This window comes from Acinetobacter sp. F-1, assembly GCF_022869025.1.
Taxonomy (GTDB): Bacteria; Pseudomonadota; Gammaproteobacteria; order Pseudomonadales; family Moraxellaceae; genus Acinetobacter; species Acinetobacter pseudolwoffii.
Genome location: NZ_JAJKFX010000002.1, coordinates 286577 through 375565, shown reverse-complemented (window position 1 = coordinate 375565; position 88989 = coordinate 286577). Strand labels below are relative to the sequence as shown.

Annotated in this window: 75 protein-coding genes and 8 tRNA genes (1 of these 83 running past the window's edge); 52 read left to right on the top strand and 31 right to left on the bottom strand. The window is 44.0% G+C overall.

Translation table 11 applies throughout. From position 1 onward, the window contains the following. Window positions 1-357: 357 nt before the first annotated feature. Window positions 358-2418 carry a methionine--tRNA ligase gene (gene metG, locus LOZ91_RS03725; protein ID WP_244782670.1) on the bottom strand — a complete coding sequence of 687 codons (2061 nt, stop codon included), beginning with the start codon at window positions 2416-2418 and terminating at the stop codon, window positions 358-360. 225 nt (window positions 2419-2643) lie between these two features. Between metG and LOZ91_RS03720 the strand changes: the two genes are divergently transcribed. From LOZ91_RS03720 to LOZ91_RS03680, 9 genes are all read left to right on the top strand, one after another. Further along, the gene (locus tag LOZ91_RS03720; RefSeq protein ID WP_244782669.1) at window positions 2644-3447 is read left to right on the top strand and encodes a hypothetical protein; all 804 of its coding nucleotides are present in this window, start codon (window positions 2644-2646) and stop codon (window positions 3445-3447) included. 375 nt (window positions 3448-3822) lie between these two features. Continuing rightward, complete coding sequence (locus LOZ91_RS03715; RefSeq protein WP_005097864.1) at window positions 3823-4656, top strand: hypothetical protein; 834 nt, start codon at window positions 3823-3825, stop codon at window positions 4654-4656. A gap of 279 nt (window positions 4657-4935) precedes the next feature. Continuing rightward, window positions 4936-6201 carry an iron-sulfur cluster carrier protein ApbC gene (gene apbC / locus LOZ91_RS03710; protein WP_074383443.1) on the top strand — a complete coding sequence of 422 codons (1266 nt, stop codon included), beginning with the start codon at window positions 4936-4938 and terminating at the stop codon, window positions 6199-6201. A gap of 265 nt (window positions 6202-6466) precedes the next feature. Continuing rightward, the gene (locus LOZ91_RS03705; protein WP_244782668.1) at window positions 6467-7060 is read left to right on the top strand and encodes a LysE family translocator; all 594 of its coding nucleotides are present in this window, start codon (window positions 6467-6469) and stop codon (window positions 7058-7060) included. A gap of 123 nt (window positions 7061-7183) precedes the next feature. Continuing rightward, on the top strand, window positions 7184-7753 hold the full coding sequence (gene dcd, locus LOZ91_RS03700) for a dCTP deaminase (protein WP_004280726.1): 570 nt from the start codon (window positions 7184-7186) through the stop codon (window positions 7751-7753). Window positions 7754-7987: 234 nt separating this feature from the next. Beyond that, window positions 7988-10009 carry a hypothetical protein gene (locus LOZ91_RS03695; RefSeq protein ID WP_244782667.1) on the top strand — a complete coding sequence of 674 codons (2022 nt, stop codon included), beginning with the start codon at window positions 7988-7990 and terminating at the stop codon, window positions 10007-10009. A 12-nt stretch (window positions 10010-10021) separates the two neighbouring features. After that, on the top strand, window positions 10022-10744 hold the full coding sequence (locus LOZ91_RS03690; protein WP_005097859.1) for a hypothetical protein: 723 nt from the start codon (window positions 10022-10024) through the stop codon (window positions 10742-10744). A 33-nt stretch (window positions 10745-10777) separates the two neighbouring features. Then, window positions 10778-13063 (top strand): DUF6160 family protein, encoded by a 2286-nt coding sequence (locus LOZ91_RS03685; protein WP_244782666.1) that lies wholly within the window; start codon window positions 10778-10780, stop codon window positions 13061-13063. 16 nt (window positions 13064-13079) lie between these two features. Next, a complete protein-coding gene (locus LOZ91_RS03680) occupies window positions 13080-14366 on the top strand; it encodes a hypothetical protein (RefSeq protein ID WP_159516130.1) in 1287 nt (428 codons plus the stop codon). 57 nt (window positions 14367-14423) lie between these two features. Here LOZ91_RS03680 and LOZ91_RS03675 read toward each other — a convergent pair whose 3' ends face one another. The 4 genes from LOZ91_RS03675 to LOZ91_RS03660 form a co-directional block, all read right to left on the bottom strand. Beyond that, window positions 14424-16139: a proline--tRNA ligase gene (locus LOZ91_RS03675; protein WP_244782665.1), complete on the bottom strand. Its 1716-nt coding sequence runs from the start codon at window positions 16137-16139 to the stop codon at window positions 14424-14426. 96 nt (window positions 16140-16235) lie between these two features. Then, window positions 16236-19343 (bottom strand): efflux RND transporter permease subunit, encoded by a 3108-nt coding sequence (locus tag LOZ91_RS03670; RefSeq protein WP_244782664.1) that lies wholly within the window; start codon window positions 19341-19343, stop codon window positions 16236-16238. Between the two features lie 24 nt (window positions 19344-19367). Beyond that, window positions 19368-20495, bottom strand: coding sequence for an efflux RND transporter periplasmic adaptor subunit (locus tag LOZ91_RS03665; RefSeq protein WP_244782663.1), 1128 nt, complete (start codon window positions 20493-20495; stop codon window positions 19368-19370). 51 nt (window positions 20496-20546) lie between these two features. Beyond that, window positions 20547-21194: a hypothetical protein gene (locus LOZ91_RS03660; RefSeq protein WP_005097852.1), complete on the bottom strand. Its 648-nt coding sequence runs from the start codon at window positions 21192-21194 to the stop codon at window positions 20547-20549. A 287-nt stretch (window positions 21195-21481) separates the two neighbouring features. On the opposite strand from LOZ91_RS03660, the gene pilG reads away from it, so the two are divergent. From pilG to LOZ91_RS03630, 6 genes are all read left to right on the top strand, one after another. After that, window positions 21482-21865, top strand: coding sequence for a twitching motility response regulator PilG (gene pilG, locus LOZ91_RS03655; protein ID WP_005097851.1), 384 nt, complete (start codon window positions 21482-21484; stop codon window positions 21863-21865). A gap of 27 nt (window positions 21866-21892) precedes the next feature. Then, a complete protein-coding gene (locus LOZ91_RS03650; RefSeq protein WP_005097847.1) occupies window positions 21893-22261 on the top strand; it encodes a response regulator in 369 nt (122 codons plus the stop codon). Between the two features lie 5 nt (window positions 22262-22266). After that, complete coding sequence (locus LOZ91_RS03645; RefSeq protein WP_005097846.1) at window positions 22267-22803, top strand: chemotaxis protein CheW; 537 nt, start codon at window positions 22267-22269, stop codon at window positions 22801-22803. Between the two features lie 46 nt (window positions 22804-22849). After that, entirely contained in the window at window positions 22850-24922 is a 2073-nt protein-coding gene (locus LOZ91_RS03640; RefSeq protein ID WP_005097845.1) for a methyl-accepting chemotaxis protein, read from the top strand. Between the two features lie 168 nt (window positions 24923-25090). Further along, window positions 25091-29545, top strand: a complete 4455-nt coding sequence (locus LOZ91_RS03635; protein WP_244782662.1) for an Hpt domain-containing protein — start codon at window positions 25091-25093, stop codon at window positions 29543-29545. Window positions 29546-29548: 3 nt separating this feature from the next. Beyond that, a complete protein-coding gene (locus LOZ91_RS03630) occupies window positions 29549-30007 on the top strand; it encodes a hypothetical protein (protein WP_074383437.1) in 459 nt (152 codons plus the stop codon). Window positions 30008-30072: 65 nt separating this feature from the next. On the opposite strand, the gene dapE is transcribed toward LOZ91_RS03630, so the two are convergent. The 3 genes from dapE to LOZ91_RS03615 form a co-directional block, all read right to left on the bottom strand. Further along, entirely contained in the window at window positions 30073-31209 is a 1137-nt protein-coding gene (gene dapE / locus LOZ91_RS03625) for a succinyl-diaminopimelate desuccinylase (protein ID WP_005169709.1), read from the bottom strand. Between the two features lie 121 nt (window positions 31210-31330). Continuing rightward, entirely contained in the window at window positions 31331-31483 is a 153-nt protein-coding gene (locus tag LOZ91_RS03620; protein ID WP_004280704.1) for an entericidin A/B family lipoprotein, read from the bottom strand. A 112-nt stretch (window positions 31484-31595) separates the two neighbouring features. Continuing rightward, on the bottom strand, window positions 31596-32471 hold the full coding sequence (locus LOZ91_RS03615; protein WP_005097841.1) for a DUF1853 family protein: 876 nt from the start codon (window positions 32469-32471) through the stop codon (window positions 31596-31598). An 87-nt stretch (window positions 32472-32558) separates the two neighbouring features. Here LOZ91_RS03615 and LOZ91_RS03610 point away from each other — a divergent pair, with 87 nt between their 5' ends. From LOZ91_RS03610 to LOZ91_RS03560, 11 genes are all read left to right on the top strand, one after another. Further along, entirely contained in the window at window positions 32559-33017 is a 459-nt protein-coding gene (locus LOZ91_RS03610) for a YbaN family protein (RefSeq protein ID WP_244782661.1), read from the top strand. Next, window positions 33014-33547 (top strand): cell wall-recycling L,D-carboxypeptidase ElsL, encoded by a 534-nt coding sequence (elsL, locus tag LOZ91_RS03605; protein ID WP_244782660.1) that lies wholly within the window; start codon window positions 33014-33016, stop codon window positions 33545-33547. Before LOZ91_RS03610 ends, elsL begins: the two co-directional genes overlap by 4 nt. A gap of 496 nt (window positions 33548-34043) precedes the next feature. Continuing rightward, a tRNA-Val gene (locus LOZ91_RS03600) sits at window positions 34044-34119 on the top strand. A gap of 28 nt (window positions 34120-34147) precedes the next feature. Next, window positions 34148-34224: transfer RNA gene (locus LOZ91_RS03595), tRNA-Asp, on the top strand. Between the two features lie 48 nt (window positions 34225-34272). Beyond that, a tRNA-Asp gene (locus LOZ91_RS03590) sits at window positions 34273-34349 on the top strand. Window positions 34350-34370: 21 nt separating this feature from the next. After that, a tRNA-Val gene (locus LOZ91_RS03585) sits at window positions 34371-34446 on the top strand. A 14-nt stretch (window positions 34447-34460) separates the two neighbouring features. Next, window positions 34461-34537 (top strand) — tRNA-Asp (locus LOZ91_RS03580). 70 nt (window positions 34538-34607) lie between these two features. Beyond that, a tRNA-Val gene (locus LOZ91_RS03575) sits at window positions 34608-34683 on the top strand. A 12-nt stretch (window positions 34684-34695) separates the two neighbouring features. Next, window positions 34696-34772 (top strand) — tRNA-Asp (locus LOZ91_RS03570). 99 nt (window positions 34773-34871) lie between these two features. Continuing rightward, window positions 34872-34947, top strand: a tRNA-Val gene (locus LOZ91_RS03565). 71 nt (window positions 34948-35018) lie between these two features. Beyond that, window positions 35019-35477, top strand: a complete 459-nt coding sequence (locus LOZ91_RS03560) for a DUF2750 domain-containing protein (protein ID WP_005097833.1) — start codon at window positions 35019-35021, stop codon at window positions 35475-35477. A gap of 24 nt (window positions 35478-35501) precedes the next feature. Here the strand turns inward: LOZ91_RS03560 and LOZ91_RS03555 are convergent, their stop codons facing one another. The 4 genes from LOZ91_RS03555 to yccS form a co-directional block, all read right to left on the bottom strand. Then, a complete protein-coding gene (locus LOZ91_RS03555) occupies window positions 35502-36296 on the bottom strand; it encodes a YdcF family protein (RefSeq protein WP_244782659.1) in 795 nt (264 codons plus the stop codon). Window positions 36297-36391: 95 nt separating this feature from the next. Next, entirely contained in the window at window positions 36392-38971 is a 2580-nt protein-coding gene (locus LOZ91_RS03550) for a sulfite reductase flavoprotein subunit alpha (RefSeq protein ID WP_244782658.1), read from the bottom strand. 170 nt (window positions 38972-39141) lie between these two features. Next, window positions 39142-39702, bottom strand: a complete 561-nt coding sequence (locus LOZ91_RS03545) for a YcxB family protein (RefSeq protein WP_005169724.1) — start codon at window positions 39700-39702, stop codon at window positions 39142-39144. Between the two features lie 85 nt (window positions 39703-39787). Continuing rightward, entirely contained in the window at window positions 39788-41962 is a 2175-nt protein-coding gene (yccS, locus tag LOZ91_RS03540; protein WP_074383432.1) for a YccS family putative transporter, read from the bottom strand. 139 nt (window positions 41963-42101) lie between these two features. Here yccS and LOZ91_RS03535 point away from each other — a divergent pair, with 139 nt between their 5' ends. Further along, window positions 42102-43319 carry a multidrug effflux MFS transporter gene (locus tag LOZ91_RS03535; protein WP_100355565.1) on the top strand — a complete coding sequence of 406 codons (1218 nt, stop codon included), beginning with the start codon at window positions 42102-42104 and terminating at the stop codon, window positions 43317-43319. Between the two features lie 79 nt (window positions 43320-43398). On the opposite strand, the gene LOZ91_RS03530 is transcribed toward LOZ91_RS03535, so the two are convergent. Continuing rightward, complete coding sequence (locus LOZ91_RS03530; RefSeq protein ID WP_005097826.1) at window positions 43399-44106, bottom strand: nitroreductase; 708 nt, start codon at window positions 44104-44106, stop codon at window positions 43399-43401. A 913-nt stretch (window positions 44107-45019) separates the two neighbouring features. Between LOZ91_RS03530 and gltS the strand changes: the two genes are divergently transcribed. Both gltS and LOZ91_RS03520 read left to right on the top strand, forming a co-directional pair. After that, window positions 45020-46258: a sodium/glutamate symporter gene (gltS, locus tag LOZ91_RS03525; protein ID WP_100355594.1), complete on the top strand. Its 1239-nt coding sequence runs from the start codon at window positions 45020-45022 to the stop codon at window positions 46256-46258. A 45-nt stretch (window positions 46259-46303) separates the two neighbouring features. Then, window positions 46304-47779, top strand: a complete 1476-nt coding sequence (locus tag LOZ91_RS03520; protein ID WP_244782657.1) for an alanine/glycine:cation symporter family protein — start codon at window positions 46304-46306, stop codon at window positions 47777-47779. A 54-nt stretch (window positions 47780-47833) separates the two neighbouring features. Here LOZ91_RS03520 and chrA read toward each other — a convergent pair whose 3' ends face one another. Further along, entirely contained in the window at window positions 47834-49042 is a 1209-nt protein-coding gene (gene chrA / locus LOZ91_RS03515; protein ID WP_180185794.1) for a chromate efflux transporter, read from the bottom strand. Between the two features lie 123 nt (window positions 49043-49165). Between chrA and LOZ91_RS03510 the strand changes: the two genes are divergently transcribed. The 7 genes from LOZ91_RS03510 to LOZ91_RS03480 all read left to right on the top strand — a co-directional run bounded on the left by LOZ91_RS03510 (window position 49166) and on the right by LOZ91_RS03480 (window position 55437). Further along, the gene (locus tag LOZ91_RS03510) at window positions 49166-50170 is read left to right on the top strand and encodes a patatin-like phospholipase family protein (protein WP_005169741.1); all 1005 of its coding nucleotides are present in this window, start codon (window positions 49166-49168) and stop codon (window positions 50168-50170) included. A 345-nt stretch (window positions 50171-50515) separates the two neighbouring features. After that, window positions 50516-50692, top strand: coding sequence for a hypothetical protein (locus LOZ91_RS03505; protein ID WP_167381266.1), 177 nt, complete (start codon window positions 50516-50518; stop codon window positions 50690-50692). Window positions 50693-50981: 289 nt separating this feature from the next. After that, window positions 50982-51503, top strand: a complete 522-nt coding sequence (locus LOZ91_RS03500) for an acyl-CoA thioesterase (protein ID WP_004280680.1) — start codon at window positions 50982-50984, stop codon at window positions 51501-51503. A gap of 496 nt (window positions 51504-51999) precedes the next feature. Continuing rightward, window positions 52000-52563: a TetR/AcrR family transcriptional regulator gene (locus LOZ91_RS03495; protein ID WP_005169748.1), complete on the top strand. Its 564-nt coding sequence runs from the start codon at window positions 52000-52002 to the stop codon at window positions 52561-52563. Between the two features lie 31 nt (window positions 52564-52594). After that, window positions 52595-53794: an MFS transporter gene (locus LOZ91_RS03490; RefSeq protein WP_074383427.1), complete on the top strand. Its 1200-nt coding sequence runs from the start codon at window positions 52595-52597 to the stop codon at window positions 53792-53794. A 1-nt stretch (window position 53795) separates the two neighbouring features. Then, complete coding sequence (locus tag LOZ91_RS03485) at window positions 53796-54689, top strand: LysR substrate-binding domain-containing protein (RefSeq protein ID WP_244782656.1); 894 nt, start codon at window positions 53796-53798, stop codon at window positions 54687-54689. Between the two features lie 133 nt (window positions 54690-54822). After that, complete coding sequence (locus tag LOZ91_RS03480; RefSeq protein ID WP_244782673.1) at window positions 54823-55437, top strand: glutathione S-transferase family protein; 615 nt, start codon at window positions 54823-54825, stop codon at window positions 55435-55437. Between the two features lie 82 nt (window positions 55438-55519). Here the strand turns inward: LOZ91_RS03480 and LOZ91_RS03475 are convergent, their stop codons facing one another. Both LOZ91_RS03475 and LOZ91_RS03470 read right to left on the bottom strand, forming a co-directional pair. Next, entirely contained in the window at window positions 55520-57124 is a 1605-nt protein-coding gene (locus LOZ91_RS03475; protein WP_179999873.1) for a bifunctional 3-(3-hydroxy-phenyl)propionate/3-hydroxycinnamic acid hydroxylase, read from the bottom strand. Between the two features lie 348 nt (window positions 57125-57472). Continuing rightward, the gene (locus LOZ91_RS03470) at window positions 57473-57703 is read right to left on the bottom strand and encodes a hypothetical protein (RefSeq protein WP_005097806.1); all 231 of its coding nucleotides are present in this window, start codon (window positions 57701-57703) and stop codon (window positions 57473-57475) included. A gap of 389 nt (window positions 57704-58092) precedes the next feature. Between LOZ91_RS03470 and LOZ91_RS03465 the strand changes: the two genes are divergently transcribed. The 5 genes from LOZ91_RS03465 to LOZ91_RS03445 all read left to right on the top strand — a co-directional run bounded on the left by LOZ91_RS03465 (window position 58093) and on the right by LOZ91_RS03445 (window position 62896). After that, window positions 58093-59100, top strand: a complete 1008-nt coding sequence (locus LOZ91_RS03465; protein WP_244782655.1) for a GTP-binding protein — start codon at window positions 58093-58095, stop codon at window positions 59098-59100. A 101-nt stretch (window positions 59101-59201) separates the two neighbouring features. Then, the gene (locus LOZ91_RS03460) at window positions 59202-59732 is read left to right on the top strand and encodes a YaeQ family protein (RefSeq protein ID WP_005097801.1); all 531 of its coding nucleotides are present in this window, start codon (window positions 59202-59204) and stop codon (window positions 59730-59732) included. An 85-nt stretch (window positions 59733-59817) separates the two neighbouring features. Beyond that, window positions 59818-60441, top strand: coding sequence for an MgtC/SapB family protein (locus LOZ91_RS03455; RefSeq protein WP_005097799.1), 624 nt, complete (start codon window positions 59818-59820; stop codon window positions 60439-60441). Between the two features lie 84 nt (window positions 60442-60525). Continuing rightward, complete coding sequence (locus tag LOZ91_RS03450) at window positions 60526-60864, top strand: FKBP-type peptidyl-prolyl cis-trans isomerase (RefSeq protein ID WP_005097798.1); 339 nt, start codon at window positions 60526-60528, stop codon at window positions 60862-60864. A 211-nt stretch (window positions 60865-61075) separates the two neighbouring features. Further along, window positions 61076-62896 (top strand): diguanylate cyclase, encoded by a 1821-nt coding sequence (locus LOZ91_RS03445; protein WP_244782654.1) that lies wholly within the window; start codon window positions 61076-61078, stop codon window positions 62894-62896. Here LOZ91_RS03445 and LOZ91_RS03440 read toward each other — a convergent pair. Next, complete coding sequence (locus tag LOZ91_RS03440) at window positions 62893-63360, bottom strand: GNAT family N-acetyltransferase (protein WP_005097793.1); 468 nt, start codon at window positions 63358-63360, stop codon at window positions 62893-62895. The genes LOZ91_RS03445 and LOZ91_RS03440 overlap by 4 nt on opposite strands. Window positions 63361-63731: 371 nt before the next feature. Between LOZ91_RS03440 and LOZ91_RS03435 the strand changes: the two genes are divergently transcribed. Further along, on the top strand, window positions 63732-64217 hold the full coding sequence (locus LOZ91_RS03435; RefSeq protein WP_074383421.1) for a hypothetical protein: 486 nt from the start codon (window positions 63732-63734) through the stop codon (window positions 64215-64217). A gap of 53 nt (window positions 64218-64270) precedes the next feature. Here the strand turns inward: LOZ91_RS03435 and LOZ91_RS03430 are convergent, their stop codons facing one another. Continuing rightward, complete coding sequence (locus tag LOZ91_RS03430; protein ID WP_179999881.1) at window positions 64271-65155, bottom strand: alpha/beta fold hydrolase; 885 nt, start codon at window positions 65153-65155, stop codon at window positions 64271-64273. Between the two features lie 170 nt (window positions 65156-65325). Between LOZ91_RS03430 and LOZ91_RS03425 the strand changes: the two genes are divergently transcribed. Together LOZ91_RS03425 and LOZ91_RS03420 are read left to right on the top strand one after the other, a co-directional pair. After that, the gene (locus LOZ91_RS03425; protein WP_180078202.1) at window positions 65326-65601 is read left to right on the top strand and encodes a hypothetical protein; all 276 of its coding nucleotides are present in this window, start codon (window positions 65326-65328) and stop codon (window positions 65599-65601) included. Window positions 65602-65748: 147 nt separating this feature from the next. Continuing rightward, on the top strand, window positions 65749-66246 hold the full coding sequence (locus LOZ91_RS03420; RefSeq protein ID WP_005097789.1) for a DUF2505 family protein: 498 nt from the start codon (window positions 65749-65751) through the stop codon (window positions 66244-66246). A gap of 350 nt (window positions 66247-66596) precedes the next feature. On the opposite strand, the gene LOZ91_RS03415 is transcribed toward LOZ91_RS03420, so the two are convergent. From LOZ91_RS03415 to sdsA, 8 genes are all read right to left on the bottom strand, one after another. Beyond that, window positions 66597-67046 carry a heavy metal-binding domain-containing protein gene (locus tag LOZ91_RS03415; RefSeq protein ID WP_244782653.1) on the bottom strand — a complete coding sequence of 150 codons (450 nt, stop codon included), beginning with the start codon at window positions 67044-67046 and terminating at the stop codon, window positions 66597-66599. 3 nt (window positions 67047-67049) lie between these two features. Further along, window positions 67050-67406, bottom strand: coding sequence for a YbjQ family protein (locus LOZ91_RS03410; RefSeq protein WP_005097785.1), 357 nt, complete (start codon window positions 67404-67406; stop codon window positions 67050-67052). 106 nt (window positions 67407-67512) lie between these two features. Continuing rightward, window positions 67513-68985, bottom strand: a complete 1473-nt coding sequence (adeK, locus tag LOZ91_RS03405) for a multidrug efflux RND transporter AdeIJK outer membrane channel subunit AdeK (protein WP_244782652.1) — start codon at window positions 68983-68985, stop codon at window positions 67513-67515. Beyond that, window positions 68985-72161, bottom strand: coding sequence for an efflux RND transporter permease subunit (locus LOZ91_RS03400; RefSeq protein WP_005097783.1), 3177 nt, complete (start codon window positions 72159-72161; stop codon window positions 68985-68987). Before LOZ91_RS03400 ends, adeK begins: the two co-directional genes overlap by 1 nt. A gap of 13 nt (window positions 72162-72174) precedes the next feature. Then, window positions 72175-73440, bottom strand: coding sequence for an efflux RND transporter periplasmic adaptor subunit (locus LOZ91_RS03395; protein WP_034608437.1), 1266 nt, complete (start codon window positions 73438-73440; stop codon window positions 72175-72177). A 35-nt stretch (window positions 73441-73475) separates the two neighbouring features. Continuing rightward, on the bottom strand, window positions 73476-74078 hold the full coding sequence (locus tag LOZ91_RS03390) for a phosphatase PAP2 family protein (protein WP_005097780.1): 603 nt from the start codon (window positions 74076-74078) through the stop codon (window positions 73476-73478). A gap of 159 nt (window positions 74079-74237) precedes the next feature. Further along, window positions 74238-76280, bottom strand: a complete 2043-nt coding sequence (locus LOZ91_RS03385; protein WP_034608441.1) for a site-specific recombinase — start codon at window positions 76278-76280, stop codon at window positions 74238-74240. 15 nt (window positions 76281-76295) lie between these two features. Beyond that, window positions 76296-77273, bottom strand: coding sequence for an All-trans-nonaprenyl-diphosphate synthase (sdsA, locus tag LOZ91_RS03380; protein WP_244782651.1), 978 nt, complete (start codon window positions 77271-77273; stop codon window positions 76296-76298). Window positions 77274-77718: 445 nt separating this feature from the next. Between sdsA and rplU the strand changes: the two genes are divergently transcribed. The 8 genes from rplU to LOZ91_RS03340 all read left to right on the top strand — a co-directional run bounded on the left by rplU (window position 77719) and on the right by LOZ91_RS03340 (window position 84376). Next, window positions 77719-78030, top strand: a complete 312-nt coding sequence (gene rplU / locus LOZ91_RS03375; RefSeq protein ID WP_005097776.1) for a 50S ribosomal protein L21 — start codon at window positions 77719-77721, stop codon at window positions 78028-78030. A gap of 19 nt (window positions 78031-78049) precedes the next feature. Beyond that, the gene (rpmA, locus tag LOZ91_RS03370) at window positions 78050-78304 is read left to right on the top strand and encodes a 50S ribosomal protein L27 (protein ID WP_005097774.1); all 255 of its coding nucleotides are present in this window, start codon (window positions 78050-78052) and stop codon (window positions 78302-78304) included. A 250-nt stretch (window positions 78305-78554) separates the two neighbouring features. Then, window positions 78555-79250 (top strand): outer membrane lipoprotein chaperone LolA, encoded by a 696-nt coding sequence (gene lolA / locus LOZ91_RS03365; RefSeq protein ID WP_218209285.1) that lies wholly within the window; start codon window positions 78555-78557, stop codon window positions 79248-79250. A 170-nt stretch (window positions 79251-79420) separates the two neighbouring features. Then, on the top strand, window positions 79421-80182 hold the full coding sequence (locus LOZ91_RS03360) for a DUF3298 domain-containing protein (RefSeq protein WP_244782650.1): 762 nt from the start codon (window positions 79421-79423) through the stop codon (window positions 80180-80182). 100 nt (window positions 80183-80282) lie between these two features. Next, on the top strand, window positions 80283-81554 hold the full coding sequence (gene serS / locus LOZ91_RS03355) for a serine--tRNA ligase (protein ID WP_005097768.1): 1272 nt from the start codon (window positions 80283-80285) through the stop codon (window positions 81552-81554). A gap of 73 nt (window positions 81555-81627) precedes the next feature. Then, complete coding sequence (cysG, locus tag LOZ91_RS03350) at window positions 81628-83010, top strand: siroheme synthase CysG (protein WP_244782649.1); 1383 nt, start codon at window positions 81628-81630, stop codon at window positions 83008-83010. A gap of 356 nt (window positions 83011-83366) precedes the next feature. Beyond that, window positions 83367-83843, top strand: a complete 477-nt coding sequence (locus tag LOZ91_RS03345; protein WP_180078192.1) for a tRNA (cytidine(34)-2'-O)-methyltransferase — start codon at window positions 83367-83369, stop codon at window positions 83841-83843. Window positions 83844-83980: 137 nt separating this feature from the next. Beyond that, a complete protein-coding gene (locus LOZ91_RS03340) occupies window positions 83981-84376 on the top strand; it encodes a hypothetical protein (protein WP_244782672.1) in 396 nt (131 codons plus the stop codon). Window positions 84377-84445: 69 nt separating this feature from the next. On the opposite strand, the gene LOZ91_RS03335 is transcribed toward LOZ91_RS03340, so the two are convergent. The 5 genes from LOZ91_RS03335 to LOZ91_RS03315 form a co-directional block, all read right to left on the bottom strand. Beyond that, window positions 84446-85840, bottom strand: a complete 1395-nt coding sequence (locus LOZ91_RS03335) for an APC family permease (protein ID WP_244782648.1) — start codon at window positions 85838-85840, stop codon at window positions 84446-84448. A gap of 264 nt (window positions 85841-86104) precedes the next feature. After that, window positions 86105-87289 carry an iron-containing alcohol dehydrogenase gene (locus LOZ91_RS03330; protein ID WP_005097761.1) on the bottom strand — a complete coding sequence of 395 codons (1185 nt, stop codon included), beginning with the start codon at window positions 87287-87289 and terminating at the stop codon, window positions 86105-86107. Window position 87290: 1 nt separating this feature from the next. Further along, window positions 87291-87824 carry a hypothetical protein gene (locus tag LOZ91_RS03325; RefSeq protein WP_005097759.1) on the bottom strand — a complete coding sequence of 178 codons (534 nt, stop codon included), beginning with the start codon at window positions 87822-87824 and terminating at the stop codon, window positions 87291-87293. A gap of 74 nt (window positions 87825-87898) precedes the next feature. Beyond that, the gene (gene lipB, locus LOZ91_RS03320) at window positions 87899-88558 is read right to left on the bottom strand and encodes a lipoyl(octanoyl) transferase LipB (RefSeq protein WP_005097758.1); all 660 of its coding nucleotides are present in this window, start codon (window positions 88556-88558) and stop codon (window positions 87899-87901) included. Window positions 88559-88708: 150 nt separating this feature from the next. Continuing rightward, window positions 88709-88989, bottom strand: partial view of a DUF493 domain-containing protein gene (locus LOZ91_RS03315; protein WP_005097756.1) — the 3' portion only. It continues 7 nt past the right edge of the window; the window shows 281 of its 288 coding nt (coding positions 8-288); its start codon lies beyond the right edge, outside the window; it ends in the stop codon at window positions 88709-88711.

Here is an 88989-nt window from a genome sequence, read left to right as displayed (position 1 = left end):
AATTAGCATCAATTATCTTAGAGCTTCCAAAATTGAATGTTTGGTTGGAAAAAATAAAAATTGATCCTAAAATACTAATTCCTATAAGAATTAAAGGAATGTATAGGCATAAGTATTTAATAAAGTTATTCATATTTTTTTTAAAGTAATTAAATTTAACGCAATATATCAGTACTTGATAATAGTGTCTAAATTTACCTCTCCCTGACCCTCTCCTAAAAGGAGAGGGAACATCCTGAAATTTATTTAGTAATGAAAACTCCTTCTCCCTCTGGGAGAAGGCAAGGATGAGGGAAATATAGTCCAATAAAAAAGCCTCTACATCAGTAGAGGCTTTCTTTGCTTAAAATGGAAATCTTAAGACACTTTATCACCCGGTTTAGCACCAGATTCAGGTGAAATCACCCAAACACCATCGCCATTACTCGCAGCTAAAACCATACCATTTGAAATACCAAAGCGCATCTTACGTGGCGCAAGGTTAGCCACCATCACCACCAATTTACCTTTTAGGTCTTCAGGTTGATAGAACTCACGAATACCACTGAACACATTACGTGGCTCAGCTTCACCAACGTTTAAAGTGAGTTGAAGCAGTTTGTCAGAACCTTCAACTATAGCTGCTTCAAGAACTTCAGCCACACGTAGGTCAACTTTCATAAAGTCTTCGATGCCAATAATTTCAGCTTCACCGACTTTAGGTTCAGCTTTCTTCTCGACCTTCTTCTCTTTTTTCTTTTCAGCTTTAGCTGGTTCAACAGCAGGAGCAGCTAAAGAATCTTTAGATGCATCGACCATTGCGGCAACCGCTTTTGGATCTACACGTTGCATCAATGGTTGGAACAATGCAATTTCGTGACCGACCAGAATCGTTTCACGAGAAGCGAAGTCGAAAGATTCTAATTGCAAGAAATCTTGAACTTGTTGCGCCAGTGTTGGCAACACCGGAGCCAAATAAACAGCCAATTGACGGAACAAGTTAATACCGACAGAACATACGTCATGTACTTGTTGTTCCTGACCTTCCTGCTTCGCCAGCGCCCAAGGCTTTTTCTCATCGATATATTGGTTCGCTTTATCTGCAAGTGCCATGATTTCACGAATCGCAGCAGAGAATTCACGTGACTCATATTGTGCTGCGATTGAATCACCCGCATCAATGAAGCTTTGAACCAATTCAGGCTCTGCACAGTTTGCACTTAACTTGTTATCAAATTTAGTATTGATGAACTTCGCACAACGGCTGGCAATGTTGACCACTTTACCAACCAAGTCTGAATTCACTTTTTGAACGAAATCATCAAGGTTTAAATCCGAATCTTCAACTTTATCCGAAAGTTTCGACGCGAAGTAGTAACGTAAATATTCAGGGTTTAAATGCTCTAAATAGGTTTCCGCTTTAATAAATGTGCCGCGAGATTTCGACATCTTCTGACCATTGACAGTCAAGAAACCGTTTACAAATAACCCTGATGGCGTACGGTAGTTTGCACCTTCAAGCATTGCCGGCCAGAACAGCGCATGGAAATACACAATGTCTTTACCAATGAAGTGATAGACCTCATTTTTAGAATCTTTTTTCCAGTAATCATCAAAGCTTAAATCAGGACGTTTGGTTTTGATATAGTTTTCAAAACTCGACATGTAGCCAATTGGCGCATCGACCCACACGTAAAAGTATTTGTTGGGGGCGTCTGGAATTTCAAAACCGAAATATGGCGCATCACGCGAGATATCCCAATCGTTCAGGCCATTTTCAAACCATTCATCTAATTTGTTAGCAATCGAGACCGGTAAGCGGCCTTCATCACGTGTCCATTTTTGCAGGTATTCACCAAAATTCGGCAACTTAAAGAAGTAATGGTCAGATGATTTTTCGACAGGTGTTGCACCGCTTAAAGTCGAATGTGGGTTCAATAATTCGGTTGCATTATAAGTTGCACCGCAAACTTCACATGAATCGCCATATTGATCTTCTACTTTACATTTCGGGCAGGTGCCTTTAATGAAACGGTCTGAGAGGAACATGCCTTTTTCAGGATCGAAAAGCTGGGTGACAGGACGAACCGCAATATTGCCGGCATCACGGTTTTTGAGATAGATTTCAGATGCACGTGCGCGGTTGGTATCGCTATGGGTAGAATCATAATGATCGAAGTGCACCGCAAAACCATCAAAATCACGGATATGTTCTTTTTGTACGTTGGCAATTTGTGCTTCCGGTGAAATCCCGTTGGCTTCAGCACGTAACATGATGGCTGTGCCGTGAGCATCGTCCGCGCAGACATAAGTCACATCATGACCCATTGCACGCATCGCACGTACCCAAATATCAGCTTGGATATAACCGAGTAGGTGACCCATATGAATCGGGCCATTGGCGTATGGAAGGGCGTTAGTGACTAAGATATTACGCACGGATATGACTCTCTCATTCGTATATTATGCAAGGTGGATGATTTTACCTGATGCAGGTCCGAATACAAAGCAATCCTTTAAGCGAATCAATTCCATTTCACCGGGAATTCGTGTCGAAAGGTCTTTGTATTTACAGAATGTCTTGGAAATGTAGATTTCCCTATATTGCGTTGCCAATAACAGCGATAATAGGCCATTGATCTAAAAGCTTTGAGCTAGAAAACCATGATTGACGAAGATGATTTTGATTTTGACCAACCTGTCACGCGTATTAAACAAAATGCAGCGAGTCAAAAACAGTTGGGCAGTCAGATTTTAAAAGATGCAGAAGCTTATCTTGAAGACATCTCGGCAGATGAACATACACTTTTAATCAAAAACTTATCGGGTTTAGTCGCGCAAGATGCTTATTTCCAAGTACTGGCAGATCAGCTCGATCAACCGATTGGCGCGAAGTTTGCCAATGATGCTTTAAATTTGATGCATTTTTGGCCGGCCATTCACCAGCTTGAAGATATTGAGCAATTTAAGCTACTCGATATGATCAATAGCGAATATTTCCAGACTGAAATGCTGAAAGCCTTCGATGCCTTAGAGATTGATGAAGACATCAAAGCCAAGCGCCGTTTGGTGCTGCTTGAAAGCTTGAAAATGTACAAACTTGGCTTTTACAGCGGTTGTATTCCAAATGTTTATGCGCAGCTCGAAGGTATTTTGACAGATATCCTGATCAAAGCAGGCTTCTTAAAGCAAAATGGCACCAAGTTTGTCGATGTCTATAAAATTGTACCGGGTTTAAAAGGCAATGAAATCAAAAGCCTGTGGCATAAGTCTAAAATTGCGATTGAACTGAATCCGTATTTTGCTGAACTTGCTGCCTATAAAATGGATTCAAGCTCGAATGTGACCATGACCCGTCATAACATGCTACATGGCACAGATGTCGACAACTTCAATCAAGCACGCAGCTTCATTCTGTTGATCTGGTTGTTCTCTGCGGTGAGCTTTATGAGCACCTTGCGTGTCTGACTTGAAATAATATCTCCTGATGCATTTGCATCCTATAAACATCTGATGTGAATTGGCAACACTGACTCTTTGGCTTTGGAAACTATGTTATAACGGCATTTGAATGAGAAGCCAAAGAAAATGTGCTGACAGGCTTACCAAGCCAGGCTTTGTCGAAACCTCAAGTAATCGATGGACTTGAATCGCCAGAATCCAAAAGAGTTGGATTATTGACTTTGCAATACTGATTGGGCGCAGCTCATGCTACAGACTGCAAACAATAGCAACAACATGTACAGGCTTTGTTGCAGTTTGCTTACTGCGCCCGATTTGCCCCCACGCTTTGTGCTAAAAAATGGCTGATTGTTTATATGATATGCCTAAGGAGGGTACCTCATGACTCAGCAGAACCAGAGCAATAGTTCAAAGCAAAATCAAGACAAAGAACAACATGAGAAACAATTAAATCAGAAAGCCAAAGAAGAGCAAAAGCAAAACCAGAATGACCAGAAGCACAATCAGTCGCATGATACACAAGATACAAAGCCACACCAGACTGATGAAAATTCTGATAGCAAACAAAACTCTAAAGATACAGGCGCTGACTCGGAATCGAAGGATGAAGCCTCTAAAGAGCAGCCATCTGATCAAAAAGATAATTCGAAAAATGAGCAATCAGATAACAAAACTGAAAGCTTTAAGATGGATGATTTAAAAGCGAAGGCCATTGCGATTGGTGAGGAGCTATTACAAAAAGGCGAAAAACTTCTGAATGAGCTAAAACATGGCAAGTCCAACGGTCAGAAAAATGATGATCAAGGTTCAGATGACGCAAAAAAGGCAAAAGCTGATCATAGCACTGAAGATAAATCATCGAATCAGTCAGATAAACAAAATGCTAAAGAAGCTCAGACCGATCAACAGGCAAGCATGGCCAATTTAAAAGATGAGGCTGTACATAAGTTTGAAGATACAAAACAGAAGATTACTGAGTTAGTCAGTGAAGCCTCTACCAAGCTGGGTGAGCTGAAACAGATGGCGGCTGATAGCATGAATAAAATGAAAGAAAATCAATCTCAGGGCAATGATTCTGATCAGCAAAAAGATGCCAAAGCTCAAAATTCAGAATCGAAATCAGGTCAGTCTGACAAGAGTGAATCTAAAGAAGATCAGGATAAAAATGCCAAGGATCAGCAGCACAAGTCTGAAAATAATAAAAATCATAAATAGACTGTGATTATTGTAGAGCCACTTTAATCAAAGAAGGTTAAAGTGGCTTGCTACACCTAAAATCAATAAAAATTCTTTTCACATCAAAAAGAATCCAGTTGGCTTTACTTTGATTGATTCACTTTTAGCATGCCTATCCGCTACAATCCAACAAAACCAAGTAAAATGGTTGGAAATTGCAGATATCTCCTCGATCTTCTCGGCAGAGTGCTTAACCTTAAGCGAAAACCCCGTTAAACTATGCCATTCGGATATCTATCTATAGTTTTGGAGTAACCTATGTCGTGGCTTTCTTCGCTCAAATCGGTCTTTTCACCTTCGCAGGAGGTGAACGAAGAAGCTGTGCAAAAAGTATTGCAAAACTATCTGTTGCCAAATTCAAATGATCCGCTCAAACAGCGTATTACTCAGGTCAATGTTCAAGCTGAGATCCTACAAATCACCTTAAATACTTATCCTGAAGAAAAACAAGATCTGCAACAAATCCATGATGAACTGGCGCAAGCTTTGCAAAAATGTGGTATTCAAGAACTGAATATGCATGTGATTCAGCAAAAAACTGGGCCTAAAAGTCATAAATCGGATGGCTGCGGGCATAAGCATGCCAAAGGTGAAAGCTGTTCCAGTCAGCCTAAAGCAGAAGCAAAACCCAATCTTCCCCCTGTGGTGGATGCCTCCGCCCAGCCTGCAAAACAAGAAGAAGCTGATCCCAATAATCCACCGATTCAAAAAGCTGCACCTCAGCAACGTGATGTACCAAAACATCCACGTATTCAAAATGTGATTCTGGTGTCATCCGGCAAGGGCGGTGTAGGTAAATCGACGACTACAGTGAATCTGGCACTGGCTCTGCAAAAATTAGGCTTAAAGGTCGGTGTGCTGGATGCCGATATTTATGGTCCGAGTATTCCGACCATGCTCGGTAATGCGGGCAAAACGCCGATGATCGAAGCGGAACAGTTTGTCCCTATCGAAGCCTATGGAATGGCAGTGTTATCGATTGGCCATTTAACTGGTGATCACAATACTCCAGTGGCTTGGCGTGGACCGAAAGCCACCGGTGCATTGATGCAATTATTTAACCAGACCTTATGGCCAGATCTTGATGTTCTGATGATTGATATGCCACCCGGTACAGGGGATATCCAGTTGACGTTGGCACAGCGCATTCCGGTAACCGGGGCAGTGATTGTCACCACACCACAAAACGTGGCCCTACTCGATGCGACCAAAGGCATTGAACTGTTTAACCGTGTGCAAATTCCGATCATGGGCGTGATTGAAAATATGTCGACCCATATCTGTTCAAATTGTGGTTTTGAAGAACAGATTTTTGGCACAGGCGGTGGAGATAAACTGTCTGAGCAATATCATATTCCATTATTGGGTCGCTTACCTTTAGATGCTGAAATTCGTGAAAATGCCGATGCTGGCACACCTTCAGTCATTGCCGGAGATGATGCAGCCGAAAGCTATATGCTGATTGCAGAAAAAATTGCAGCGCAGCTACCTAAGGCCGAAAAAGATCAGAGCCGAATTTTCTAATTGACCCATTAAATAGAGAGTTCACATATTTAAGCCCTAATTCAAGTTAGGGCTTTTTTATTAATAATTCACGGAAATAAACAGCTTTAAATTAAGAAAATTGACTGAAATGACTGTTGCGTATTGGTTCCCAAAATGGTTTCAAGTGATTGAATTAAATTGATTTAATTCAGTGTGAATTCTGATTATATGTTCTCTTACAATTATTTTTTTGCAGCATTGACCGAACTATTCTATGCTACGCGGATTAGAGCGAGGTCAAACTATGATTTCATGGTTTTTTATTGGTTTAGTGGCAACCATTCTTTTAACACCAGGCCCAACCAATACCTTATTGGCATCTTCAGGCATACAGGTCGGATTTAAAAAAACATTTCGTTTAATTCCTGCTGAAGCCTTTGGCTATCTGATTGCCATTAGCTTTTGGGGCATTCTGATCGGAAAAATTTCCGTTCATCTTCCGCTTTTGCCGACCATTCTCAAGCTGTTTAGTGCCGGCTATATCCTTTTTCTGGCTGTGAAATTATGGCGCACGGCAGAACTCAGTGAAAATTTTGAAAATGTCTCGATTCGTGCACGAGAACTATTTCTGGCAACCTTGTTAAATCCTAAAGCACTTTTATTTGCTTCAGCGATCTTTCCGGTGATTGTCTGGAAAAGCAGTCAGCACTATGTGACTCATATGTTAATATTCCTGGTTTTGCTGATTCCGATTGCATTCTTCTGGACTTTCCTCGGCTCAATACTGGCCAGAAAAAACAGTCGCTGGCTCAATCAAAAAAACCTGCAAAAAACCGCATCACTGGTGTTAATGAGCTTTTCGATTCCTTTAAGCTATTCTGCACTTTTAAGTTTATAAGCTGATATCTATCAGCAATTTTTTATCCACTGTGGCTGCAAGCGCTTCACTTATTTTCATTGGGGGCAATTTCAGTTAAAGTACGTCGCAATAACTTGTTCTTAAGATTTTTGGATTATATCAATGGCAATTAAGTCTGATCGTTGGATTCGCGAAATGAGCGAAAAACACGGCATGATTGAACCGTATGCAGAAAACCAGGTACGTTTGGATGAAAATGGTCAAAAGCTGATTTCGTATGGCGTATCGAGCTATGGTTATGACGTGCGTTGTGCACGGGAATTTAAAGTATTTACCAATGTGCATTCTGCAATTGTCGATCCGAAGAACTTTGATGAACGCAGCTTTATTGATATTGAATCGGATGTTTGTATTATTCCACCGAACTCATTTGCATTGGCCCGTACCATCGAGTATTTCCGTATTCCACGTAATGTACTGACGGTTTGCCTGGGCAAGTCGACTTATGCGCGTTGCGGTATCATTGTCAACGTCACTCCGCTTGAGCCAGAGTGGGAAGGTCATGTAACTTTAGAGTTCTCAAATACCACCAACCTTCCTGCGCGTATTTATGCAGGGGAAGGTGTCGCACAAATGCTATTTTTTGAGTCTGATGAAGTGTGTGAAACGTCATATAAAGATCGTGGCGGAAAATATCAAGGCCAAACTGGCGTTACTTTGCCGAAGACCTAAGCAGTTTAAAATATTGAATAACGGGACTATATGTCCCGTTTATTTTTTTGAGATTTTCATTCATCGGAAACTCAGGTTTTTACTTCAATTGACTTTGGCATCTGTATTAAAAGTCAGCATAATAGATTCCGAATAACCATAAAAAAGATGCAATGCATCATAAAAAACAAAATGTAGCGGCTGGGAAGCTGAAACATAAAGATGCGGAGCATCGGATAAAAAGGAAAGAGTGAGATGACTCAGATAAAAGATCTATTTAAATTTCGCAAAAATTATTTAGCAATGACAATTGGTTTAATCCTGTTGCCTTCTGCGCATGCGATGCAGGAATTATCAGATTCTTCTCTTTCTGACACCACGGGTGAGGGGGTTGCGCTCGTACTTGATGATTTTAAAATGGTGTTTCAAGGCCCTAAAGATATTTCTGCTGGTTCCAGTTATGCCAGAGGTATTGAAAATCCGGGACAGGCGGATACGGGTTTTATTCGCATTATTCCAACTGGTGAAAACTATGAAAAGCTAGGGGAGCGTTTATACGATAAAGTTTATAGCAATACTTACCATAATGCTTATCTAGCTGAACGTGCGAGAATCTATAACCATGTATATGGAGATACGTATGCATCAAGCCGAGATGCTTATATTACAGACAATCGCACCCGCGTAGCGAGTGAAATTACAGCTGAATATGCTGCTAGCTATCGTGGTAGTCTAGTCCAACAATATCTCGATTCACCAATTATGAAACAGTATTATGATCAGCGTTATGCTGATTATTATAATGGTAGTTCAGCTGGCTTGAATTTTGTAAATGATGGTACAACAAAAGAGTCAATTACCCCATGGTTAACTGATCGGTCGAAAGCAGCTGCACTTAAAAATACTCTGGAAATGATTGAATTGTTATACGGAAATAATTATGCAGCGAATCTTCCAAATTCACCTTTTTACCAAAGTTTTAAACAGCAGTTTCCAAGCTATGTTCGTGCAAATGTCATTAAAAATACAGTAGATAGTCAGCTTGCAGCCAAGACCACTGAAATGCTAAATCAGTTGGCTGCAGATTATGCGAAAGAACAGGCAACAACAGCCAGTAATACCGTGCATGATGAAGTTGTACGAAATGCAATAAATATGGCAAAAGCTGCTGCACAAAATGCCAATATTGGAAGCCTGCGTACCAAGGCAGATGTTTTCATTTATGGTCTGGCATTATCAAAAAGTGATGACTCGCTGAGCACGCGATACAGTAATCAGGGTTTTAGTTGGGGATCTGCAGATAATCCTTGGTTATTCCGGGCAGGAACTGAAAGCGTCAAACAGTTTAAGGACGCTGCTAAAGATGTAGGCTATATTGCTCTAGAAGCGCCTCTTGCCAAGATTGCTCCAGATGAAAGTGATAATAATATTAAATTGGGGTTTTGGAGTGATATTTTTGCACGTGAGCTTAATTCCTCTAATGTTGTCGATCCTATAACAGGTGGGCCCACTTCAGGGCTTGATACAAATTACCGATTAAGAACGCAATTTGTTGCCAATGGTCTCAGTTTAAATGGTTCGCAAGTTCGGTTATTCCAAACCTTGGAATCGGATAATAAGGACTATAATCAAACTTTAGGAATGGCAAGTATCGTTCGTTTAAATACCAATGATCGGCCAGAAATTCTAAGCAGTAGCGATACCAATCTTAATACCAAAGGTATTCGTCTAAGTACTGCAGCAAAAACAGATGCACTTGATGGTAATGTTCCGACCCCAGCCTTAAACGGAAGTGCTGCTCCCATATTTCATGATTCTGAGGGTTTATATTTATATAGCCCAAATATTAACCTGGTGCTCGGTAATATGTATCAGCCTTTTGTGGTCGGTTCAGAAGGCAATAATATTATTTTAGAAGTGACACGTATTCCAAATATCCCTGCTATTTATAATCAAATTTATCAGAATTATGGGGGTGGACTAGGAGAATCTGATTTAAAAGGTTCAACCTGTAATGTCTATAGTTGTGGTACGCCGATTAAAAATAATGCTTCAGATGCGACCGTGCTTTATCAAGGCCGTAACGCCACTCACAGTAGTATTTCAATAGGGACTACAGAGCGTATCCCAGGAACAAATTTGCTGCGCGCCAAAGATGGCCCCAACTCCACGGGAGTCGTATTCAAGAGTACTGATGGTATAATTAAGAATTTTGGGTCTGCAGTCATTGATGGCGTACTGATTCAGCATTTAAAAATTAGAACAACTGGTCTGTAAGGGAGTATAAAAATGTCCAAATTATTGACCCTCTGCGCATTGATATGTACCTCTATGCTCAGTCAAGCCGGATTGGAAGTCCTTAATCAGCAAGAGTTAACTGAGACAGTAGGACAGGGCGGAGCAGACCTTAACTGGACTTTATCCTTAAATCATATTTACGCCACAGATTTAACCAAAGATACAATTTCTCGACTTGATGGAAATGATAATCCACTAGAAGTATTTTATGTTTTAGATCCGACAACATGTGGTGCAACAAAACAGTTTTGCCGTTTGGCAATAGCCCCAAATAATCATGTCGATGCCAATGGGAATAAAAAATGGTTAGTATTTAAAGGTATTCAGGGCACGATTCAGATTGACAAGTTTTCTATCGATGGAACAACCATCATTAATCATCGTAATGAACCGCAAACAGCGATGAAAGTCAGCTTTTATGATGACAAACCTTTGAAAATCAGAAACTTGGGTTTCAGTACAGTGTCGATTGAAACGGGTACAGGGGGTGGTGCACTAGAAGGTTATGCCAATACAGGTACTTATGACACTTATACAGCACGCACCTATAATACCGAAGGCGGTTTTTCTACCTCGACACAAGATGTGCCTTCATTTGATAAAGGGGCTGAAAAAGGTTTTATGGGATTGAATGTTCATGGAAATCTGCATATGTCCGGTAATTTGAAAATATTTGGTTATAACTGTACAGGTGGGGCACAAAGTCGTTGTTAATCGCAGCGTCAAGTACAGCATAAGGATATAAAAATGAAAAAAACAACAATAAAGTTGAAGTTACTAACGGTATGCATGTGTCTTATACAGCAAGCTTATGCACTTGAAACCATTGAAGAGCAGGAATTGAGCGAAGTCACTGGACAAGATGGTATGGTGATTACTCATGAAATTTCTAAAGCCAGCATTGCTCAAGTCAATTGGTATGATCCCAATCCAACTGCCAGTATTAAAATGGGTTTAGGTCTACATAATGTTGAAATTATTGGAAAAGATAATAAGCCAATTATTAGTCAACTTGAAATAGATGTAGGTGCTACTTCACAAGGGGCAGGACTTCGGCTTGCTGCAAGTGTTTCACCATTTCAAGCCACTGCAGATTTAAAACTGGTAAAGACAGCCTGTACGACCAATCCATGTAGCCAGTCTGCGAATAGTATTCGGACTGCTGGCGTACAATCTAGTCAAAGTCTAGGTGCATTAGGGATTAGTACCTCTACGCCGCTTAGTGTTCTATTACAAACTACTGCAGGTTTATTTAATAAAGAGGCAATTGCCAGTATTGACTTTCAACTTAAAAATGCCACCATTAGTCATAAATTAGGTGAAAATAGCCTGATTTTAAATGACTTTAACTTTAATTTTGCGGGGCAGGGCTATATGTACATTGACCCCAATGAAGGTGTTGTACTCACTACCCGAAATGGCAATCAAGACCATTACGTGGATTTAAAACGTGTTGAAGATACCACTGATATTGCTATTGGCCGGGTTAATCCGACCAATCCTGGCGTTAATATTGACTTGCGTTATAACACGCCAAATAACGAACGTAAAAATATTATGCGTCTTGGGGCTTCAGGTGCGGTGACCAATGCCAGATTATCCATGAATGCCGATCAAACCCAGATTGGTACTTTTGATGTAAGTAACAAGTTAAATGGTGTTTTACAGCGTCAAGACAAAACTGCAGCAGGATATAGCGATCTGGTGGGTGAAGGGGGGTTGCATCTGGGCTTATCTGCCGACTTTACTGGTGCTGCTAGTGGTCACCCAAGCAACATCGCGCCTACCGTGCTTGAAATTGGTCATACTGGCCATGGAAGCTATGCAGTCCAATTCTCCAATATTAGGCCCCTGACAACACGGAATGCTGATGAAAATTTACATGGTAAAAATGCCTATATCGATTTTGGTGATATTTATATAAATACTATTACGGCTAAAAGTCTCGATTTTATCATCAATGAAAATATGCGAAAAACCTTGGGGCATAGTAGTGATGTACTGAAACAGACACTGAGTACAGCAGGAGATGGAGAGGATTTTGCTTTTATTGCAGTACGAGGAATGGACTTTCAGGCAATTGCTGCGAAAGCACGTTTTATTTCAGATAACTCCTTGACAGAACTTGGTGGGGATGGCGGTTCATGGGGGATTGGTATTCCTATTTATAATTTAAATGCCAATGTCGCGTTGTCTGGAACAACTTATGGAACAGATAATAAGCAGGCAATTGCTTATAACATCATTGCCTCTACTGAAGGATACGGGGTCGACAAGAAAACCGGTTTGCCAAGTACAACTTCAATTATATTGATTGATGGTCAGGACGGTGTACAGGGTGAAGCTGTTAACTATTATGCAGGCTTTAGAAATATCGATGCTTTAATTAAATCTGAAGGGATTATTGGCTATGAAGATGAAGGGATTTATATTCGTGCCGATAAATTACTGATTGCAGCAAAAGCAGAGCTCGCAATGGGGCAATTACCAGGATCTAAATATAACTGTAGCACTGCATCAGTCAGTAAATGCGGAGGCTATGTGCCTCACGATAATTTTTCTAAACGTGATGATGTACTGACCAATATTGCCTTTAAGCTCGATGGAAATGGTGAGCTTCTGATTATTCCTGGGGTAGATCCAACCGCAAGTTCACCAGATACCAACTTTTTGTCATTTGATGCAAACTTTAAATTTAGGCCACTCACATCAGAAGAAAGTGCAGATAAAGCTAATCTGGGTAGCTACTTTAGTATCTCCAATGAAGATATTGATTTAACAACAGGAGCATTAAACGTTTCTTCGATCAACTTTAACCGGATGGAAGGTCATTTGGGTGTTAATGGGAAAGTTCGTGTCAGTGCTGATACCGTAACGTTGGATAATCAGGTCAAACTCAATTATGAAAATAATATCGCGACACCATTTAAAACCAATTTTGCGATGGCGACCAATGGCAATATGCAAAACATGGCAAGTATTGCACTGACTGGTGGCACTATTCGTAGCACGCTGGGAATCACACCACGCTAAATTCAGGATGAGAAAAATGAAAAAAATAATATTAAAGAGTCTAGTTGCGGCGATGGTGGGATTGAGTGGTCATGTATCTGCATTAACCTCATTAGAAGATCAGGAGCTTTCAAATATTAATGGACAAGCTTTATTGTCAATGGAGGTTCAGGCCGGATTTAACCAAGTTGATAATTTGGGAGAGGCATATGACCAGAGAAATATCTCATTTTATAAATTGGGTCTAGAAGCTGAAATGGAAATTAATGCCAATATTAAAAAACTGCAACTTGGTTGTGGAGGAATTAATGGTGCAACTGGTTGTGATATTGATATTGATCATATTTCCTTAAGTGGTAATTCTGCAAATGGAATGGATCGTGCTGCGACCTCTGCCTTGATTACTAATCCTTTTGTTCAATTTGCTATAAAAAATCCAAATCAGGCATCTACACGTGAAGTTTTGGGTTTCCGTTTAAGTGCAGAAAAGATTTCAGGTCTACTGACTATGGGTACAGAAAATACGGCCACACCAAATGGTATTAATAGTTTTAGTGGATATATGAAGACTAAAGAAGCCAAAGGAACAGCTGTAACTAATCCAAGAACAATGACCTATGCATCAACTGGCAATAAATATATTGAAGGTGCTGTTACGGGAACAATATTGGGGCAGGATCTGGAACTTCATTATAAATCGAATGATTATACTTTTAATTTAACAAGTACCAATGCGCCATTTGTGATTCCAGCCACTATAGTTTCAGGAACACGAATGAGTGAAGTTAAATTAAAGGGGACTGGTACAGTTGACAGAATTGATTTTAGTGGCCCATTAAAGGCCATTTTAAAGCCACTGGATTTATTTGAGCTTACACTGGATAAACAAATTACAGGCTATATGACAGGCCTTAGAACAGATATTACAGTGGATCAAGATCTTGGCTTAATCCATGCATTGTATTTGAATAACCCAGCATCTTTATCATTACAATCGCAAAAAATACTTTGGCCGGGTGCTGCCGTTGCTGCTAATCAAGGTTGGTGGATGGCAATCGAGGATGAGGTAAATCTTGGTGATATTAGTCCAAATAAAGGTGTGGATATTACTAATGCGGTATTAGCACAAACCATTGCAGGGATTAATCATGATTTAACATCAAAACCCAGAGCATGTGGAAGTCTTTTGAATTGTGTATTTGATGGAGCTTTAGATGTGAAAGAAATTAAAAACCCGGCACTTCTTGATTTTCCTTTGAAAAATTTAGAGCTTAAAGGCCAGAACTTTCAACCGAACTGCTTCGGTGGACATAAATTCTGTTAAGTTAAAAAGAATAAAAAATCCCGCACTTGACGGGATTTTTTTATTAAGAAAGCAAAATTATTTCGCGATTTTAGCCAACAACTCTTCTTTGGAAATATTTACAGATTCAGCATCACGGCGACCTTTATATTCAAAAGTACCTGCATCCAAGCCTTTTTCACCAATCACAATACGGTGTGGAATACCGGTCAACTCAAGGTCAGAAAATTTAACGCCTGGACGTTCGTTACGATCATCTAGAATTACGTCATAACCCGCAGCAGTGAGTTCAGCATAAAGCGCTTCAGCTGCTTCTACTGTGCGTGGTGATTTATGTGCATTCATCGGTACAATGGCCACTTCAAACGGGGCAATGGCAGTTGGCCAAATAATGCCTTTCTCGTCAAAGTTTTGTTCAATGGCAGACGCAACCACACGTGTTACCCCAATACCATAGCAACCCATGGTCACAGTGAATGGTTTGCCATCTTCACCCAAGACTTTACAGCCCAATGCTTCAGAGTATTTCTGACCCAACTGGAAGATATGACCCACTTCGATACCACGTTTGATTTGCAGTGTACCTTTGCCATCTGGAGAAGGGTCACCTTCAACTACATTACGCAAGTCATAAACTTCAGTGAACTGTGCATCACGTTCCCAGTTTACGCCGGTTGCATGCTTGTCAGCTGCATTAGCACCGGCCACAAAGTCAGAAAGAACAGAAGCTGCACGGTCAACAATGACGGTGACACCTTTTTCAACCAGACCTTGTGGGCCTACAAAACCAGCCGTCAAGCCAAGTGCTGCGATTTGCTCTTCGGTTGCAAAAGTGAGTGGAGCTGCAATTTGTGCATGCTTCTCGGCTTTAATTTCATTCAGTTCGTGATCGCCACGAAGGAATAAAGCAACCACAGGAACAGCACCATCCTCTTTTGCAATGCCTTGAACAAGCAATGCTTTTACTGAGTGAGCTTGATCCGTGCCCAAGAAGGCAGATACATCCGCAATGGTTTTTTGATTTGGCGTATCAACCAGTTTAAGTTCTTGAGTTGGTGCCGCACGTTCGCCGACCAGAACGGCTTCAGCCATTTCAATATTGGCGGCGTAGTCTGATTCGGTCGAAAATGCGATATCATCTTCACCGCTTGAAGCCAGTACATGGAATTCGTGTGAACCTGAACCACCAATCGAACCGGTATCTGCTTGAACTGGACGGAAATCTAAACCAAGACGAGTAAAGATTTTGCAGTAGGCTGCATACATGTCGTCGTAGGTTTGTTGCAATGATTCCTGATTGGCATGGAAAGAGTAGGCATCTTTCATGATGAATTCACGTGAACGCATTACCCCAAAACGCGGACGAATTTCGTCACGGAATTTGGTTTGCACCTGATAGAAGTTGGCAGGGAGCTGCTTATAACTTTTTAGTTCATTGCGTGCTAAATCAGTGATGACTTCTTCATGGGTTGGACCCAGTACAAACGGGTTACCGTGGCGGTCATTGAAACGTAACAGTTCAGGACCGTATTGTACATAACGACCTGATTCTTCCCATAAAGACGCAGGTTGAGTCACCGGCATATAGACCTGAAGTGAACCGACCTTGTCCATTTCTTCGCGAACGATCGCTTCAACTTTATTTAATACGCGAACGCCCATCGGCAGCCAGGTGTACAGACCTGAAGCCAACTTACGAATCATACCGGCACGAAGCATCAACTGATGGGAAATAACCTCAGCATCGTTCGGGGTTTCTCTTAACGTTGCAAATAAAAAGCGACTCGCGCGCATGGAAACTGTCCTAAAAAATTAAGCGTTAAAGCAGAGATTATACAATAAAAAATGAGATGAGCATTTGGGAATGTCACCTCATTGTGTTGCATTAAATTATGCCATGATTTTACGCATCTGACGCAGCATAAAATTCTTAAAGTCATCCAGGTAGGTAAAGATCACGGGGACAACCACCAAAGTGAGCAGGGTTGAGGTGATCACCCCGCCAATCACGGCATGGGCCATCGGCGCACTTTGTTCACCGCCTTCACCCAGCCCTAAGGATAAGGGCACCATACCCATGACCATGGCGCTGGTGGTCATTAAAATGGGACGCAGTCGGGTTTTCCCCGCGGCAATAATCGCATCATAACGCTCTTCACCGCGATCCATGGCTTTTTTAATAAAGTCGATCAGCAGAATCGCATTCTTGGTCACCAGTCCCATTAGCATGATAATCCCGATAATCGAAAACAGGTTCATGGTGGAATTAAACAGGAACAGCGCCAGGAACACACCAATCAAGGATAATGGCAAGGAGGCCATAATCGCCGCAGGATGGATAAAGCTATTAAACTGTGAACCCAACACAATGTAGATAAACACAATCGACAGGGTGATGGCGGTCAGGGCATAGCCTGCGGATTCTGCCATATCGGCATTTGAACCTTGGGTATCAAAGCTATAACCTGGCGGCATATCAAAATTGGCTTGTAGCCGGCTGATATCCGTGCCGATATCTCCTGTAGGACGACCAGCGGTATTGGCTTCTATCAGAACTTCACGTGCCAGATCACGGCGGTTAATTTGTGAAGCACCGAGTTTTTCTTCAAACTTGGCCACACTCGAAAGTGGAATCAGAATCGGCTGATGATTGGCATCGGTTTTATTTGAAGTGATATACATGTTCTGTAAATCACGTGGCAAGCTGCGCTGGTCTTCCGTCAGGCGCAAATTCACATCATAAGTTTCGCCTTTTTCATCCTGCCAGGTGGTGACATCATCACCGGCAATCAGTGGACGAACCACATTGGCAATCTGATTCACGGATAATCCTAAATCACTGGCCAAGACACGATTGATCTGCACGCCGAGTGTCGGCTTGGGTTCTTTCAGTGAGGTTTCCAAATCGACAATACCGTCAATCTTGGCAATCTCTGTCATAAAACGATCGGAAATTTTTTGCAGTTCATCCAGATCGGGGCCTTTGATCGAGATCATAATTGGCTTTTGACCACCCGAAACGGTTTCATCGGCAGATGCAACCGAGGTAATACTGATCCCGGCAACCGATTGCAGGCGTTGTCGAAACTCATTGTTGAGCTCGGTCAGGCTTTTTTCGCGTTCGATCCGTGGTGTCACGGTCACTCGCAGGCTGACGTGGTTTTTACCACGGTCAGTTACACCATTAATTACGCCATAAGTTGCTTTAACGTCAGGGTGTTGACGGATAATCTGATCGACTTGTTGCAGTTTGGCTTGTGAGTATTCAAGCGAAGAATCTACCGGTGTTTCAAACTTAATGCGGATTTCGCCTTTGTCAGGAACCGGTACAAATTCGGTGCCAATCAGTTTCGATAATCCCAAGGCACCAAATAATGAAGCTACGGCAATCATTAAGGTAATGAATCTGAAGCGCAGCGCCAGTTTGAGCAGCTTTTCATAGACATGGCTTAAATTGTCCAGCTTGCCAGAAATCCAGCTAAAGAAACGTTTCACCCGTCCGGGTCTTTTATTTGGATCTTTTTTCTTTTCGGCCCAATGTGCAGAAAGCATCGGATCTAAAGTAAAACTAACAAACATCGAAATCAGCACAGCCACACTAACTGTAACCCCGAACTGATAAAAGAAACGACCAATAATCCCGCCCATAAAGGCCACCGGCAGAAACACGGCGACAATGGTCAGGGTGGTGGCCAGAACAGCTAAACCAATTTCTTTGGTGCCATCCAGTGCGGCAGTCACATGATCTTTGCCCATGTCGGTATGCCGGACAATATTTTCTCGCACTACAATCGCATCATCAATCAACAGGCCAATACTCAAGGATAACGCCAGCAAGGTCATCATGTTGATACTGAAGCCAAAGGCCCAGATGAAGGTCAAAGTACCTAATAATGCAATCGGCAGAGTTAAACCGGTAATCACAGTGGAGCGGAATGAACCGAGGAATAGCAGAACAATCAGCACGGCAAGTACCGCACCTTCAATAATGGTGCGGGCTACATCGCCAATGGTGCCACGGATACTTTTGGAAGAATCCACCACCACTTGCAAGGTCGTCCCCTGAGGAAGCTGGGTCTCAATACTTTCTAAAGTTTTGTAAGTTCTATCGACGACCTCAATCACGTTAGAGTCCGAGCTACGCAGGATATCAATCGCAACTGCGGTTTTGCCATTTAAAAAGGCGGCAGATTCTAGTTCTGCCTGACTGTCTTGGATCTCTGCGACTTGTCTCAGGAAAATTGGTACGCTATTTTTATTGGCAATGATGAGATCGCCGAAGGCCAAGGGATGCAGCACTTTAGAATTGATCTCAATCACCAGTTCCGAGTTGCCAGATTTGAGTGTGCCGCCTGGAACTTCAATATTTTCAGCCTTTAAGGTATTGATGACACTGTCTACACCAAGGCCAAAAGCTTGCAGTTTTTGCGGTTCTACCTGAATCCGGATCTGGCGCTGTGCATCGCCGAGTAAATTCACCGTTCCCACGCCAGCAACTGTGCGCAGTTGGGGTACAATCCGCTGATCCAGATAAGAACTGAGTGCTTTGATATCCATGTTATTGGATTCAAATACGATCGACATGACCGCATTTGCGGTTGGATCATAACGTTCGACAATCGGATCCTGAATTTCATCACGAAATTCAGCAGTTACCGAGGCAATTTTATCCCGCACATCCTGAGCGGCTGTGGTAGAAGGTACATCTAGGTTGAATTCAGTCGTGATCATCGACAGGCCTTCACTGGACTGTGAAATCACCTGTTTTAAACCAGAAATGGTATTGATCTGATCTTCGAGTTTCTTGGTTATTTCTGACTCGACCGTTTCTGGAGAAGCACCCGGGTAGTTGGTATACACCACCACAAAGGGAAAATCGACATCGGGAAATTCTTCAACGCCCATCCGCTGCCAGGAAGCCAGTCCCAATACCATCAGACAGAACATCATCATGATGGTGAAAACTGGATACTTCACACTAATTCGGGTAAACCACATGTCAATGATCCTGTGTGAGGCGCTTTAGTTCGAGCGAAGTGTGACAGTTTTTTGTAGATCGGCTTCGCTAAATTTAATTCGGCTGACCTGATCGGTGCTTTCCAATCCTTTGACCACTGCAATATTGTCGTTATAGCGCTGTTCCAGTATCTGCACATTGGCCTTGATAAGTTTATTCTGGCGAATCACCCAGACATAGGGTTTGTTCTGGATATCCTGCAGCGTATCTAGGGGAATAATCTGCCCACTGATTTGGCGTGAACTCAAAATATTGCCTTCTACAAAGGAACCGATACTTAAAGAGGGAATTGTTTCATTCGGCGTAGCAAAGAATTCGATCTGGCGACTGGCCTGATCGGCGATCGGGGAAATCCGGCTCATCACTGCAGTGAGCCGATTGGGATTGCCTTGAATGCTGTATTCGACTTGACTGCCTAGCCTTAAGTTTGATTGTAGGTCACTAGGCACGCGTGCCTGAATTTCCAACTGTTTAGGATCGACAATTTCAAACAGGGTTTGTCCAATCGCCACGGTTTGGCCAGGTTCCACCTGACGCTGGGTAATCACGCCACTGATCGGACTGGTCATGGTTCCGTCACGATCTGCTTTCTCGGCAATATCGACATTGGCTTGCTGGGCACGTACATTTTCCAGCTGTGCCTGATAATCGACCTGACTCTGTTCATATTCTACTTTTGAGATAAAGCCCTGATCGAGCAGACGCTTTTTACGTTGCATCATGTTTCGAGCCTGATTGGCCTGAGCTTGAGTAGAGGCCAGATTGGCACGTGCCTGTGCCAGTCGGGCAGCATTGTCCTGATTGTTTAGCCGTACCAGCACCTGACCTTTGGAAACGGTCTGACCGACTTGGGCATTGACACTGGTGGCGGTGGCAGACACCTGCGCCTGAATACTGCTTTGATTGACAGCCCGAATCGTGCCGGTAAACGCAGTTTTTTGAACTGAGTTGCCGGACTGTACTGCAATCAGGTCTTGAGGAATCAGTTCAATGGATGTGGGTGTTTCGGCTTGCTGTATGGGTTCATTTTTATCACAAGCCACTAACAACATATTTAAGCAAAGTGCACTCATGATCAGGAGAGAGCGCGGAGAAGGCATATTTAAACCATGAGCATGTGGTGCAGTTTGCATAAGAGTCCTTGTAGCTTACTGTGGTTTAAAACCAACACAAGCTATCTGTATTTATTCAAGTGCTTTTAAACGGGCGATAATTTTGTCGTATTCTGCTTCCAGATTTCGATAGCGACTTTGTAAAGATTGAATATTTTCTTTTTGGGAAATGAGATTTTTATGATTATTCTCAAGTGTGGTTTTCAGGTGTGCCGGTGGAGCCTTACCTTTACGTAAATATTCACGTTCTTGGCGTACAAACATCACTCGATCTTTTTGCAATTGCTTCATTTGTTCTTGCTGAAAATCAATTTGCTTTTTTAACTGTAGCAGACTGTCATTTTTTTTCTGTAAGGCGGTCTGACTATTGTTGTACGCTCGCTTCAGTCTATTGTCTTCAGCGATCCGCTTGGCCTGTTGAGCACGTTGGGGAGCCTGTCTGATATCGGCTTCGGCATTATAAGGACGAGCACGTTTAATGACCTGCATATTCTGGTCAAGCGCTTCATAACCGTAACGGATATGATTGGGCGTCACATTAGTGCTGATATTGGCCACGCCTTTACTATCATAATAGCGGTACCAAGTGGCCTTTTGCTGGATTTGGTTATTGTTGGCACAAGCTAAGGTCACCTGTAATAGTAACAGCACAGCAACAATGAATTGACCAGTCATTTTATTTTTATCAATGACAGCAAGTTTTTCTGAAAACTGACCCATCATTGGCTCCCTAGATTTAAAGTTGACTAAATTACTTATTTTAAAGTAATAATCTTGTTATATTAGACTTAAATTTACGAATTAAAAACTACCGTTAGTCAAAAAAAAAACATCGGCGTGGGTAAAATGTGAAGCTGTTGTTAAAAATAACTGATTTTGTCTACTTGTGTAGAAAATGTTCGTTGATAATACAAGTGACTTTATGTTAAAAATGTTTATCGATCGTAATAAAATAATCCTATGAGCCTTATGGCATAATAGTTTCTAAAATGGGAAGGGTTAAACAAATGGACGATAAATTCCAAAATCTAAAAGTTATGGTTATTGATGACTCAAAGACCATTCGTCGTACCGCGGAAACTCTTCTTCAGCGCGAAGGTTATGAAGTGATTACTGCCGTCGACGGATTTGAAGCTTTGTCAAAAATTGCCGAAGCAAATCCAGATATCGTGTTTGTAGACATCATGATGCCGCGTCTAGATGGCTATCAAACTTGCGCGTTAATTAAAAATTCTCAGAATTACCAGAATATTCCTGTGATTATGCTATCAAGTAAAGATGGTTTATTTGATCAGGCCAAAGGTCGTGTTGTGGGTTCAGATGAATACCTGACCAAACCTTTTAGTAAAGATGAATTGCTGAACGCAATCCGTAACCATATTAGTGCTTAATATTTGATTTTTTTTTGGGGAATTGGCATGGCACGTATCCTAATTGTGGATGACTCACCGACAGAAACTTTTCGCTTTAGAGAAATTCTTTCTAAACATGGCTTTGAGGTGATTGAAGCAGCCAATGGGGCCGATGGCGTCACCATGGCACAGGCTGAATTGCCTGATCTGGTCCTGATGGACGTTGTGATGCCGGGCGTAAACGGATTCCAGGCGACCCGTCAGATTGCGCGTGGGGCGACCACCAAACACATTCCAATTGTGATTGTCAGTACCAAAGATCAGGCCACTGACCGCGTGTGGGGCAAGCGTCAGGGTGCAGCAGACTATCTAACAAAACCAGTAGATGAAAAACAATTAATAGAAGTAATTAAGCAACACCTCAATGCAGGATAAGCTCTATGGCAGCAAATGGATTTATCGAATTGCTTCGCATTGCGAAACGGGGAAATAAAAACTACGTTTCCAATGACAATGAAGTGAACCGATGGTCGGGCATTGCTTTTGAGATGATGGGGCAATATTTTGTTGCTCCGCTGGGGGAAGTATCAGAAGTGATTTATCCCCCAAAATATACGCCGGTACCCAAGACACAAGCATGGGTGTTGGGTCTGGCGAATATCCGGGGAAGATTGTTATCCGTTTCTGATCTCACTCAATACGTATCAGGGCATAGCAGTCAGTTTTCACCGACTCAAAAAGTATTGTGCATCAACCATAATGACCAGTATGTCGGTTTGGTCGTAGATCAAGTTTTGGGTATACAACATTTCAATAAGAAAAGTTTCTTTTCGAAGAAATCTGAATTAGATGAAAACTTACAAGAATACTGTCAAGGATTTTTTCATCAGCACAACCAGCAGTGGCATGTGTTCTTATTCAGTCGTCTGTTGCAAAATCCAAATTTTATGAACGCATCTATAAAATTTATAAATTAAATGTCGCGCACGAAAGTGATCAAGGCGTCAACCGGGGAGAGGCTGCATGGGCTTTAAACTTAAAAAGAAAAATACAGGTGAAAGCACTGGCCGCAAAGGCGGTAATGCTTTTTTCACTAAGATTCAATCGCAAATAGATCAATTATCACGTGTATTTGGTGATAGTGAAAAGTCAAAACCGCTGATCTATGGGGCAGCAGGCTGTCTTTTAGCCGCACTGATCACTTTATTATATCTTTTTTATAGTGTGCCACGTAGCAACGAACTCACTCAAAGTCTGGGTGATTTACGTCTCCTCTCGCAAACGATTTCGCGCCAAGCAACTGAAGCAACCGCTTCGGGTACACCGGAGGCAATGAAAAACCTAACTGACTCGCAAAAATCTTTTGCTGAGAACCTTGAAACAGTTAAAAATATTCATTCAGATAATGAGGCGCTACAAGCTGTTGATAAACAGTGGACAGAAGTTTCTAGCGGTATTGATCTGATTACCTCGCAACAAAAAATCATTAACCAGTTATACGACACCAACATTGCCATTGGTGAAGCAATTCCCGGGATTCAGGCGGAATATAACTTGATGGTTGACCAGATGGCGCGTCAAGATATGCCATCGAGCCAGGTGGTGATTGCCAAGAACCAGGTATTTATTGCAGAACGTATTTTACGTTCAATCAGTCTGGTATTGACGGGTAGTGATGGCTCTCGTGAATCGGCGGATGACTTTAGTGCCGATACCGAAACTTTCGGCTCTTATTTAAATGCACAATTGAATGGTTCTGTTGAACTGGGCGTACAGCGTATTGCTGATCCAGCAATGCGTGAATCTCTAGAAGGTATTAAGGCTGAATATGATGAAGTACTCGAATCAGCATCAGCAATTATTCTGAAGAACTCGACTGAAATTGTAAAAGTTCGTCAGGCCGCTGCATCTATTTTTGCCCAGTCTGATGTGCTTTTAGATAACCTGAACAAATTATCAGGTAACTCAGGTCTTAAAACCGTTATTCCAGCCATCCTGTTGATTGCCTTGTTACTTGGTTTCTTGCTTTGTGTATTCAAATTGCTTTCTTTGCGTGGTGTATCGGATAAGCAGCGTGTAGGCCGTTTACAAGAAGAATATGACCGTAACCAGAATGCGATTTTACGTTTACTGGATGAAATCGCCGATCTTGCAGATGGTGATTTACGTTCATACGCAACAGTATCGGAAGACTTTACCGGTGCGATTGCCGACTCGATTAACTTTGCAATCGACCAGTTACGTGACCTGGTATCGCGTATTACTGAAACTTCACAAGAAGTTGCGCAATATACCGCAACCACACAGGGCATTACCAACCAGTTGGCTGAAGCTTCTGAACATCAGGCTCAGGAAATTGCCGGTGCTTCTGCAGCAATTAACGAAATGGCCATGTCGATTGATCAGGTATCTGCCAACGCCGATGAATCTGCTGTGGTAGCAGACCGTTCGGTACAAATTGCTGCAAATGGTGCGGATGTCGTACAACGCTCGATTGAGGGGATGGACACGATTCGTGAACAGATTCAGGAAACCTCAAAACGTATTAAACGTCTGGGTGAATCTTCTCAGGAAATTGGTAACATCGTTGCCTTGATTAACGATATTGCCGACCAAACCAACATTTTGGCATTGAACGCAGCCATTCAGGCGTCGATGGCGGGTGAAGCCGGTCGTGGTTTCGCAGTTGTAGCCGATGAAGTACAGCGTCTTGCAGAGCGTTCTGCGTCTGCAACCAAGCAGATTGAAGGCCTGGTAAAAACCATTCAGACCGATACCAACGAAGCGGTTATTTCGATGGAGCAAACTACAGCCGAGGTTGTACGTGGTGCGAACTTGTCTAAAGATGCCGGTGTGGCACTGGATGAGATTCAAACAGTATCGAATAACCTGGCGAAACTGATTGCGAACATTTCCGATGCAGCGAAACTGCAGTCTGCATCTGCAGGTCATATTGCGACCACGATGAATGTCGTACAGGAAATTACTTCGCAAACCACCAGTGCCACCTTCGATACAGCACGTTCGGTATCTGAACTGGCAAATATGGCCGATGCATTACGTGAATCTGTAGCTGACTTTAAACTACCAGAATAAAGTTAGCGATGATGGGGAGAATGTGCCTTGATTACGATTGAGGCACATTCAAAAAATACAGATAAAGCCTCGACAAGATGTACTTAACCTCAAACATTAGGTATTGCGTGACGGTCACAATTAAGTTTGAGCGCCCTTCTTGGCGGCATAACGTAAGAAGCATAAGCTATGAAAGAAATATTAAAAAATTTAGTTGAAACGACAACGCTTCCTGAAGATAGTTATCTTGATCAAGATGCAGAAATTCTTGAAATTTTTGTTGAGGAAATCGAAGAAATCTTCGTTGAGTTAAATGCTTTATTTCCAGAATGGCTGGTCAATCCAGATCATCAGGAAAATCTGAAGACCATTCGCCGTCATTTTCATACCCTGAAAGGTTCAGGTCGTATGGTGGGTGCAAAATCGGCAGGGGAAATGGCCTGGGCAGTTGAAGATACCCTGAACCGGGTCTTGTCCGGTTCAATTCAGCTGACAGCGATGGTGCAAAAATTTGCCCAAGCGGTACTGAATGTCTATCAATATGCTTTATATCCAAAATTCAAACATGTACAGGAAATCGATCTCGACCTGCGTCCAATGCTGCTGTTGGGACAACAATTACAACAAAACCTTTCACCTGAACCTGCGCTAGAAGAATTATTAGCATTGGCCGATCATTTGACTGCCGAAGGTCAGACCACAGGGCTGGAAATTGCAGATCATGACCTAAGTGAATCTGCTGCTATTATCGAAACAGCGCCGGTAGAAGTAGCGGTTCGCACTGATATTGAAGAAACCGTGGCCATCTTCATTGAAGAAGCCGAAGAGCATCTGGAAACGATTGCCACCTTCCTGCGTACTGAAGATGAAAAATCACAAGATTATAATGCCCTGATTCGTGCCATTCATACCTTGCGTGGCAGTTCATCGATGGCGCAGATTGAACAGATTTTTGAAGCCAGCTCTAAAGTTGAACAGTTATTTAAGACCTTGTTACAAGATGAAATTGTCTCGACCTCAAAAGAAACAGCCTTACTGATTCAATATGCCGAATTTATCAGTGATTATGTGCATTTATTAGGTCAGGGGGATACCGAAAAACTAGATGCGGTCTATGCCACTTTTGAAGCAGTCTGGAGTGATTATGGCTTTGCGGTCATTGAATCAGATGCGGTTCAAACCCAAGGTCTGGTGTCCAAACTGGTTGAACTGGATATTGACCTGTTGCTCGATGCTGAGTTTGAATTCGATAAACGCGCACAAGTCGATTATCCGGAATATATCCAGGCACTGAGTCAACAGGCTGCAGAATTACTGGCGCATACTGATAGCCGCGCGGCCAAAGGAATTCATGAATTCACGGCAGATCTGAAATCGGCTTATGATGCCCTGCTTAAAAAGCCGGTGCTGTTAAACAGCAATTATGCTTATGAACTGTTTGCACAGGCACATCAGGAATTTATTCATTTATTTGATACCCTGGCTGCAGGACAGCGCGTCATTCTAAATGATGACATTCAAAAAACTTTAAGTGAACTGTCGGCATTTGTACAACAGGATCTTGAGATCTTTGCTGAAGAGACTGAAAAGTCAGGCGTTGAGCCGACCACAGATATTATCCCAACGGCTGACACCTTAACCACAGGCAGCGTAGATTTCGCTGCCTTGAGCCAGCGGATTGCTACCGACCGTCAACAGCGGGAAAGTGCTGCAACCAATCGTGATTTCGATGAAGAATTGTTAAGTATCTTCCTGGAAGAAGCGGATGAATTGCTGGCAGGTATCGATGAAGATCTGAATACCTGGAGCAAAAAACAGGATGATACGACTTCACTGAACAATCTGATGCGTCATTTGCATACCTTAAAAGGTGGTGCAAACATGATTGCGGCTTCGCATATCGGTTTGATTGCCCATGAACTGGAAAGTATTTATGAACGAGTGATCCGTCAGCAGATTGCCGTAACACCTGCTTTAATCCAGATTATCCGTCTGGTACAGGATAACGTGTCCGACCGTATTCAGTCCATTCGAGATGATGGCATTGATTATCCGGCGACAGAAGCAGTGGCAATTTTACAAAATATTCAGGCACTACTTTCTGGGCAAACGCTGGCTGCTGTTGAAAGCACAACTGCTGAATTCAACGTGACCGCGTTAGAGATGCTATCGACTCCTGAAGTGCCATTCGAAGAATCAGTGGCGACAGAGCAGCCTGCAATTGGTCTGGCTGAAACAGAAAAATTAGTTGAAACTGTTGAAACCCCTAGATTTACTGAAAATCAAGTTGAACGCTCTGAGGAAGATGAGCTGAAATCAATCGTTGAAGAAACCTTCCTCGAAGAGTCTGAAGAAATTCTGGCCAATGCAGAGAAGCTGCTCAATCAATGGTTTGATCAGCGTAGTGACCGTAGTTTATTACTTCAGTTACAACGTGCTGCCCACAGTATTAAAGGTGGTGCACGCATGATTGAAACTGAAGAGGTGGCCAGCATTGCCTATGAACTGGAAACCACTTTCGAGCAGTTTGCAGTTTATCAATTTAACTCGAATGCCTATGATGGCTTATTGCAGAAAACATTGGCCTGGTTAAAACAGGCAATTTTCCAGCGCGACTATAGCGGTTTTGAGCAGCTTCAAAGCAGTCTGAAAAAGATTGCTTATGTGGACGTCACTGCGCAATTGCCTGAGCGTCTGGCAAAAACAGAACATCTGGTGGTCAGTACCGACTTTGGTTTTGTTGAGGGTGATGGTACTGAACCGCCACAGATGATGGGTGAGTGGGCGAATACAGGCAGTAGCGATAGCAATAACGAGATGATTCGTATCTCTGCTGATCTGGTCGAGAAGATGATTGACCTGTCGGGTGAGAACTCGATTAACCGTTCGCGGATCGAGATGGATCTGGGTCAGCTTGGCAATACCCTGAACGAGATGGAACTGGCGATCAAACGACTTGCCGACCAGTTGCGTCGAATGGAAGGCGAGCTGGAATCACAGATTATTGCCAAACATGGTTCAGAAAATTCGCGCTATGCCGACTTCGATCCGCTGGAAATGGACCAGTATTCATCGTTGAACCAGTTATCCAAATCTCTGGCAGAATCGGCATCGGATCTGGTCGATTTCAAGAGCACCTTGGCCGACAAGATTCGTGAAACTGAAGGTCTATTATTACAACAATCGCGTATTCAGGCCGAGATTCAGGAAAGCCTGATGCGTACCCGTCTGGTGCCGTTTGACCGGATGTTGCCGCGTTTACAACGTATTGTGCGTCAAACCTCAACCACCTTGAACCGTCCTGCCGAACTGATTGTACAGAATACTGAAGGTGAATTGGACCGTAATATTCTGGAACGTCTGGTTACGCCATTTGAACATATGTTGCGTAATGCGATTGACCACGGTCTGGAAGATACCGCAGATCGTCTGGCATTGAACAAGCCGGAAGTGGGTTCTATTGTATTGAACATCAGCCGCCAAGGAACCGATGTCATCGTTTCTTTCAGTGATGATGGCAAGGGGATCGATGCGGAGAAAATTCGTGAGAAAGCCCTCAGTCTGGATCTGATCAAAGCCGACCAGCCGATTGATCAGGATGAAATACTACAATATATCTTCCATCCTGGTTTCACTACCGCAAAAGCAGTCACCCAGATTTCCGGTCGTGGCGTTGGTCTGGACGTGGTACAAAGTGAAATCAAGTTGCTCGGCGGTCATGTTTCGGTCAGCTCGGAACTGGGTAAGGGCACGGTCTTTACGATTCGCGTACCGACGACAGTGGCCGTCAGTGATGCCTTGATGGTGAAAGCGGGCGATCAGCAATATGCAATTTCTCTGGCGCAGATTGACCGAATCGTGCGGATTGCGCCGACCACATTGGAAACTTACTTTAACAGTAAAGATGATTACTTCAAGATTGATGGTGAAAACTACAAGCTGCGTTATCTGTCGGAATTTGTCGGTACTCAGCCGATTCCACGTCTGAATAATGTCGGTCATTCATTGCCGGTGCTTCTGATTAAGGGCAACAGTGGCCAAACCATTGCCTTGCTGGTCGATCAACTGGTGGGTTCACGTGCACAGATTGTGGTGAAACCGATTGGACAGCAGTTTGCCAACATCGGGGTAGTGGCGGGTGCTACGATTCTGGGTGATGGTCAGGTCTGTCTGATTCTCGATGGCCAGAATATTGCGCGTCAGATTCAGGCGACACAGCGTGTGAAACAGATGCATGATCAGCGTGATGGTTCGCGTCATTCTAACGCACGCCGTCTGGTGATGATTGTCGATGACTCGGTGACAGTACGTAAGGTAACTTCGCGTCTGCTTGAACGTCAGGGCTATGACATTGTGACCGCCAAAGATGGTGTAGATGCGATCGAGCAGCTAGAAAATGTCAGACCAGATCTGATGCTGCTGGATATCGAAATGCCACGTATGGATGGTTTTGAAGTCACCAACCTGGTTCGTCACCATGATATTCACCGTGACTTGCCGATTATCATGATTACGTCGCGTACTGGTGAGAAACATCGTGAACGTGCATTCAGTCTGGGCGTGACCCACTATATGGGTAAACCGTTCCAGGAAGCTGAACTGCTGGCCAATATTCAACAATTAATTGCCGAAAAACAGGGGTAATCGATGAGTCAGAGCAATTCGACGAGCAAGATGGCTGATCAGATTAGCCAGCAGGAACTTCAGCATCTGATTACGGTATCGACCGGATTTATTGATGCCTATATTATTGACTGTCATGGCAAAGATCCGATGTTATTGCCACAAAACATTGTGCTGTCAGCGCTGGACAGCAATACCCAGGTCAAGACAGTGGAATGGCATGAAGCACAATTGCCAGTCTATGCCATCAATGAGCCTTCACGTCAACATGGCGTGGCATTGGTGATTGAAGGTGATGAGATCAATCAGCGTTTTGCCCTAATGTGCAATGAAATGCCGAAAACCATCCGGATTCGTATTTCTGAAGTGGTCGATGTCGATCAGCCGGTGAATGACTCTGCAATTTTCCAATATGTACGAATGAATGAACAGCTGTTCCATATTCCGAATATGACGAATATTCAGGCTACAATCGGGCTGTAATGCAAACTATCAAATATCAAAAAGGAACTCCATGGAGTTCCTTTTTTATTGCGTTATGAATTTACTTAATTGGCGAGTAAATTTACCAAAATCTGTTCATAAATTTCAGCCAGTGGCTCCAGATCGGCAATATCAACATGCTCATTGATCTGATGAATGGTGGCATTCAATACGCCAAGTTCCAGTACCTGTGCGCCTGTAGGTGCAATAAAGCGGCCATCCGAGGTTCCACCAGAAGTAGAAAGCTCGGTTTCAGTGCCTGTGACATTTAGAATAGCGGTTTTAGCTGCATTGACCAGCTCGCCGACCGGGGTCAGAAATGGCAAGCCAGATAAAGTCCAGGAAATATCATAATCCACACCGTGACGATCCAGAATTTCCACAGTACGTGCTTTAAGTTCTTCGGCAGTCACTTCAGTTGAATAACGGAAGTTAAATAGCAGATTCATGCTACCCGGAACAACATTGGTTGCGCCTGTACCTGAATTGATATTGGAAATCTGGAAAGTGGTTGCCGGGAAATATTCATTGCCATGGTCCCAGACGGTGTCACACAGCTCGGCAATCGCTTTAGAGGCGCTATGAATCGGGTTTACTGCCAGATGCGGATATGCCACATGACCTTGTTTGCCTGTTACCGTGAGATTGGCATTTAAAGAACCGCGACGGCCATTCTTGACAATATCCCCCAGTTTATGGGTACTTGACGGTTCACCGACCAGACACCAGGTAATTTTTTCATTACGCGCTTCCAGGGTTTCAATGACCTTGACTGTACCATTAATTGATGGGCCTTCCTCATCTGACGTAATCAGGTAAGCAATTGAACCTTTATGATTTGGGTATTTTTCTACAAAACGTTCTGTCGCTACGATCATAGCTGCCAAAGCCGTTTTCATGTCGGCACTGCCACGACCATAAAGTTTACCTTCACGGATTTCGGGTAGAAATGGGTCTGAGTTCCAGTCATCCAGGTTGCCCGTTGGCACCACATCGGTATGGCCAGCGAAACAGAAGACCGGACCTTCTGTGCCTTTGCGTGCCCAGATATTATCGACATCTTCAAAACGCATGGATTCAATATTGAAACCAATCTTTTTTAAACGTTCCGCCATAATATTCTGGCAGTCATGATCAATGGGGGTGACAGAAGGCTGACGTAATAGTTGCAGGCTTAAATCGAGAGTAGCGGAAGAGCTCATGCGGTTTTCAACAGTCGATAATTTTCTCGGCTCTATAATAGGCGAATATCGGCTTGAATGTGAACGATCGATATAAAAAAACCCTATCTGAGATAGGGTTCTATGAGCATTTAAGAAAAAACTAGTTTTGACGGATTTCGTCAGAGGTTTTTTCAGCAGTATTGGTTACCGCATCGCCCGCCTTAGACACGTCTTTGCCCATACCTTTTACGGTGTTACAGCCAGTTAATACAAAAGCCATCATTAATGAAGCAGCAAGAATTTTTTTCATCATCATCTCCGTATAATCAATAATAAAATTATTATGATGTGGAACTTAGAGTAGAAAATATACGCACTAAAAAATATGTGGTTTTCATAGTGCTTCGGTTAATAAATGTAATGCTTTATAGGGGCTTATGTGATGGATACTGGCTTAGTACCGGTTGGCGATACATATAGAAGTCATTGCGATCGATTTTTTTATAGAGACCATCCGTCCACCAGGTCGCAGTCAAACTGCTTGGCTGGGCTTGCGGATAAATCCATTCATGCCGTTGCAGGCGATAGAACGCATCTTGTGCAGCAGGAATATGCTGTCCCCATAGACCTAGGCGACGCTCGGTATTGATCCAGGTGGGAATAGGCTGGTCAGCATGATGGGTCGGCAGATACAACTGTCCCTTCATCACACAAAAACGTTTTTGAATAGAATGTGCTAAAGCTTCATCAAATTGGAACTGTTTTTGTGTGAAATGGTTCATTTTTCTGATTAAGGTATCGGTGCGGTTCAGGCCGTACCAATGCGGCAGACTAAAATCTGCTTCGGCCAGATAATATTTCAGGGCAATTTCCCAGTGTTCAACCAGTCCGGTATCGGTATTAAGGACTAGGAAATCCAGTTCACCCAAGGTTTTTGCACCCTCAATTTGCTGAATACTATGACCGAGTAGCTGATAGGGATGATAAGCATCGTCGAGTAACCAGAACCAGACCAGCATTTCAAAGCGTAGCCCCAAACGCGTGCTTTTCAGTTGCTGCACAAATTCGATTAATTCTTCTGGATGCTGATCGAGAAATTCCAAACGTGGATGATACTGGCTAAGATATTGCTGCCAAGTCTGGCTGTCATGCAGCTCAAAGCGATGTATGAGTTCAAGCTCCTCGGGAATACCGGACAGGATATTCGGACTGCCGACAGCAAATGCCAGTTGCCGTACCAGAGGATGTTGATAACGATGCCATGCTTCTACAAGATTTTGGTTTAAACTGGAAAAAGACATGGTATAACCTGTGAAAAGTGCAGAAATACAACGGACAGTATCGGAAAACGCTTTATACTACCTGAATTCTGCGGTTAGGGTTGATGTATGAAAGTGTTGTTTTGGCGGAGTCTGGTGGTGCTGTTTGTGATCCTGGGCTTTATCGGTGCAATCCTGCCGGGTATGCCAACAACGGTCTTTTTGATTCTGGCTGCTTGGGCGGCATCTAAAGGTTGGCCACAAATGGATAACTGGTTATTGAACCATCCCAAATATGGCTCGACTTTAAGAGATTGGCGGGCGCATGGTACTGTACCGCGTAAGGCCAAATGGCTGGCCAGTATCATGATGCTGATCAGCGGGATTATCATGCTGTTTACTACCGCACCCTTGGCAGTAAAAGCCTTTACCAATATCACCATGCTGATTGTGGCCATCTGGTTATGGCGACGTCCTGAACCGGATCAGGTGATGCTTCATAAAGAAACGATTCATACTGAAAAAACAGAGATAAAGTTAAAGAAAACAGAGTCAAATAAAGTAGATTCAGAGAATAACAAGTCATGAGTACCTTGCATCTGGATCAAGCAGATATCCTGATTGATCTCGCCCAACAAAAGCTGTATTTGCCACGTCTAAACAAGCAATATCTGATTTCCACTGGTAAAAATGGCATTGGTGAAACTGAAAATAGTGGCAAGACCCCACGTGGCTGGCACAAGATCGCTGAAAAGTTTGGTCAGAATGCACCTTTAAACAGTGTATTTATTGCACGTCAGGCGACGGGTGAAATTTATGATGCTGAATTGGCAGCAGAGTTTCCACAACGTGACTGGATCTTGACCCGTATTTTATGGTTGAGTGGGCTTGAAGCCGGTTTTAATCAAGGCGAGGGCTACGATACCTATCAACGTTATATCTATATTCATGGTACGCCAGAAACAGAAATGATGGGAGAGCCGCTTTCTCATGGCTGTATTCGTATGCATAATCTGGAGGTCGCTGAACTCTTTGACCTGGTGGGTGAGAATGCTTTGGTGTATATCTCGGAACATGCATTAGATTCAAAAATGCTGAAGGGTGTGCATACTGAATAATGAATCGATCTTTAATGTCATGTGAAAATGATTTTGTTTTTACGGGCGGGATGAGATGATTTAATACAGTTTAAGACATTTATTAATCTGATCCAGATCCTATTTTTACAGCATGAAACGGGTTGAATCATCGTCTAAAGCTAAACTTTATCGCTATTTTTCACATAAAAATAAATGACAGTTGAAAGATTACATGAACACAACGCCGAGTAATTTTAAAGCTTTGTATAATTCTTGATCGGAACTAAAGCATACTGCCTGAGTGAGTCTGAAATCTCGCAAGAGAAGACAGGAAATTTTGTTGTGATTTTCATTTTGGAAATTAAAAAATTTCGGTAGAGACTTAAAAAATAAACAAAAAGTGTTGTTTTTTTTAACAAACAACCTATTTTTTAATCACTCACACCTAAAAAGTGGAAAACATTCCGAAAAGCGTTTGACAGGCTGTGCAGATTCTCTATAATGCACCCATCAAACGATGATAGACGTTTAGAAAGGGCGCTTAGCTCAGTTGGTAGAGCGTCTGCCTTACAAGCAGAATGTCGGCGGTTCGATCCCGTCAGCGCCCACCAAGCTCTTTCATGTTGAGACCTTATAGTTGCAGCGGTAGTTCAGTTGGTTAGAATACCGGCCTGTCACGCCGGGGGTCGCGGGTTCGAGCCCCGTCCGCTGCGCCACTTTAAGATCTTGATTCTCGTTTGCCACAATAGCGACATTGTGTAAATGCAGCGGTAGTTCAGTTGGTTAGAATATCGGCCTGTCACGCCGAGGGTCGCGGGTTCGAGTCCCGTCCGCTGCGCCATTTATACAATAGACCTTTTGAGGGCGCTTAGCTCAGTTGGTAGAGCGTCTGCCTTACAAGCAGAATGTCGGCGGTTCGATCCCGTCAGCGCCCACCATAATCTTTTGCGATGCAGCGGTAGTTCAGTTGGTTAGAATACCGGCCTGTCACGCCGGGGGTCGCGGGTTCGAGCCCCGTCCGCTGCGCCATTTCAAAAGGAATTAAATTTAGGTCCCTGAGCTTAAATTTGATTAAACTAAAGATTGACACTCTTTATCAGGGCGCTTAGCTCAGTTGGTAGAGCGTCTGCCTTACAAGCAGAATGTCGGCGGTTCGATCCCGTCAGCGCCCACCAGATTCTTACGATGCAGCGGTAGTTCAGTTGGTTAGAATACCGGCCTGTCACGCCGGGGGTCGCGGGTTCGAGCCCCGTCCGCTGCGCCATCCTAAGATGAGAAGCTTGGATTCCTGAGATCTGAGTGTTCAATATACCAAGACATTCCTTGTCTTGCGTCATTAAAAACAACGCTGTTGTTTTTCTCAGGGCGCTTAGCTCAGTTGGTAGAGCGTCTGCCTTACAAGCAGAATGTCGGCGGTTCGATCCCGTCAGCGCCCACCATATCTTTCTTGCCTAAACACTGAACATTTCATAGAATTTGAAGTCTATAATAATTTGAAGGTTTCACGACGATGAGAAATCCATATCAGCGCAAGGCAGCGACCAAATCTCAAACTACATACGACCCCCAACACCTTTATAAACAGTATATTGAATCGATTGTCGCGAATGCCGGCATTTTTGCGCTTTATCAGGATGGCTGGGCTTTGTGTGCGACCCCTACTGGACAGCGTGCATTTGCTTGCTGGCACAGTAAAGGTCTGGCTCGTCTGCTGATTAAAGACAATTGGGTGAATTACGATATTCAGGAAATTGGTCTCAAGGATTTTGTAGAGAAAGTGATTCCGTTTTTACGTCAGGAAAGTACCATTGTGTCTCTTGATCTGACGCCAGAAGGGCAGAATATTCTGGTGGCACCGGAAAAATTATTACTGGATATCAAAAATTATCTGTATCAGATCTATGTGCAAAAGCCGGAACTTTTTAAAAATCCGGATATGCCTTTGCCAAGACACATTCGTTTAAATTAATTTTCTTGTTGTTAAGCAGCTTGTTTATTGGAACAGTGAATATTCATTCAGCAGCCAGCCATTAATCAACGCAAAATATTCACGTAGCCATGAATGGTAGCGAGCATTCTGAGGAGTGCGGGCACTCAGACTGATCACTTGCTGATAGCCCTGATGTCTGGCAATGGCACGGGCACGCGGGCTATGAAAATCGTTGGTCACAATCACAATAGGCTCATTTCGATCAATATTCTGTTGTTGCAAGATCGCCTGAGAATATTGCAGGTTCTGTTGGGTGCTTCTGCTTTGATCTTCTAAGCGAATCGGGTTTTTGAGCTGCGGATAGGTCATATGAATATAATGTTGCATGACTTCAGCTTCGCTTTGTCTTTCCCGGAAATTTCGTCCCCCGGTCATAATCATCAACGTATCTGGATATTGTTCTGCATATTTTGCTGCAGTATCCAGACGATTTTTTAAGATGGGTGAGGGTTGACCCTGGTTAATCCCACTACCTAATACCAGAATCGCTGTAGCCGGTTGTGCAGGAATATTCGAGTTGATCGACATCTGGATATAAGCGAAAAAAATCGCAACACTGATCATCCAGAGTAAAAATCCGCCCCAGAGACTGTTCCAGAACAATGTTCTGAGTCGAGAATTTTGTTTCCAGCGCTGAATAGATGAAAAAAGCAGGGCATACAGGATCAGTGCCACACCAATGATGATAGACAGCATGATACCAAAATGCCTTTGATCCTGATTCAGTAACCAGACGCTATTGATACAGAGGATCAAGCCAAAGATCAGACTGAGACTTCGTTTAAGTTGATTGAGCATCCAAGTTTCCTTTTTTCTTATTCATATTTTTATTATTACTTTTGTATTTTCAAAAACCGGGCTATTGCGCCCGGTTTTTAGTATATCAGTTCATCTTAATATACATCACGGCGATAACGGCCATCCAGACGTAATTGATCGAGCAGCGTTTCACCAAGTATCTCGGTCAGGGCCTGATCGACATCACTGGCCATGCCATTGATGCTACCACAGACATAAATCACTGCGCCTTGGGCAACCCAGGTTTTCAGCTCTTCAGCCTGTTCCCGTAATTTATGATGCACATAGACTTTTTCCTGCTGGTCACGAGAGAACGCAAGATCCAGCCGTTTCAGGGTTCCCATTTGCAACCAGGCCTGAATGGTTTCTGCAAAGAAAAAATCATGTTCACGCTGACGTTCACCGAAGATCAGCCAGTTTTGGGTGTATTCCTGACGGTTACGGGAGCTGAGCAGACTCATTAAACCAGCAATACCGGTACCATTCCCAATACAAATGATCGGACGGTTATCATCAATCAGGTGGAACGATTCGTTGCTGCGAATGCGTAGCGCAATCGGTGCATTGAGTGCGGCATGCTGGGTTAACCAGCCTGAACCCAGACCTAGATTTCCATTCGCATCAGCTTGCTGACGTACCACCAGACGCAGGACTTGCTGACTTGGAATGCTGGCAATCGAGTATTCACGTGATGCCAAAGCCGGTAATTGCTTGAGGAGCTGATCCATTGAATCAAAAGGTTCTGCCTGAGTCAGATCACGATCCCAAAGCGCGCGCTCAATGCTTTGCTGCATAGAAGGCACTTGTGTGCCGGCAGCAATATTGTGTTGTTGCATAAATGCCTGAATACGTTCCGGACTGTTAGCTGGCTGAATCTCGGCAATATCACCTGCTTGCCAGATTGCTTCATGCTCAGGAATCAGTTCGATATTAAAGGCAGGAGCACCCAGACTACCTGGATTGAGGATTTCACGTTGAGTCAGTGTCCACTGATCAAAGGTTTTATCGATACCCATGGCTTGCAGTTCAAGGCGAGTTACTTGTGCCAGTGCAGTATTCCATTGCTGGATGTGCTCATTATTGGCATTATCCACTTCAATGGTAGTGAATAACTGCTGGGCACCATTTTGCTGCAACCACTGGTCAATACGGTGACCAAAACTGCAATAGCTATCCGGATATTCTTGAGAACCGAGCGCCAACACCGCATAATTTAAATGCCGCAAATCAGCTTTGCCAGACAGGATTTTTTTCTCAAAAGAAGAGGCCAGATCAGGTGCTTCACCTGTGCCATAAGTACTGGCAACAAATAATACCTGCTCAGTTTGCTGTAAATCGGCAAGCGTCAGTTGTTGTACCGCTTTTACTGTTGCCGGTTGACGTGCTTCCTGCAGGGCAGTTGCTGTACGCCAAGCCAGTTGTTCTGAGACACCTGTTTGTGATGCATAAGCAATTAGCCAAGGTTTGGCATTTTCATCTAAGTCAACTGGAGTGACACCCTGACGCGCTGCCAGCGTTAAGTGCTTCTGTTTACGACGTTTCAGATACAGCATCCAGCCTGTCACAAAGAATAATGGCATTAACAAGGCTGCGACCATGGCAAAGAACTGGTAGATCGGGCCGAAGAAGCTGCCACGATGCACCGGTAACATGCTGCTCATGATCTTTTCATTGAGCTTTTTATCTTCATAGAGCTCAACTTCTGTAAATTCGGCTGTCTGGTAATTATAAGTGGCACTGTTCCGCGCACGTTCATGTTGGGCAACCGGATCGACAAAGCTGAGCTGCATGCTGCCGTCGGGTTTTTTGGGAAGATTAAAGGTTACTGTGGAATATTTATCTGAAAATTCAGTATTAAAGCCAGTCCAGCTCAAATCTAGCGCGCGGCTAATCTGTTCTGGATTCATGCCTTCTTCGCGTCCTTCACCACGTGGGCCGCGTTCGCCACCTTGACGTCCTTCACCACGATTATTGCCCGCATTGGCTTGCATGGTAGGCTGTGGACGTTCAACGCCGAGAACTTTAAACATCCCGCTACGCCACCAGTCATAGGACCAGTACAGGCCGGTACAAGCCAGAATCAGGTAGAAAATCACCACCCAGGTTCCCACAACAGCATGCAGATCCCAGATAAAATTACGGCCTTTCAGCTTGGGTTTTACAAAGAACCATTGCTTGATCGAATGACGCTTTGGCCAGCGCAGGTAAAGACCGGACAAGACGAAAAAGATCAGCATTAAAGTACAAGCACCGGTAATCTGTTTGCCGACCGGGCCAACCGTTAAATTACGATGCAGTTGCTGAATAAACTGGAAAAATTCCCGACCCTTAATTTCAGGCAAAACTTCGGCAGTATAGGGATTGATCAGGATGTTATGACCACGCCGTGCTCCCTCTTTGGCAATATTTACAGTACTTGAAGCACTTGGATCTTGTGCCACGCTAATACTGTTAATCTTCATCTCTGGAGTGGTATTTTGAAAATGCTGATACAGCTGAGCAGGCGTAAGTTTGTCACCTTGCTGAACCTGAACCGTATAACTGTCGTTATTTATCCATTTTAAGATTTGTTGTTCATAGGAATAAATTGCGCCAGTGACGCCCATCAAAGAGAGGATTAAACCTGCTGTAATCCCCAGAAACCAGTGGATTTGGAAAAATGTTTTTTTAAACATGGTCGTCAGATTAAGGGTGAGCTTTATAAAAGTGGCCAAATTATAACTGAACTTTAATACTGAATTATAGGTGTTGAGGATAATATTTATTCTCATTATCATTTATTGTTTTAGGATTAAAAAAACCTCCATGCCGGGGCAGGAGGTTTTTTGTTGAAACGTGTACAAGTTTAGATTTGTTTGGCTGCGCCAACTTCTGCTTCTAGATGCTTACGAATCGTGTTAAAAGAAAAGTTTTTGCTGTCCAGACGTTTAGGCAGGATATAAGCACCTTGCTGGCCTTTTACCTTGAAATTGACCAACATGAATTCTGGTGTGTTGTACCATTCATAAATGTCTTTCCAGCTGATCGCACCCACACCTTCCTGCATGCCCATTTTCTGACGCATGATGATACCGTGCGGTTGTACGCCCAGACGAACACCTTTGATTTCCTGTACCGGAAATTCGTTCATCTTGCGTTTAACATACCATTCCAGACCAAAGGTACGGATCAGGTAATACAACACCACACAGGCAATCGCCACCCAGCAGAACACGGTTGAATAGTTCTTGAGAAGCAGAAGGCCCAGAATAGAAAGTGCAACAACAGCACCCATGATCAGCCATGCTTTCATGCCAATTTTATTGGTACTACGCCAGATCACCAGCTGAGCATGACGCTGCTCGGCTTCTGAAATTTCATAGTTCACAGGCTGTAGGGTATAAGCGTATAAATTTTTCGCGGTCATAGTGAAACTAGCAGATTTAAAACTGTAAAAAGTTTAGCATTAATTGTACCAATTCAGTGAGTATATTGTTCCAAAATCATCCAAATTATAATGAACCGAGTTCTGTTGCCTGTTCATCACGCTCATGACTCAAACTTTGTTTCAATTGGCTCAACTGGTTTAAAATACTGAACATTAAAGACAGCTGCTGCAAAATGATCAGAGATTTCTGATCTTGTTCCTGATCATGTGACAGGCGCTGACGAATATGGACGATCATATTTTGCGCCCTTAAATCGGGCGTTTCGTCTCGTAATAATGCACCGCGAATGTTCTCTAATGCATTATCCAGTAAATTCAGAATGTCCTGATCCTCAATTCTTCCCCGGTGCGCACCCAGCGCGGCGATATAACTGATAAAGGTATGGTTCAGACACAGGAACTCAAAGGCCAGCGATTTTTGTACCGGATCAATATCCGGTTCAGTGGCCAGGGTCGAAATGAGTGAAGCCACCTCGGCATCGGTATTGTGGGCAGCACGGCGCACAATCCGATATTTCAGGCCATTATTACGCCCCGATTTATATTGCTCGATCACTTCACTTAAATAGTCCGCTTCTGCCTGCAAGCTGCGTTTGATACTGCGCGGCAAACGTCGGAACTTCCAGTCCGGGAAAATAAAGCTGACCCCGAACCAGGCAATGGCACAGCCAATCAGGGTATCAATCATCCGCGGGATAGCCGCAGCAAAGCCCATACCATCCAGATTGAAGTTGATCAAGGCAAGAATCGTGATAAAGGCCGTGGCTTGGGCATACTGTTTACTACGCAATTCAAAGAACAAGATCCCGCTGAACACCAGCAGTAATAATTGTCCTTCGACAGAAGGTACAAAATATAAAATGGCATAACCGAAAATAATACCGACCAAGGTACCGACAATCCGCAGACGTAAACGCCGCTTGGTGGCGTTAAAGTTTGGCTGGCTGACAAACAATGCAGTTAATAAAATCCAGTAACCATATTCAATATTGCTGACCTGTACAAAGATATAGCTGATCAGCAGCACAATCGACAGGCGGATGGCATGCCGGAACAGCACCGATTCTGGAGTGAGATGCTGTTTAATTCGAACCTTGATGTCATCCCAGCCTTTCAGGTCATCATCTCTGAGCTGGTTTTCGATATGTTTAAAGCGCTCGGCTTTGATACTTTGCTCGGTTTCCAGGTTACGTAACTGGGCATCAATCGATTTCAGGTTCTGAAATAGTGAAAATAAGGCATTAATCCAGACCTGATCATAATGCTGATCCTGACGTAATTTCTCCAGAGACAGCCGAAGATTGTCAAAAGCATGCTTGAAGCGTTTGTTATGTACATAAGGCTTGCGCAGCAGCAAACTTTCGCTCAGGTCCTTGCAGGCTTTGCCCTGAATCGACATGATGCGCTGAAAGCGGAACAAGATGTCGCTGTGCTGGAAAATCTTGGCCAGTTTCTGATAATCAATATGGGCTGAATCGGCACGTTCATGAATATCCTGCGCCACAAAATAATATTGCAGACTGCGACGGGTATCTTTTTGCCCACGGTCGCCTTTTAGACGGGTCAAGAGCGCCGTTTTCATTTCGTTAAAAATGGCAATCAGTTTGCCATTTTCAAGAGAAAGATCAATCATGCTCTGCTGATAACTGGTCGGGGTCATGTCCACATCAAACAGATTGGACTTGGCATATAAAAAGTCACCAAGCGAAGCATAAGAGGTGGCAAGCTTGTCTTGTGCCAACCGGGCAGGGAAGACCAGGAAACTGAGTGTCGACAGAATGCCGTACCACATCGCACCGATGACCAGCAAGCCGGCCTGCTTATACCATTCATCGAACAGTTCGACACCCAGCATGGCATAGACGGAAACCACCAGACAGCCATAAGAAATTGTGGCATAGCGCCTGCCAAGGGAGCCAAGCAGAATCAGGCCAATACAAGAAACAATCAAGGCCAAGGCGAACAGCGGCGGATAAGGATAGAGCAGATAAACGCCAACCGCAGTAATAAAGAAACCCATGTAGGTATATAGCAGATTGAGAATACGCACCGAAAAGCGGTCATCAATATCGCTTAAACCGGCTGCGACCACACCTAAAGTCAGGGGAATCGTCATCAATTGTTGCCCCATAAAATAGGGAACAAAGGCGGTACCTGCAAATGCCGTCATCATACGCAGGTTATACATCAAGGTCGTATTATAGGTGGTTTGCTTGAGACGAGTGAGCCAAGATTTCAAAAGTCGTCCTTTATACTGCAGTCTTACAGATGAATCTGAATATGCCAATGAAAAATAGTAGGTTTATAAAATTTCATTTCAAGCTAAATCATACTATGCACTGTGTTAACTTGTCTGCATATTAGCGCTTTAAATCTTCATGCTTATGCCATCGAATAAAATCGTACAACCACCTTATGCCATGTCCTGGATTGTTTTGCTAGCGGCGCTGAGTGCGCTCGGGCCTTTATCCATTGATATGTATCTTTCTGCCTTGCCGGCGATGGCAGCAGATTTTGGCGTCAGTACCCAAATGGTTTCCAATAGCCTGCCGGCTTACTTCTTCGGTCTGGCTGTGGGGCAACTGATTTATGGGCCGATCAGTGACCGGATTGGGCGTAAACCACCGCTGTATTTTGGGCTGTGTTTATACATTGTGGCAAGTCTGCTGTGTGTGTTTGCACAGGATGAATGGAGTCTGATCGCTGCACGGATTCTGCAGGCCTTGGGTGGTTGTGTCGGGGTAGTCATGGCCCGTGCGGCCATTCGTGATCGTCTGGATATGCATTCAGCAGCTCAGGCTTTTGCCAGCATGATGATTGTGACCGCGATTGCACCCATTCTCGCGCCGAGTCTGGGGGCCTGGGTGTTGATGTTTTATGAATGGAATGTGATTTTTTTGGTGCTGATGGGCTGCGGTCTGCTGAGTCTGGCCTGTGTACATTTTCTCTTTAAAGAAACTCTGGAACCAGAACGCCGTCTCAAGCTGAACGTTCAACAGGTTCTAAGTTTGTACCGTAGCATTTTTCAGGATCAAAGCTTTCGACATCCGCTTTATGCCGGCTGTTTTTCCAGTGCGGTGATGTTCTGTTATATCAGTGCATCTTCGGCCATTTTGATGGATCGTTATCAACTGACTGAGCAGCAGTTTGCCTATGCCTTTGGTGCCAATGCTGTCGGGATCATGTTATTTTCGACCTTGAATAAACGTCTGGCTGGGCGTTTCTCGATATTGCAACGCCTTAAAATCGGCATTGTTCTACAGTTAGTGGGTGTTTTCGTTTTAGTATTGCTTGGCTATCTGGATGTAGATTCTATTGCATTGGTCTTGCTGGGCATGTTTGTCGTGGTGGCGTCGATCGGTTTTACTGGCCCGAATGCTATGGCATTGGCTATGGCGAAGCAGGGTGCACGTGCAGGAACTGCTAGCGCGATTATGGGCAGTATGCAATTTGTCTGTGGCTTATTGGGCGGGCTTTTACTAAATTTTCTGGTTTGGAATGCTTTATTAAATATGGCATTGATTATGCTGGTTTTTGTTTGTATTGCCGTCTGGGCAATTTGTCAACTTGAGCTGCCAGTATTCAAACATGAATAAATGCCTGATCTGGCTCTGGCCAGATAAAATCTAAAGATCTGAAAATAAGGCCAAGTCGATAGACTCAGCCTTGATTCAATCACTCATCAATAAATACAGCGAATTCTTCTACCGGGACACGCGGCGTAATAAAGCTGTTAATGATCTGCTCTGGATCGGCATAGCCCAAGGCCATGCCACAGACCAGTTCTTCATGTTCAGGTGCACCGACCAGATCGAGTACGATGGGATGGAAATGATTCCAGGCGGCCTGCGGGCAAGTATCCAGACCGCGGGCTTTTGCTGCAATCATGACATTCTGGATCATCATCGAAATATCCATTTTCGAACCAATGGCCAAAGAGCGATGTACGGTAAAAAACAGTCCCACCGGTGCATCAAATAATTCAAAATTACGCAGCTGCTGCCGTGCCATTTTTTCTTTTTCGCCTTTTTGAATATTCAGCAAACCATATAAGCCCCAACCATTTTCACGACGACGTTCAATAAACGGCGAGAGCCATTGTTCAGGATAATAGGCAAAGGTTTCTTGGTATTGTTCCGCCAGCTCGGGATTGGCATAGATTTGCATTTGGGCCTGACAGACGCGTTCTACCAGTTCATCGCGTTTTTTACCTGTCACAACATAGACTTTCCAAGGTTGGGTATTGGTGCCCGAAGGTGCGCGGCTGGCCACAGTTAAAATCTGTTTCAAGATGTCTGTACTGACCGGCGTATTTAAAAAAGCGCGCACCGAATGGCGAGAGGTGATCGTTTGATCTACAGCATGAACAAGTTTTTGATCCATTTTGATGTCCAATCGAATATCCATATGAAGTTTTGAATGACTATAAACTAAACAAACAGTAGGGTGGACAGAAAAATTAAATCCTTGGCCCGAATGGAAAAAGTATTTATCAGTGAAACAAAAGATTGATATCTAGCTTGATGTTTTAAATAGCCTCAGTCAAATAGCTAGGGCATTGGTTAAAAAGCTTTGATGAAATTAAAAATTAGCTTAAAACTCGGATGCTTGAGCCATTTGAGCATAACAATTGCCTGCACAGATGAAGTGGATTGGGATAGAAAACCACATTAATTTCATTGAAATTTCTTGGTTTGATAAAGTTTTAAGTAAGAGATTAATATTTTTTTTCGATAACTAGAGAGTTTGACCCTCATCTAAAAACCCTAGACTAATAATTATTTTTTATAGATTGATTAACTATTCTTAATAAAAAACAATAAAACTTTATACAAAGAAACAGCATAATATGCAGCTTTTCATCTTAATCCATGCGCTTTGGGAAAATTCAAGGTCGGCATGCACAAGATTTATTTTAAATAACGCTATTCCAAGTGGCTTGAATTAAGCTAGTCAGGTTAAAAGCGCTCACTAAACCTTGGTGTTTTTTGAGAAGTAGAACACAGTCTTATAGATCTGACTCTCCTGTTAAATTTGTATGCTTATACCATTCATTGACAGCAATAGAGCTTAAATCAAAGCTGTATTTTGGCTTTTATAAATCTCTCATTTGTTGAATATGATCGTGATGATGATATTCATAAGTTTGAAAGAGATGGTGGATCATTTTGTTATTTTAAAAGCATTAGATGAGGTCAGAATATTTTAGGTCGAAATCGATGAGAGATCTAAAGCTCGGTATCTCTGCATCACTTTTAGAATGATAAAAAATCAACATTATCTTGGGCAAAAAATTATGGATTTTACTTTTAACGCATTTTATACCTTGATTGCCGCAGTTATTGTTTTGTTACTCGGCCGATTCCTGGTTAATAAAATCGATTTTTTAAAGCGCTACAATATTCCTGAGCCGGTCGCGGGCGGTTTGGTTGCGGCGATCATCTCATTGCTGGTGCATTCATTGTGGGGATATAGCATCACCACCAGTGCAGAATTACAAACCAGCTTTATGCTGATTTTCTTTGCTTCGATTGGTCTGAGTGCCAACTTTTCCAAGTTGCGTGAAGGCGGGATCGGTCTGGTTATTTTCCTGTTTGCTGTTTCGGCTTTCATTATTTTGCAAAATGCAGTCGGCATGAGTCTGGCCACCTTGCTCGGTATTGACCCATTGATTGGCCTGATTGCAGGTTCAATTACCTTAACCGGTGGTCATGGTACTGCAGGTGCATGGGGCGAGATTTTTGAGGTTGAACATGGCATTCAGGGGGCGCTTGCACTGGGGATGGCCAGTGCTACTTTTGGTCTGATTATCGGTGGGATTATTGGTGGTCCTTTAGCAAAATTGCTGATTAACCGTCATAATCTCGCAATTGCACGTACGGATCAACAAATCGAAAAGCGTGATAGCACGCCAATGGATATCAACTCGACCGAATATATTCCATTTGAATATCCGCATCAGGTGCGTTTAATTACCGCAGATAATGCAATCACGACTTTGGGTCTATTTGCAGGCTGTTTGGCTTTTGCAGAGTTTATGACGGGTTTCAGTAAAGGTACTGCATTTGAACTGCCAACATTCGTGTGGGCATTGGCGGGTGGTGTCATCCTGCGTAATGTACTGGAAGGTATTTTCAAAGTTCAGATTTTCGATCGTGCGATTGATGTGTTCGGTAATGCTTCATTGTCGCTGTACTTGGCGATGGCATTGTTATCATTGAAATTATGGCAATTGGCTGACCTTGCAGGACCACTGATGGTAATTCTGGGTGCACAGACCATCACCATGGCTTTGTATGCCGGTTTTGTAACTTTCCGCCTGATGGGCAAGAACTATGATGCTGCGGTACTTGCAGCAGGTCATTGTGGTTTCGGTATGGGTGCAACTCCAACAGCGGTTGCCAATATGCAGGCGATTACCAATATGTATGGTGCGTCGCATAAGGCCTTCCTGATCGTTCCATTATGTGGGGCGTTCTTCGTTGACTTAATCAATGCTACTGTTATTCAGATGATTTTGAAGTTTTTTGCATAATTTTTATGCCTGATACGATGAGTCATAGGCTCATAAGGATGTGACATGAATGATCAGTTAAATGAAACCTTACTCGGCTGGATTAATGCCCTGAATGGCCCTTTATGGGACTTTCTAGTGGTGTTTCTGGTCGCAGTCGGTATTTTCTATACGATCATGACCGGTGCAGTACAAATTCGTTTGTTCTGGCACAGCATGAAAGTCATGAAAAATAGCCGTGGCAAGGTTCAGGATACACACGGGATTACCCCGTTTCAGGCCTTTGTCACTGGTCTTGCAAGCCGGGTCGGGGTGGGCAATGTCGCGGGTGTGGCAATTGCCATTGCGATTGGCGGGCCGGGCGCGGTGTTCTGGATGTGGGTTACTGCATTTCTAGGTATGAGCTCTGCTTTGGTGGAATCCTCATTGGCGCAATTGTTTAAGGTGCGCGATCATAAAAACCAGCAATTCCGTGGTGGCCCCGCGTATTACATTACTCAGGGGCTAAAACAGAAATGGCTCGGGATTGTCTTTGCAATTGCATTGATCACGACCTATGGTTTTGTGTTTAATGCGGTTCAGGCCAATGCCATTACCGGTGCAACATCACACGCATGGGGCTGGGATCAGGCCAATATCATTTTGCCTTTAGGCGGATTGGATTTTGAAGTTTCCTGGATTGGGCTAGTCTTAGTATTTATTACAGCTACAATCATTTTTGGCGGTATTAAACGTATCGCCAAAGTGGCAGAAAAGGTAGTGCCCTTTATGGCGCTACTGTATCTGGCGGTGGCCTTGTATATTGCCGTGATCAACTACGATGTCTTGCCCTCCATTTTTCAGCTGATTTTCAGTAAAGCCTTTGAGTTTGAAGCTGCCGCGGGTGGTTTCTTTGGTGCCATGATCTCTATGGCCATGATGATGGGGATCAAACGCGGTCTGTTCTCTAACGAAGCCGGGATGGGTTCAGCACCGAACGCTGCCGCAGCCTCTGATGTGAAGCATCCGGTCAATCAGGGTCTGGTACAAATGCTCGGAGTATTTGTAGATACCTTTGTGGTGTGTTCATGTACTGCGATTATTATTCTGGTCTCGGGCCTGTATGAAAATGCCGGTTTTGAAGGCGTGACCCTGACTCAGATGGCGCTGGAAAGCCAGATTGGTGCCTGGGGTGATGATTTCTTGGCCTTGATCCTGTTCCTATTTGCCTATTCTTCGATTATTGGTAACTATGCCTATGCCGAAGGAAATGTTCAGTTCATTAATAACAATCGCCGGGTCATGCTGATCTTCCGGATTTTTGTGTTGATCATGGTCTATTTCGGTTCTGTCGCCAGTGTGCCATTGATCTGGAATATGGCAGACCTGTTTATGGGCATCATGGCAAGTATTAACTTGATTGCGATTCTGTTGCTGATGCCATTCTTGCTCATGCTACTCAAAGACTATACCGGTCAGTTGAAGCGTGGCGTGAAAGAACCTGAGTTTAAACTGGATAATCATCCTAAGTTTAAAGACAAGGTCAAATCTGATATCTGGTAACCCTGCAAAGCAAAAAGCCCTGATCGTTCAGGGCTTTTTTATGGCTGGAGTATTTTAAAAGAAATTCAAATAACTTTGATAAAGGATAAAACCCAGAATCAGGCTGCACCAGACTGGTAATTTTGAACGGAGTAAAGCAATCATTACCACAACGAACAGCAGGTCGGAGATACTGTTAAAATAACGTTGTGACAGATTCAGGAGCAAAGCCAGTAACAAACCCACTACCGCTGCATTAATTCCCATCACGGCCTGATGAATCAGCCGTTGCTGCAGCAGCCATGACCAGTAGGGCAAGGTGGCAAAGATCAGAAAAAATGAGGGTAAAAAGATTGCACAGGTCGCTAAAAGTACATTCAGCCAGAGATAGGGCGTCCACGGCAGCACAGCGCCAATATAACTAGCAAAACTGAATAGTGGCCCGGGCATGAGCTGGGCAAATGCATAGCCAAGATCAAAAGATTGCGCATTCACTATGCCAGTCGCGACAAAATCCTGATGGAGTAAGGGCAAAATCACATGACCACCACCAAAAACCAGCGAACCGGTCTGATAAAAATCACTCAGGAATTGTAGGCCCGACCCATTCGATAGTTTATCCGCTAGGGGCAGCAGCAAAAATGGCAAGATAAATGCCAGCAGCCAGTAGGGTGCAGCAGCAGATTGCAGATAAGGCGAGCTGATTTCAGTACTGTCACTGTCTTTGGGCTTGTTCGGATTTAATCTGGAAGAATATCCCATCAACATTCCACAAATTGCGCCGAGGATGATGACGAGAATCTGGTTATAACTCACCGAAATTACCGTCAATAATATGACAGACAGCAGCAGGACTGCATATTGCCAGGCCGTTTTACAGCAGCCTTGCAGCATCTGCCAGAATGCCCAGGCAATAACAGAAAATACAATGAGCTGAATGGTATGAAAGCTATTTGAGTTTAGAATATGAACATAGTGTTGACCCAGTAGCGCGACACCAGTCATGAGTATGATCGAGGGCAGGGTGAATCCCAGCCATGCCATCAATGCACCTAGATAACCACGTTGCAGATATCCGATAGACAAACCTACCTGACTACTGCTCGGACCCGGTAAAAGCTGCGCCAAAGCCACCAGTTGACTGTATTGGGTATCATTGAGCCATTGTAGTTGCATCACAAATTTGCGGTGAAAAAATACCAGATGTGCGGCTGGCCCGCCAAATGAAATACAGCCCAGTTGCAGGAAAATCAGAAAAATCCGGTACAGTGAAATGACTGACATAGCATGAAGGGGAAAATGAAGACAAACTACCCGAACTGTATGACAATTTTACGAAATTCTACAGATTATTTAAGCAGGTGTTTATACACTATGCTGCTTTAAGTTAATGAGGACATTCTCTACATGCAGAAATATGTGTTGAGTATTGTGGCACTGGGTGCATTCGGCCTGAGTGGTTGTCAAACCACACCGATGACAGTCCAGTCAGCTACCAATCATCTACAACCTGCTGCGCAACGTGGAGAAGCTCAGGCACGTCCGAATCAAATTGATTTTGAAAAGATCAAGCAAACTGAACAGCGTCCGGTCATTGCTCTCGTTTTAGGCAGTGGTGGTGCGCGTGGCTATGCACATATCGGTGCGCTCGAAGTACTGGAACAGGCCGGTATCCGTCCGGATTTTATTGTTGGAACCAGTGCGGGCAGCATCGTCGGATCTATTTATGCCAGTGGTAAACCGGCGATTGAGCTGCGCAATATTGCCTTGAGCATGCGAGCAACCGATGTACGCGATATCAAACTGGATCGAAAAGGTTTTTTTGATGGCAAAAAAGTAGAAGACTATGTCAATTTACAAGTCGATCAAACTCCACTAGAAGCCATGAAAATCCCGATGTTTGTGGTGGCCACAGCACTAAAAGAAGGCAAGAAAGTCGTTTTTAATTATGGCAATACTGGACAGGCAGTACGTGCTTCAGTGTCGATTCCGAGTATGTTTATTCCAACAATAATTGAAGAAAAAGAATATGTCGATGGCGGACTGGTCAGTCCGGTACCGGTGAATGTGGCACGTGAGCTGGGAGCAGATATTGTGATTGCGGTCGATATTTTGGCACAGCCCATTCATACGGAAACCAGTAATGTCTGGGGACTGTTTAACCAGAATATTAATATTATGCAGCAACACTTGGCACAAGAAGAATTAAAGCATGCCGATGTGGTGATCCAGCCCGATTTACGGGAAAAAGGACATATCTTTGATGTACGTGGCAGAGAATTAACCATGCAGGCCGGCATTGATGCTGCACAGTTAAAACTGATGGATATTTCTCTCGCTTATCAAAAATATAATTATGCTCGCGGCCATCATATTCCGCTCTTTGTGGCTCAGGAACAGCAGCAGCCCTAAAGCATATTGCGGTTAAATTTTTTTGTTCATTTTTTATGAGATCGAACCAGGTAGGCAAAGCTATTGCATCCCTATGCTTTCCAGATTCTGATCTTAACACTGGCTGATCGTTATAAAAGATTAAATCATTGTTTCTGCATATGAATTGGCCAGAATTTTCAGGAGAGATAAACTTTATTTTGACTATAAGTTGTTGAATTATAAATTATATTTTTTTGGGAATAAGTGTTGCTTTTCTAAGTCGAAATTTTAATATTATTATTCCTATACTTAAGTTGATCAAATATTTAAATATTGTTCATGACAGAATGTGCTTTGAAAGATTAATGAATAGATGTAACGACAATGAATCAGATTAAAATTGGACATCAGGTCAAGTTGGCACAATTTGAACACTATATTTTTACAGTGACAGCTGCACATCCGGATGGTTCTTTCACGGTCACTACCACACTGGATGGTCAGCAAATTCTCAGCTATGAAAATGTCGCCCAGGAAATGTTAAGACCACTCATGCGCTAAATCAGTAATGATTTATCCAGCATCTTGAATTATTTTTTGCAAAATGAGAGCGGCCCGAAAAAAACTTGAGCTGGGTAAGCAGACGCTTTAGATCAATAAGTGTTTATTTGTTTGGAACTTAGCTTATTGCTGAGCCTTGAGATTTGTTAAATATATTTTTTTCTGTATGAGTGCAGTTTCTATATCAATAATTATGATGCTTCATTTGCCGAATTGAACATTTTATTCATGTTAAAAACGCTATAATAATAAGCGATAACCTTGTCATTCAAAGAGTTCAAAGAAAACGATGGCCCCTTTAGATCAAATTGCAGCAGTGTCAGATGACCAGTCAGAGTTAACGATGTCAGTTCTCATGACGCCAGATATGGCAAATTTTTCAGGAAATGTTCATGGTGGAACCATTCTGAAATTACTGGATCAGGTGGCGTATGCATGTGCGAGTCGCTATTCGGGCAGTTATGTCGTGACCTTATCGGTAGACAAGGTAAACTTTAAGGAACCAATTCATGTGGGTGAGCTGGTAACTTTCTTGGCCAGTGTCAACCATGTTGGTCGCACCTCGATGGAAATCGGGATTCGTGTAGAAGCGCAGAATATTCAAAAAAGAACGGTACGCCATACCAATAGCTGTTATTTCACTATGGTGGCCGTAGATGAAAATGGCAAACCGAAACAGATTCCGGCTTTGAACCTGGACAATGACTGGAAACGTTGCCGTTTTGAAGCAGCCGAACAGCGTAAAGTCGCGCGTTTGCAAGAGAATCATCATCCTTCATGCAGTATTTATAAAAAGACTGCACAGAGTTAAGCGGTGATTTAAAAACATCTTCATAAGACTAATGCCAGTCAGTTAACCAATTGACTGGCATTTTCTTTTTTAAATTGAGATTATATGTGATAGGTGGAAAAGTCATCCGCAACTGTTTGAGGCATGGGGTGTATTGCACCGCAAGATTTAAAAAATGATGGTCTCCATGACAAATTTACGAGTCGAGGGTGGCTGACGAGTTTTGCGGTGAGGAATATGACTGCAAGATGCCTTCCTTGCGAAGTTCCGCTGCTCATTTGAATGAAATCAAAGTAACAAATGATATTGAAAATATTTGATTTAAAACCTTAAGACTCCATCATGAATGACTAAGCAGTTAAAGCGTCTATTTTTAAATTCTTTAACTGATCAGCATGACTTTATAAGAGAGTCTTTTTTGCCTTAATTTCAGTTTATGTCTGGAGCTTTATCGTTTTTTGCTCTAATATAAAACGATACGTATCGTATCGATTGTGTTTGAAGATAAGTAGACTTTATGAATCATGACGAAAAAAGCTCACGACGACAGCAATGTATTTTGCAAGCGGTTGCCGATGCATTGGCAGAGGGAGAGTATCATCAACTGACTATTGAGGCTGTTGCAGCACGAGCTGGGGTGGGAAAATCTACGATTTATCGCTGGTGGAAGCATAAATCGGAGCTGGTGCTAGATACCTTCAAACAGCATACGGTCTCAGTCTTTGAGCCTGATCCTGCAAATGACCTGAAAAGTAATCTGATTCGACAGCTAAGCTTGTTGTCTCAGGCGCTCAACCATCCGATTGGTCGGGCTTTACTGGTGGTAATCGCCAATCATCGTGAACTGGCCGGTGAATTCTTTCAGCAATATTTATTGCCGCGTCGACAGCAGACTCATCAACTGATTCAGCAAGCGATTGAGCGTGGCGAGATTCGCGCGGATTATCCTTTTGATTTAATGCTGGACAGTTTGTACGGCCCGATCCATTACCAGATTATTTTTTTCAATCGTATGCCGGATGAAAATTACATCCGGGCGCTGGTTGGGTTAGTGCTGCATCCTGTTGTAATTCAAGCCTGAGCCTGGTCTATTTTTCTTAAAGTTGGTTTTTATGTCTCTCAGCCCCGAGCGTTTATGGAATCGCTCATTTATCTTGTGCTTATGCAATAACTTTTTTCTGTTTGTTTATTATTTTGCCTTACTGACCATCTTGCCGATTTACATCATGAAAGATTTGGGGGGCTCAGTCAAAGAAGCGGGTCTGGCACTGACCTTGTTTCTGGCATCATCAATTGCAGTTCGGCCTTTTTCCGGCATGATCATCGAAAAACTGGGCAAGAAAATCTCGATGCGCGGTGCAGGCGTGATTTTTGCGCTGTTTGCCTTTGGCTATTTGCTCATTGATAGCTTGTGGTCACTGTTGCTGGTGCGATTTCTACATGGCATTTGGTTCAGCATTTTGACCACGGTGGCGGTGCCGGTGGCCAATGAATTTATTCCAGAACAGCGTAAAGGCGAGGGCATGGGCTATTTTGTCATGTCGACCAATCTGGGGGTGGTATTTGGCCCATTGCTGGCCTTGACCGTCATTCAATTCACCAGCTTTAAAAGCTTATTTGGGATTCTGGCTATTATTATTTCTCTAGGACTGATTTTCTGCTGGATGCTGAAAATTACCGAACTGCCAAAATCAAGGCAGATCGGCACAGAAAAAACCAAATTGAGTCTACAAGATATATTGGAAGTCAAAGTCCTGGCGGTAAGCTGTGTGGCGTTGCTGACGGCATTTGCTTATTCGGGCATCATGAGTTTTATCACGGCATTTAGTGAAAGCAAGCAGCTTTTGGCTTATACCAGCGTATTTTTTATTGTATTTGCGGCTTCGATGCTGTTGGTACGGCCGTGGGTCGGGAAAATCTATGATCGTAAGGGGCCAAGTGCTGTCATTTATCCTTCCTTTATTTTCTTTGCGATTGGCCTAGTCATGGTGAGTCTGATATCCAATCAATGGACGCTCTGGTTATCAGCGGTCTTTGTTGGGATCGGTTATGGTTCATTATTTCCATGTCTGCAGACACTCGCAATTCAATCTGTCGATAAGCAGCGTATGGGACATGCGATTTCAACCTTCTTTACCCTGTTTGATCTGGGTTTGGCGGTAGGCTCCGTGGTGATGGGCCTATTGATTGCCTATTGGGGCTTTGAAGCGATGTATGTGTCGAGTGCTGCACTCGTCATTGTGACGATCTTGGTTTATCGTCAGTATGTGGCCAAAAGACCAATACACGCACCGGAAAATCAGGAAGCATAAAATGGAATTAAGACATTTACGTTATTTTGTCACTGTGGCCGAGGAACTGAATTTTACCCGGGCTGCGGAAAAATTGAATACTGTACAGCCTTCCTTAAGTCAGCAAATCAAGGATCTGGAGCGTGAGGTAGGCGTACAGTTACTGGAGCGAAATAACCGTAAGGTCGGGCTAACTGAAGCCGGTCAGGTTTTTTTAAAAGAAGCGTTGCTCAGTCTGGAACATGCAGAACGTGGGATCCACGCTGCCAGACAGATTGCCAATGCACATCAGGATCAGCTGAATATCGGATTTGTACCGGTTGCGGAAATGAAAGTCTTTCCCTATATCATGCCCAATATCCGCGCACATTTTCCTGAACTGAAAGCACTATTTCATAGTTTGACCGACGCTGAGCAGTTTAGTGCTTTAAGAAAAGGCCAGATCGATATTGCTTTTACCCGCTATCCGGGACAGTCGAGCGAGTTTGATTCGATCCGGATTTTTGATGAACCTTTAACCCTGATTGTGCCGAAAGATTCTCCGGTTGCGACCCTGCCACATGTCAGTATTAAGAGCTTTGAAAATCAGGATTTTGTCATTAGTGATGAGCAGGCTTCACCACAACTGCATCGAATTATTCAAGACTTTTTTAAACAGTCCAAATTGAAGGTCAATGTGGTGCAGCATTCAACCAATATCCTGCTCAATGTCAATCTGGTCGGAATGGGCGTGGGCTGGAGTCTGGTACCAGCCTATGTGATTCCATTACTCGGCGATAATATCGTGGTGAAAAAGACCCTTGAACCTTTGCCCATGATTGGGCTATATGCCAATTATCGTAAAGACCAAAAACATGTGGTGATTGATCTGATTTTAAAAGTCTTAAAAGAAAAGTTTTGTGTCGATCTTTTTTAAGATTTACATCTTTGGTCTGCCTATATTTTAAAAGCTGTGCGACAGAAATGATCTGTAGCACATCTGTGTAAATTGACACAGAAAACCGTTTTATACTGAAGCTCTAAAAATAAAAAATGGTTAAAGCAATATGATGAAGCTCTATAACAATCCGCAATCACGGGGCCTGACCCTGTTGCCCTTATTGAAAGAATTGCAGATTGAAGACCAGATTGAGCAGGTGGAAGTGTCCTATGAATATATGCATCAAGCTGAATATTTACAGATTAATCCGATAGGAAAAGTTCCCTGTCTGGTCGATCAGGAGATTGTCATTTCAGAAATGGCCGCCATTTTTATCTATCTGGCAGATAAGTATTCTGATAAAGGCTTGGCACCTGCTTTGGATGAACCCAAGCGTGGGGCATATTTAAAATGGATATTTTTCTGTCATGGGCCCTTCACCGAATATATCGATCTAAAAAATTTGCAGGTTTCGCCAGAAAATATTGAAAAAAACCGCAGAAGTTTAAGTTTCGGCAATGAAACAGCAGTATTTGATTTTCTGAAACAGGGCATAAGCCAGGCCAATCCCTATTTGCTGGGTGAAGAATTTTCCGCAGCAGACTTATATGCTGCCTATTGTTTGATCTTTGCGATCTCTGCGAAAATTTTACCGCCATTTGACGAGTTCAGACCCTATTTGCAGCAGATGGCCTCTCGTGATTCCCTGAAAGACATGCCGTGGTTTCAAGACTACCGAGTTTAGTTCATCGTTCTGTATCACTTGATCTGGATATCTCATCACAATAAAAAACCACGCCGAAGCGTGGTAAAAAATGACCTTAAAATTATTTTAGGTACAGCTTTTTAAACAGTTGCTGACTGGTGTTTTCCAGTGATTGTGGAATGGCCAGTGCGGCCACAAAACGGTCAGGACGCAAGATCACCACTGAATCGGAAGTATTGCCAAACCAGGAGCGAATTTCTGTGCCGCTATCACCAATGGTGATGACATCTTCAAACGGTTGGCGCTGGGTATTTTGTAACTGCACTGCCGGAATGACCTGAATAAATTTCACACCGAGTGTTTTCCACTGTTGCAGTGTCTCTGGACTCAGGCCCCATTTTGGATCGACACCCCAGGCAATAATGGCAAAATCATTGCCAATCACTTCATCCAGTAACACTGTTTCACCTGATGCAAGCTGAACTTGAGGCTGAATGAACATCTTGCCAATTGGAGAATTTTTGGCGCCGGTGCTCAAAAGCACACCATCATGATATTTCGGCATCGGTTTAAAGCGCATTTCCAGCAGGTACTGTTTGATCGGCTTGATATAGTTCAGGGCATAGGCGATACCGTCACGGACAAAACCTTGCCACTTTTTTGGTGGTGCCAATACATGACCGGCCATCACGGACAGATCAATCATGGCTTTGGCATGGTCTTTACGTTCAATCTGATAAGAGTCTAAAAGTGCGGGGCCGGTTTTGCCTTGAACCACCAGTGCGACTTTCCAGGCCAGGTTAAAGGCATCCCGCATCCCGCTGTTATAACCCTGACCTTGCCAGACGGGCATAATGTGCGCAGCATCACCTGCCAGTAAAATGCGGTCTACCCGGAATTTGTCCGCAATACGGGCATTATGCGTATAAACACGCTGACGGATCACTTCGATGCCATCGGTACTTGGAAGCACTTTGGCCAGTAATTTGGCAATATTTTCCGGTTTGCTGAGTTCTTCCTGAGTTTCACCCGGCATGACCATAAATTCAAAACGGCGAATTCCATGGGGCAATGCGGCGGATACATAAGGACGTACCGGATCACAACACAGGTAAATATGCGGTGTCGCAAGCGGATCATTTTCAAGATCGATCACGATCCATTGATTCGGCGCAGTTTCACCCTCAAAAGCAATGCCCAGATTGCGGCGTACATAAGAGTTACCGCCATCACAGGCAATCAGGTACTGGGCACGGACTGTTTCTGTATTCCCTTGTTCATTTTGCAGGTTAAGCGTTACACCCTCGGCATCCTGACTAAACTGGGTCAATTGACGTGAGAACAGCACCTGCGTATTTTCATATTGTTTTAAGCCCTGAAGCAGAACCTGATCGACTTGTGGCTGAATAAAGGCATTACGGCGTGAAAATCCAAATTCACGGGTTAAAGGTTGAATATCTGCAAAACAGCGACCCTTAGGTGTTAAAAAGCGCATAGCATGATTGGGCGTGGTATGGGGCAAGACTTGATCGACCAAACCTAAGGATTGAATGGTACGCAAAGATTCATCATCGATCCCAATGGCACGTGGATAATCAATCAAACTATCCAGTTGCTCGACCATCGTGACGCTCACACCTTGCTTGCTCAGATAGTTGGCAATGGTTAAGCCTACAGGCCCAGCGCCGAGGATTGCTACATCAGTGCTGTAATTGGTATTGCTCATAGTGAATGTCCATTCAATCGACTTGCATTTCAATCTATTAAGGGACAGTTCTGAGCTGTAAACAAGTTAGGCGATAGTAGTTGAGTTATATGAATAATATTAATCTTAAGTGGATTTTTATTATTTAAATAATTGAATTTAAATGATAAATTTAAAATAATTCAATAGTCATTCTCAATCCTGTGATCAGTTTTAACTATGATTGGCATTTAAATCTAGTCAATAAAAATGCTGAACCCGCAGCAAGCATGATTCAGCATCGATCAATATGAGGCAGTACAGGCTAAGCCTACTGGAGAAATACTGCCCTGATATTTTCTTTGATCATTTAACCCGTCGTTAAATCACTTAACGTGCTGCAGGTTGTGCAGGTGTTGCGCTTTCTGCTGCAGCTTCAGATGCAGCTGGTTGTTCTGCATTTGCGCCAGCAACCGGAGCATTTGACTCAGGCAATTCCTGGGTACTGACAATCACTTTTTCTTCAGTGTTTGTATTTGCATTTGTTGTTTCAGTCGCGGCAAAGCTGGTGGCTGCAGCAGCAGTAAGCGTTGTTGCAAGTAAGATTTGTGCATATTTCATTTTTGGCATCCTTTATTTATGTCATATAATTTGCCGAGCTGACCATCACATCAATTCGACAGGAGTTCATCCTAAGCACTGAAATTTTGATGAGCAAATCAATTAACAAAAGCGACACGGAGTGAATAACTCAGCATATACACAATGCACAAAGTTGTTTAATTACTGTTAATTATGCAGTGTTCTATTTAATGAAAATGTATATGAATGTTTCAAAAAGCTGAATTTTAAATATGAATAAACATCAGGATTCTCTATTTGGGATAATTCGCTTAACTTATAAACTGATGGTTTCAAGTCGCCATTGAGCAAGAAAATGTCTCTAAAACCATGCTGTGCCCTATAATACAGGGCATGATCTTGTCTATTTAATCTCTTGAGAACCGATTTTGAAAATTCTGTCCGCAGCACAGCCGATTCCTGTCCATATCATTTCTGGATTTTTGGGGGCGGGTAAAACCACACTGCTTAAGCATTTATTACAGCAGAAACCTGAACAGGAAATCTGGGCCGTACTGATGAATGAGTTCGGTCAGATCGGGGTCGACCAGCAGTTATTACCACAAGATTCAGGCTATGCGGTAAAGGAATTACTGGGTGGCTGCCTATGTTGTAGTAGTCAGTTGCCGATGCAGATTGCCTTGTCACGTTTACTGTCCGAAGTGAAACCGGATCGGCTGTTTATCGAGCCGACCGGGCTGGGACATCCTGCACAATTGTTAGAACAGTTGACGGAACCGCATTGGCACAGTCATTTAAACATGCAGGCTTTGGTCACTGTGGTTGATGGTTCACGTTTGCATGATCAGGATTGGTCACAGCAAAATCTGTATGCAGATCAGCTTAAGGCCGCGCAGATTGTGGTGATTTCACATACAGATTTAATGACAGCCGAAGATCATGCTGCGCTTACGCAGCTTCAGGCGGAATATCAAGTCTATGCCCAGCAGTGGTTGTGCACAGAGCAGGGACAGCTGAGTATTGAGCAGATTAAACAGGATTATCAAGGTTTTGTACGTCAGCTCCAGCCTTTATTAAAACAGCAACAGATCAATCCTTCCCCAGAGGCACCCGTGCTGATTCAGCAGCTGCCTTATCATTATGTGGAAAGCGCGCAGGGCTATCAGGTTGCGGGCTGGAAGTTGCCAAAATGCTGGCAATTTCATTTTTATGATTTGCTCGACTTGCTGTGTGAACAAAAAGACTGGCTCAGAATCAAAGGAATTTTTAATACCGATCAGGGCTGGAAAAGCTTTAATTTCAATCCGGAGCAGTTTAATTATCAGTCGGTCGAGGCAGGTATTGATAACCGGATCGAAGTGATTTATCAACAGTCACGGGATTGGCTGGAGTTTGAAAGCGCGTTGATGCAATGCCGTATTGATCCGGAAAAATAATAGTACTGTTGCTAAGGCGCTGAATGAGCTATTGACCTAAATCTGTTCAGCAAAATACTGCTAAATCTTATATGCTAGGCGCCAAATTTGAGGATTGTGTTATGGCGTTAAAAGCGACGATTTATAAGGTTGATTTGAATATTGCAGATATGGATACGCACCGTTATGCAGATTATCAGTTGACGATGGCGCTGCATCCTTCAGAAACCATTGAACGCCTGATGGTGCGTATTCTGGCGTATGCGCGTTATGCCGATGAAACGCTGGAATTTACCAAGGATCTGTTTGAAACCGATGAGCCGGCCTTGTGGGAAAAAGACCTCACTGGTCAATTGGTGAAATGGATTGAAGTCGGTAGCCCGGATGAAGATAAAGTCAAAAAAGCCAGTGCGCGTTGTAAGCAAGTGGCTGTGGTGACCTATGGTTCTGCGGTAGATGAATGGTATAAGCGCAGCAGCAAATTAAAGACGTTAAAGAATGTGGAGGTGTGGAAATTATCGACTACAACCACCGATGCATTGCCACAATTATGTGCACGCACCATGCAGTTACAGCTCAATGTGATGGATGGTGAATGGACTCTGATTGGCGATCAGGGGCAGGTGCTGGTCGAGTGGGAACAGTTACAATAAGGACGCATAAGGATGCACGTCTGGACTTGTATCCTGTCGCTTAAATTGCGTATACCTGAGGAATAAAAATACTCAGGGTTGTGTCATGTACCATGAACTTTATGATTTACTGCTGGCCGTCGCGATCGGGGCCATTATTGGTGCAGAACGTGAATATCACAGTAAATCTGCCGGACTGCGTACCATGATCATGGTCAGTCTCAGCTCCTGTCTGTTTACTATCATTTCCCTGAAAATAGGCGTGGAAAATCCTGACCGGCTGGCGGCCAATGTCCTGACGGGGCTAGGCTTTTTAGGGGCAGGGGTCATTCTCAAAGATGAGAACCGTATTTCAGGAATTACCACGGCCACCACCATCTGGATGACCGCAGCACTGGGCATGGCAGCCGGTGCGGGTTATGAAATCCTGAGTATCTGGGCCACTTTAATGGTCATGGTGGTACTGGTTCTACTGATGTATGTACAGCGCGGGATCGAGTCGCTGAATCAGGAACGTAATTACGAAATTGTCTGTCCTTTTGAGAAACATGAGCTCAACCATTATGAATCGCTTTTCAAACAATATAAGCTAAAAGTCATGCATTCTTCACAGCGCAAGGTTGAGCAGCAGATTAGCGGAAGATGGGTGCTGATGGGATCGGCCAAAAACCATCAAAAACTCACCCTGCATTTACTCAATGATCAGAATATTCAGGAACTCAGCTTTTAATCCATCAAGGACTAAAGCCTAAAAAAATCAATCAATCCGGTTTATACTGGTTTTTGAATTTATGCCAATCTCAGGTAAATAAGTATGATTAACGAACTTGAAATTATTGATTTAAAAGTAGGCGAAGGGAAAGAGGCGGTAAAAGGCGCGCTGATTACCACACACTATACCGGCTGGCTAGAAGATGGAACCAAGTTTGATTCATCGATTGATCGCGGTAATTATTTTGAAACCGTGATCGGAACAGGCCGTGTGATCAAAGGTTGGGATCAGGGCATTTTGGGCATGAAAGTGGGCGGTAAACGTAAACTGCTGGTGCCGGCACATTTGGCCTATGGCGAACGTAAAATGGGCAAAGTGATTCCAGCCAATTCAGACCTGATTTTTGAAATTGAACTGTTTGATGTAAAAACACGTGATTAATTCATTGAAATAAGATTCATTCAGTATCATGAGTGAATGCTGATCGGGAGAAGTCTCAGTATTGGGGGCTTCTTCCGATAAACTACAAAAAAATATTTGAACTCCCTGATATTCCAAGTAGATTATAAGAAGAATAAAGCTCTTTTTCAGGAAACTACTGTCTTTGCAAAACGTGATAAGGAATGTCTATTTTGTAATGTGGGTTTGGGCCATGAGCTGGGTCATCTTGACGAGCACTTCAGTATCTGCCCAGGTCGCTGCCACATCCCCCGAGGTGCAGCAGCAGTTCCGTGATCATATCTCTGAAGTTCATTTTAGCGAACACAGCAGCAGCCCTTTGCAGGGGAAATGGTTATTTTATCCGAGCCAGTTTATTGTCCAGCCAAGTTCCGTACTGTTATCAAAAACAGTGGAATTGCCGGCTTCCTTTAAAATACTGACCAACTCAAATATTGGTTATGGCACATTTATTAGCCATTATAAAATTCCTAAAGAATTTATCGGACGCCGGATTGCCATTCGGATTCCTGCTCAATATGGCGCTTATCGGGTCTATGTAAATGGCGAGTTTATTGTCCGGCTTGGGCAAATCAGTAAAACACCTGAACAGCAGATCACTGAAAAAGCCCCCCGGATTGGCTATTTCGTTGCAGACAGTGAATACATTACCTTAAGCATTCAGGCCTCGAATTACACTCATTTGCATGGAGGGCTGGAACGCCCAATGCAGATTGGGGTCGCAGGTACAGTCAATCGTCAATTCCAGCAGTTGATGATGAGTATTGCCATGACCTGTGGCGCAGTACTCGGGGTGGGTGTTTTCAATATCCTGTTTTCAATATTTCGAGGATCGAAAGAGCGTAATAGCAAAAGCATTTTTGTGTTTGGCTGTTTTATTATCTTTCTGGCCCTGCATAATATGTTTTCAGCGCCCTATGCTTATTCGGTATTTACCAATATCGACTGGTTATGGGGAACACGTTTAGAGTATCTGTTTACGTTTCTGGCGGTATTGTTTTTCCTCAGTTATATGCATCTGTTTAATCAGCGCTATTTAAAACCGCTGATTTATTATATTGCGATCGTCTTATTGATTTTGAATATCAGTGTGACGCTATTTTCTACCCCAGAGTTATTTGAACGTCTTGCGCTCTATAGTGCGATTTATGGTCTGGTGATTATTGGGAATTTCATGTACGGGTTTTATCAGACCCTACGTGATAAGCAACCGTATTCACGCCTGAATCTGTTTGCCATTATTTTCTTGTGTCTGACATTTTTAAATGACTATCTCTTGCTGATTAATGTCATTCAAACCACACATTTGTCTTTCATTTCCACCAGTTTATATGCCTTGTTGATTATGTTTCAGCAGTCTAGACACTATGCGCATCAAACTTATCAGACAGAACAGCTAAATTTTAACCTCATCGAGCTCAACAGTTCGCTTGATCAAAAAGTCAAAGAGCGTACCCAGCAACTGCATCAACTAAATGCCAAACTGGAACATCAGATGAAGATTGATGCGCTGACCGGTGCTTTTAACCGGCGTGCTTTAAATAGTGAAATCCAGCAGAAGTTTTTGCAAAGCCAGCAACATTCACATGCCACACTGCTTTTTGCCATGCTGGATGTTGATTATTTTAAAAATTATAATGATCATTATGGCCATTTAAAGGGTGATGAGATTCTACAAAACCTGGTTAAGGTGATTCAGGCCAGCTTGCCTCAATCGGGTTATCTGGCGCGTTATGGCGGGGAGGAATTTGCCATTCTGCTTGGTGATATACCGATTCCGGTTGCCCTGCAATATCTGGAACGTGTCATTCAGCAGGTTCGGGAACAACAATTTGAACATCTAAACCGGCCGGATGGCAAAGCCTGGATCACGGTCAGTGTGGGCGCGGCTTGGATAAGCCCACAACATCAATATGCCGATATTCATGCCTTGATGAAAGCTGCAGATGTGCAGCTGTATCTGGCCAAACACACCGGGCGTGATCAATTAAACTTTGAGCAGGGCGCGGATTAAAAAACGTATTTATACAGATATGATCCATCATCTTGTGAATGTGCAGGGCTGGAATCAAATCCACATCGCTGATAATAGCTGAGGGCTGTTTGAGTCGACTTGACTGCAATCTGATAGATTTTTTTCTCTACTAATGCTGCATGCATTTGATTAAATAATTTGGTGCCAAATCCAAGCCTCTGGCAATGTGGGGCGACATAATGCATCCGGATTTCTCCAGTATCACTGACCAATAAAAACCCGACTACTTTGTCGTGCACAAGGCAAACCCAACAATCGTTATAAAGCATATCGACAATCAGGCTGGCGTGATCAAATTTTTCCAGCCAGCTTTGGATGCGACTGTCCTCACGTTGATGATCTAAAACACAAGATTGAATACTGTCATGAATCACCTGAATAATTTGAGGTATATCCTGAATCTTCCCTTCACGAATCACCATGTTATTCATTTTCTCGAACATTTACAGGAAGGCTTCATTGGAAGAGAAATGCAGGTTGAAACAAAATAACAATCTTGTAGTTTTTTGAGAGGATTTTCTTAAAAACCAGTAGGTGAAGATAACTTATGTTGCTGATCTGTCGGTTTTGTTTATCTGATTTTCTAAAATCAACGCTTCTCAGGAGCGGGTGCTCAAATTTACAGCAAGCTTTGCTAGAATCGCCGTGCTTACTTTAAATCCCCATAAAATCGAGTCAAGGATGCCATCATCGAAATAGTGCAGGAGTTTGCACTGTCTAAAAAATAGACGTATGCTAGGTGTTAGGCCATTATTCAAATGAATATGAAGTGCTCGGTAATAAAAATAAAATCAGCCACACGAGATGATCTACTATGTTTAAATTGTTGCTCTTGCTGTGTATTTTTTTGCTGTTCAATGCCGCCTGGATCGTGGGGCGGAAAATTTATAAAACCCAGTCTTATCTCTCTGCGCAGCGTGCAGAAAAACCTGAACAAATTGCCAGTATTTCAGAACATGTCATGACTACGCATGAGGAACAGGTGCATCTGGTTGATGCTTATGAACTGGAACTGTTTGATGATGTTGCTCAGCTGTTTTTTCAGCGTCATGTAGCTATTCAGGACAGGGCACAGGCAGAGCAGTTACAGCAGGAAATCTTGCAAAAAATGCCCATGCAAAGCAGTACACAAATTCGTCAGATGGATTTAGGGGAGTGGTCGATTTTCTGGAATTTTTACCATCAGTCACTGGAATATTATGTCGGCCGCTATGGCGTGTTTTATACGCATGTCGACCGTTTTGGCCAAGAGCATCGTCAGGAAATTCGTACCGATCTTTTACGGTCAGATTGTGCTTGATCTCTCTGCTCAGGAAGCTTGTAAGTTTTGCAGGAAACGATAGGCATTAAACATCAGGCTGCATATTTAAGCCGATGTAATTCGGAAAAGGTATTTAAGGCATCTTGCCAGATTTTTTCTGCCCCCTGACGGAAATAGCCCATATGACCAATGTCCTTTAAACCATAATCTTCAGCTTTAAGATCAATATAATGCACGTTTGCTTGACGGTAATATTGCATAAAAGCATGTCTGGAATTAGGCAGGGCCCAAGTATCATCGAGAGCAGCAACCGCATAAATCGGAGTACTTACCGCAGCATAACGTGTGTGTAAGTCTTTCAAATCCGGATCGGCAAAGAAATAGGTCGGATATTTGCACCACTTACGCCACTGACGATAGACATCACGTGGCAAGTCTGCACCCATGTTAAATTTGCTCCATGGCAAATAGCCGGTGATTGCTACGAGTGGAGGGAAAACAATATTCCAGATCATCTGAACCTTGATTTTTTCCTTGAGCGGCATATAACCATGCCAGCCGGCGCCTGTGCCATAACAGTACATCGCTTCGATGCGGTTATGATGTTTACACAGACCTAATGCCTGACCTCCATAGGAATGGCCAATCATATAAATATCCAGTTCTGTCCGGCCCAAATATTCAATTGCCGCACTCAGGTCATATTCTCCCCAGTCGAGATAAGACATTTTAAAGCCTTTGAGCTGTTTCGGTGCGGAAGCGGCCACCCCTCGATAATCGAAGGTCAGCACCTGAAAACCGGCATGAGTTGCATATTCTGCAAAACGGCGATAAAACGCTTGCGGTACTCCCGTTGCACAGGCAACGACAATATTGGCCTTCGCCACAGACGGTGTACGGTAGAGTTTGCCACTTAAGCTATAACCATCTTCTGCCAGAAACTGGACACTTTCTACCTGCATTTTTCCCTGCACCATGAGTATATCCTTCGTTATATTGGATGAGATCTTGTTTTTTGTGCGCTAGCTTATGTTTAATCCAATAATGGGCCAGATGTCAAAACTCGGCAGTCGTATAGCGAGAAGAACCCTTTAAGCATATATGAAGATCGCTGCGCTATCATCATGTCTAAACAGGGGGAAATAGTATGATTATTGATTTTCAGCAGGCGAAATTACAGAAGTTTATGGCTCTGGCAATGAAGATCGAAGCGCAGCCTGAACTGTATGTGCAGTTTGATTCGGTTTCAGACTTTTATAAAGCAGACTGGCTGCGGGATTTTCCAAACGGAACCACATGGTATGTGTCCGGTCTAGACGATGGCGCCGATGAATTTCATGTCGTGATTGACTATGCCACAGCACAGCTACAGATCAGTTGTGGCCAGACACAGTTGTCTGCAAAACTATCTTGCAAAGATTGACCGAATTGCCGCTATTTCCCGATAAAAGAATAATGACAGATGCTATAAAGTTGATATAAATTGCAGAATCATCTCTGTGTTTGGTTTTATTTGCGATAGTCCGGAGTGACCTAAGCGAATAATGCAATAAAAATAAGGAAAAATAGCATGGCACATCAGTTCACTGTGAAAGCAATTATCAATGGCGTGTCTATTGATGAATTTAAACGTCTGGCCAATGATATTCGTTTGCATGAGGCAGTCTGTCATCGAATTCCTGCGCAAAATTTAGAAATTCTGGTCTCGGAAAAGCAGGGGCATATGTATACCTTGAAACGTGCCTATAATCTGGATGTCAACATCCCGGATATGGCAAAAAAATTACTCAAGGATGCATTCCGTTTGCAGCGTACCGATATCAGCGATCTGAATCAAATGACATCGACGGTACAACTCGGGGCAAATTTACCGATCGAGGCGACCTGTCAGCGTGCAGTCACTGGAGATGAAGACCAGATCCAGTTTCAGCTTAACTGGACAGTAAAGGTCAAAGTGCCGTTGCTCGGCGGTATGCTGGAAAAGCATGCAGAAGGCGAGATTCGTAAATTTAGTGAAATTGAACTCAGTATCGTTGAAGATGAATTACGCAAGAGCCTAACAGCCTGAATTAGTGCACCCATCTCGTTCACCAATATTTAAAAAGGGCACTTTTAAGCTGGGTGGTGGCGGTCAATTCGGCAATGTATAGTCATTTAGCTTGCTGCCGTTCTCTAAACAATGCGGCTTAAGACGTAGAAAAATAATAAGGCAATACAGATGGGATTGAGTGCCGTTTGATCGACTGAAGAAACGGCATCATATTATTTGTATTTATGCCGCTAACTTTGAGCTTAATCACTTCTTCTATGATATTGCATCCCCAGTCGATAAGCGAGTTGATCCACATTCAGCAATTATCTGCGCGTACTGCGCAATATGAGCTAACCATCTGCATGCTATTGTTTATATAGCTATTTTTAGATTAGTGAAGTAGGGTGCTGAATTGCAGTGCCATAAGCAAAGACTTCGACCATACCGCCTTGCATGCCCAGTTCCGTAGTGCTCAGCCGAATCCCCATAATCTGGGTGGCTCCGATTTTTTCAGCTTCAAGTTTTAAACGTACAATCGCCTCACGCCGTGCCCGCTCTACCACGCTTTCATAGCTGGTCAAACGACCTCCCAACATGTTCTGCACATTGGCAATTGCGTATTTAAAATAATCATGGGAAATAACCACATTACTGCTGATCATCTGTCCGGAATGTTCAGATACGATAAAGCGGCTGTTGTTGACCTGGATATAAGCCAGTCGTTGCTCCTGTTCGTCTAGATAACGAAAATGTTTGCGTTCATTATAACGACCAAAGCCAAAACCGACGCTAAACAGAATGACAAAAATGACGATCTGAAAAATTAAACCGTCCATGAATTATTCTGCCTGTGGAAAAGGGTCGGGTAATTTTGGCATGACTGGATCAACAATGACCGCCGTTCCATAGACAAACAGTTCAGAGGCGCCTTGGGCAATATTGGAGGTCGAGAAACGAATACCGACAATCGCATTGGCACCCATGCTACGGGCTTTTTCAACCATCCGGTTCATCGCTTCCTGACGGGATTCTTCCAGCAGCTCGGTATAAGCAGTAAGCTCACCCCCGACAATATTTTTCAGGCCAGCGAGTAAATCACGCCCGACATGTTTGCTGCGTACCGTACTGCCATAAACCACATCAATTTGTTGGCGAATAGTGTGTCCCGGTACAGATTCCAGATTGCTAAGTAACATGCGTATGTTTTCTAAATAAATTGCTGGTCTATGACAATAGGAAAACTGCTTTGAAAATGCAATAAAAAAGCCCACCGAAGTGAGCTTTTCTTTTTCTATTTTAAATCTATTTCGCCTGCTGTGCTGCTGCGCGGCGTTGTTCAGTCACGGACGGCTGATTCGGCAGGGTATCCGTGGTATTGACTTTTAAGCCTCCACCGAGGGTCTTGTAGACTTCAACCTGATTGTTCAAGTTGGCCTGTTCAAGCAAGAGCAAGCCTTGTTCTGCGGCATAAGAGGCGCGCTGTGCATCCAGTACCGTCAGATAGCTGTCAATCCCGGCGCGAAAACGTGCCTGCGACAAGCGATATGTGGTATTGGTGGCTTCTACCAGACGGCGCTGTGCAGCAATTCGATCACCAATGTTTTGGCGAACTGCTAGCGCATCATTTACTTCACGAAAAGCGGCTTGAATCGACTTTTCGTAATCTGATAATGCAATTTGCTGATCGGTTTCAGAAATCTGGATATTGGCCTGACGGGTACCCCAATCGAAAATTGGAATATCCAGACTTGGGCCAAAGGACCAGCCAAAACTGCCTGATTTAAACAGATCGCCTAAATCGGTCGATGCATAACCTGCTGAACCGGTCAAACTGATGGTCGGGAACAGGCGTGCGCGTGCTGCCGCGATATTGGCACCCGCTGCAGACAGACGATACTCGGCAGCGCGTACATCTGGACGGTTAATCAGCAAATCACTTGGCAAGCCTGCACCCAGTGCCGTATTGGATGTGATGCGGGTTACGCGTTGTGCCGGCAATAAAGTCGCAGGCACTTGCTGACCGACCAGCAGGTTTAACAGGTTTTGTGCCTGTGCCACCTGAGTGCGGTAATTCGCGACATCATTGCGTGCCGTTTCGACGGAAATCTGGGCCTGACGCACAGGAAGTTCGCTGTCGATCCCGACATCAAAACGTTTCTTGTTCAGGTTAAACGATTCAAGCTGTGCTTTTAGCGTTTGTTCAGCCAAAGCCAGATTGGCATTGGCAAATGAATAGCTGAGCCAGGCTTGAGACACCTGACCAATCAGCGCAATTTGCGTCGCATCTCGCGCACTCTGAGTCGCCAGGAAGTTATCCAGTGCATTGTCACTTAAGCTACGTACACGCCCCCAAAAGTCCAGTTCAAATGCGGTTACACCCAGACCTACATTATAGGTGGTTACAGCACCGCGGCTTTGAGGATTACTGCTGCCCGTGTCTTGACGTAACACGCTGCCACTGGCACCAATGGTCGGTAACTGATTGTTTTCAGTAATCTGATACTGTTGCTGGGCGCGTTGAATATTCAGGGCAGCAGTGCGCAGATCACGGTTATTGTTTAATGCCAGATCGAGCACCTGTAACAGGCGCTGATCGGCAAAAAAGTTTTTATAACCTTGTTCTGCTACAGAAGTACCAGACGCATTGGTATAGCTGCTCGGGATATTTGCCTGTGCAACCGGCTCTGGACCACGCATGCTTTGACAGGCTGTCAAAGCAAGCGCAAGGGCAGATACCGCAATGCTACGACCTGTAATAGACCATACATTTTGCATTACGACTTATACTCCTGATTTTGTTGTTTTGGTTTGTATTTAAAGATACTTCGAATCCACACGTAGAATACCGGGATAAAGAAGATACCTAACAAGGTCGAGCTGATCACGCCACCAAGTACACCATAACCGACTGAGTGCTGACTACCTGCACCTGCACCTGAAGCCAGGGCAAGCGGCAATACACCAAAACCAAAGGCCAAAGTGGTCATGATAATTGGACGTAAACGCATTTTCGCCGCATGCAAGGTTGCTTCGAATAAATCTTCACCTTGCTCTTGTAGCTCTTTCGCAAATTCCACGATCAAGATCGCATTTTTCGCAGAAAGACCAATCACGGCAATGATCGCCACCTGGAAGTAAATGTTATTCGACAGGTTCGGGTTTTGCAGCAGCACCATCCCGCCATAAGTCATGAGCAATGCACCGACGATACCCAATGGCACCACCAGCAGAACCGAGAACGGAATCGACCAGCTTTCATACAGGGCTGCCAGACACAGGAATACGATCAGGAGTGACAGGGCATACAGGAACGGCGCCTGTGCACCAGATTCACGTTCTTCCAAAGACAGACCGGTCCATTCGAAGTCAAAGCCGGTTAAGCCCATTTCTGGTAACTTCGCCGCAATTTCTTCCATGGCCACCATGGCATCACCCGAACTGATTCCCGGAGCCGGTGTACCTTGAATGTTCATCGACGATACGCCGTTATAACGTTCAAGACGTGGTGAACCATAGGTCCATTCGCCTGTGGCAAAGGCCGAGAAAGGCACCATTTCACCGCGATTATTACGCACATACCACTGGTCCAGATCTTCCGGCATCATACGTGAGCCAGCTTCACCCTGAACATATACCTTCTTGACCCGACCGCGATCAATGAAGTCATTGATGTACGAACCGCCCCAAGCAATACCCATAGTACTGTTAATTTCGGCAACGCTGACACCCAGTGCACCTGCTTGCGCATGATCCACAATGACACGGTACTGAGGAGTATCTTCCTGACCGTTTGGACGTACACCTGCCAGACGCGAATCTTGTGCTGCCATGCCCAGGATTGCATTACGTGCTGCCAGAAGCTGGTCATGACTTTGACCACTTGCAGCCTTGAGCTGTAAGTTGAAGCCAGCCGACACACCCAGTTCAGGCATCGCAGGAAGCTGCAATGGCATGATATAAGAGGCATCTTTGACAATCATGTTCAGCGCCATACCACGTTGAATAATGGCACCGACCTGAGATTCCGGACTGTTACGTTCAGACCAGTCTTTCAGTTTAATAAAGGCCAGACCTGCGTTTTGTCCCACACCGGTAAAGGAGAAACCTGCCACACTAAACACCGACTCGACATGATCTTTCTCGTTTTCCAAGAAATAGTTGGTCATGGTGTTGACCACTTTGTCGGTACGTTCCAGGGTAGCATTTGGCGGTAGCTGAACCAGCGCCATAACCACACCCTGATCTTCATCCGGCAGGAATGAAGACGGCAGTTTCTGGAACAGCAGCACGATAACACCCAGCACTACTGCATAGACAATGCCTGAGAAAATCTTGCTGTGGGTCATGCGATTTACGCCGCCCTGATATTTCACCGCCACATTGTCAAAGCTGCGGTTAAACCAGCGGAAGAAGCGGGCAAAGATACCGTTACTTTGCGGCTTGTTCGGATCATGCTGTTTCAGCAAGGTCGCACACAGGGCAGGGGTAAAGGTTAATGCCACTATCAGCGACAAGACCATTGCTGTGACCAGCGTAATCGAGAACTGACGATAAATAACCCCGGTGGTTCCACCGAAGAATGCCATAGGAACGAATACTGCTGACAGCACCGAGGTAATACCAATCAGTGCGCCAGAAATCTGTTTCATCGACTTTTCAGTCGCAGAAACCGGATCCAGATGCTCTTCCACCATGACCCGTTCTACGTTCTCGACCACAACAATGGCATCATCGACCAGAAGACCGATCGCCAGCACCATGGCAAACATGGTCAGGGTATTAATCGAGAAGCCGAAGACGTTAATCACGGCAAAGGTACCCAAGACCACGACTGGAACGGCCATGGTTGGAATGATCGTGGCACGCCAGTTCTGCAAGAACAGGAACATGACCAGGAACACCAGGATAATCGCTTCGATCAGCGTTTTGACTACGCTCTTGATCGACAGTTCAATAAATGGTGTTGTATCAAAGGCCAGTTGATCGACCATGCCTTGCGGATAGTTCGGACGTAACTGTTCTAAGCGTTCTTCAACCGCTTTTGCTGTATCAAGCGCGTTAGCACCTGTGGCAAGTTTAATTGCCACACCACCAGCCGGTTTGCCATTAAATTTCGAATCAAACTGATAGTTATCTGCACCGAGTTCCACCCGTGCAACATCACCCAGACGAACTTGCGCGCCCGAAGTGGTATTTTTTAGGAAGATATTGCTGAACTGTTCTGGGGTTTGTAACAGGCTTTGAGCCGTTACGGTTGCATTCAGCACTTGACCTTCAACAGCAGGAGCACCACCAAGCTGACCGACCGCAACCTGTGCGTTCTGGGTGCGAATTGCAGTCGCAATATCGCTCGGTGTTACTTGCAGGCTGGCCATTTTGGCCGGATCTAGCCAGATGCGCATCGCATAAGAGCCACCAAAGACCTGAACTTCACCAACCCCGGCCACACGGCTTAAAGGTTCAGAAATATTCGAGTTGACATAGTCTTTGATGTCATCGGCGGTCAGGCTGCCATCAGGTGAATAGAAAGCCAATACCTGAAGGAAGCTGGCACCGGATTTGGTGACACGCACACCCTGACGCTGTACATCTTCGGGAAGAAGTGCAGTGGCAGACTGTAATTTGTTCTGAACCTGAACCTGTGCGATATCAGGATCAACACCCTGGTCAAAGTTCAAGGAAATAGAAGAAGAACCGTTACCCGCGCTATTAGACGAGATATAACGTAAGCCATCCATACCGTTCATCTGCTGCTCGATGATCTGGGTGACTGTATTTTCAACAGTTTCAGCAGATGCACCTGGATAAGTCGCAGAAATGGTCACGGTTGGCGGAGCAATCGTTGGATATTGTGCAATTGGCATTTTGCTGATGGTTAAAATACCGGCCAGCATGATAACCAATGCAATCACCCATGCAAAAATCGGGCGATGAATAAAGAATTGAGCCATGAACCATTACTCCTTATGCATTTGCAGCAGGTTTTTGTTCAGGTTGTTCTTTCTTTGCATCATCTGCCTTTTTCTCGCTTGCTGCAGGCTGTTGCGGTGCAGCACCTTGTGGCGCAGCAGCTTGAGGTTGATAAGGTTTAGCTACAACTTGCTGTTCAGGTTTCACTTTTGCAATCCCGTCCACAATCACTTTATCACCTGGATTCAGACCTTCAGTCACAATCCAGTTGTTGCCTTGAGAGCCGGTGGTCGTGACTGGACGTGGTGCCACTTTACCATCAGCACCGACCAGCATCGCCATTGCCTGACCTGTTGGAGTACGGGTCAACGCCGCTTGTGGGATCAGGAAGGCATTGGGCACTTCACCCTGTACGATTTGCGCAGTCGCAAACATACCTGGCAGGAGTAAATGGTTTTTGTTCGGGAATACCGCACGTAAAGTCACCGTACCTGTTTCCGGATTTACGCTGGCATCCGAAAATGCAAGACGGCCTTCAATCGGGTAGATGCTGCCATCTTCAAGCTTTAACTTCACTTTAGTGTTGTTTGAGCTATTCAAATCGCCTTTGTTGAGCTGCTGACGTAAACGTAAAAGCTCAGCACTGGACTGGTTGATATCCACATAAATCGGATCTAAACGCTGAATGGTAACCAATGGCTCTGGTTGATTCGCCGTCACTAATGCACCCGCAGTCACAGAGGAACGGTTGGTCTGGCCCGAGATCGGTGCACGTACAGTCGAATAGCCCAAGTTAATTTCGGCATTACGCAAGGTGGCACGGTTGGCATTCAGATCGGCTTCAGCCAGTTTGACCTGTGCCACGATGTCATCATATTCTTGTTTAGAAATGGCATTGGTTCCAACCAGCTGGCGGTAACGGCCTTCCTTCACACGTAATACACCCAGATTGGCTTCAGCACGGGCAATTGCTGCACGGGCATTATCCACGGTCGCACGGTTGGTGCTTGAATCGATTTCGTACAGAGCCTGACCTTCACGCACATAACTGCCTTCAGTGAACAAGCGTTTAAGCACCACACCACTGGCTTGCGGACGTACTTCTGAAATTTCAAATGCTGTTGTACGACCCGAGAGCTCTACAGACTGCTCTACACTTTGTGGTTGTGCAACAAGAACACCGACTTCAGTCGGTGGCATCTGTTGTTGAGCACCAGCTTGCTGGCCCTCTTTTGGATCTTTGCTACAACCAACAAGTGCAAGACTTGTTGCTAATGCGCAAGCAGTCAGGGCAGGTGCCCAAAGCTTTGCAGACATCATTGTTTCACCTCTATTAGATCTTTATCTAAATTTTCTTATTTGTGCGCCGCGCAATATCTGATCCAGACCATATACCACAACGAAATCCAAATAAAACTGATACTCCAGCCGGATATGACATCTGAAGGAAAATGTACGCCTAGATAAACTCTTGAAATCCCCATCATCAGCATCCATAAGCCTGCACCGATCATGATGATGGTAAAGCGAGAATGTTGCCGATACATGTAAATTGCCAGACAAGCCAGACATGCCGCATACAGACTATGCGCACTTGGAAAGGAACTTCCAAAACTTTCAACCAGATGCAAGGACTCTGGTGGTCGGGGTCGGGCAATTGCAAACTTTAACAGCCAAGCTAGGAGTATTCCTCCGATAATTCCGATACATATAAAAATTACGCTTGTATGCTTTTTATACCACAGCAAGGCAATACACCATAGTGTGGATAAAAATAATACAAATGGCATGCCACCTATCACTGATAAGGACAGAGTAATTCGATTCCAAAACTCGGTGCGATACAGACTCATCCACTCCACTGCGTGCAAATCAAGTTTGCTTAAAGCAGGGATATTCAGGATGAACACACTGAAAATTAAAAATAAAATACCGACAAAAAGTAACAAGTAATGCATGCCAAAAATCCTTGTCCCTTTAACCGTTCGCAGATCGGTTAATTGTCTGGAGTAGAAGTGTACTTGTCAGTACACTTTTTTTCAAGTGTGCGTATTTTATGCGAATTCCATTTTTTTAGTAAGGAATTTGTTGCTAAATATACTGTAATTGTCGCAGTTTTAAGATTTTGTCGATGTATGATTTTCGTCAATTTCAATGCTTTGCTTGGGTGGCCAGAAGAAATCACTTGGCCGGGTCAGGAAGTGAGTCATGACCAGTTTTGCCAACGGTTTCCACTGTTCAAAACGTACCCGTCGTGCACGTAAGGCCACAATAATGGTCAAACTGAAACTGACAAATAAGTTGGTCAGGCCAATCAACAACACACCGAGGAAAGACACCACAATCAAGCCAATATCCGGGCCATTAATATTGATCAGGCCCTGAATAAAGTTGGCCGAGGCAAAGGCAATATGACGGATATCGAGCGGCAACCCCAGAATAAAACCAATGGTGCCCATACTGCCGAGCATGATGCCAAACATGAAATTACCTGCCAGCGCTCCCAGATTACGTTCAATATAATCTGCAAACCGGTACAACCGTTCCTGTCCCATCAATTGCGATAAACGTATATGGGCTTTCAGGCGGGGGCCTACCTTGCGGTAGACGGCCATATTGTCAAAATAACCGGCCAATAACCCGGACAGGAACAGACATACCCCGGCAATCGCAGCATGCGGAATCGCCAAAGAGGTAAAGGGATTCAGGTCATGTAAGGTTTTGGTTGCCTTGGCATGATTCATTAAGGGTTCATGCAGAGCAACGTCCCACATTAAGGTAATCAATGCCGCCACCGGAATGGCAATCGAAATATTGCCCAGAATTGCCACAAACTGGGTACGGATAATATTCACAATCAGCGCAGCCAGCTCGGCAATTTGCGCCATTTTTGAGCCTTTGCGTTGCTGGACTGTGGCCGCCAGTGCAGCGGCTGTCATCGCTGGCTGTTTGGTCGCCACGGTAAAATGCAGCACATGAATCAGCATAAAACCCAGCGAATAATTCATGCTATAGCTAAAGGCCTGCATGAGAGGCGCCATGCTCAGGCGTGTCATCAGGATTTTCAGGGTGGCCATCGTCGCGATGATTGCACCTGCACCGGCGGCCGATTTGTACATGGCCAGAAAGCCTTTTTTGTCAGTACTGACATAGTGCTCGCCGGTTTTACTAGCATTCTCAGTCACCTGCAAGGCCAGGAGTTCACTATTGGTCGCCAGCAGGGCACGTACACTGCGTTCGCTATAAATCGCTTCAGTGATATCTGCAATAAACAGGCCGATGGACTGGTAGCGCAGGTCATCCTCGTCCATGACCATGTTGAGCAGGATTTCAACCCGCTCCAGACACTGCTCCAGCAGTGCCAGCATATAGGTCAGACTCACGCTGACCCCAATCCGTTTGGTAGAGCGGCGAATTTTTGCCACGACATCATGACACTGTTCCAGCATCACCAGTGCTTGCGAAGCATCTGGCGGGGTGATCGAATCGACCAGCGTGACCGTGTTATAGCGTTTTTTGTATTCCTGAATAAATTCGTTAATCTCACGGTTCTGCACCAGAAAAGGAGATTCATATTCCATCAGTTCCGGCTGTGCATTAATAAATTCAGGATGCAGACCAATACCACTGATCCGATACGACAAAATGGTCAGTGCCTTGATCAGTTGATCTTTAATGCGGGTCTTTTCAGGCTGATTGGAGTGACCCTGATTGAGAACTGAAAATAAGCGTTGCCAGTCATCTTCATCAAAATAGTCGAGCCAGTATTTATCGGTCGGCTGATAAAAAACCTTGCGAAATAATTCTTGTAATTGCTGATGATCCGGAATAACTGGCAGGATATGCGCGCCAATACGCTGATTGAGCTGATTCCAGAAACCATCCAGAGACAAAATACCGGTATCGGAAAACAGACTGGTCTGTTTATAACGGTTAATGATCCGCAGGGTAAATGTCTGTAATGCTGAAACTGCATTCGGCGTCAATAATAAAGCCTGGATAAATGCATTGAACTTTGCTTCGATTTCTTCGGTATTTCTGCTGTCTTCCGGTCTGATTCTTTCAATCAGTTCAATGAGAAGATTTTCATCCAGCACCGCCTGAGGTTGCTCAAGCTGATGCTGCATGTTTTGGAAAAGATCAAGAAAATTAATATGCATAGGCGAGTTTAAAGATTACTGAATTCGGTGTAGGGCCAGTTTGGCCAGATTAATCAGAGCTTGACGATACTCAGAGTCAGGTAATGCCTGCAAGGCATGAATGGCGGTTTCCGTTTCTTCAGTCGCACGTTGACGGCAATAGTCCAGTGCCCCGGACGCATTGACAATTTGAATGACTTGATCGAGATGTTCTGTACCGCCAGTGGCAATACTGCGACGGATAATTTCATGCTGCTCACCGGAGGTATTTTTTAGCGCAGCAATCAATGGCAGGGTAGGTTTGCCTTCCATCAGGTCATCACCGATATTTTTGCCGAGGGTTTCTGCATCGGAGGTGTAATCTAGAATGTCATCAATAATCTGGAAGGCATTGCCGAAATGACCGGCGAAAGTTTTTAAAGGGTCACGGAATTCATCTTTCCCCGACAGAATCGCTGCGCCTTCTGTCGCCAGTTCAAACAGGCGCGACGTTTTACCATGAATAATATTTAAATAAGTCGCTTCACTGGTTTCTGGCTGGTGCTGGGATTGCAATTGCAGCACTTCACCTTCAGCAATTTCACAGGTGCCGGTCGAGAAATCTTTCAGCAAGACCATATTGTTTAAATCGACCAGCAGATCAAATGCACGTGAAATCAGGAAGTCACCGACCAGAACAGCAGTCTGGTTATTCCATGTCGCATTGGCAGTCGGACGGCCACGACGCAGGCCAGATTCATCGACCACATCATCATGTACCAGGGTCGCTGTATGCAGCATTTCAATAATTGCGGCCAGCTTGCGATGCGCTACTAAATCTTCAGCACCACAGGCCTTGGCAGCCAACAGGCACATAATCGGACGCATGCGTTTGCCACCGGCTTCTACCACATGTTTGCTCACGGCCATCACCAGGGCGACTTTTGACGTAATTCCTTCATTAATGAATGTATCCATCGCAGCAAAGTCGTTAGCAACAGGAGCGAGAATGTCTTGCTTAAAGTCGATGGTCATGTGAAAGAAAACCTCTAGTCTGGTAAATCGCAGGTCGTAGTTTAACAATTTATAACATGAGTGAAACCTAAGAAATGCATAAACTCCACTAAAAATCAGCTTTTTATAGATCTTATTCAGATTCGAACTATATTGGCTGCCCTAAAAAATCAGGAATGCTCAGCAAATTGACGGTATTTCTCCGGCTGAGTATCTTAATCAAACTGGCCGAATTGCTGCTGTATTATTTTGTTGCTGAATATATCTTGAGTGTTTGATTTGATGGAAATTATTTAAGTGTTAAACAATTAGCACATACCTGCCATTATTATTTCGGTAAAATGGCTTGTTGTTTTTTTGAATATCCCTTAAAATCCTCGCCCTTAGATATCCCCCAGTGGCGTACGTCTTAAGATCGATATCTTCCTTTATCGGCACGACGACACGGGCTTGTTTGGAGTACATTATGTACGCAGTAATCCAAAGCGGTGGTAAACAACACCGTGTAATCGAGGGTGAAACCCTTAAAGTAGAATTATTGAAAGCTGAAACTGGCTCAACTATTACGTTTGATGACGTATTGATGCTTGTAAACGGTGAAAGCATTCAAATCGGTGCACCAGTTGTTGCTGGCGCTACTGTAACTGCTGAAGTAGTTAGCCATGGTCGTCACGACAAAATCCGCATCATCAAAATGCGTCGTCGTAAACACTACCGTAAACAACAAGGTCACCGTCAATGGTTCACTGAGTTGAAAATTACAGCTATTTCAGGCTAATTACGAGGAGTAAATAGACATGGCAACTAAAAAAGCCGGTGGTTCGACTAAAAACGGTCGTGATTCGAATCCTAAAATGTTAGGTGTTAAAATGTACGGTGGTCAATCTGTGACTGCTGGTAACATTATCGTTCGTCAACGTGGTACTGAATTCCACGCTGGTCAAAACGTAGGTATGGGCCGTGACCATACTTTGTTTGCGACTGCTGACGGCGTAATCAAATTCGAAGTGAAAGGCCAGTTCGGTCGTCGCTACGTATCTGTTGAAGCGTAATTCGCTAAAATAGAAATAAAAGCCCACAGTTGCTGTGGGCTTTTTTTATGTCTGAAAATTGACCTGCAGATTAAGCGATATTCAATCATGTAAAAATTGCGTCCGAATCTTCATCATGATGAACAAAAAAATGGATTTCGAATTAATAACAATACAAAAGTTCTTATTTTCTATCATTTTAGCTTTTAATTTTGGTTTAAGATGAGACATCAAATAAATTGCGATCACGCAAAAATATAAAGGTGAAATTATGAATATGCTTCGTAAAACCGTCTGTGCTATGGCTCTGGGTGCAGTGACTTTAGCACCGGTGATGAGTACAACCGTGTTTGCTGCACCTGTGGCAGCGTCGGAGCAACAGGCCACTGCCAGTCTGGTGAAACAGCTGAATTATGTACGTAGCATGACGGCAAATTTTGAACAAAGCACCAAGATAACCAATCCGAGAGCGACCCAGAAAAAAGGCTTGAGCGCACAACATATGAATCAGACCTTTAAAGGGGTGATGAAGGTTGAGCGTCCGGGTAAATTCTATTGGGAAACCACTGCACCATCGAAGCAAACCATTACCACGACTGGTACAACAGTATGGATTTATGATCCGGATTTGCAGCAAGCAGTTCGTCAGAACCTGGATGAGCAAGTTGCCAATACGCCGGCTTTGCTTCTGTCAGGAAATACCAGCCAGATTATGCAGTCTTACCGGGTGACCCAGCCGAATAAGGGAAAAACCTATTACACGCTGTATCCTAAAAATACCGATGGCATCTTTGAGAGCCTGACCATCAGTTTCGGTGCAAACAAGGCACCTAGCTTGATGATCCTGCAGGATTCCTTGGGACAAACCACCCAGATCAAATTCAGTAATGTAAAAGTGAATAGCAGTATTCCAGCTTCTACCTTTAACTTTACTCCGCCAAAAGGTACGGACATTATTGATCAATAATGAGACGTAGCAAGTAAAACAAAAAAGCAGCCGATTCAGGTTGCTTTTTTTATTGCCGATGATCAGGCAGAGTAGGGACAGACTACAAGTTTCAGCTACTTCTGGGCAGTGGAGAGTATTAGTATAAATATACGCGAGTCAGTGAAATTGCAAAATTTTAGGAGCTCAGAATGAAGGTGAAGCGGTTTGCTTTTTTAAAGATCTGTCCTGTCTTATTCATGAGTCTGGCTGTGCTCGGCTGTCAGCCACCAGCCAATTCAGTTTCAACGCTCGCGCAAACAGACCAGATGATGACGATTGAAGCCAAGACTGTGCCGGTCAAAGGGGCAGCCCAGGTGGTGTGTGAAAAAGAAGGTTGTGTCCGCTTTGACTTGCATACCCTGGACACCAATCTTGACTGGATTGATGACTATTTTATAGCGCGTATTCGGGATACCGAGCCGGTTGCATTCACCAGAGTCACGCAGAAAAATCCTAAAAAAGCCGATGAGCCCCATTATCTGGATCAGCGTTTGATCAAGGTCGAGTTTATTGCTCAGCATGGTCATCTGGCGACTTTTGCTTTGAAGAGTTCCAATCTGGCGCGTAACAAGGCGGCGTCATGGCAACATGTGGAATATATCAATTTTGATCTGAAACAGAAAAAGCGTCTGGCCTTGCATCAATTAATGTCAGGTGGCGGCGAGCAGAAGCTGCTTAAGGCCTTGTATCGGGCCAATGCGCGCTGGCTGGATCAGCAGGGAATTAATCTGCAGCAGTTTAAGCTGAGTGATAATTATTATTTTGATCAGCAGGGTCTGGTGATGGTTTATCCGCCAGGTGAATTGAGTTCGGCAACAACCGCGATGTCTGAATTAAATCTGTCCTATGCCGATTTAAGTGAAGTGATCCGGCCTGAATATTTAGCCATTTTACAGTCCAGAACGTCTTAAATATTGTGCTAATAAGGCACAGCTGTGGTCGTAGTCACTGTATTTTTTGACGTTAAGAGCTTACACTATAGCCAGTTTTTTTCTTCTGCAAAGATTGATTATGATCGACCCGAAATTACTCAGAAACAATATTGAGGCTGTAAATTTGGCCTTGGCAAAACGTGGTGTTCAACTCAATGTTGAAGAGTGGGCCTCCCTAGAAGCGCGCCGTAAAGAAATTCAGTCCAAGACAGAAACACTGCAAGCTGAACGTAATGCCGGTGCAAAACAAGTCGGTCAAATTAAAAAAGCAGGCGGTGATGCCTCTGAAATCATGACACGCATGTCTGCGATTGGTGATGAAATCAAAGCGGCTGAAGCAGCATTGGCTGAACTGCAAGCGGAGCTTGAAGAAAAATTACTGTCTATTCCAAACTTGCCAGATGAAGCTGTGCCTGAAGGCAAAGACGAAAGCGATAACGTGGAAATCCTGAAATGGGGTACACCACGTGAATTCGATTTTGAGATCAAAGACCATACTGACCTCGGTGAAATGATGGGCGGTCTGGAATTTGAAACCGCAACCAAATTGACCGGTTCTCGTTTCAGTGTTTTGAAAGGCCCATTGGCGCGTTTACAACGTGCATTGACACAGTTCATGCTGAATACGCATACAGATCAGAATGGTTATACCGAAGCCTATGTACCGTATTTGGTGAATGCGGATTCATTACGTGGTACAGGCCAATTGCCTAAATTTGAAGAAGATCTGTTTAAACTTCAAGGCGAAAAAGAATTCTATTTAATTCCAACTGCTGAAGTGCCAGTGACTAACTTCGTGCGTGATGAAATCATTGATGCAGATCGTCTGCCATTAAAATATGCAGCACATACCCCATGTTTCCGTAGTGAAGCAGGGTCTTATGGCCGTGATACCCGTGGCCTGATTCGTCAGCACCAGTTCGACAAAGTGGAAATGGTTCAGATTGTTAAACCTGAAACGTCTATGCAGGCACTGGAAGATTTAACCGGCCATGCTGAAGGTATCTTGCAAGCATTAGGTCTGCCATACCGTAAGATCATCCTTTGTGGCGGTGATATGGGCTTTGGCGCGACCAAGACTTATGATCTTGAAGTTTGGGTGCCAAGCCAGAATACTTATCGTGAAATCTCTTCATGTTCAAACATGGGTGACTTCCAGGCGCGTCGTATGAAAGCGCGTTACCGTGCCGACCAGAAAAAAACTGAATTTGTACATACCTTGAATGGTTCAGGTCTGGCTGTTGGTCGTACCTTGCTTGCAGTGATGGAAAACTATCAGCGTGCAGACGGTTCGATTGAGATTCCTGAAGTATTGCGTCCATATATGGGTGGTGCGACTTATATCGACTAATGCTTGATATCAGCATCGCTAAATGTGCATGAAAATTGCATAGACAATCAGATTTAAAATTTTGAGGTAGTTCGTGGATATCTTTCCAATCTCGTTAAAGTTGCAACAGCAACCTTGTTTGATTGTCGGTGGTGGACATATTGCCTACCGTAAAGCGGTATTATTAGCAAAAGCCGGAGCAGTGATTCATGTCATTGCACCTGAAATTGATGCCAATTTACTTGGGATTGTTCAGCAGTCTCAAGGGCAATATGATCAGGCACCATTCAGTACACAGATTCCTTTACGTCATTATCGTTTAGTGATTGCAGCAACAGATGAGGCTGATGTGAATCGTCAGGTTTTCGAGCTGTGCGAAGCTGAAAATGTACTGGTCAACAGTGTTGATGATCCGCCACATTGCCGTTTTATGGTGCCTGCGATTATTGACCGCTCACCGCTGGTGATTTCGGTGGCATCGAATGGCACGTCGCCGGTGTTGTCACGCCAGATTCGGACTCAACTGGAAGCGACGATTCCACATGGCATGGGCAAGCTGGCTGAGTTCTCAGGCAAATGGCGCAGTCGCGTTAAAGCAAAAATTGTCAATCCGGATCAGCGCCGTATTTTCTGGGAAGATCTGTACGCCAGTCCGCTGAAAGAACAGGTGTTTAATGACAATATGGCTGAAGCAGATCGTCTGATCGAGCAAGCATTACAAGAGTGGCAACAGCCGAAAGGTGAAGTCTATCTGGTGGGTGCTGGTCCAGGTGATCCAGAACTGTTGACCCTGAAAGCGTTAAGGTTGATGCAGCAAGCCGATGTGGTGATTTATGATCGTTTGGTGTCTGAACCGATTATGGATCTGTGTCGCCGTGATGCGGAAAAAATCTATGTTGGTAAGGCGCGTTCCAATCATGCAGTTCCACAAGATGGGATTAATGCTTTATTGGTCAAATATGCCAGTGAAGGCAAGCGAGTTTGTCGTCTGAAAGGCGGTGATCCTTTCATCTTTGGGCGTGGCGGCGAAGAAATTGAAGAACTGTTTGCGGCAGGTATTACTTTTCAGGTGGTGCCGGGTATTACCGCAGCTTCAGGTTGTTCCGCCTATGCCGGTATTCCATTAACGCATCGGGATTATGCACAAAGTGTGCGTTTCCTGACAGGTCATTTAAAAGAAGGTTCGCCTGAATTGCCTTGGCGTGAGCTGGTCTATGAAAACCAGACCTTGGTGCTGTATATGGGACTGGTGGGACTGGAAAGAATCTGTGCGCAATTAATAGCCCATGGTCAACGCGCAGATATGCCGGTGGCACTGGTCTCTAAAGGCACGACTCCTGAGCAAAAAGTTGTGGTGGGAACCCTTGCCGACATCGCCTCCAAAGTGTCTGAGCATCAAATTCAGGCACCGACTTTAACCATTATTGGTGAAGTGGTTCGCTTGCGTGAACAACTGCAATGGCATGAGCGAGGATAAGCAAAGCACTGCTTTGCCCGAGCGCAAGACGAAGGCTATGCCTGAGTAAGAGGATAAGCAAAAGTTGTTTCTTGGTTTGACCGCAAGACGAAGGCTGTGCCTGAGTAAGAGGATAAGCAAAAGTTGTTTCTTGGTTTGACCGCAAGACGAAGGCTATGCCTGAGTAAGAGGATAGCAATAGTTGATACTCTTTGTCTGAATGCAAGACGAAAATTACACCTGAATAAAAGGATATGACGATTAATCTCATGGTCCGAATACAGGAAAAAGCTGTATCTAGATAACAGCACTGATGTTGCTGTTTGATCTATAAGTTGAAAGCTATATCTGAATGAAATGTATAAAGTGAGAAATAAGTGATCCACGTTGTTTTATATGAGCCCGAAATTCCTGCAAATACAGGCAATATTATTCGTCTGTGTGCCAATACGGGAGCACAGTTGCATCTGGTCAAGCCACTGGGTTTTGAACTGGATGATAAAAAACTGAGACGTGCCGGTCTGGATTATCACGAATATGCCAATATGCAGATTTGGGAAAATATCGAAGACTGTCTGGCCGATCTGGCAAGTAAAGGCATTGCTCTGGATGCGATCTATCCGCTGACCACCAAAGGGACTGAAACGCCACATACCTCGGACTTGAACCGTTCTGTGGCATTGTTGATGGGGCCGGAAACGCGTGGTCTGCCTGAACATGTTCGGATGATGTTCCCGCAGCAGCACTGGATTCGTTTACCGATGGCAGAGAACTCTCGTAGTTTAAACCTTTCGAATGCCACGGCAGTGATTGTATATGAAGCCTGGCGTCAGCAGGGTTTTAAAGCGCTCTAAGCTTAAATTTACAATAATTTGAAAAGCTGCCTTTGAGTGGCTTTTTTATTTGCTAGGATAGAGAGACAACTGATTGGAATAAGAAGGATATACGCGTGAAGCCGATATTAAAATTTGCCTTGGCCTGTTGTATCGGAATGACTGCTTTACACCTCGGTGCGCAAGAAGCAAGTGATGTAATGGGGGAAACGCAACAAGTTCAGCCAATTACGCAAGCGGAAATACAGCAAGGATTGGCCGACATGCAAAAACGCTTGGATGCGCGGATCGACAACTGGGGGCAGAGTCTGAATTCCGATGATTTTGAATGGACCTGGCGTGGACGTAAATTGAAGCAGGCCAAACGTCAGGAAGTTTGTGATATTTTTCAGGGTGTCGTAAATGAGATGTATCAGCTGGCGCTCAAGAATAAAGCCAGACTAAATCCGGAAGAGCAAAAATTATTGTCCAACAGAAGTCTGTTTATTGAAAAACTCGGTTATGAAAATAATCGGGTCAACACCCAGATGGGTTTTGATTGTCGATTATTTTAACTAAAAGCAACAATTGAAAGACATAAAAAAGGCGCTTAAAGCGCCTTTTTTATTTGAACTGAAACGATATTATTTATCGTCAAATTCATTGTGCTGAGGTGCAGGATGTTTGAAGCCCTTGGTTTTATAACCCAGGTACAAGATACCGCCAAATGCCCAGATCAGACCATACTTCAATGAGGTTTGATCGACTTCGAGCCATAAGGCAAATACTGCAATGAAACCTGCCAGTGGTACCACCACAAAGTTCAGAATTTCTTTTGCAGTTTTAGTACGACCATCACGTAAAGCATAGCGTGAAATGACAGATAAGTTCACAAAACTGAATGCTGTTAATGCACCGAAACTGATCAGTGAGATCACGAAATCCAGGTCCATGAAGCCAGCCGTTAAAGCTACAGCACCGACAATCATAATGTTATAAGACGGTGTGTAGTTTCTTGGGCTGATATGACCAAAAATCTTCTTGTTGATCACGCCATCACGACCCATCACATACATCAAGCGAGATACACCTGCATGGGCGGAGATCCCAGATGCCATTACGGTAATGATTGCAAAACCAAGTACATAGGCCTGGAATAATGAACCACCGACCAGCATCAAGATTTCCGGCTGGGTTTCAGCAATATTCTGGAAATATGAACCCGGATTATTCGGGAAGTAAATCTGCATGAAGTAGGTGCTGATAATGAAAATAATACCGGCGATTAAAGCGGTCAAGAAAATCGCTTTAGGCAAGGTTTTTTCAGTATCTTTGGTTTCTTCAGCCAGCGAGCTTAAAGAGTCAAAACCGGTAAAGGAGAAGCACAATAAAGTAGCACCGGTAATTAATGCACCGACTGAGGTAAGTTCATTCCAGAACGGTTCCAGGCTCCAGAGCTGGTAGCGTTGCTCGGCCGTGATCGGGCCATCGGCATTAAAGCCGGCTTGGAGCTTGCTGTAGACCATCCAGGTAAATACCGCAATGACAATCAGCTGCACGAACACGATCATACTGTTGAAGTTTGCTACAAAGCGCGCCCCACGTAAGTTAACTCCGGTCATAAATGCGGTTAATACCACCACCCAAACCCAGTGATTCACATCGGGGAACAGGGCTTCCAGGTAAATTACCGCAAGAATGATGTTGACCATTGGCGACAATAAATAATCGAGCCAAGATGACCACCCCACCATGAAACCCACATTCGGGTGAATGGATTTTTGCGCATAGGTATAGGCCGAACCCGAAGAAGGGTAGCGGCGAATCATATGACCATAGCTCAAGGAGGTTAACAAGATTGCAATCAGTGCAAAAATGTAAGAGGTGGGAACGTGGAAGTTACTTTCTTCAGATACCAGACCGAATGTATCAAACAAGGTCATGGGTTGAATATAAGCCAAACCAATAATAATGATGTGCCAGAGTCCCAGCGTTTTTTGCAGTTTAGCTGCCGATTGAGTCCCAGAGATATTAGTCAACGGCGTTATCCTCTTAATCGTTGATCAAGGATCAGTCATATTTATAAGGATCGTTTGAGACGAACGATCCCCCCTACAGTTTTCTATAAAAGCCCGCCAATCTACTTGAAAAGAAGGGCTTTTGCTAGCTATTTTTTTGACTTTTGAGGTGCATAAAGTATGCCATTCAAATTAGCGCAATGATTTCTTTATGCAAGATAAAAGCCTGATGTCTAAAAAAACATCAGGCTTTAATTTTCGCTATATTGGCTTATTTTTCAGTAATTACCAAGCCTTTTTTAAGATAGATTTTAAATCTTCCAAGGTGGCTTCTTTCGGGTTATAAATGATGGAACCATCGTTCAGGGCTTTCTCTGCCACTTCATCCAGCTGCGCTTCAGAAATCTTGCCGGTTTCACGTAATGTACGTGGCAGTTTGGTCAGACTATAAATCCGATCTCGCATGGTCAGAATAGTGGCAATGGTTTTGTCTGCACGTAAATGTGCTGGTGTTTGCGCATAAATATCGGCACCTGCCAAAGGTAGTAACAGATCAGCAATCTTGTCACCATTGACCTCTTTGTTGTATTCCAGCACATACGGCAGGAACAGGTTCATACATAAACCATGCGGCAAGTGCACCACTGCACCCAGTGAATGACCGAGTGAATGCACAATCCCGACCATCGAGTTAGAAAATGCAATACCGGCCATGGTCGATGCTTGAGCCAGTTCCAGACGGCCTTGCGCATCATTGGGATTATCCAGCACATTGAATAGATGGCTACTGATCTTCTTGACTGCTGCGGTGGCATAAGCATCTGAGATTGGATTGGCTGCCATGCAAGTATAAGCTTCGACCGCATGGGTCAGTGCATCCATTGCGGTCATGGCGGTTAAATGCGGCGGCAAAGTCTGGGTCATGCGCGGATCTAAAATCGCAGCATGCGGCATCAAATAATACGATGCGAAAGGCATTTTAACATTCTTCTCGGTATCTGAGACGACAGCCACCATGGTGACTTCTGAACCTGTCCCTGAAGTTGTTGGAATCACAAAAAATGGTTTCAGTGGCTTAGGCAGGTTGTGGGCACCAGAATATTTAAGCAAGTCATCACCCCCTTCAGACACCAGAATATTGGTGGCCTTGGACGTATCAATGACTGAACCACCGCCTACAGCAATGATCGCGTCACAGTGATTTTCACGATACAGTTTCGCCGCACTACGTACTGTACCCAAGCTAGAATCGGGTGGTACATCATCAAAAATGGCTACAATTGCAGCATCCGCCATTTCAAATGCAGCTTCAATCGGTGCCAGAAGATTATTGGCGCGTACACCTTTGTCGGTAATGATGAGTGGACGTTTTGCACCTAAAGTCGCAAGTTCAAACGGAATATGTTCTAACGCGGCATGTCCGGCAATGACTTTAACCGGACAGAAAAATTCATAATAAGGTTTAGCCATGTTATACACTCCGTTTTAAATAAGATTGAGCGATTTTTAGATAAATACTGCTCGCTTCGCTTAGTTTTTCTTTGAGGCTGAGATTGCTTGGATATTCTTTGACAGCCAGTTGCGCCACCAGTTTAGGCAAAATCAGTGCTTCCATTTTATTTAGACAACGCACCAGACGAATGGCATTGGAAATATCGCCATCGGCAATCATGCGGTCATTGGCAAAGGCTTGAGAGGTGCTTTCCTGAAAGGAAAAAACTAAAAAAGCATGGTGCAGATGTTTAAAGGTAATAGTCAGATCAGGTGCTTTTTCCAGATTTTTCACCAGTTCCAATTGCTTGTCCTCAGTGACCCGCGCCACAAAGGCTGGGCCATGCGGAAAGACTTTCATGGAAAGAGTGAAATGGACTGGAAATTGGGCAACTTCCTGTTTGATTTCTTCATCCACCTGACTTGCCATGACCAGACCGCGGCCAATCACATCCATCATGAGTTTGACATAGGCAAGCTGCAAAGCGGGTTTTACGGATTTAGTTGCAATCACGTGATGATCCCTATCTCAATATTATTGGTTTAGAGTAAATACTCTAATTTATTTGGGGGTGAAATGCAAAGGCTTTATCTTTGCTCGACAGTGACTTGATTAAAGTAACCGCTGTGGCGCAAAGTTTCAATAATTTCACGACATAACTGGTTGAATTGTGGCGGTTGTTCCAGTAGGTCGCTCATGCGAACCATTTCCAGTCCCGCATAACCACAAGGGTTGATGGTATTAAATCCGCTCAGGTCACAATCCAGATTTAAGGAAAGACCATGATAGCTACGGCCTTTACGAATTTTAAAACCCAGTGACCCAATTTTTCGTTCAGCCACATAGACCCCCGGTGCATCGGGTTTGGCATAAGCATCGATGCCGTATTTTTTCAGCAGATCGATCATCAGGTTTTCAGCATAGGACACCAGTGTACGCACATTCCAGCCCAGGCGATTCAGGTCAAACATGAAGTAAGCCACCAGCTGGCCCGGGCCGTGCCAGGTCACTTGACCACCACGATCGGTTTGAATTACCGGGATATTGCTCGGTATCAGAATATGTTCTGGCTTACCGGCCTGACCTTGAGTCAATACATCCTGATGTTGCAGAATCCACAGCTGATCCGGACTATATTCATCACGGTTTTCCGTAAATGTTTTCATTTCCAGAAAGCGATCTTCATAAGGAGTAAGGTCGTGATATTGACGAATGATCAGCTCGGGCTTTTGCAGCACATCAGTCACAGGGAGTGTCCTTGGTAATTATAAAAAACTGGTCATAATTATAATGATTTCGGCATGAAATAGGGGCGAGACCTACAATATTTAAGCGCTAGCTCAGTCATTGTACAGGCATAAAAAACACGCCCGAAAGCGTGTCTTTTGTATTTTTGATTACAGTGCGGTTTTAATCAGCGGACAGGCGGCCAAATCTGCATATACTGCATGTACCTGCTCCAGTTCCAAAAAGCGCAGTTGTGCGGTAATGGAATGATATTTGCCAGTACGCGACGGTGTGATGGTCATTTCACTGCCATCAAACTCAGGAAAATGTTTTACAAAGATATCATTTACGGCCTGACGCAGTTCAATGCCAGCAAGGCCAATCAGTTTGATGGGATAGTCCATCGGGAACACCCAGAGGTGTTCCTGTAAGTCACGAGAAGGTGTGCGGT

Coding starts and splice junctions, on each gene's coding strand:
- LOZ91_RS03720 (WP_244782669.1), top strand. CDS start 2,644: ATGATTGACGAAGATGATTTTGATTTTGACCAACCTGTCACGCGTATT.
- LOZ91_RS03715 (WP_005097864.1), top strand. CDS start 3,823: ATGACTCAGCAGAACCAGAGCAATAGTTCAAAGCAAAATCAAGACAAA.
- apbC (WP_074383443.1), top strand. CDS start 4,936: ATGTCGTGGCTTTCTTCGCTCAAATCGGTCTTTTCACCTTCGCAGGAG.
- LOZ91_RS03705 (WP_244782668.1), top strand. CDS start 6,467: ATGATTTCATGGTTTTTTATTGGTTTAGTGGCAACCATTCTTTTAACA.
- dcd (WP_004280726.1), top strand. CDS start 7,184: ATGGCAATTAAGTCTGATCGTTGGATTCGCGAAATGAGCGAAAAACAC.
- LOZ91_RS03695 (WP_244782667.1), top strand. CDS start 7,988: ATGACTCAGATAAAAGATCTATTTAAATTTCGCAAAAATTATTTAGCA.
- LOZ91_RS03690 (WP_005097859.1), top strand. CDS start 10,022: ATGTCCAAATTATTGACCCTCTGCGCATTGATATGTACCTCTATGCTC.
- LOZ91_RS03685 (WP_244782666.1), top strand. CDS start 10,778: ATGAAAAAAACAACAATAAAGTTGAAGTTACTAACGGTATGCATGTGT.
- LOZ91_RS03680 (WP_159516130.1), top strand. CDS start 13,080: ATGAAAAAAATAATATTAAAGAGTCTAGTTGCGGCGATGGTGGGATTG.
- LOZ91_RS03675 (WP_244782665.1), bottom strand. CDS start 16,139: ATGCGCGCGAGTCGCTTTTTATTTGCAACGTTAAGAGAAACCCCGAAC.
- LOZ91_RS03670 (WP_244782664.1), bottom strand. CDS start 19,343: ATGTGGTTTACCCGAATTAGTGTGAAGTATCCAGTTTTCACCATCATG.
- LOZ91_RS03665 (WP_244782663.1), bottom strand. CDS start 20,495: ATGCAAACTGCACCACATGCTCATGGTTTAAATATGCCTTCTCCGCGC.
- LOZ91_RS03660 (WP_005097852.1), bottom strand. CDS start 21,194: ATGGGTCAGTTTTCAGAAAAACTTGCTGTCATTGATAAAAATAAAATG.
- pilG (WP_005097851.1), top strand. CDS start 21,482: ATGGACGATAAATTCCAAAATCTAAAAGTTATGGTTATTGATGACTCA.
- LOZ91_RS03650 (WP_005097847.1), top strand. CDS start 21,893: ATGGCACGTATCCTAATTGTGGATGACTCACCGACAGAAACTTTTCGC.
- LOZ91_RS03645 (WP_005097846.1), top strand. CDS start 22,267: ATGGCAGCAAATGGATTTATCGAATTGCTTCGCATTGCGAAACGGGGA.
- LOZ91_RS03640 (WP_005097845.1), top strand. CDS start 22,850: ATGGGCTTTAAACTTAAAAAGAAAAATACAGGTGAAAGCACTGGCCGC.
- LOZ91_RS03635 (WP_244782662.1), top strand. CDS start 25,091: ATGAAAGAAATATTAAAAAATTTAGTTGAAACGACAACGCTTCCTGAA.
- LOZ91_RS03630 (WP_074383437.1), top strand. CDS start 29,549: ATGAGTCAGAGCAATTCGACGAGCAAGATGGCTGATCAGATTAGCCAG.
- dapE (WP_005169709.1), bottom strand. CDS start 31,209: ATGAGCTCTTCCGCTACTCTCGATTTAAGCCTGCAACTATTACGTCAG.
- LOZ91_RS03620 (WP_004280704.1), bottom strand. CDS start 31,483: ATGATGAAAAAAATTCTTGCTGCTTCATTAATGATGGCTTTTGTATTA.
- LOZ91_RS03615 (WP_005097841.1), bottom strand. CDS start 32,471: ATGTCTTTTTCCAGTTTAAACCAAAATCTTGTAGAAGCATGGCATCGT.
- LOZ91_RS03610 (WP_244782661.1), top strand. CDS start 32,559: ATGAAAGTGTTGTTTTGGCGGAGTCTGGTGGTGCTGTTTGTGATCCTG.
- elsL (WP_244782660.1), top strand. CDS start 33,014: ATGAGTACCTTGCATCTGGATCAAGCAGATATCCTGATTGATCTCGCC.
- LOZ91_RS03560 (WP_005097833.1), top strand. CDS start 35,019: ATGAGAAATCCATATCAGCGCAAGGCAGCGACCAAATCTCAAACTACA.
- LOZ91_RS03555 (WP_244782659.1), bottom strand. CDS start 36,296: ATGCTCAATCAACTTAAACGAAGTCTCAGTCTGATCTTTGGCTTGATC.
- LOZ91_RS03550 (WP_244782658.1), bottom strand. CDS start 38,971: ATGTTTAAAAAAACATTTTTCCAAATCCACTGGTTTCTGGGGATTACA.
- LOZ91_RS03545 (WP_005169724.1), bottom strand. CDS start 39,702: ATGACCGCGAAAAATTTATACGCTTATACCCTACAGCCTGTGAACTAT.
- LOZ91_RS03535 (WP_100355565.1), top strand. CDS start 42,102: ATGCTTATGCCATCGAATAAAATCGTACAACCACCTTATGCCATGTCC.
- LOZ91_RS03530 (WP_005097826.1), bottom strand. CDS start 44,106: ATGGATCAAAAACTTGTTCATGCTGTAGATCAAACGATCACCTCTCGC.
- gltS (WP_100355594.1), top strand. CDS start 45,020: ATGGATTTTACTTTTAACGCATTTTATACCTTGATTGCCGCAGTTATT.
- LOZ91_RS03520 (WP_244782657.1), top strand. CDS start 46,304: ATGAATGATCAGTTAAATGAAACCTTACTCGGCTGGATTAATGCCCTG.
- chrA (WP_180185794.1), bottom strand. CDS start 49,042: ATGTCAGTCATTTCACTGTACCGGATTTTTCTGATTTTCCTGCAACTG.
- LOZ91_RS03510 (WP_005169741.1), top strand. CDS start 49,166: ATGCAGAAATATGTGTTGAGTATTGTGGCACTGGGTGCATTCGGCCTG.
- LOZ91_RS03505 (WP_167381266.1), top strand. CDS start 50,516: ATGAATCAGATTAAAATTGGACATCAGGTCAAGTTGGCACAATTTGAA.
- LOZ91_RS03500 (WP_004280680.1), top strand. CDS start 50,982: ATGGCCCCTTTAGATCAAATTGCAGCAGTGTCAGATGACCAGTCAGAG.
- LOZ91_RS03495 (WP_005169748.1), top strand. CDS start 52,000: ATGAATCATGACGAAAAAAGCTCACGACGACAGCAATGTATTTTGCAA.
- LOZ91_RS03490 (WP_074383427.1), top strand. CDS start 52,595: ATGTCTCTCAGCCCCGAGCGTTTATGGAATCGCTCATTTATCTTGTGC.
- LOZ91_RS03485 (WP_244782656.1), top strand. CDS start 53,796: ATGGAATTAAGACATTTACGTTATTTTGTCACTGTGGCCGAGGAACTG.
- LOZ91_RS03480 (WP_244782673.1), top strand. CDS start 54,823: ATGAAGCTCTATAACAATCCGCAATCACGGGGCCTGACCCTGTTGCCC.
- LOZ91_RS03475 (WP_179999873.1), bottom strand. CDS start 57,124: ATGAGCAATACCAATTACAGCACTGATGTAGCAATCCTCGGCGCTGGG.
- LOZ91_RS03470 (WP_005097806.1), bottom strand. CDS start 57,703: ATGAAATATGCACAAATCTTACTTGCAACAACGCTTACTGCTGCTGCA.
- LOZ91_RS03460 (WP_005097801.1), top strand. CDS start 59,202: ATGGCGTTAAAAGCGACGATTTATAAGGTTGATTTGAATATTGCAGAT.
- LOZ91_RS03455 (WP_005097799.1), top strand. CDS start 59,818: ATGTACCATGAACTTTATGATTTACTGCTGGCCGTCGCGATCGGGGCC.
- LOZ91_RS03450 (WP_005097798.1), top strand. CDS start 60,526: ATGATTAACGAACTTGAAATTATTGATTTAAAAGTAGGCGAAGGGAAA.
- LOZ91_RS03445 (WP_244782654.1), top strand. CDS start 61,076: ATGAGCTGGGTCATCTTGACGAGCACTTCAGTATCTGCCCAGGTCGCT.
- LOZ91_RS03440 (WP_005097793.1), bottom strand. CDS start 63,360: ATGTTCGAGAAAATGAATAACATGGTGATTCGTGAAGGGAAGATTCAG.
- LOZ91_RS03435 (WP_074383421.1), top strand. CDS start 63,732: ATGTTTAAATTGTTGCTCTTGCTGTGTATTTTTTTGCTGTTCAATGCC.
- LOZ91_RS03430 (WP_179999881.1), bottom strand. CDS start 65,155: ATGGTGCAGGGAAAAATGCAGGTAGAAAGTGTCCAGTTTCTGGCAGAA.
- LOZ91_RS03425 (WP_180078202.1), top strand. CDS start 65,326: ATGATTATTGATTTTCAGCAGGCGAAATTACAGAAGTTTATGGCTCTG.
- LOZ91_RS03420 (WP_005097789.1), top strand. CDS start 65,749: ATGGCACATCAGTTCACTGTGAAAGCAATTATCAATGGCGTGTCTATT.
- LOZ91_RS03415 (WP_244782653.1), bottom strand. CDS start 67,046: ATGGACGGTTTAATTTTTCAGATCGTCATTTTTGTCATTCTGTTTAGC.
- LOZ91_RS03410 (WP_005097785.1), bottom strand. CDS start 67,406: ATGTTACTTAGCAATCTGGAATCTGTACCGGGACACACTATTCGCCAA.
- adeK (WP_244782652.1), bottom strand. CDS start 68,985: ATGCAAAATGTATGGTCTATTACAGGTCGTAGCATTGCGGTATCTGCC.
- LOZ91_RS03400 (WP_005097783.1), bottom strand. CDS start 72,161: ATGGCTCAATTCTTTATTCATCGCCCGATTTTTGCATGGGTGATTGCA.
- LOZ91_RS03395 (WP_034608437.1), bottom strand. CDS start 73,440: ATGATGTCTGCAAAGCTTTGGGCACCTGCCCTGACTGCTTGCGCATTA.
- LOZ91_RS03390 (WP_005097780.1), bottom strand. CDS start 74,078: ATGCATTACTTGTTACTTTTTGTCGGTATTTTATTTTTAATTTTCAGT.
- LOZ91_RS03385 (WP_034608441.1), bottom strand. CDS start 76,280: ATGCATATTAATTTTCTTGATCTTTTCCAAAACATGCAGCATCAGCTT.
- sdsA (WP_244782651.1), bottom strand. CDS start 77,273: ATGACCATCGACTTTAAGCAAGACATTCTCGCTCCTGTTGCTAACGAC.
- rplU (WP_005097776.1), top strand. CDS start 77,719: ATGTACGCAGTAATCCAAAGCGGTGGTAAACAACACCGTGTAATCGAG.
- rpmA (WP_005097774.1), top strand. CDS start 78,050: ATGGCAACTAAAAAAGCCGGTGGTTCGACTAAAAACGGTCGTGATTCG.
- lolA (WP_218209285.1), top strand. CDS start 78,555: ATGAATATGCTTCGTAAAACCGTCTGTGCTATGGCTCTGGGTGCAGTG.
- LOZ91_RS03360 (WP_244782650.1), top strand. CDS start 79,421: ATGAAGGTGAAGCGGTTTGCTTTTTTAAAGATCTGTCCTGTCTTATTC.
- serS (WP_005097768.1), top strand. CDS start 80,283: ATGATCGACCCGAAATTACTCAGAAACAATATTGAGGCTGTAAATTTG.
- LOZ91_RS03340 (WP_244782672.1), top strand. CDS start 83,981: ATGACTGCTTTACACCTCGGTGCGCAAGAAGCAAGTGATGTAATGGGG.
- LOZ91_RS03330 (WP_005097761.1), bottom strand. CDS start 87,289: ATGGCTAAACCTTATTATGAATTTTTCTGTCCGGTTAAAGTCATTGCC.